General features: G+C 64.1%; 111 protein-coding genes, 4 tRNA genes and 2 pseudogenes (1 of these 117 only partly in view). 64 read left to right on the top strand and 53 right to left on the bottom strand.

The genetic code is table 11. From position 1 onward, the window contains the following. From polA to V474_RS17245, 4 genes are all read left to right on the top strand, one after another. Positions 1-170: the end of a DNA polymerase I gene (polA, locus tag V474_RS17260; RefSeq protein ID WP_059152678.1), read on the top strand. It extends 2692 nt beyond the left edge of the window; the window shows 170 of its 2862 coding nt (coding positions 2693-2862); its start codon lies off the left edge, out of view; it ends in the stop codon at positions 168-170. 173 nt (positions 171-343) lie between these two features. Further along, positions 344-1507: a mechanosensitive ion channel family protein gene (locus V474_RS17255; RefSeq protein ID WP_059152677.1), complete on the top strand. Its 1164-nt coding sequence runs from the start codon at positions 344-346 to the stop codon at positions 1505-1507. A 207-nt stretch (positions 1508-1714) separates the two neighbouring features. Continuing rightward, positions 1715-1921 carry a cold-shock protein gene (locus V474_RS17250; RefSeq protein WP_059152676.1) on the top strand — a complete coding sequence of 69 codons (207 nt, stop codon included), beginning with the start codon at positions 1715-1717 and terminating at the stop codon, positions 1919-1921. Between the two features lie 71 nt (positions 1922-1992). After that, a complete protein-coding gene (locus V474_RS17245) occupies positions 1993-2181 on the top strand; it encodes a hypothetical protein (protein ID WP_059152675.1) in 189 nt (62 codons plus the stop codon). A 240-nt stretch (positions 2182-2421) separates the two neighbouring features. Here V474_RS17245 and V474_RS26280 read toward each other — a convergent pair whose 3' ends face one another. Continuing rightward, complete coding sequence (locus V474_RS26280; protein WP_169795092.1) at positions 2422-2574, bottom strand: hypothetical protein; 153 nt, start codon at positions 2572-2574, stop codon at positions 2422-2424. A gap of 35 nt (positions 2575-2609) precedes the next feature. After that, positions 2610-2879 (bottom strand): translation initiation factor IF-1, encoded by a 270-nt coding sequence (gene infA / locus V474_RS17240; protein ID WP_043973776.1) that lies wholly within the window; start codon positions 2877-2879, stop codon positions 2610-2612. A 324-nt stretch (positions 2880-3203) separates the two neighbouring features. Between infA and V474_RS26850 the strand changes: the two genes are divergently transcribed. Together V474_RS26850 and V474_RS17235 are read left to right on the top strand one after the other, a co-directional pair. Then, positions 3204-3329 (top strand): hypothetical protein, encoded by a 126-nt coding sequence (locus V474_RS26850; protein ID WP_269085149.1) that lies wholly within the window; start codon positions 3204-3206, stop codon positions 3327-3329. 104 nt (positions 3330-3433) lie between these two features. Beyond that, positions 3434-3715 carry a hypothetical protein gene (locus tag V474_RS17235; protein WP_059152674.1) on the top strand — a complete coding sequence of 94 codons (282 nt, stop codon included), beginning with the start codon at positions 3434-3436 and terminating at the stop codon, positions 3713-3715. Positions 3716-3764: 49 nt separating this feature from the next. Here V474_RS17235 and V474_RS17230 read toward each other — a convergent pair whose 3' ends face one another. From V474_RS17230 to V474_RS17215, 4 genes are all read right to left on the bottom strand, one after another. Next, positions 3765-6080, bottom strand: a complete 2316-nt coding sequence (locus V474_RS17230; RefSeq protein ID WP_059152673.1) for a CDC48 family AAA ATPase — start codon at positions 6078-6080, stop codon at positions 3765-3767. A gap of 658 nt (positions 6081-6738) precedes the next feature. Beyond that, positions 6739-7521, bottom strand: coding sequence for a universal stress protein (locus V474_RS17225; protein ID WP_059152672.1), 783 nt, complete (start codon positions 7519-7521; stop codon positions 6739-6741). Positions 7522-7932: 411 nt separating this feature from the next. Then, a complete protein-coding gene (gene ppa / locus V474_RS17220; protein WP_059152671.1) occupies positions 7933-8472 on the bottom strand; it encodes an inorganic diphosphatase in 540 nt (179 codons plus the stop codon). A gap of 111 nt (positions 8473-8583) precedes the next feature. After that, positions 8584-10524 (bottom strand): M61 family metallopeptidase, encoded by a 1941-nt coding sequence (locus V474_RS17215; RefSeq protein WP_059152670.1) that lies wholly within the window; start codon positions 10522-10524, stop codon positions 8584-8586. Positions 10525-10628: 104 nt separating this feature from the next. On the opposite strand from V474_RS17215, the gene hisS reads away from it, so the two are divergent. The 7 genes from hisS (at position 10629) to V474_RS17180 (ending at position 20168) form a co-directional block, all read left to right on the top strand. Next, entirely contained in the window at positions 10629-11894 is a 1266-nt protein-coding gene (hisS, locus tag V474_RS17210; RefSeq protein ID WP_059152669.1) for a histidine--tRNA ligase, read from the top strand. Further along, positions 11891-12961: a peptide chain release factor 1 gene (gene prfA, locus V474_RS17205; RefSeq protein WP_059152668.1), complete on the top strand. Its 1071-nt coding sequence runs from the start codon at positions 11891-11893 to the stop codon at positions 12959-12961. The genes hisS and prfA overlap by 4 nt, the downstream gene beginning before the upstream one ends. 61 nt (positions 12962-13022) lie before the next feature. Next, entirely contained in the window at positions 13023-13856 is an 834-nt protein-coding gene (gene prmC / locus V474_RS17200) for a peptide chain release factor N(5)-glutamine methyltransferase (protein WP_059152667.1), read from the top strand. A gap of 252 nt (positions 13857-14108) precedes the next feature. Continuing rightward, on the top strand, positions 14109-15098 hold the full coding sequence (locus tag V474_RS17195; protein WP_059152666.1) for a DUF4167 domain-containing protein: 990 nt from the start codon (positions 14109-14111) through the stop codon (positions 15096-15098). A 64-nt stretch (positions 15099-15162) separates the two neighbouring features. After that, positions 15163-16815, top strand: coding sequence for an apolipoprotein N-acyltransferase (gene lnt / locus V474_RS17190; protein WP_082699872.1), 1653 nt, complete (start codon positions 15163-15165; stop codon positions 16813-16815). A 45-nt stretch (positions 16816-16860) separates the two neighbouring features. Further along, a complete protein-coding gene (gene metK / locus V474_RS17185; RefSeq protein ID WP_059152665.1) occupies positions 16861-18075 on the top strand; it encodes a methionine adenosyltransferase in 1215 nt (404 codons plus the stop codon). A 218-nt stretch (positions 18076-18293) separates the two neighbouring features. Continuing rightward, positions 18294-20168 carry a M3 family oligoendopeptidase gene (locus V474_RS17180; protein ID WP_059152664.1) on the top strand — a complete coding sequence of 625 codons (1875 nt, stop codon included), beginning with the start codon at positions 18294-18296 and terminating at the stop codon, positions 20166-20168. 52 nt (positions 20169-20220) lie between these two features. On the opposite strand, the gene V474_RS17175 is transcribed toward V474_RS17180, so the two are convergent. Continuing rightward, a complete protein-coding gene (locus tag V474_RS17175; protein WP_059152663.1) occupies positions 20221-21672 on the bottom strand; it encodes an NAD-dependent succinate-semialdehyde dehydrogenase in 1452 nt (483 codons plus the stop codon). A gap of 422 nt (positions 21673-22094) precedes the next feature. On the opposite strand from V474_RS17175, the gene V474_RS17170 reads away from it, so the two are divergent. Then, positions 22095-23120, top strand: coding sequence for a DUF2889 domain-containing protein (locus V474_RS17170; RefSeq protein WP_236711313.1), 1026 nt, complete (start codon positions 22095-22097; stop codon positions 23118-23120). Here the strand turns inward: V474_RS17170 and V474_RS17165 are convergent. Continuing rightward, on the bottom strand, positions 23117-23635 hold the full coding sequence (locus tag V474_RS17165) for a GbsR/MarR family transcriptional regulator (protein WP_059152662.1): 519 nt from the start codon (positions 23633-23635) through the stop codon (positions 23117-23119). The two genes, V474_RS17170 and V474_RS17165, sit on opposite strands and share 4 nt — an antisense overlap. 196 nt (positions 23636-23831) lie before the next feature. Between V474_RS17165 and V474_RS17160 the strand changes: the two genes are divergently transcribed. Beyond that, a complete protein-coding gene (locus V474_RS17160) occupies positions 23832-24848 on the top strand; it encodes an LLM class flavin-dependent oxidoreductase (protein WP_059152661.1) in 1017 nt (338 codons plus the stop codon). Positions 24849-24983: 135 nt separating this feature from the next. Here the strand turns inward: V474_RS17160 and V474_RS17155 are convergent, their stop codons facing one another. Further along, positions 24984-25754, bottom strand: a complete 771-nt coding sequence (locus V474_RS17155; protein WP_059152660.1) for an IclR family transcriptional regulator — start codon at positions 25752-25754, stop codon at positions 24984-24986. 115 nt (positions 25755-25869) lie between these two features. On the opposite strand from V474_RS17155, the gene V474_RS17150 reads away from it, so the two are divergent. The 4 genes from V474_RS17150 to V474_RS17135 all read left to right on the top strand — a co-directional run bounded on the left by V474_RS17150 (position 25870) and on the right by V474_RS17135 (position 30947). Beyond that, complete coding sequence (locus V474_RS17150) at positions 25870-27471, top strand: acyl-CoA synthetase (protein ID WP_059152659.1); 1602 nt, start codon at positions 25870-25872, stop codon at positions 27469-27471. Positions 27472-27500: 29 nt separating this feature from the next. Beyond that, a complete protein-coding gene (locus tag V474_RS17145) occupies positions 27501-28643 on the top strand; it encodes an FAS1-like dehydratase domain-containing protein (RefSeq protein WP_059152658.1) in 1143 nt (380 codons plus the stop codon). Between the two features lie 143 nt (positions 28644-28786). After that, entirely contained in the window at positions 28787-29989 is a 1203-nt protein-coding gene (locus V474_RS17140; RefSeq protein WP_201786060.1) for a CaiB/BaiF CoA transferase family protein, read from the top strand. A 46-nt stretch (positions 29990-30035) separates the two neighbouring features. Beyond that, positions 30036-30947 (top strand): SDR family NAD(P)-dependent oxidoreductase, encoded by a 912-nt coding sequence (locus V474_RS17135; RefSeq protein ID WP_059152656.1) that lies wholly within the window; start codon positions 30036-30038, stop codon positions 30945-30947. A gap of 4 nt (positions 30948-30951) precedes the next feature. Here the strand turns inward: V474_RS17135 and V474_RS17130 are convergent, their stop codons facing one another. The 3 genes from V474_RS17130 to V474_RS17120 form a co-directional block, all read right to left on the bottom strand. Next, the gene (locus V474_RS17130) at positions 30952-32061 is read right to left on the bottom strand and encodes a GGDEF domain-containing protein (RefSeq protein WP_059152655.1); all 1110 of its coding nucleotides are present in this window, start codon (positions 32059-32061) and stop codon (positions 30952-30954) included. Between the two features lie 275 nt (positions 32062-32336). Next, positions 32337-32410 (bottom strand) — tRNA-Gly (locus V474_RS17125). Between the two features lie 128 nt (positions 32411-32538). Beyond that, complete coding sequence (locus tag V474_RS17120; protein ID WP_059152654.1) at positions 32539-34020, bottom strand: GGDEF domain-containing protein; 1482 nt, start codon at positions 34018-34020, stop codon at positions 32539-32541. A 200-nt stretch (positions 34021-34220) separates the two neighbouring features. Between V474_RS17120 and V474_RS26895 the strand changes: the two genes are divergently transcribed. From V474_RS26895 to V474_RS17095, 6 genes are all read left to right on the top strand, one after another. Further along, the gene (locus tag V474_RS26895) at positions 34221-34463 is read left to right on the top strand and encodes a YjbQ family protein (protein ID WP_330219649.1); all 243 of its coding nucleotides are present in this window, start codon (positions 34221-34223) and stop codon (positions 34461-34463) included. Positions 34464-34476: 13 nt separating this feature from the next. Then, entirely contained in the window at positions 34477-34668 is a 192-nt protein-coding gene (locus V474_RS26890; protein ID WP_330219648.1) for a hypothetical protein, read from the top strand. Continuing rightward, positions 34661-35509 carry a cytochrome b/b6 domain-containing protein gene (locus V474_RS17110; RefSeq protein ID WP_059152653.1) on the top strand — a complete coding sequence of 283 codons (849 nt, stop codon included), beginning with the start codon at positions 34661-34663 and terminating at the stop codon, positions 35507-35509. Before V474_RS26890 ends, V474_RS17110 begins: the two co-directional genes overlap by 8 nt. Beyond that, positions 35506-36267, top strand: a complete 762-nt coding sequence (locus V474_RS17105) for a molybdopterin-dependent oxidoreductase (RefSeq protein ID WP_059152652.1) — start codon at positions 35506-35508, stop codon at positions 36265-36267. Before V474_RS17110 ends, V474_RS17105 begins: the two co-directional genes overlap by 4 nt. A gap of 108 nt (positions 36268-36375) precedes the next feature. Next, positions 36376-37050, top strand: a complete 675-nt coding sequence (locus V474_RS17100; RefSeq protein WP_059152651.1) for a CDP-alcohol phosphatidyltransferase family protein — start codon at positions 36376-36378, stop codon at positions 37048-37050. A gap of 146 nt (positions 37051-37196) precedes the next feature. Then, complete coding sequence (locus tag V474_RS17095; protein WP_059152650.1) at positions 37197-37415, top strand: hypothetical protein; 219 nt, start codon at positions 37197-37199, stop codon at positions 37413-37415. A 185-nt stretch (positions 37416-37600) separates the two neighbouring features. Here the strand turns inward: V474_RS17095 and V474_RS17090 are convergent, their stop codons facing one another. From V474_RS17090 to wecB, 3 genes are all read right to left on the bottom strand, one after another. Next, positions 37601-38125 carry a CHAP domain-containing protein gene (locus V474_RS17090; RefSeq protein ID WP_407938350.1) on the bottom strand — a complete coding sequence of 175 codons (525 nt, stop codon included), beginning with the start codon at positions 38123-38125 and terminating at the stop codon, positions 37601-37603. A gap of 262 nt (positions 38126-38387) precedes the next feature. Beyond that, entirely contained in the window at positions 38388-39692 is a 1305-nt protein-coding gene (wecC, locus tag V474_RS17085) for a UDP-N-acetyl-D-mannosamine dehydrogenase (RefSeq protein WP_059152648.1), read from the bottom strand. Next, positions 39682-40809: a non-hydrolyzing UDP-N-acetylglucosamine 2-epimerase gene (wecB, locus tag V474_RS17080; protein WP_059152647.1), complete on the bottom strand. Its 1128-nt coding sequence runs from the start codon at positions 40807-40809 to the stop codon at positions 39682-39684. Before wecB ends, wecC begins: the two co-directional genes overlap by 11 nt. 116 nt (positions 40810-40925) lie before the next feature. Here wecB and dcd point away from each other — a divergent pair, with 116 nt between their 5' ends. Further along, positions 40926-41480, top strand: a complete 555-nt coding sequence (gene dcd, locus V474_RS17075; RefSeq protein ID WP_043973702.1) for a dCTP deaminase — start codon at positions 40926-40928, stop codon at positions 41478-41480. Positions 41481-41550: 70 nt separating this feature from the next. Continuing rightward, positions 41551-42129, top strand: a complete 579-nt coding sequence (locus V474_RS17070; protein ID WP_059152646.1) for a DoxX family protein — start codon at positions 41551-41553, stop codon at positions 42127-42129. A 13-nt stretch (positions 42130-42142) separates the two neighbouring features. On the opposite strand, the gene V474_RS17065 is transcribed toward V474_RS17070, so the two are convergent. From V474_RS17065 to V474_RS17035, 7 genes are all read right to left on the bottom strand, one after another. Continuing rightward, on the bottom strand, positions 42143-42832 hold the full coding sequence (locus V474_RS17065) for a response regulator (RefSeq protein WP_059152645.1): 690 nt from the start codon (positions 42830-42832) through the stop codon (positions 42143-42145). Then, positions 42829-45498 (bottom strand): sensor histidine kinase, encoded by a 2670-nt coding sequence (locus tag V474_RS17060; protein ID WP_407938347.1) that lies wholly within the window; start codon positions 45496-45498, stop codon positions 42829-42831. Before V474_RS17060 ends, V474_RS17065 begins: the two co-directional genes overlap by 4 nt. Continuing rightward, positions 45495-46091 (bottom strand): potassium-transporting ATPase subunit KdpC, encoded by a 597-nt coding sequence (gene kdpC, locus V474_RS17055; RefSeq protein ID WP_059152644.1) that lies wholly within the window; start codon positions 46089-46091, stop codon positions 45495-45497. The genes V474_RS17060 and kdpC overlap by 4 nt, the downstream gene beginning before the upstream one ends. A 235-nt stretch (positions 46092-46326) precedes the next feature. Then, on the bottom strand, positions 46327-48345 hold the full coding sequence (kdpB, locus tag V474_RS17050; protein ID WP_059152643.1) for a potassium-transporting ATPase subunit KdpB: 2019 nt from the start codon (positions 48343-48345) through the stop codon (positions 46327-46329). Positions 48346-48356: 11 nt separating this feature from the next. Continuing rightward, positions 48357-50060, bottom strand: coding sequence for a potassium-transporting ATPase subunit KdpA (kdpA, locus tag V474_RS17045; RefSeq protein ID WP_059152642.1), 1704 nt, complete (start codon positions 50058-50060; stop codon positions 48357-48359). Between the two features lie 13 nt (positions 50061-50073). Beyond that, positions 50074-50163, bottom strand: coding sequence for a K(+)-transporting ATPase subunit F (kdpF, locus tag V474_RS17040; RefSeq protein ID WP_059152641.1), 90 nt, complete (start codon positions 50161-50163; stop codon positions 50074-50076). 83 nt (positions 50164-50246) lie between these two features. After that, positions 50247-50558, bottom strand: a complete 312-nt coding sequence (locus V474_RS17035) for a hypothetical protein (RefSeq protein WP_059152640.1) — start codon at positions 50556-50558, stop codon at positions 50247-50249. 141 nt (positions 50559-50699) lie between these two features. Between V474_RS17035 and V474_RS17030 the strand changes: the two genes are divergently transcribed. Beyond that, entirely contained in the window at positions 50700-52622 is a 1923-nt protein-coding gene (locus V474_RS17030) for a potassium transporter Kup (protein ID WP_082699871.1), read from the top strand. 37 nt (positions 52623-52659) lie between these two features. Here V474_RS17030 and V474_RS17025 read toward each other — a convergent pair whose 3' ends face one another. Next, entirely contained in the window at positions 52660-54450 is a 1791-nt protein-coding gene (locus tag V474_RS17025) for an SLC13 family permease (RefSeq protein ID WP_059152639.1), read from the bottom strand. A gap of 148 nt (positions 54451-54598) precedes the next feature. Here V474_RS17025 and V474_RS17020 point away from each other — a divergent pair. The 3 genes from V474_RS17020 to V474_RS26655 all read left to right on the top strand — a co-directional run bounded on the left by V474_RS17020 (position 54599) and on the right by V474_RS26655 (position 59844). Next, a tRNA-Val gene (locus tag V474_RS17020) sits at positions 54599-54674 on the top strand. Between the two features lie 602 nt (positions 54675-55276). After that, positions 55277-57583 (top strand): TonB-dependent receptor, encoded by a 2307-nt coding sequence (locus tag V474_RS17010; RefSeq protein WP_059152637.1) that lies wholly within the window; start codon positions 55277-55279, stop codon positions 57581-57583. Positions 57584-58428: 845 nt separating this feature from the next. Continuing rightward, positions 58429-59844 (top strand): hypothetical protein, encoded by a 1416-nt coding sequence (locus V474_RS26655; RefSeq protein ID WP_236711312.1) that lies wholly within the window; start codon positions 58429-58431, stop codon positions 59842-59844. Between the two features lie 192 nt (positions 59845-60036). On the opposite strand, the gene V474_RS17000 is transcribed toward V474_RS26655, so the two are convergent. The 5 genes from V474_RS17000 to V474_RS16980 form a co-directional block, all read right to left on the bottom strand. After that, a complete protein-coding gene (locus V474_RS17000) occupies positions 60037-60561 on the bottom strand; it encodes a Dps family protein (protein WP_059152636.1) in 525 nt (174 codons plus the stop codon). Between the two features lie 264 nt (positions 60562-60825). Continuing rightward, positions 60826-61212, bottom strand: a complete 387-nt coding sequence (locus V474_RS16995) for a response regulator transcription factor (RefSeq protein ID WP_059152635.1) — start codon at positions 61210-61212, stop codon at positions 60826-60828. A gap of 67 nt (positions 61213-61279) precedes the next feature. Then, on the bottom strand, positions 61280-61939 hold the full coding sequence (locus V474_RS16990) for a response regulator transcription factor (protein WP_059152634.1): 660 nt from the start codon (positions 61937-61939) through the stop codon (positions 61280-61282). Continuing rightward, a complete protein-coding gene (locus tag V474_RS16985) occupies positions 61936-63516 on the bottom strand; it encodes a sensor histidine kinase (protein ID WP_148649443.1) in 1581 nt (526 codons plus the stop codon). Before V474_RS16985 ends, V474_RS16990 begins: the two co-directional genes overlap by 4 nt. Before the next feature lie 44 nt (positions 63517-63560). Further along, entirely contained in the window at positions 63561-64256 is a 696-nt protein-coding gene (locus tag V474_RS16980) for a sensor histidine kinase (RefSeq protein WP_169795091.1), read from the bottom strand. 201 nt (positions 64257-64457) lie between these two features. Between V474_RS16980 and V474_RS16975 the strand changes: the two genes are divergently transcribed. Both V474_RS16975 and V474_RS25045 read left to right on the top strand, forming a co-directional pair. Beyond that, positions 64458-66098: an FAD-dependent oxidoreductase gene (locus V474_RS16975; protein WP_059152631.1), complete on the top strand. Its 1641-nt coding sequence runs from the start codon at positions 64458-64460 to the stop codon at positions 66096-66098. Continuing rightward, complete coding sequence (locus V474_RS25045) at positions 66095-66397, top strand: UBP-type zinc finger domain-containing protein (RefSeq protein WP_082699846.1); 303 nt, start codon at positions 66095-66097, stop codon at positions 66395-66397. The genes V474_RS16975 and V474_RS25045 overlap by 4 nt, the downstream gene beginning before the upstream one ends. 78 nt (positions 66398-66475) lie before the next feature. On the opposite strand, the gene egtD is transcribed toward V474_RS25045, so the two are convergent. From egtD to V474_RS16925, 10 genes are all read right to left on the bottom strand, one after another. Next, positions 66476-67468, bottom strand: a complete 993-nt coding sequence (gene egtD / locus V474_RS16970; protein ID WP_059152630.1) for an L-histidine N(alpha)-methyltransferase — start codon at positions 67466-67468, stop codon at positions 66476-66478. Between the two features lie 2 nt (positions 67469-67470). Continuing rightward, positions 67471-68745, bottom strand: coding sequence for an ergothioneine biosynthesis protein EgtB (gene egtB, locus V474_RS16965; RefSeq protein ID WP_059152629.1), 1275 nt, complete (start codon positions 68743-68745; stop codon positions 67471-67473). A 277-nt stretch (positions 68746-69022) separates the two neighbouring features. Next, positions 69023-69712 (bottom strand): YoaK family protein, encoded by a 690-nt coding sequence (locus tag V474_RS16960; RefSeq protein ID WP_059152628.1) that lies wholly within the window; start codon positions 69710-69712, stop codon positions 69023-69025. A 98-nt stretch (positions 69713-69810) separates the two neighbouring features. Beyond that, positions 69811-71154 (bottom strand): alginate export family protein, encoded by a 1344-nt coding sequence (locus V474_RS16955; protein ID WP_059152931.1) that lies wholly within the window; start codon positions 71152-71154, stop codon positions 69811-69813. A gap of 19 nt (positions 71155-71173) precedes the next feature. Continuing rightward, positions 71174-71602 carry a DoxX family protein gene (locus V474_RS16950; protein WP_059152627.1) on the bottom strand — a complete coding sequence of 143 codons (429 nt, stop codon included), beginning with the start codon at positions 71600-71602 and terminating at the stop codon, positions 71174-71176. Between the two features lie 3 nt (positions 71603-71605). After that, positions 71606-72511 carry a hypothetical protein gene (locus V474_RS16945; RefSeq protein WP_059152626.1) on the bottom strand — a complete coding sequence of 302 codons (906 nt, stop codon included), beginning with the start codon at positions 72509-72511 and terminating at the stop codon, positions 71606-71608. Between the two features lie 164 nt (positions 72512-72675). Beyond that, positions 72676-74520: an amidohydrolase gene (locus tag V474_RS16940; protein ID WP_059152625.1), complete on the bottom strand. Its 1845-nt coding sequence runs from the start codon at positions 74518-74520 to the stop codon at positions 72676-72678. Positions 74521-74615: 95 nt separating this feature from the next. Further along, positions 74616-74891: a DUF1427 family protein gene (locus tag V474_RS16935; RefSeq protein WP_059152624.1), complete on the bottom strand. Its 276-nt coding sequence runs from the start codon at positions 74889-74891 to the stop codon at positions 74616-74618. A gap of 26 nt (positions 74892-74917) precedes the next feature. Beyond that, positions 74918-75754, bottom strand: coding sequence for an alpha/beta fold hydrolase (locus tag V474_RS16930; RefSeq protein ID WP_059152623.1), 837 nt, complete (start codon positions 75752-75754; stop codon positions 74918-74920). 87 nt (positions 75755-75841) lie between these two features. After that, a complete protein-coding gene (locus tag V474_RS16925) occupies positions 75842-76513 on the bottom strand; it encodes a hydrolase (protein ID WP_059152622.1) in 672 nt (223 codons plus the stop codon). A 387-nt stretch (positions 76514-76900) separates the two neighbouring features. Here V474_RS16925 and V474_RS16920 point away from each other — a divergent pair. The 13 genes from V474_RS16920 to V474_RS16855 all read left to right on the top strand — a co-directional run bounded on the left by V474_RS16920 (position 76901) and on the right by V474_RS16855 (position 86694). After that, positions 76901-76976, top strand: a tRNA-Thr gene (locus tag V474_RS16920). Between the two features lie 513 nt (positions 76977-77489). Next, on the top strand, positions 77490-78056 hold the full coding sequence (locus V474_RS16915) for a DUF805 domain-containing protein (RefSeq protein ID WP_236711311.1): 567 nt from the start codon (positions 77490-77492) through the stop codon (positions 78054-78056). Between the two features lie 15 nt (positions 78057-78071). Next, positions 78072-78311: a hypothetical protein gene (locus V474_RS25705; protein WP_148649442.1), complete on the top strand. Its 240-nt coding sequence runs from the start codon at positions 78072-78074 to the stop codon at positions 78309-78311. A gap of 194 nt (positions 78312-78505) precedes the next feature. Next, positions 78506-78844, top strand: coding sequence for a hypothetical protein (locus V474_RS16910; protein ID WP_059152621.1), 339 nt, complete (start codon positions 78506-78508; stop codon positions 78842-78844). A 45-nt stretch (positions 78845-78889) separates the two neighbouring features. Next, a protein-coding gene (locus tag V474_RS16900; protein ID WP_148649328.1) for an IS3 family transposase occupies positions 78890-80031 on the top strand; the annotation gives its coding sequence in 2 pieces (ribosomal slippage) (positions 78890-79130 and positions 79130-80031; 1143 coding nt in all). Positions 80032-80066: 35 nt separating this feature from the next. Further along, positions 80067-81083: a hypothetical protein gene (locus V474_RS25700; protein WP_148649441.1), complete on the top strand. Its 1017-nt coding sequence runs from the start codon at positions 80067-80069 to the stop codon at positions 81081-81083. A gap of 617 nt (positions 81084-81700) precedes the next feature. Beyond that, a complete protein-coding gene (locus V474_RS16885; protein ID WP_059152618.1) occupies positions 81701-82576 on the top strand; it encodes a tyrosine-type recombinase/integrase in 876 nt (291 codons plus the stop codon). Then, complete coding sequence (locus tag V474_RS25040; protein ID WP_082058011.1) at positions 82537-82941, top strand: transposase; 405 nt, start codon at positions 82537-82539, stop codon at positions 82939-82941. The genes V474_RS16885 and V474_RS25040 overlap by 40 nt, the downstream gene beginning before the upstream one ends. Beyond that, entirely contained in the window at positions 82938-83291 is a 354-nt protein-coding gene (gene tnpB, locus V474_RS16875) for an IS66 family insertion sequence element accessory protein TnpB (protein WP_043980823.1), read from the top strand. Before V474_RS25040 ends, tnpB (V474_RS16875) begins: the two co-directional genes overlap by 4 nt. 49 nt (positions 83292-83340) lie before the next feature. Then, complete coding sequence (gene tnpC, locus V474_RS16870; protein ID WP_059150576.1) at positions 83341-84900, top strand: IS66 family transposase; 1560 nt, start codon at positions 83341-83343, stop codon at positions 84898-84900. Next, positions 84897-85478: a UPF0149 family protein gene (locus tag V474_RS16865; protein ID WP_059150816.1), complete on the top strand. Its 582-nt coding sequence runs from the start codon at positions 84897-84899 to the stop codon at positions 85476-85478. Before tnpC (V474_RS16870) ends, V474_RS16865 begins: the two co-directional genes overlap by 4 nt. A 20-nt stretch (positions 85479-85498) precedes the next feature. Beyond that, the gene (locus V474_RS25035; RefSeq protein WP_082699844.1) at positions 85499-86008 is read left to right on the top strand and encodes a tyrosine-type recombinase/integrase; all 510 of its coding nucleotides are present in this window, start codon (positions 85499-85501) and stop codon (positions 86006-86008) included. 323 nt (positions 86009-86331) lie between these two features. Continuing rightward, positions 86332-86694 (top strand): PRC-barrel domain-containing protein, encoded by a 363-nt coding sequence (locus V474_RS16855; RefSeq protein WP_043973568.1) that lies wholly within the window; start codon positions 86332-86334, stop codon positions 86692-86694. Between the two features lie 113 nt (positions 86695-86807). On the opposite strand, the pseudogene V474_RS25030 reads toward V474_RS16855, so the two are convergent. Continuing rightward, positions 86808-87118 (bottom strand): annotated as a pseudogene (locus tag V474_RS25030) (transposase); the annotation flags it as partial. A gap of 79 nt (positions 87119-87197) precedes the next feature. Here V474_RS25030 and V474_RS25695 point away from each other — a divergent pair. The 5 genes from V474_RS25695 (at position 87198) to V474_RS16835 (ending at position 90567) form a co-directional block, all read left to right on the top strand. Beyond that, positions 87198-87284, top strand: a tRNA-Gln gene (locus V474_RS25695). A 497-nt stretch (positions 87285-87781) separates the two neighbouring features. After that, positions 87782-88099: an excalibur calcium-binding domain-containing protein gene (locus V474_RS16850; protein WP_082699842.1), complete on the top strand. Its 318-nt coding sequence runs from the start codon at positions 87782-87784 to the stop codon at positions 88097-88099. 258 nt (positions 88100-88357) lie between these two features. Then, positions 88358-88606 (top strand): helix-turn-helix domain-containing protein, encoded by a 249-nt coding sequence (locus V474_RS16845; RefSeq protein ID WP_059152615.1) that lies wholly within the window; start codon positions 88358-88360, stop codon positions 88604-88606. A gap of 3 nt (positions 88607-88609) precedes the next feature. After that, the gene (locus tag V474_RS16840) at positions 88610-89944 is read left to right on the top strand and encodes a type II toxin-antitoxin system HipA family toxin (RefSeq protein ID WP_059152614.1); all 1335 of its coding nucleotides are present in this window, start codon (positions 88610-88612) and stop codon (positions 89942-89944) included. Between the two features lie 125 nt (positions 89945-90069). After that, positions 90070-90567, top strand: coding sequence for a hypothetical protein (locus V474_RS16835; RefSeq protein ID WP_059152613.1), 498 nt, complete (start codon positions 90070-90072; stop codon positions 90565-90567). 90 nt (positions 90568-90657) lie between these two features. Here the strand turns inward: V474_RS16835 and V474_RS26845 are convergent, their stop codons facing one another. The 4 genes from V474_RS26845 to V474_RS16815 all read right to left on the bottom strand — a co-directional run bounded on the left by V474_RS26845 (position 90658) and on the right by V474_RS16815 (position 94517). Continuing rightward, entirely contained in the window at positions 90658-90792 is a 135-nt protein-coding gene (locus tag V474_RS26845) for a hypothetical protein (protein WP_269085148.1), read from the bottom strand. A gap of 260 nt (positions 90793-91052) precedes the next feature. Next, on the bottom strand, positions 91053-91574 hold the full coding sequence (locus V474_RS16825) for a TPM domain-containing protein (protein ID WP_059152929.1): 522 nt from the start codon (positions 91572-91574) through the stop codon (positions 91053-91055). Positions 91575-91989: 415 nt separating this feature from the next. After that, entirely contained in the window at positions 91990-92424 is a 435-nt protein-coding gene (locus V474_RS16820; protein ID WP_148649440.1) for a hypothetical protein, read from the bottom strand. 830 nt (positions 92425-93254) lie between these two features. Continuing rightward, positions 93255-94517 carry a replication initiator protein A gene (locus V474_RS16815; protein ID WP_059152610.1) on the bottom strand — a complete coding sequence of 421 codons (1263 nt, stop codon included), beginning with the start codon at positions 94515-94517 and terminating at the stop codon, positions 93255-93257. A 317-nt stretch (positions 94518-94834) separates the two neighbouring features. On the opposite strand from V474_RS16815, the gene V474_RS16810 reads away from it, so the two are divergent. After that, positions 94835-95155 carry a helix-turn-helix transcriptional regulator gene (locus tag V474_RS16810; RefSeq protein WP_407938346.1) on the top strand — a complete coding sequence of 107 codons (321 nt, stop codon included), beginning with the start codon at positions 94835-94837 and terminating at the stop codon, positions 95153-95155. A gap of 75 nt (positions 95156-95230) precedes the next feature. Here the strand turns inward: V474_RS16810 and V474_RS16805 are convergent, their stop codons facing one another. Together V474_RS16805 and V474_RS16800 are read right to left on the bottom strand one after the other, a co-directional pair. Continuing rightward, complete coding sequence (locus V474_RS16805) at positions 95231-95752, bottom strand: lipocalin family protein (RefSeq protein ID WP_059152927.1); 522 nt, start codon at positions 95750-95752, stop codon at positions 95231-95233. Between the two features lie 80 nt (positions 95753-95832). Continuing rightward, complete coding sequence (locus V474_RS16800) at positions 95833-96039, bottom strand: helix-turn-helix transcriptional regulator (protein ID WP_059152928.1); 207 nt, start codon at positions 96037-96039, stop codon at positions 95833-95835. A 569-nt stretch (positions 96040-96608) separates the two neighbouring features. Here V474_RS16800 and V474_RS16795 point away from each other — a divergent pair. From V474_RS16795 to V474_RS16780, 4 genes are all read left to right on the top strand, one after another. Beyond that, entirely contained in the window at positions 96609-97490 is an 882-nt protein-coding gene (locus tag V474_RS16795) for an ArdC family protein (RefSeq protein WP_059152609.1), read from the top strand. Then, on the top strand, positions 97487-97744 hold the full coding sequence (locus V474_RS16790) for a hypothetical protein (RefSeq protein ID WP_059152608.1): 258 nt from the start codon (positions 97487-97489) through the stop codon (positions 97742-97744). Before V474_RS16795 ends, V474_RS16790 begins: the two co-directional genes overlap by 4 nt. A 61-nt stretch (positions 97745-97805) precedes the next feature. Beyond that, positions 97806-98732 (top strand): HEPN domain-containing protein, encoded by a 927-nt coding sequence (locus V474_RS16785; protein ID WP_059152607.1) that lies wholly within the window; start codon positions 97806-97808, stop codon positions 98730-98732. A gap of 9 nt (positions 98733-98741) precedes the next feature. Next, entirely contained in the window at positions 98742-99287 is a 546-nt protein-coding gene (locus V474_RS16780; protein ID WP_059152606.1) for an AAA family ATPase, read from the top strand. A gap of 55 nt (positions 99288-99342) precedes the next feature. Here V474_RS16780 and V474_RS26265 read toward each other — a convergent pair whose 3' ends face one another. Together V474_RS26265 and V474_RS26260 are read right to left on the bottom strand one after the other, a co-directional pair. After that, positions 99343-99480 carry a hypothetical protein gene (locus tag V474_RS26265; protein ID WP_169795089.1) on the bottom strand — a complete coding sequence of 46 codons (138 nt, stop codon included), beginning with the start codon at positions 99478-99480 and terminating at the stop codon, positions 99343-99345. Positions 99481-99720: 240 nt separating this feature from the next. Next, positions 99721-99894, bottom strand: coding sequence for a DUF6771 family protein (locus V474_RS26260; protein ID WP_169795088.1), 174 nt, complete (start codon positions 99892-99894; stop codon positions 99721-99723). A gap of 76 nt (positions 99895-99970) precedes the next feature. Here V474_RS26260 and V474_RS16770 point away from each other — a divergent pair, with 76 nt between their 5' ends. Then, positions 99971-100711, top strand: coding sequence for a hypothetical protein (locus V474_RS16770; RefSeq protein WP_148649439.1), 741 nt, complete (start codon positions 99971-99973; stop codon positions 100709-100711). On the opposite strand, the gene V474_RS16765 is transcribed toward V474_RS16770, so the two are convergent. Both V474_RS16765 and V474_RS16760 read right to left on the bottom strand, forming a co-directional pair. Continuing rightward, positions 100704-100964 carry a conjugal transfer protein TraD gene (locus V474_RS16765; RefSeq protein ID WP_059152603.1) on the bottom strand — a complete coding sequence of 87 codons (261 nt, stop codon included), beginning with the start codon at positions 100962-100964 and terminating at the stop codon, positions 100704-100706. The two genes, V474_RS16770 and V474_RS16765, sit on opposite strands and share 8 nt — an antisense overlap. A gap of 16 nt (positions 100965-100980) precedes the next feature. Continuing rightward, on the bottom strand, positions 100981-101319 hold the full coding sequence (locus V474_RS16760; protein ID WP_059152602.1) for a conjugal transfer protein TraD: 339 nt from the start codon (positions 101317-101319) through the stop codon (positions 100981-100983). 172 nt (positions 101320-101491) lie between these two features. Between V474_RS16760 and traA the strand changes: the two genes are divergently transcribed. After that, a complete protein-coding gene (gene traA / locus V474_RS16755; protein WP_059152601.1) occupies positions 101492-104383 on the top strand; it encodes a Ti-type conjugative transfer relaxase TraA in 2892 nt (963 codons plus the stop codon). Between the two features lie 264 nt (positions 104384-104647). On the opposite strand, the gene V474_RS16750 is transcribed toward traA, so the two are convergent. Next, positions 104648-105157 carry a hypothetical protein gene (locus V474_RS16750; RefSeq protein ID WP_059152600.1) on the bottom strand — a complete coding sequence of 170 codons (510 nt, stop codon included), beginning with the start codon at positions 105155-105157 and terminating at the stop codon, positions 104648-104650. Positions 105158-105733: 576 nt separating this feature from the next. Between V474_RS16750 and V474_RS16745 the strand changes: the two genes are divergently transcribed. After that, a complete protein-coding gene (locus V474_RS16745) occupies positions 105734-106192 on the top strand; it encodes an excisionase family DNA-binding protein (protein WP_059152599.1) in 459 nt (152 codons plus the stop codon). A 3-nt stretch (positions 106193-106195) separates the two neighbouring features. Continuing rightward, on the top strand, positions 106196-106786 hold the full coding sequence (locus tag V474_RS16740; protein WP_059152598.1) for a PIN domain-containing protein: 591 nt from the start codon (positions 106196-106198) through the stop codon (positions 106784-106786). A 174-nt stretch (positions 106787-106960) separates the two neighbouring features. Here V474_RS16740 and istB read toward each other — a convergent pair whose 3' ends face one another. From istB to V474_RS16725, 3 genes and pseudogenes are all read right to left on the bottom strand, one after another. Then, entirely contained in the window at positions 106961-107740 is a 780-nt protein-coding gene (istB, locus tag V474_RS16735; RefSeq protein WP_059151300.1) for an IS21-like element helper ATPase IstB, read from the bottom strand. Then, a pseudogene (gene istA / locus V474_RS16730) lies at positions 107730-109251 on the bottom strand (IS21 family transposase). Before istA ends, istB begins: the two are co-directional and overlap by 11 nt. A 251-nt stretch (positions 109252-109502) precedes the next feature. After that, a complete protein-coding gene (locus tag V474_RS16725; RefSeq protein WP_148649438.1) occupies positions 109503-109952 on the bottom strand; it encodes a hypothetical protein in 450 nt (149 codons plus the stop codon). 121 nt (positions 109953-110073) lie between these two features. Between V474_RS16725 and V474_RS25020 the strand changes: the two genes are divergently transcribed. Genes V474_RS25020 through V474_RS16705 form a run of 4 tightly spaced genes read left to right on the top strand, consistent with a single transcriptional unit; the run spans position 110074 to position 113015 of the window. Then, complete coding sequence (locus tag V474_RS25020; protein WP_082058011.1) at positions 110074-110478, top strand: transposase; 405 nt, start codon at positions 110074-110076, stop codon at positions 110476-110478. Beyond that, positions 110475-110828: an IS66 family insertion sequence element accessory protein TnpB gene (gene tnpB, locus V474_RS16715; RefSeq protein WP_043980823.1), complete on the top strand. Its 354-nt coding sequence runs from the start codon at positions 110475-110477 to the stop codon at positions 110826-110828. Before V474_RS25020 ends, tnpB (V474_RS16715) begins: the two co-directional genes overlap by 4 nt. A gap of 49 nt (positions 110829-110877) precedes the next feature. Beyond that, positions 110878-112437 (top strand): IS66 family transposase, encoded by a 1560-nt coding sequence (gene tnpC / locus V474_RS16710; protein WP_059150576.1) that lies wholly within the window; start codon positions 110878-110880, stop codon positions 112435-112437. Next, positions 112434-113015: a UPF0149 family protein gene (locus V474_RS16705; protein ID WP_059150816.1), complete on the top strand. Its 582-nt coding sequence runs from the start codon at positions 112434-112436 to the stop codon at positions 113013-113015. Before tnpC (V474_RS16710) ends, V474_RS16705 begins: the two co-directional genes overlap by 4 nt. The last annotated feature ends 46 nt before the right edge of the window (positions 113016-113061 follow it).

Here is a 113061-nt window from a genome sequence, read left to right as displayed (position 1 = left end):
TGTTGCAGGTGCACGACGAATTGGTCTTCGAACTGCCCGAAGGCGACGTGGCCGAAGCCAAGCCGGTGATCGAGCGGGTGATGGCCGAGGCGGCGGCGCCTGCGGTCAATCTAGACGTACCGCTCGGCGTGGAGATCGGGTTCGGGACCAGCTGGGGCGCGGCGCACTGACGGTTATGGTGGGGGCTAAGGGGCGAGGCATCACGTTCGCCAAGGTGTCCATTCGTCACCTTTCCGCCGGTCCGTCTTTCCATTTCGGGGCGGATTAGGGGCGCACTGCCCTTTTGCTGCGATGCACCGAGTTAGGCGCTGAAACTGCTGCATCGCAGCATGGTTCTATCCTCATGATCGAGCTCATCGAACGCTACGTCACGGGTTTGCCCGATTGGGCTGAGCCGCCGGTGCTCGCGATCCTGGCGGCGGTGCTGGGCATGGTGATCGCGCTGGCCATCCATGCACTGCTTTTCCGCATACTGGGCCGCATCGCCCGGGCCAGCGCCAGCGAATCCGATGACATCGTCGTCAACCGCCTGACCCGGCCCACCCGCTGGGCCTTCGTGGCGTTCGGCGTGGTCTTCGCGGCGAGAGAGACGCCCGCGCTGGAGGCGGTCTGGTCGCGCCTCTCAGGGTTCGTGATGCCTCTGTTGACCGGGTGGATCGCCATCGCGGTCCTGCACGCCTTCGTCGAGGCGATGATCGTGCGCGCCGACATCACTGTCGAGAATAATCGAAACGCGCGCCGCCGCCGGACCCGGCTTTCGATCTTCGCGCGTATGGGGACATTCCTGATCGTGTTTCTGACGATCGCAGGCATGCTGGCCTCGATCCCGGGGGTGCGCGAAGTAGGGGTGACCTTGATGGCTTCGGCTGGCGTCGCCGCGCTGGCCGTAGGTGCCGCCGCCCAGCCGGCGCTAAAGGCCCTGATCGCCGGTTTCCAGATGGCCATGACCGAACCGATCAGCATTGACGACGTCGTCATCATCGACGGCGAGTGGGGCCGCATCGAGGATATCCGCACGACTTACGTGGTAGTGCGGGTGTGGGACGACAGGCGGCTGGTGGTGCCTTCGAACCGTTTTCTGGAGGATACGTTCCAGAACTGGACGAAGACCAGTTCAGAACTGCTCGGGACAGTATTTCTCTACCTCGACCACGGGGTCGAGATTGGCCCGATCCGAGAGGAATATACCCGCCAGATCACCGCTCATCGCCTTTGGGACAGGCGTGCCCAAATTCTGCAGGTGACCGATTGCCGCGACCAGACGCTGGAAGTGCGCCTGCTGATGAGCGCGCGCGACGGGCCGATGCTGTTCGACCTGCGTTGCGAAATCCGCGAAGGGATGATGGACTGGATCCGCCGGGAAATGCCCGAAGCATTGGCCCGCCGTCGTCACATGCAGGTGACGCCGATGGAGATTGCCGCGTCCCCTTCTATGGTCGAGGCGCTCGCCATGACTAGCTCGACCAGAGGCAGTTCCGGGCCGGGTAACATCCCTGCGGTCAATTAAATCTGGGTTTAAATCTTCAGCCGTGCTACGATAAGGATCGCTGACGTCGAATTTTGCGACGGTTTTCGGCAATATTGGGACTTTGCGCCGGAATAAAATTCCTGCAATTCCTCCTTCTTGCGACGATTTCCTTTCACTAGACGACTTGACGCACGACCGGCGTCGCACTTGCACGTCACCACTACCGTTTCTTGAAAGGGAACAAACATGCCAACCGGCACTGTGAAATTCTTCAACGCCGATAAGGGCTACGGCTTCATTTCTCCGGAAGATGGCGGACAGGACAGCTTCGTGCACATCTCCGCCGTGCAGAGCGCAGGCATGCGCACGCTGGAGAAAGACCAGCGCGTTGATTACGAAGTCGAAGTGGGCCGGAACGGCAAGGCTTCGGCGGTCAACCTGCGCTCGGCCTGACACGGACGTTTTTTCGGGGCGGCGGGCCTTGCTCGCTCCCCGGCGTTCAAAAATTTGTCAGGAGTTCAAGCATGTCATTCAGCCGTGAATTCTGTGACGGTCGCGCAGCGGAAGCTGCTCTGGCCGCCGACACCGCAAAGCTCGACAACGTGCGCGATCGTGAACGGCGATCGGAAGCCGCATGGCGGACCATGTCCGAGCGTATCCGTCAGACCGAAGAAGCCCGCGACGCCAAGGAAGCGGCTCGTGTGGCCGATTGACCGAGGTGTGTTTTCTGCCCGGAGCGCTGCGATACTGCGCTGATGCGGCGTCTATGACGCGACATCGCGCACCAGGCGAAACGGGCCAGTGGGGCGTAAAGCTGCAACTGGCCCGTTTCGCCTGGTGCGCGATTACGTTTTTACTGATGTGCGGGGTGGCCGAAGCCTGAGGGACCGGCGGTCCCGAGGCCCTTTCCCGGCCTAAGCGCGGGAAAGGGGTGTACCTCTCGTTTTGTGTCTTCAGTCCACCATCGCAGCAACCAGGTGACGAAGGTCTTCCCTGGTCAGGAGGCCGGGGCCGGACTTCCGCATGGAAGCAGGCAGGGCCATCGCGGGATGGTTGAAGGCATTGGTCTTGGGGCGGTCCGAGCCGCCCATGATCGTTGTATGCATGATATCCTATAATCGCGGCAATGGGCCGCTGGTTCCTATCGTCTGAAATTACCGCGTCGTTGGCCCGGAGGACCACCCTGACCGGGTGTACGCTCACGAAACACGATGCGACCCTTGGTGAGGTCGTACGGGGTCATTTCGACGTGGACACGGTCGCCAACGACCGAGCGGATGCGAAACTTGCGCATCTTGCCGGCGGTATAGGCGATAATCTTGTGTTCGTTGTCGAGCAGTACGGCAAAGCGTCCATCGGGGAGGATTTCCTCGATGTAACCTTCCATCGTAAGCAGTTCTTCCTTGGCCAAGTCTTCTATTCCGAAAAAAGCGTTGCCCCCTGCCAACCGTGCTGTTGCAAAGTAAGCCTTGAGAGCCAAGCAGCTAGAAAAGGGAGGCGACACCGCGTGAAGCGGCTGCACAAATGTCCCGTCGCAGGCGACGCAGCGACATGCATATAGAGCGTCCTCGCGAAAATTGCAACTTCCGCGATAAGGTCCGGCTCAGAAACCGGCGCGGGGTGCACGCGCCTAGCCAGCTTGCCGGAAATGGCGTATGCTGACCACATTGCCGAGACGTTTTTGCACATCGGCGACTGAGAGACCCTTCGAGCTCCCGCAATCAGGAGCGCTGCCATGGACCTCGACCAGCCTCTTTTTTCCGACCGGCTGGGTCTGATCCGCTGGGTCGATGCTGGCCGTGGGTGGCGCCCGGTTTTCTCGATCATTCGCAGCCCGATTTCATGGAGCAGGGTTTCATGAGAACGCCACTGCCAACTGCCATGACTTCGGCTTTAGGCCAATTCCAGGTCAGCCTTGCGATTCGCCGTGTGGTGACACGCTATCACTCTTCTTGAGGACAATGCATGACAGACACTGAAGACGAAGACAGCCCCCAGACCAAGCCCCGGCGCACCCATTTCCGCCGGTCCGACGGGCCGAAGCTGACGCCGGATGCAGCCAGTCGGCAGGGCGCCGTAACCAAGCTGGCATTCGAGATGCTGGGGAAGGATGGGGCAATTGCCTATCTCAACCTCGACAGCGAAAGCCTTGGCGGACGCCCTCTCGATCTCGCGACGGCTTCGGTCGACGGGTTGAAGCGGGTTGAGAGCGATCTTGCCGCGCGGCGGGCGGGCGTGGGCGCGTAACAGCTGCTGAGTTCCTCCCCGAAACAAGCTCGGGGAGGAACCATTCCTGTCAGTCGCCGTGCTTCCTCTCACGAGTTGGCGCGACCATGCCCGGCGCGATGAAGCCGATCGGCGTCACTTCCATGGCGCGCTTCTTCAGCTCGCCCTTCATGCGCATGTATTCCGATTCCATTTCCTCGGTCACCGTGGCGCGGCTGTCTTCGAGGGCGTCCTCGAAGTCGGCGGCGGTCACCTGCTCAACCGCCGCACCGCGCTTGCGGATGGCGATCAGGCCGGCGCGGCGGACCACGTCTTCCAGGTCGGCGCCCGTGAAGCGCTCGGTCCGCGCCGCGATGCTGGCGAGGTCGACGTCGCCTGCCAGCGGCATCTTGCCAGTGTGGATGCCCAGGATATGTTCACGCCCCGGCCCATCGGGGGTGCCGACATAGACCAGTTCGTCGAACCGGCCCGGACGCAGCAGCGCGGGGTCGACCAGCGCAGGGCGGTTGGTGGCGCCCACCAGCACGACCGACTGCAGTTCCTCCATCCCGTCCATCTCGGCGAGGATCGTATTTACCACCCGGGCCGTCACCTGCGGTTCGCCGCCAGCCCCGCCCATGCCGCGTGCGGGCACCAAGCTGTCGATCTCGTCGATGAAGATCACGCAAGGCGCCACCTGTCGGGCGCGGGCGAACAGGCGGGCGATCTGCTGCTCGCTTTCGCCGTACCACTTCGAAAGCAGGTCGGAGGACTTGATCGAGATGAAGTTCGCTTCGGCCTCCTTGGCGACGGCCTTCGCGAGCAGGGTCTTCCCGGTGCCGGGCGGGCCATAGAGCAGGAAGCCCTTGGCCGGGCGGATACCCAGCTTGTGGAAGGCTTCCGGGTTCTTCAGCGGCAGTTCAATGCCTTCCTTCAGCTTGAGCTGCGCATCATCCAGACCGCCGATGTCGGCCCAGCCGATGTTGGGCACCTGAACCATGACTTCGCGCATCGCCGATGGCTGGACGCGCTTGAGGGCAGCAAGGAAGTCCTCACGCGTGACCTGAAGGCTTTCCAGCACTTCGTTGGGGATCGTGCGTGCTTCGAGGTCAAGGCGGGGCATGATCCGGCGAACGGCTTCGATCGCCGCCTCGCGGGCGAGGGCGGCGAGGTCCGCGCCGACGAAACCGTGAGTGGTGCGGGCCAGTTCGCTCAGGTCGACCCGTTCGCCGAGCGGCATGCCGCGGGTGTGGATGCCCAGAATCTCGCGGCGACCTGATTCGTCCGGCACGCCAATGACGATTTCGCGGTCGAAGCGGCCAGGACGGCGCAGCGCCTCGTCGATCGCATCGGGCCGGTTGGTGGCCGCGATGACGACGACGTGGGCGCGGCTGTTGAGCCCGTCCATCAAGGTGAGAAGCTGCGCGACGAGGCGCTTTTCTGCCTCGCCGTGGACCTGGTCCCGCTTGGGGGCGATCGAGTCGATCTCGTCGATGAAGATGATGGCGGGCGCGGCCTTGGTTGCTTCCTCGAAGATCTCGCGCAGGTGCTTTTCGCTCTCACCATAGCCGGAACCCATGATTTCGGGGCCGTTGATCGAGAAGAAGCTGGCCTCGCTCTCATTGGCGACGGCCTGTGCCAGGCGCGTCTTGCCGGTCCCCGGCGGGCCGTGAAGCAGCACGCCCTTGGGCGGCGCCACGCCGAGGCGCGTGAACAGTTCGGGATAGCGCAGGGGCAATTCCACCATCTCGCGCAGCTGGCGGATCGTGTCGCCCATGCCGCCGACGTCGTCGTAATTGACGTCGCCGCGCGCGTCGTGGGCTTCTTCGAAGACCTCACGCAGTTCCACTTCGGTGTTCTCGTCGATGTGGACGATCCCGCGCGGCGTGGTGGAGACGACGTTGAGGCGGATTTGCGTCAGCGCATAGGCGGGCGTGTTGAACATGCGGCTGAGCTGGGGCGGGATGTCCGCTACCTGCTGCTGGCCAGTGGTGGCGACCAGATCGCCCTGAACCATCGGGCGCCCGAAAAAGTTGCGCTTCAGCGCGGCGGCCGGTCCCTGTAGGCGCATGTCTTTCTGGGCAGGCGCGAAGACCACGCGCTGGGCGGGGCGCGATTCAGCCTTGCGGACCACCACATGGTCGCCCGATCCGACTTCTGCATTGCCGCGCTGCAATCCGTCGAGGCGGATGACCTCCAGCCCTTCGTCCTCGTCATAGGCCAGAACGGCGCGCGCCACGGTGACCGCCTTACCGGTTACCTCCAGCACGTCGCCTTCCAGCGCGCCGAGTTCGGACAATGCCTCGCGTGAGAGGCGGGCGATACCCTGGCCGCTCTCCTCCTGACGGGCGGCTGCTACCTGCAGCTTGACCGTGCGCTCGTCTGTCCTGGTTTCCGTATCCGCCATCGCGCTTCCCTTCTTCGGTCCTGCCCCTGATTTCCCCCGGCGGCAGATGCACGTGGGCTGGATCGGGCGGCGAGATCGAAAGCTAGGTATCGACTACCCGGTTTTCAAATGGCCCGATTGCAAACGAACCCCAGCGCACGGCGGCGGTTCCAGTGATCGATGGTGTGAAAGGCGAAATAGCCACGGTATGCGGGGCGCAGAAAGGTGTCCGGCCGGTTGCTGGCGGATACGTTTGCGCAAGGCAAAAAAAGGCCCGGTCGTTTCCGACCAGGCCATGGAAGTTTTGGGAGAGGATGCCTGAAAGGCACTCTCTATGTGCCCTTCATGGCCCTTTTGTGCAAGTGCGAAGCAACGCTAATTGGTTGCGAAAAACACAACATAAGTTGCACAATGCTGCATGAATCGCCGAAAATGACGGAAAAACCTCTGGCAATCCGCCTTGTATGATAATGAACCGACATTCAGGTTCTGCATTGGAGGCCGGCGCGATCACAGCGCACAGGCGATGGTCGCAAACGATTGCCTGCTGCGATGCGCCATTTGCTCAGCAAGGTAAGCACCATGGCACGCAAAATCGGCGCCGATCCCACGGAGGACCGGCGCCGATTGGGATTGGTCTCTATAATGTCCGGCAAAACGTGTCCGGGGCGTTGCCCGGTCAGTGCGCCAGCAACAAGGTGGGCCCGCCATCTTCGCCGAGAAAATACGCGGTGACCCCGCCAAACAGGAACTCGCGCAGGCGGCTCTTGCCATAGGCGCCCATGACCAGCAGGTCTGCGTGCGCCTGGGTGACCGCGATGGCGAGGGTTTTTTCGGTCGAATCGCGGCGTTCGTGTTCTTCGTATTCGGCGTTGACGCCGTGACGAGCGAGGTAGCGCAAGGCGTCGTTGGCAGGAAAACCGCCCTGCTTTTCTATTACCGAGATCAGTTTTACCGATTCGCAGTTCATCAACAAAGGCAACGAAGCGCGCAGCGCGGCCGCGGCCTGTTCGCCGCCGTCCCAGGCAATGCAGGCCTGCCTTATCGGCAGTGTCAGCGGCCGGTCGTCCGCCAGAACAAGGATCGGCGTGCGCGAGGTAAGGGCAAGGTCTCCGGCGAGTCCGCCTGAACGGGAGACCACTACGAGGTCGGCAAGCCGCGCCGCATAGGCAAGTGCAGTAACGGGATCGTCCTCGCAGCGCACGACATCGAAGGCTACACCGCTGCCTGCGAGTTGCGTTTCGGCCGTGGTGGCGACGGTGTCATCGTCCTCGCGTGCTTTCTCGAGGGCGTCGGACAGGACGTAGCTGCCGCCCATCGGGTCCATCGCGATGTAGCGTGAAACGGGCGTGTCGACGAGGACGGTAACGTGGCCCTCGGCGCGGCGGGCGATGTCTGCTGCGGTGGCAATCCGGGCGTCCCTGCCGGGCTTGCGGTCGGCATTCACGAGTATCGAGCGCATGATCTTATCTCCCTAACGTGCAGCCTTGAGCTTTAGTCCCTGGCCAGGCCGGTTCCATGACCGGGATCAAATGCGGGCGTGATCCGCGCTGTTCGGCTGGGACCAAGAGGAAACGAGCGGCGCGGGGGAGGGTTGCCTTGGACACATGTCGTAACACTCGGGCCATTCCCGATTGCCCGCAGCGCCAGCTTCCGAAGTGAAGACGGCGCCGTGGCGGATTTCGCGGGACCCTGCTCTGCTTCCGCGACCGCTTCCAGGTCCCTGCCGAAGTGCTGCTGCAGACGCTTCAAGCGCAGCGTATGGCGGAGCCTGTCGAAGCCTGTGCCTGAACCCAGAGAACGACAAAGGGGCCGATGGCTTGCGCCATCAGCCCCTCGTCCACATGGGGAGTGAAAATCGTCGAACGGACGATCAGGCCGTCTTGTCGGTCTCGTAGCGTTCGATGGCTTCCAGTACGATCCGGCGGGCATCTGCGGCGTTGCCCCAAGTGCCGACGCGGACCCACTTTTCCTTCTCCAGGTCCTTGTAGTGCGTGAAGAAGTGCTCAACCTGCTGGTAGACGATGTCGGGCAGGTCTTCCTTCTCGTTCACGTGCGAATAGTACGGGAACGTCGAATTGACGGGCACGCACAGCAGCTTTTCGTCGCCGCCATGCTCGTCTTCCAGGTTGAGGACGGCGATAGGACGCACCTTCACGACGCAGCCCGGGATGAACGGCGAGCGTGCGACGACCAGTGCGTCGAGCGGATCGCCATCGGGCGAGAGCGTGTGCGGCACGAAGCCGTAGTTCGCCGGGTAACGCATCGGCGTGTGCAGGATGCGATCGACGAACAGTGCGCCGGAAGCCTTGTCGAACTCGTACTTGACCGGCTCGCCGCCGACCGGAACCTCGATGACGACGTTGAGGCTTTCAGGCGGATTGTCGCCAACGGGGATCATGTCGATGCGCATAACGGTCCTTACTTTAACTGGCACGATACATACGCGCCGGTTGGATCACGATGCGCGCGGGCTTAGCGTTGCAACTATTGCACTGCAACCGCCTATTGGAATGAACGGAACTTAGTTGCGCCGGGCTGTCAGCAGCCGGTCCAGGCCGTTCGTCTTGCCCGGTGTGGTGCTTTCGAGCCACGGGTAACGCAGGCCCCCGTGGTAGTCGATTTCGATAGTCTGATACCGGTCGTCACGGCGGATCAGCAGGGCGATCGGTGCTTTCGAAGACTTTGCGGCGGTCACCGCATCCTTCATCACGTCCTCGCTATAGGCATGCCCGCCCACCGCTACGATTTTGGCGGTGTTGACGATGCCCGCGTTGAAGGCAGGTCCGTCCCACAAGGTGGAGGTGACTTCGCCGTCCTTGTTGAGATTGATGCCCAGCGAATACGTCAGGTCGAGCGTTTTGCGCGAATCGGCCACGCCCTTGTCATACGGGTTGGGCTTGTCCTGCCAGGTCAGTTTGTAGCCGGCCATCTCGATGCCCTTGAGCGGTGCGGGCTGGCCCGTCCCGTAAAGGCGGGTGCGCAGGAAGCTGGCCCAGTCATAGGGATAGACGCCGTTCAGTGTGGTGACGATCTCGTCAAAATCATAGGTCAGCTCGCCCCAGTCGCCGTCGCGCACGCCGAAGAAGGCCTTGGCGAAATCGTCGAGGCCCTTGGCGCCGCGCGTGCCCTGGCGGATGATCTGGTCCGCCTCAAGCCAGGTCAGCGCGCCCTCGGTGTAATAATCCTCGCTGCGGGTGAGCGAGAGATAGGGCAGCGGGCGGCGGCGATTGAGCTGCGGACCGGCGGTGGTGTCCTCCACCGAGCGCCAGCCGCGTCCCGGCGTGCCTTCCGCGAACTTGGCGGCGATGCCGGCAAGCGAGCCCAGGATCGTCTCGCGCGACTGCACGCCCGACCTTGCCGAAAGGAAATAGCCCCAGAACTGGGTCTGCCCTTCATAAAGCCACAACAGGGTGTTCTGCATCGGCTGCTGATAATCGGGCGTCCAGGCATCGGCGCCGCGGCGGAACTTGCCGTTCCAGCTGTGCACGAATTCATGCGCGATGACGTTGCGGTCCCAGGCCATGGTGTCCCAATCGGTCCAGGACTTGGGCTCCATCTGGTTCTCGCTGGAGCGGTGGTGCTCTAGGCCGATACCGCCCATGCGGTCGGTCAGGGCCAGGAGGAAGTCGTAGTGGTCGAAATGCTTGGCGCCGAAGGTCGCCAGCGCCTCGGAAACGAGATTGCGGTAGGTTTCGAGGTTCTTGGGCGCGATCTTCAACTGGGCCGGCTCGTCGGCGACGACGTCCATCCAGACGCCTTCGCCCAGATCCCAGCGCTGCGTGTAAATCCCTGCGAAAATCGGCGAATCGACCAGGCGCTCATAGTCGATCGTGCTCCACGTGACGGTGTTCGCGCTGCGGGCCATGCCGTCGAGCGCGGTGTAGACGCTCCACCCCTTGGGGAAGGTAACGGTCGGCTTCACCTTGACCTGCCGCACGTAATAACCAGCGGGGTAGAGGCTCATCTTCTCCCACTGCAGGTTGAGCATCTCTCGCGTCATCGTCACGCGGCCTTCGCTGGTTTGCAGCGGCGAGGTGTGGACGAAGCGGGCAGTGACCTCCTTCGTGCCTTCTGGCAGGGCGAGGTGGAAGGCGTTGACCGCCACGGTGTCGCGCACCCAGGCGATTTCCTTGCCGTCGGCGAAGAAGTGGACGTTCGCCAGCATCGCATAGGGGCCGGTTTCGGAGTGATTGCCGGGCAGCCAGCCGGGCTGGAGCAGGGTGAGCGACTTGGTGCCGGCCGCGACCGGAAAGCTTTGCGTCACCTTGTAGACGCCGCGTTCGATGTCGCTGGCGTCGATCCCCAGCGTCACCGTGCCGGCATAGGGCACATCGCGCGCGGCGGGAATTTCCGGTGGCAGCGGGGGCGCCATCGGGGTCGTGCGGGTAGGGTCCTGAGCCAGCGCCGAAGTGGAGAGGAACAGGGAGGCGAAGAGCGTTGTAGCCGCGAACCGATACTTCATTACGTGGTTCTTTGCGCCTGTTGCCGCATTTGGCAACCATCCAATCGCCCGGTTTCCTCAGGGACACTTTCCCCGCCGCGCCAATCGGGCTAAGCGCGCGCACCATGAGCAAAGCAGCATCCACCGCCCCGACCACCCCGCAGGCGATCAGGGGAACCCAGGACATCTTCGGCGCCGAAGCCGAGGCTTTCGCCCATGTCGTCGAGACGTTCGAGCGCGTCCGCAAGCTCTACCGCTTTCGCCGCGTGGAAATGCCGGTGTTCGAAAAGACGGCGGTGTTCTCGCGCTCGCTGGGCGAGACGACCGATGTCGTCTCCAAGGAAATGTATTCGTTCGAGGACCGGGGCGGCGAATCGCTGACCCTGCGCCCTGAATTCACCGCCGGTATCGCCCGCGCCTACCTGACGGACGGCTGGAAGCAGTTCGCCCCGCTCAAGGTCGCGACGCACGGCCCGCTGTTCCGCTACGAGCGTCCGCAGAAGGGCCGCTACCGCCAGTTCCACCAGATCGACGCCGAAGTGATCGGCGCCGCCGAGCCGATGGCCGATGTGGAACTGCTGGTCATGGCTGACCAGTTGCTCAAGGAACTGGGCATTGCAGACGGCGTGACCCTGCAGCTCAACACACTGGGCGACGCCGCCAGCCGCGATGCCTGGCGCGCCGCGCTGGTCGAATATTTCCGCGATCACAAGGACGCCTTGTCCGAGGATTCGCAGGATCGGCTGGAGCGAAACCCACTGCGCATTCTCGATTCCAAGGACCCGCGCGACAAGCCCTTCACCGCCGATGCGCCAAAGATCGACGACTTTCTCTCGGGCGAGGCGCAGGACTTCTTTGGCGCGGTGACCCACGGACTGGAAGCTGCTTCGGTGGACTTCGTGCGCGCCCCGGCGCTGGTGCGCGGGCTGGACTATTACCGCCACACCGCGTTCGAATTCGTGACTGACCGTCTGGGCGCGCAGGGCACCGTGCTGGGCGGCGGCCGCTACGACGGCCTGATGGCGGCACTTGGCGGCCCGGAAACACCGGCCGTCGGCTGGGCGGCCGGGATCGAGCGTCTGGCGATGCTTGTCGCCGATGCCGGACAATCTTCCGAGCCGGCTCTCACCGCGATCCTCGCGGTCGAGGATGATGCGGCGCTGTCCTTTGCGTTGAAAGCCCTCACCGCGCTGCGCCACCAGGGCATCGACGCCGAGATGGTCGCCACGGGTAGCCCGCGCAAGCGTTTCGACAAGGCGGTGAAGCTGGGCGCCAAGGTGCTGGCCTCGTTCGTGGTCAAGGACGGCGTACCAACCGCTAACCTGCGCGCTGGCGAGCCGACCGCCGAGTTCCTCGCGGTCGAACAGGTCCTGATGACGATCCAGCCGTGAGCATTTCCGACGCCCGCCTGGCCCAGCTCGGGGCACGCTTTGCAGAACTGGAGGCGCGCCTTGCCTCGGGCACGCTCGACAGCGATGCGTTCGTCGCCGCCAGCCGCGACTACGCCGAGATCGAGCCGGTGGCCCGCGTCGCCGCCGATATCGCGGCTATGCGCGGAGAATTGGCAACGCTCCAGAAGCTGGACGATCCCGATCCCGAGATGCGCGCCATGGCCGCCGAGGAAATCGCGCGCCTGAAAGCCGATCTGCCCGAGGCCGAACGCCGCCTTGCCATTGCCATGTTGCCGCGCGATGCGGCCGACGTGCGCCCGGCCATGCTGGAAATCCGCGCCGGCACCGGCGGCGACGAGGCCGCGCTGTTCGCCGCCGACCTCTACCGCATGTACGAGAAATATGCGGCGGAGCAGGGCTGGCGCATCGAAATGGTCAGCGCCAATGCCAACGACGTGGGCGGCTTCAAGGAAGTGGTCGCCAACATCAACGGCTCGGGCGTTTTCGCGAAGCTCAAGTTCGAAAGCGGCGTCCACCGGGTCCAGCGCGTGCCGGTGACCGAATCTGGGGGGCGCATCCATACCTCTGCCGCCACCGTCGCGGTCCTGCCCGAACCCACCGAGGTCGATGTGCAGATCGACGACAAGGACCTCAAGATCGACATCTACCGCGCATCGGGCGCGGGCGGCCAGCACGTCAACACCACCGATTCGGCGGTGCGCATCACGCACTTGCCCTCAGGCCTCGTGGTGATCTGTCAGGACGAGCGCAGCCAGCACAAGAACAAGGCCAAGGCGATGCAAGTCCTGCGCGCCCGCCTCTACGAGAAGATGCGCGACGAAGCCCAGGGCGCCGAGGCCGAGGCGCGCAAGGCCATGGTCGGCTCGGGCGACCGCTCGGAACGCATCCGCACCTACAACTTCCCGCAAGGCCGGGTGACCGACCACCGCATCAACCTGACTCTCCACCGCCTGCCTGAAATCCTCGAAGGACCGGGCCTGGGCGAACTGGTCGACGCCCTCATCGCCGAGGACGAGGCCAAGCGCCTCGCGGCAATGGATGGCTGAGGGTGAGCGGGGCAGCGGTGTACCTATTTCCAGCCACCGCTCATGCTGAGCGTGCCGAAGCATGACTGACGCCGCCGTCGCCGCAGCGATCCGCGCTGCCGCCGAGCAACTCTCAGCCACCAGCGACACTGCCCGGCTCGACGCCGAGGTATTGATGGCCCACGCACTGGGCGTTACCCGCTCGCAGCTTCTGCTGGGCCGGATGCGCGATCCGGCGCCCGAAGGCTTCGCGCCGCTGGTCGAGCGCCGCGCGCGTCACGAGCCGGTGGCCTACATCACCGGGCAGCAGGAGTTCTTTTCGCTGCCCTTCATCGTCAGCCCCGACGTTCTGATCCCGCGCGGCGATTCGGAAGTGCTGGTGGAGACCGCTATCGCCGCCCGGCCGGGTGCCCGCACCGTGCTCGATTGCGGCACCGGCTCGGGCGCGCTCCTGCTGGCGACATTGGTTAACCTGCCCGCCGCGCGCGGCATCGGCATCGACCGCTCGCCCGGCGCTCTGGCGATCGCGCAGGCCAACGTCGAGGCGCTCGGACTCGCGGAACGCGCCGCGATGGTGCCCGCTGACTGGCACGAACCGGGCTGGAGCGACGCCCTCGGCGGACCGTTCGACCTCATCCTCGCCAATCCGCCTTATGTCGAAGACGATGCCACGCTGGACGCTTCCGTTAGGGCCTTCGAGCCGGCAGGCGCCCTGTTTTCCGGGCCTCACGGCCTTGACGACTACCGTATCCTCGTGCCCGAGCTTCCGCGCCTGCTGGCACCCGGCGGAGCGGCGCTCGTGGAGATCGGCTATGCGCAGGCAGAAGCCGTCATCGCCATCGGCGAGGCCTGCGGTCTTTCAGCCCGGCTCCATCGGGACCTGGCCGGAAGGGCACGGGTCATCGCGTTTTGGTGAACAAACATACGTGAGGCGTAAGTTTTCGCTTGGAATTAGGCGGTATAGTGCGTAAAGATTGATGCGAACCGGCTTATGGACGATGTTTTCCCATACCCGGCTCGCCTCCAGCATTTGCAAATGGCCGTGGGTTTCCACGGCAACGCAGATGTGAAGCTCACGGCGGCCGGGGGGCCAGTCGGGATCAATTTATTTAGGCATACCGGCCTGTAGGGCTCAGGCGGATGCCAGGGGTTTTGAGGAACGTTATCCTTGAATAACAATCGTAGTAGCAACAACAATAACAACAATAACAACCGCAGGCGAGGCCGCGGTAACAACAACAACCGCCAGCAGGGCGGTCAGCAAACGAACCGGATCGACAGCAGGGCGCGCGGCAACGCTCCCCAGATGCTCGAAAAGTATCGCAAGCTGGCCCACGACGCCCATCTGAACGGCGACCGCGTGACGGAGGAATACAACCTCCAGTTCGCGGATCATTACTTCCGCGTCATCGCCGACCAGAAGCAGCGCCAGGACGAATTGCGCCAGCCGCGTCCCAGCGACCGTCCGTCCGAATACAGTGACGACTTCGGTTCGGAGTACGATCCCTACGGTGAAAATCCGTCGATGCCGGGCGATCGCCCGATGCCGTCCGAGCGCGAACCACGCCAGGATCGTGAGCAGCGCTCTGATCGCGAACCGCGTCAGGACCGTGAGCAGCGCCCCGAGCGCGAGCCGCGTCAGGATCGTGAACAGCGCGCCGATCGCGGTCCGCGTCAGGATCGTGAGCCGCGCCAGGATCGCGAACCCCGCGCCGAGCGCCGTGACGAGGCAGTAGCCGACGCGCCGGTCGCTGCGGTCGAAGTGGCTTCCGACCCGGCGACGGAAGTCCCGGGTTCGGTTTACGAGCCGCCTGAAAACCCCTTTGTGCGCGACAATCGCGGCACCCGCGGTCTCAAGCAGCGCAAGCCGCGCGGACCGCGCGTTGACGAGGATGCCGAAGAGGTTTCCGCCGATGCCGCATCGCCGGAGCCAAAGGGCAACTTCGACGCAGCGGTTCTGCCTCCTGCGATCTCCACCAAGCCCGCCCGCAAGGCCCGGGCAGTGGCCCAGCCTGCGGAATCCTCGGCAGAAGCGCCTGTCGAAGTGTCGGCCGATGCATCTGCCGAAGCCGCCGCCGAGGAAAAGCCCCGCCGCCGCCGCGCCCGCAAGCCTGCGGCCGATGATGCGGGCGCCACGCCTGAAGCCGTGAACGGCTAATCTCTTCCCGGCTCGGCGCAAGGTGACTTGCGCCGAGCCGGACCAGGCTTACAAGCCCTATGCGATGCAGTCAGATCGGCGCGCTTCGCCCTTTCCCCGTTTTTTGAGCCAGGCCTTGGTTCCGACCAGGCCGGCCTATCGCGCTTTGGCGGCTCTTGCCGCTGGCGTCGCCGCTGCCTGCGGCTTCCAACCCCTCGCCCTATGGCCGCTGACATTGCTCGGCGTGGCCTGGCTGCTAGAGCTGGTGAGCCGGGCCCGCACGGGCCGTCAGGTCTTCGCGCTGGGTTGGTGCTTCGGGCTGGGCCACTTCACCCTCGGCAACAACTGGATCGCGACGGCCTTCACTTATCAGGCGAATTTGCCCGCATGGTTGGGCATGATCGCGGTGGCGCTTATCGCGGTTTACCTTGCGTTGTTCCCTGCAGTGGCGGCGCTGGCCGCATGGCTGGTCGTCCGGCCAGAGGGGCGCGGCCGTTTCGCCAGTTTCCTCCTTGCCTTCGCGGCTGCCTGGATCGTCACCGAATGGACGCGCAGTTGGTTGTTCAGTGGCTTTGCCTGGAACCCGCTGGGCGTTGCCCTATTGGGGCAGTTCGGCAGCCGAGGCATGGCGCTGATTACCCCCTGGATCGGGACTTATGGTCTCTCCGGAGTGCTGGCCCTGCTTGCCGGACTGCCGGGACTCTGCGCGCGCGGGGGCGATGGGCAGGACCGGATCGGCCGGTTGCTATGGGCACTGCCGGTGCTGGCTTTTGCCGGCGCATTGGCCCTCGTCATGATCATGCCGGGGCCACCAGCGCGCGAAGGCGCCGTGCGCTATACCCTGGTCCAGCCCGATCTCAGGCAGGAGGTCATCGACGACCCGCGCGAATTCGAGCCCAGCTTCCGGAAACTCGCCATGCTTTCGCTGCCGCGCGGCAGCGGTGACCGGCGCGTGGTGTTCTGGCCCGAATCCGGCCTCGCCGATTTCCTGCGCGATGGCTACCCGGCCTACGTCTACAGCGCTTACAATTACGGCGGCGATCCTGCGCTTTCGCGGATGCGCATCGGCCGGGTGATCGGCCCTTACGGACTGCTCCTGACCGGGGCGGTGGATGTCGTGATCGAACACGGCGAGGATGTGGCCGCGCGCAATTCGGTTACCGCCCTAGATGGTGACGGCGATATCCTCGCCGGTTATTCCAAGGCGCACCTCGTGCCCTTTGGCGAATATCTGCCGCTGCGCTGGATACTGGAGCCGCTGGGCGCCAGCCGCTTCGTGGCGGGGCAACTCGATTTCTGGCCCGGTCCTGGGCCGCGCACAATCGACTTCGGCGTGTACGGCGAGGCGGGCATCCAGATCTGCTACGAGATCATCTTCAGCGGTCATGTCGTCGATCCGTCGAACCGTCCTGACTACATCTTCAATCCATCAAACGATGGCTGGTTTGGCGCCTGGGGCCCGCCCCAGCATCTTGCACAGGCGCGGCTGCGCGCGATCGAGGAGGGGCTGCCGGTCCTGCGATCCACCACCACCGGGATCAGCGCTGTGATCGACGCGGACGGGATCGTGCGCGCTTTCGTGCCGCGTCACCAGGCAGGCCGGCTAGATGGAATGATCCCGCCGGCGCACGAACCTACCCTGTTTGCCCGCTATGGAAACGTGCTGCCGCTGGGGTTTGCCGCAGTGCTGTTTTTTGCAAGTCTTTGCGTGGTTGCACTGAGGCGCCGTCGGGGCTAGACCTGGGACATCACATAAAGCTTCCTTTATATCCCAGGGTTTCTCATGCGCAGCAACTACGTCTTCACGTCCGAGAGCGTTTCCGAAGGCCACCCGGACAAGGTTTCCGACCAGATTTCCGACGCCATCGTCGATCTTTTCTTGTCCAAGGACCCCGAGGCGCGCGTCGCCTGCGAGACCCTGACGACCACCCAGCTCGTTGTTCTTGCCGGTGAAATCCGCTGCAAGGGTGTGTTCGAGAATGGCGAATGGGCCGAAGGCGCGCTTGCCGAGATCGAGAAGACCGTCCGCGATGTCGTCAGGAAGATCGGTTACGCGCAGGACGGCTTCCACTGGGAAACCTTCGAATTCATCAACCGCCTGCATGCCCAGTCCGCCCACATTGCCCAGGGCGTCGACGCCTCGGGCAACAAGGATGAAGGCGCCGGCGACCAGGGCATCATGTTCGGTTACGCCTGCGACGAGACGCCCGACCTGATGCCGGCGACGCTCTACTACAGCCACAAGATTCTGCACCGCCTGGCCGAAGACCGCCACTCGGGCGCAGCGCCTTTCCTTGAGCCCGACGCCAAGAGCCAGGTTACCCTGCGCTTCGAGAACGGCGTGCCGGTTGCCGCGACCGCTGTCGTCGTCTCGACCCAGCATGCGCCCGGTTACGACACGGGCGACAAGGAAGCGCAGCTGAAGGGCTATGTGAAGCAGGTCGTCACCGAACTGCTGCCGGAAGGCTTCGTGACCGCGGAGACCGTGTTTCATATCAACCCGACCGGCTCGTTCGAGATCGGCGGCCCTGATGGCGACGCGGGGCTTACCGGCCGCAAGATCATCGTCGACACCTACGGCGGCGCAGCCCCGCACGGCGGCGGCGCGTTCTCGGGCAAGGACCCGACCAAGGTGGACCGCTCGGCCGCGTATGTGACGCGCTATCTTGCCAAGAATGTGGTTGCCGCCGGTCTTGCCACGCGCTGCACGATCCAGGTTTCCTACGCCATCGGCGTGTCGAAGCCGCTCTCGCTTTATGTCGACACCCACGGCACGGGTTCGGCCAGCGACGCCGACCTGGAAGCGGCGATCGCCAAGGTCGCCGCCGACAAGCTGGGCGGCCTGACCCCGCGCGGCATCCGCGTGGGCCTGGGCCTCAACAAGCCGATCTACGGCGTGACCGCCGCTTACGGCCACTTCGGCCGCGAGCCCGAGGGAGACCTGTTCCCCTGGGAGCGCACTGACCTTGCCGATGCGCTGAAGGCTGCGCTGGTCTGATCCCCAGTTTCCTGACGGATCGCCGGACATGAAAGGCCGGGCCGGGAGCAATCCCGGTCCGGCCTTTTCGCATTTCGCCTTGCGATGACGGTGGTCGACCAACGGCATATGCGCGTCGATCGGCGGCTTTGCCGGACTTGCCTTGCTGAAATCTCGCAGTAGCTTCGGCCGATCGTTTTCCGCGCGTTTCCGGGCGCGGAACAGCAAGGGAAACATCCATGATCGAAACCGACCGCCGCGGCGCGCTGGGTTTGGCCGCCGCGCTCCCGCTTGCCTCTGCGCTGCCGTCGCTGTTTGCCGGGTCCGCCCATGCGGCTGCGGCTCCGAACGGCGCCGCCTGGGACCTTACCGACCTCTACCCTGACCTTGCCGCCTGGGATGCGGCGCGCAAGGAGGTCGTCGCCGCGCTGCCGCGTCTCGCTGCCTACAAGGGCACGCTGGGGGAGGGCGCCGATGCCATGGCCAAGGCGTTCGAGGACATTTCCGCCGTCACCATCAAGATGATGCGCGTCTACGTCCATGCCTCGCTGCGCGCCGACGAGGACGTGCGCATTTCCGCCAATCAGGAGCGCAACGCCCAGGTTGAGGATCTGGCATCTTCCTTTGGCGAAGCAACCGCCTGGACCGCGCCCGAAGTGCTGGCGCTGGGCAAGGACAAGGTCGAAAGCTATATCGCGGGCAATGCCGTGCTCAAGGGCCGGTTCGCTTATGCGCTGCGCAAGACGCTGCGGCAGGCCGCGCATACCCTTGACGCCAAGGGCGAGCAGATCCTTGCCGCCGCTTCTTCGCCGCTGGGCGGACCGCAGACCATCCGCGAGCAGCTTTTCAACTCCGACATTCCCTGGCCCACGGTCAGCCTTTCGGACGGGCGGAGCCAGCGGCTCGATGCGCAAGGGTACACTCTGACCCGCGATGCGCCCAGCCGCGAGGACCGCAAGACGGTGTTCGACAGCTTTTTTGGCCAGATGGGCAAGTTCGAAAGCTCACTCGGCGCGGCGATGGCGGCCAAGCTCAAGGGTGACGTGTTCGAGGCGCGGATGCGCAGCTATCCCAGTTCGCTGGCAGGCGCGCTGTCGGGCGATAACGTGCCTGAAAGCGTCTATCGCACCCTGATCGCCGAAACCGACGCCGGCTTGCCGCAGCTCCACCGCTCGTTCGAGCTGCGGCGCAGGATGCTGAAGCTGCCGGACATGCATTATTACGACATCTACCCGCCGCTGGTCAGCATGGAGCGCAAGTTCACCCTTACCGACATGCGCAACATCACCCTGAAGGCGGTGGCGCCGCTCGGTCCCGATTACGTGAAGCGTCTGGGCGCGGCGACGGCGGCGAAATGGATGGACCCGCTGCCCCGGCCCGGCAAGCGCCCCGGCGCCTACATGAACGGGTCGGCCTACGGCGTGCACCCCTACCTGCTGCTGAACCTTGGCGAGAACTACGAGGGGCTGTCCACGTACGCCCACGAATGGGGCCATGCGATGCATTCGATCCTGGCGGATTCGGTGCAGCCGTTCGAACTGTCGGACTACCCGATCTTCACCGCCGAGATCGCCTCGACCTGCAACGAGGTGCTGCTGACCGAGTACATGCTGGCGCAGGCGAAGACCAAGGAAGAGAAGATCTACTTCCTTGGCATGCGGCTGGAGGGGATGCGCGGGACGTTCTTCCGGCAGGCCATGTTCGCCGAATTCGAACTGAAGATGCACGAGATGGCCGAGGCGGGCGAAGGCCTGTCCGGCGAGAGCCTGACACGGGTCTATCTGGACCTGCTGAAGCGCTACCACGGCCCGAACTTCGTGATCGATGCGCCTTACGCCATCGAATGGGCCTACATTCCGCACTTCTACAGCCAGTTCTACGTCTACAAGTACGCCACCTCGATCGCGGCGGGAACTTGGTTCGCGCACTCGATCCTGAACGGCGGCAAGGTTGAGCGCGAGCGCTATCTGGACGTGCTGCGGGCTGGCGGGTCGGCCGATCCGGTGGACATCATCAAGGCTTCGGGCCTCGATATGACCGGGCCGGAGCCTTACCGCGGGCTGGTCGCCGATTTCGGCGCGACGATCGACGCAATCGAGAAGCTGCTGGGTTGAAAAGCGGCGCTGCCCTCCCCTTTTGGGAGGGAGGGCAACGCCTGCTCCAGCTTCAGGCGGGCTTGATGCCCATGCAGAGGTATTTTACCTCCATGTAATCATCGAGACCGTAGTGCGAGCCTTCACGGCCGAGGCCGGACTGCTTGACGCCGCCAAACGGGGCGACTTCGGTGGAGATCAGGCCGGTGTTGATGCCCACCATCCCCGCTTCCAGCGCTTCCGCCACGCGCCAAACGCGGCTCAGGTCGCTGGCGTAGAAGTAGCTGGCAAGACCGAACTCGGTATCGTTGGCCATGCGGATCGCTTCGGCTTCGTCGGTGAAGCGGATCACTCCGGCCAGCGGGCCGAAGGTTTCCTCACGGGCGAGCTGCATGTCCGGCGTCACGCCCGAGATCACAGTGGGGTTGAAGAAGCTGCCGCCGCGCTCGTTGCGCTGGCCGCCGGCGAGAACCTTGGCGCCGCCGTCCAATGCGTTCTTGAGGTGCTCCTCGACCTTTTCGACTGCCTTTTCATCGATCAGCGGGCCGACCGTAGTGCCTTCGTCCATGCCGTAGCCAACCTTCATGCCATTCACGCGCGCAGCCAGCTTGGTGACGAATTCGTCATAGACACCGTCCTGCACGTAGAACCTGTTAGTGCATACGCAGGTCTGGCCGCCGTTGCGGAACTTGGAGATCATCGCGCCTTCGATGGCCGCGTCCACGTCGGCATCGTCGAACACCAGGAACGGTGCATTGCCGCCCAGTTCCATCGAGCACTTCTTGATCGTCTCGGCACATTCGCGAAGCAGGTCGCGGCCGATTTCGGTGGAGCCGGTGAAGGTCAGCTTGGCGACCTTGGGGCTGGAGGTGAGCGCCGAACCGATCTGGCCCGCGCTGCCGGTGACGACGTTGACGACGCCCTTGGGAATTCCTGCCATCTCGCAAAGCCGCGCGATGGCCAGCGCCGAATAGGGCGTGGCCGACGCGGGCTTGATGACAATGGTGCAGCCCGCCGCCAGCGCCGGACCCAGTTTGCGTGTAATCATCGCATTGGGGAAGTTCCACGGCGTGATCGCGGCGACCACGCCGACGCCCTGCTTGATGACGACGATGCGGCGATCGGGCGCGTGGCCGGGGATCGTGTCGCCGTAAGCGCGCTTGCCCTCTTCGGCGAACCATTCGATGAAGCTGGCGCCGTAGGCGATCTCGCCCTTGCCTTCGGCCAGCGGCTTGCCCTGCTCGCGGGTGAGCAGTTCGCCCAGGTCGTCCTGATGCTGCATCATCAGTTCGAACAGCTTGCGCATCAACTTCGAACGCTCACCGGCGGTCTTGGCGCGCCAGGCGGGGAGGGCGGCTTCGGCCGCGTCGATCGCGCGGGCGGTTTCGTCCGCGCCCATCTTGGGAACCGTGCCCAGCACAGCGCCGCTGCCAGGATCGGTAACCTCGAACGTCGCGCCGGAATCGGCATCCACCCACGCGCCGTCGATGTAGCACTGCTGCTTCAGGAAGTCGGTGTAGGCCATTTCGTGCGGTTCCTCGTGGTTGCCGGTGGGGCGTCTCGGATGGACGCCCGCGCGTTCCGGCTTGGAATAAGCATGAGCTCTAGCGCTGACAAGGCGCGGCGGCCCCCTCGCATTAGCGCGAGGTACGGCAATTGATGCATCTCCGCTGGTCGGTTAGCCTCTAATGATAAGAGTAACACGATTCCGCGCGAGGCTTTGGCTTGGAATACGCAGGAGGTATCGGCGGCCGGAAGGGGGGGAAGGCATCGCCGAGCGGATGAAGGCAGAACCAACTTGCTTCACTGAATTCAGGTTCAAGGTCGTAGAAGCGGCGCAGCAGGCCTTTCCAAGCCGGCTTGCGGGCCTTTAACCCGCGCCAGGCTGCTGGTGCGCGTCGTACGCAAGGCTTGATCGGCGACGCTGCGCGGTGCAGCGTGGTTCGCATGAATACCATGATTCCGTCTCCGCATCGGACTCCGCCGCCGCCGCGCAGCACCGCGAATCCTGCGCCGGCCCGCATCGCCGGTTCGGTGCGGCGTACGACGAGCATCGACGTGTCGTGGCCTGACGGGATTCAGGAGCAGCGCCGCTTCATCGGCGCAGCACGCGATCTGTGGACGCCGCAGGCGGGCGCCCAGGGACTCACTCTGGCCAAGGCGCACTTCGACGTGCGGATGGCCGAGGACAAGACGATCACCGCCATTACCGCCGACCCAGCTCCGGCCGGCATTGAGCGGCTGGTGGGCGCCCGGGCGGGAGGTCACTTGCGGTCTGTGCTGCGCGAGATAATGCCCGACATTGCGCATCCCCTGTACCTTGTGCTCGACGATCTTTCGGGCAGCGCGCTGGTCAGCGCCTTCGCATGGGCGCAGTTCAATCCAGACTGGTCCGAGCGACTGCGGGCACGCATCGGGGAGGAGCAGTACGACCAGTTACTGGCCCAGCGCGTCAACGTGTGCTGGGGCTTGAAGGAGGGAAACAGCGGGGTTCAGCCCGGCGGTCCGCCGCGGGATGTCGCCAGCGCCGATGCAGGCGACGTGCGCAATCCATACGATCCGCACGGCTGGCACGTGTTGTCCGACCACGAAGGCGCAGGCTTTCGCCGCGCCCGCCGCATCGACGTAACCCGGGACGAGGCGGCGGGCGTGATCCACATCGATTCCGCCTTTCAGGACAGCGCCGCCCGTATCGACGGCAGCCGCGTAGCGATCCACGAATACCTCCTGAGCGCGACGGCGGATCTTGCCACGCTCGAAGTGCTGTCGATCGAACCCGAGGCGCGAATCCTGCCGTTTTCCGAATGCCCCGGCGCGGTTCACAACACGCAGCGTCTGGTGGGCAAAGGCCTTGCGGACATTCGGGGTGAAGTGCTGGCGCAACTGCGCGGGCCTGAAGGGTGCACCCACCTGAACGACGCCCTGCGCGCGCTGGCCGATGTGCCGGAGCTGGCAGCGAAGATCGGCGGTTAAACCGCCCGCGAGGCGGTCTTGATGGTCGGGCTCTCGTCCTCGTCAGCCTCCGCCGAAAGGTTCGCGGAGCCGGTCTGACGGGCGATCACGTCTTCGATTGCCGCGCGCATGGCGGTGTAGAATTCGGAGAGGCGATCGAAGCGCTCGGCAACGGCATCGGGCACCGCGCGGCCGCGCTGGCCCGTGAACAGGCGCACCTGCCGCTCCAGCAGTTCGGCCTTGGCGACGAAGGGCCCGCTGAACTCTGCCGGCACCGAATAGTAGATGCGACGGCTGCCCGCCTCGCCCTGACGGCGGGCATTGCCGCAATGCTCCAGCGTGCGGGCCGCGACGCTGGCGTTGCTTTTGCTCATGCCAAGGTCCGCTGCGATCTGGTCCAGAGTCGCTGGCTCCGCTCGCAGCAGAAGGTAGGCGTAGATGCGCCCGACCGGCCGCGGCCAGCCCCAGGGGGCCATCAACATCGCCATGGCGTCAAGAAAGGCTTCGTCCTGCGCTGAGGGCTTGATGTTCGACATATTCTGTATTTACTGAATTTAGATAGAGGACGCCATCATAAAACCGGGCGCGAAATGGGAGAGCCAAGACGATGGACGACCAGGAATTCAAGCGTCGTTACGGTCCTTGGGCGTCGATCGCCGTTAACCTGGCCGCTTGCTCTGCGACCACAGGCGGGAAGAACGATGCGTCCTACGCCATACTGGAGAGCCGGCCGTGAAAGACTGCACGATTTCCGTCTCGTTCGACATGCGCTCGCCCGACTGGGCGACGCCGACGCACGAACTCTACCGCGCGGCAATCGAGATGGCCGCTTTTGTCGACAGGATCGGCGCCGACCAGATCGGCCTCATGCAGCACCACGGATCGGACGACGGTTATTTGTCGCAGCCCTTCGCGCTGGCGGGCGGCATGGCGGCTGTGACCAGCCGGATACGCTTCCTCCTCGGCGCCGTGATCCTGCCTTTGCACGATCCATTGGAACTGGCCGAACAGATCGCGGTGGTCGACAACATGTCCAAGGGCCGCCTCGGCGTGATCTTCGGCGCGGGTTACGTGCCCTATGAATTCGCGATGTTCCGCAAATCGCTGGGCGACCGCGCAAAGTTGATGGACGAGGGGCTGGAGATCATTCTGCGCGCTCTCAAGGGAGAGCGTTTCGAGCATACCAGTGATGCCGGAACGCGCCCCATTTTTGTGCGCCCGTTGCCGGTGCAGGATCCGGAGGACATCATCCTCGTGGGCGGCGGCGTACCGGCTTCGGCCAGGCGCGCTGCCAGGTTCGGCGTCGGGTTCGGGCCGATGAAGGGCGAACTCGTCGACATCTATCTTGCCGAATGCGAACGCCTCGGCAAGCGGCCGCGCACTTACTTTCGCCCTCGGCCCGGCATGCCGCTGGCGATCCACTTGTGCGAAGACCCGGATGAGGGCTGGGATGCCATCGCCCCTCACGCCGTTCACGTCATCACCGAATATGCCAAATGGGCGCAGGCCGAAGGCGATGCATCCAACTCGCCGTTCAGGGGCTTGACCGATCCAGCCGCGCTACGCGATGCCGGCATGTTCGCAGCCTGGACGCCGCAGATGCTCCTGGACAAGGTGGCCGGGATCGAAGGCGTCAACATCGGTTTCCAACCCCTGCTTGGCGGCCTCTCGCCGGAGCAGGGCTGGAAAAGCCTGAAGCTGCTTGAAAAGACCATGGCTGCATTGCGTGAGCAGAGTGCTCAGACGTGATTTCGCGGCTGGGCGAAACAGACGGCGCGGTCGTCCGTTGCTCGGGCGTGCCGGTTAGGATGGTGGTGGACCCGCGTTTGATGTGAAGGTGGGGGCATTTTGAAGAGGAAGACCTATGGCCATCGCCCCGGGTATTCACCCTTCCAGCTGCTCACTCAAAGACCGCGCCGCCCCCCGAAGAGCCTCCTTCAACCGAGGCAGTCCACTGCGCAGCGCCGCTCCGATCCCGATCGCGATCAGCGCATGGCTAGGTGATCCTGAGCCTTTCCAGACCGGAGCCGCGATCACGGTGACGCCGGCGATGTAGTTGCCGGCGTCCACCGCGACGCCGGTTTCGCGCGCTTCCTCGACTTGGGCGCGCCAGTCTTCCCACGAGGGTGCGTCGTCCCAGCGCAGGTGTTCGAAGCGTAGTCTGAGGTCGTCTTCCGGGTAGTTTCCGAAGGCGGCGATGCAGCGGCCGGTGGCGGAGACCAGCGCCGGGAAGCGGCTGCCGACCTGGGTGGACAGCTGGAAGTTCTGCCCGGACTGCGACATCGCCGTCACGATGATGTGATCCAGCCCGAACACCTGAACCCCCAGTGTGGTGATCCCGAATTCGCGGGCCAGCCGGTCGAGCGCGGGCTGGGCAAGGTCGTTGAACTGGTCGCGCCGCAGCCATGCTCGGGCCAGCGTCAGGACCCCGGCGTCGAGGGCGTAGCGCTTGGTGTCGGCGTCGAAAGCCACCAGTTCCTCGGCCACCAGGGCGCGCAGCACGTAAAGGCAGGTGCTGGGGACCAGCCCGAGTTCGCGAGCGATGGACTGGACCCCCATCGGCGATCCGCGCTTGCCAAGCAGGCGCAGGACGGCAGCCGCACGGGCGATGGCTGGGGCCTTGCTGGCCTTCAAAGTGTCGTCGAGCCTTGTCATTCAATATATAGAATAACATTCAATATTTACAAAAACAAGTAAGCCATGCCAGACCTTGCTGAACACAAGGACAATTCCTTTCGGCGCGCTTCGAGGGGAGGGAACGGGACGGTTGATGGCCAAGGCGATCTCAGGGCTTACCGACTATACGAGCTACGGCGATGCGCAGGCCCATGCCTCGTCCGCGGCGCTGTGGGAGTTGTTCGACGGGGACCGCGAGCATCTCAACATCGCGCATGAATGCGTGACGCGCCATGCCGATGGCTTGGGCCGTGCGGCGGTGCGCATCGCCCATGCCGACGGCAGCGACGAGATTTTGAGCTTCGATACGATTTCCACCGGCGCCGCGCGGTTCGCGCACTGGCTCGATGCCGAGGGTGTGCAGCCGGGCGAGCGGATCGCCTTCATGCTGGAGCCTTCGCTGGCGTTTTACGTCTGCCTGTTCGGGGCGATGCAGACGGGGGCGATATCGGTGCCGCTGTTCACCCTGTTCGGGCCGGACGCGCTGCGGCTGCGGGTTGGGGACTGCGAGCCTTCGATCCTCATCACCAACGCCGAGAAGGCCGATCTTGCCCGCTCGATCGTGGTGGACGGCTCTCATGGCGAAAAATGGCCGCGTGTGGTCGTGGCGGACGATGCCTTCCTCGCCTCTCTCGCGGACCTGCCGACCACCTACACGCCCAAAACCCGCGCCAATGACATGGCCGTGTTCCAGTACACCAGCGGCACCACGCGCGAATTGCCCGAGGCGGTCAGGCACTCGCACCGCACGCTGGTAACACTGATGTTCGCGGCGCTTTACGGCACCGGCATCCGGCCGGGGGACGAGTTCTTCTGTCCCTCCAGCCCGGCTTGGGGGCATGGACTGTGGCACGGCACGCTGGCGCCGCTGGCGATGGGCGTGACCACGGGCACTTTCGCGGGCCGCTTCGATCCGGTGCGGCTGATGAAGGCGCTGGACGATTTCGGCATCACCAACATGTCGGCCGCCGCGACGCATTACCGCATGATGAAGAACAGCGGGAAGGCGGCGGAATTCGCGTTCCACTTTGAAAAGCTGTCCTTCACCGGAGAGCCGATTGACCCGGCGACGCTGGAGTGGATCGATTCGTGGTTCAAGGTGCCCGCCTGCTCGATGTACGGCACGACCGAGATCGGCGTGGTGCTGGTGAATTACCCCGGCGCGGCGGACTTCAAGGTGAAACCGGGATCGCTGGGCAAGGCGGTTCCGGGCCAGAAACTGGAAGTCCACCGGGCCGACGGCTCCATCTGCGATCCCGGCGAGATCGGGGAACTGATGCTGTGGAGAGGTGGCGGGTGGATGACCACCAAGGACCGCGCCCGCACCGACGAGGACGGCACGTTCTACCACTGCGGCCGGGCCGACGACGTGATCATCTCCGCCGGCTGGACGATGAGCGCGGTCGAGATCGAAAACACCATGCTGCGCCACGATAATGTAATGGAATGCGGCGTGATCGGCGTTCCCGACGAGCAGCGCGGGCAGGTGGTGAAGGCCTTCGTCGTCGCCAACCGCGCCGGCGACGACGCCTTGGTGCGCGAGCTTCAGGACTTCACCCGCGAGCGCCTAGCCCAACACGAATTCCCGCGCATCGTCGAGTTCGTCGAAGAGCTTCCCAAGAACCCGGCCGGCAAGGTCCACCGCAAGATGCTGCGCGACCGCGAGGCGGCGAAAGCGGCGCCAGCCGCCGCCTGACACAATTCGAAAGTTTGAGGAGTAGAGAAATGGCCACTACAGCAGAACCGAAGAACAAGTTCCCCAAGATCACCGAGGAAGGCCTCGACGATCTGCGCAGGCGCATCGGCGTGAAGATCGAAAACACAGTCGAACCATGGAACTATGAAGCCACCCGCGACGCGATCCGCCACTATGCGCACGGCATCGGCGACGATAACCCGCTGTGGTGCGACCCGGAATATGCGGCGAAGACCAGGTACGGCTCGATCGTGGCCCTGCCTTCGTTCCTGTTCACCACTAGCCGCATCATCTCCGGCTACTGCGGCGGTCTTTCGGGCGTCCATGCCATGTGGGCAGGGGCCGACTGGACGTGGCACAAGCCGGTGCTGCGGGGTGACACGATCAGCGCCGTGGCATCGCTCAAGGATCTGGTCGAACACCAGACCAAGTTCGCGGGCCGCTCGTTCCAGCAGATCTACCATGTCGACTTCTACAACCAGCACGGCGACCATGTTGCCGGCGCCGATAGCTGGGTGTTCCGCACCGACCGCGACGAAGCGCGTGAGCGCGGCACCAAGTACACCGAGGCCCGCGGCCGCGTCGAACCGTTCACCCAGGAACAGCTCGACGAATTCTACGAGATCTACGACCAGGAAGAGGCGCGCGGCGCCATTCCGCGCTACTTCGAGGACGTGAACGTCGGCGACAAGCTGCCGCCGATGATGAAGGGCCCGATGACCGTCACCGGCTTCATCTGCTACGCGCAAGGATGGGGCGGCCTCTACATCCGCGCCAACAAGCTGGCCTACAAGATGCAGAAGGCGCACCCGGGCCTGGGCATCCGCAACCGTTTCAACGTGCCCGACTGCCCCGAGCGCGTGCACTGGGACGAAGCCTTCGCCCTCGAAGTCGGCGCGCCGGGCGCTTACGATTACGGCCCGGAGCGCTGCTCGTGGCTGACCCACCACATGACCGACTGGATCGGCGATGACGGCTTCCTGCACAAGTCGAACTGCCAGATCCGCCGCCACAACCCGGACGGTGACGCGATGATCCTGACCGGCGAAGTGACGCGCAAGTTCGTCGAGAACGGCAAGAGCTACGTCGAGGTGGCGCAGAAAGCGACCACGCATCGCGGCGAGCTTTCCGCCTTCGGCACGTCGGTGGCGCAGCTGCCCAGCAAGGGCTGACGGTAAAAGGGAAGGTGCGAGGACCATCGCCCTCGCGCTCCCGGACCTGTCCGCCTTGCGCGTTGCCGTGCAGCGGCGCAGCATCGACATGATTGGGAGCGCGCGGGGCTATGCCCCTCGCATCGATAACGAGAAGTCTTGCTATGACCTCGACTTGGGCTGGCCCGCTTGCAGGCGTGCGTGTGATCGACTTCACGCGCGTGCTTGCCGGGCCCGCGGCCAGCCTTGCCCTTGCCGACATGGGCGCCGAGGTGTTCAAGATCGAACCGCCCGGTTCCGGGGACGAAACCCGCAGCTTCCCGCCGATCCGCGACGGCGAAAGCCACTATTACCTCGCCGTCAATCGCGGCAAGAAATCCATCGTCGTGGATCTCAAGAGCGAGGAGGGGCTGGCCCTCGTCAAGGATCTTGCCGCGCGCTGCGACGTGCTGGTCGAGAATTACCGGCCTGGGGTGATGGAGCGGCTGGGGCTGGGCTGGGAGGAACTTCACAAGCTCAATCCGCGCCTCATCTACTGCTCGATTTCGGGCTTCGGCCAGACCGGGCCGCTGAAGGACCGGCCCAGCTTCGACATCGTGCTTCAGGCGATGTCGGGGGCGCTGTCGATGAACGGCGAGCCGGGCGGCCTGCCAACCAAGCTGGGCATTCCGCTGGGCGATCTGGTGGGCGGGATCAACGGGCCGATCGGCATCCTTTCCGCGCTGTACGAGCGTGAACGCACCGGAATTGGCCGCCATATCGATGTCAGCCTGATGGACGGGCTGATGGGCATGCTGGGCTATATCGCGCAGCTTGCGTTCTTCACCGGCAGCGACCCACAGCGGGTAGGCTCGCAGCATCCCAATCTGGTGCCTTATGGGATCTTTCCGGCGCGGGAGGGCTCCATCGTCATAGCCTGCCTGACGCCGGGGTTCTGGGGCCGCATATGCAATTCCATCGGCCAGTCGGACCTTGCCGCCGACCCGCGCTACGATACGTTGGAAAAGCGGCGCGATGCGCGTGAGGAGGTCAACGCCATCGTCTCGGCATTCACCGCGCTGCGCAGCGTCGATGAATTGGTGGAGATATTCACGGCGGCGCAAGTGCCGCACGCGCCGATCCTTGGCGTCACCGAAGCCCTGGCCCAGCCGCAGGCCACGGCACGCGGGATGGTGGTGGAGGCGCAGCACGCGGCGCTTGGCGCCATACCCATCGTCAACCGATCGATCCGCTTCACCGATGCCGATCAGCCCGTGCCCGAGGCGCCTCCGGTGCTGGGCCAGCACACAGATGCGATCCTTGGCGAAGTGCTCGATCTATCGCCCGAGCGGATCGCGGCGCTACGGGCATCGGGTATCGTTGCGTGATACCTGAACCCGCGTCATCACGGTCAGGATCGGGAGAGATATAACCATGCCAGAGCTTCGTTTCGATGGCCGCGTCGCCGTGATTACCGGGGGCGGCCGGGGTCTTGGCCGGGCTCATGCGCTGCTGCTGGCGAGCCGGGGCTGCAAGATCGTGGTCAACGATCCCGGCGTCTCGATGGCAGGCGATGCCACGGCGGAAGGGCCTGCCCAAACGCTTGCCGCCGAGATCCGCGCGGCTGGCGGCGAGGCTATCGCCAATACCGACAGCGTTGCCACGCCCGAGGGCGGCAAGGCCATCATCGACGCCGCGCTGGAGGCCTTCGGGCGGATCGACATCCTGATCCATTCCGCCGGCAACGTGCGGCGCGGCTCGCTGTGCGATCTGGGATACGAGGACTTTGCGGCCGTTCTCGATGTCCACCTGAAGGGCGCCTATCACGTCGTTCGCGAGGCTTTCCCGCACATGATGGCGCAGGGCTATGGCCGCATCGTCCTGACCAGTTCGATCAACGGGCTTTACGGCAAGTCCGACAACGTCACTTACGCAATGTGCAAGGCGGGCTTCATGGGCCTGTCGAACACCGCCGCGATCGAGGGGCAGCACAGCAACGTCCGCTCGAACCTGATCGTCCCGGCCGCCGTCACCCGCATGTCGGACGGGATCGACACCAGCAAGTTCCCGCCGATGATACCCGAACAGGTCGCCCCCATGGTCGCCTATCTGTGTCACGAGGATTGCCAGGCATCCGGCGAGATGTACGTGGCGATGGGGGGCCGCCTCGGCCGCGCCCGGATAACCGAGAATGCAGGCCTGTACCGTCCCGACTGGTCGGTGGAAGAGGTAGCGGATCAGATCGACGTCATCCGGGAGGGCGGCGATGCACTGGCCTTCCCACCTGTGCCCGATGGTCAACTGGATCACCTGCTCTATGGCTTCGGGATGATCCGCGAGGGCTGAGCCCTTACAGGATGGAGGTGAGGACCTGCGGCGCTCCGGGACGTTCGCGCTTGGCCTGATAGAGCTTCTCGTCGGCATTTCGCAGCAGGGTTTCCAGGTCCGTCCCGCTTTCGCTGGAAACGACGGTGCCTACGCAGGCGGAGATGCTGATGTCGTCCGCGCCGATCTGAAAGGGCTGGGCGATGGCCGCTATGATGCGCCGCGCCAGCAGTTCCGCTTCCTCATGCCGATTGAGCCCGAACTGGACGATCCCGAACTCGTCGCCGCCGAGCCGCGCGACGATGTCGCCGGCGCGCACCGCGCCGCGCAGCCGCTCAGCCACGGCGGCAAGCAGTTCGTCCCCGGCAGCGTGGCCATAGCGATCGTTGACCGGCTTGAAGCCGTCGAGGTCGAGATAATGCACCGCCACGACGCTTCCTGCGCCCAGTAGCGAGGCATTCTCGTCAAAATACTCTCGCAGGGCCAGACGGTTGGGCAGCGCGGTCAGTCCGTCGCGCCGGGCCAGGGACACCGAGGTGAGACGCTTGCCGATCTCGGTCATCACCAGCCGATGCTGGGCAAGAACCGACTGCGCTCCGCCGATGAGGAAGGCCAGCGCGATCACGCTCATGCCAGCGTGAACAGGCTCTAATCGCAGTGCCGACATGACGATGGCGGGGCCTATGGCCATGACTATGCTTGGGATGGCGATCATCGGCCGCAGACCGGTTCCCGTGGCTACTCCGGCGCAGTAGCCCATGAGTACGCAGACCGTGAGCATCTGCGCCGATTGGTCTGCGCCGGCGAAGACATAGCCTCCCAGTGCGCCGAGCAGCACGGAATAGAGATAATACGGGACCGAGTAGCTCAGTTCCAGCTTACGCGCGGCCGTGCGATCCAGGGCGGCGGTCATTGCCCGGGCGCGCAGGCTGACGGTGATGCCGACACGCAGGGCGCACGCCGCAAATGCGGCCAGTCCGATGGCCCACAAAAGCCAGTCGCCGCGGCTGCGACCGATCAGCGAAACGTAAAGGCCGGTGATGCCAAGCATGATCTTGGATGGCAGGACGTTCGCGTAAAGGCTGCGAATGAGCTCAACGTATACTTTATCGGAAAGGGCGTCGGATTGCGTCATTTCTCGGGCGTCGCCAGTCGGTAAACATGCACTGATACACGAAATATCGAGCTGTGCGAGAAGCTACCTATGTGCTGTACCTGGATGGTACGATACTGTGCCGCAGGCGCCGTTATAGTATCGCGCTGGCCGAGACAGAACAGGTTTTCGATGAGATTGCGGCGCCATGCAGAATGGGCAAAGCCCATTCTCAAACGGTCTCTTACCACACCGTTACCGCAGACGATCCAACTTTCAGGCTTGTGGGAAGATGCCTAAGTGGCCGGTTTAATTTATGGAGCGGGTGAAGGGAATCGAACCCTCGTCGTAAGCTTGGGAAGCTTCTGCTCTGCCATTGAGCTACACCCGCGTTTCAAGCACTTTGCTTGACGTTCGCGCGCCGGTTCCACGGATTTGGTCCGCTGAGGCGAGGGGCCTAGTGCCACGATGACGGGCGCGGCGTCAACGCCTCGTTTCTTACATTTCGTACACTTGCGATCAAGCAGCCTTACCGCCTTGCGGGGCGGCGGCGGATTGCACCGCGCGCAAGGACGGTGCGACGCGGTGGATTACCTGATTTCTGCCGTTTCTCTTCGCCTCGTAGAGGGCTGCATCGGCAGCTTCGACAAAGTCTTCGATGCCGGTGTCCAGCGAATGGGCGCAGGCCATGCCGATACTGACGGTCACGATGCCCGCACCGCGCCCCAGCGGCATCAGCAGGGATTCCACTGCCGCACGCATCCTTTCGGCGATCTTTGTGGCATCGCGCGGGTCTATATCAATGAGAATAGCCGCGAATTCTTCTCCGCCGTAGCGCGCGACAAGGTCGAAATCGCTGCGTGCACATTCGGTCAGGGCAGCCGCGACACTGCGCAGTCGCTCGTCGCCTACGGCGTGCCCGAAATGATCGTTAAGCTGCTTGAAGTTGTCGATGTCGATCATCAGCAGGGCGAGTTGGTCCGAAGACTGCTCACGGCGGTTCCATTCCCGGCGCAGCACTTCATCGAAGCGCCGCCGGTTGGGAATGCAGGTGAGGGCATCGACGTGAGACAGAAGGGTGAGTTGGTCCTGCTCCTCGAAATTGCGAAGTTGGACCAGGACCGTGCGCAGACCATAGCCGATGGAGGCGATGACGCAGCCGGTGATCGCCATCTTCGGGTCATAGCCGACCAGCAGCACGGATACCGTGAGCAGCGTTACCGGGATCAGCATCGGACTGCCCGCTTGTACCACCCGGGCAAAGCCACGTGAACTGGCGGTTGCCGAGGCGCGCGGGAAGCCCCCTTCCAGGGCAAGCCACATCAGCAGCAGGAAAGGCAGGTCGATGATTGCGTCGACCGGGTGACCGTAGTCGCTTTCGCCCTGATAGTGGTTCATGTAGCCCGCACAGATCAGGTACGCGATGGCATAGGCCGTCACCGCCCGGAAGAACCCGAGCCGGCGGCCGGGCCGCGCGAAGTAGCGCATGACCGCGAAGACCGCGATGAAGGCATTCTCGATGTCGAACATCATGCGCAATTCGCGTACTTGCGGTGCAGCGCCGGTGGGGGTGCTCAGATGGCATATATAGGCGTAGAAAAGGCCGCCCAGCGCGGCAGCCATGGCGGCGTCGACAAGGCGCGACGGCCACTTTTCCTCCTCAGGGCTGACGAGAGTGAAGATCAGGGGCACGCCGTAAAGCACGTAGAGCAACATGCTCAGCCGGTCTTCGCTTATGATGTCGAGGAACAGGGTGTTGACCATCGTAGCCGCCATTCCGCCGGCCCAGCACAGCATCGCCGCTCCGACCGAAAGCCAGCCTTCCAGCTCTTCCTTCCATCCCCGGTATAGCGCTGCCGCACCCGCGGCGACAGGGGCGCCGATCAGCCACGCGAAGGAGACCTCCATCGCCGCATCCCGCGCCAGAGCCACCGTTCCGGCATGGGCAGCCAGGAACAGGATCGGAAGTACGGCAATGATCACCCTAGTTGTGTGCCGCATGGTACTTTCCTGGCGCGGGCCACTATCCCATCTTTATTTCGCACATTCATGTTGATCGAAGGTTAATTGAGAATCCTGGTTGCTGCATCGATATTGAGCAGAAATTGTTCACTTTCCTTTGAGTCGGGCGTGATCTTTATGCATCCGCCTGCAATCTTGCGGCCACTGGTAGTCTGGAGATGGGGGGCGATGCGACTTCAATGTCTTTGCCGATGGGCCGGGGCGTTCCTTCTCCATCCTTCGATACGCCGGGGGGCGGCTTCACTGATGTCAAGCAGGCGATAGCCGGCTGGCTGGAAGGGACGGGCGTAGCCGAGGGTCTGCTTACGCTGCTGATCCAGGAGAACGTCGCGCGCGAGCAGCGCGCCGACCTTGCCGCCTGCTTCGACCGGCTGGCCCCGCGGAACGCCCCATTATACCCACGACGACGAAGGGCCGGATGAATTCCTCGCTCACATGAAGGCGGTGCTGACCGGGATGAACCTGGAGGTTCCGTTATTGGCGGGCGTATGTTGCTGGGTCTATGGCAGGGGAATTACCTTGCCGAACATCGGCTGGTGGCGCACCGTCGACTGGTTGCGGTTCACGTTGTCGGGGAATGATGCGGGGCAGAAAATCGCTTATGGAGAGCAGTCCAGCCATGATTGACCCTGCCGTTTCTCCTGCGCCGCAAGGAGGCGAACTGGTACGGCGGCATCGCTGGCCCACGCGGCTGTGGCACTGGACGAACGCCGTGACCCTGCTCGTGATGTTGATGAGCGGGTTGATGATCTTCAACGCTCATCCGCGCCTCTACTGGGGCGAATACGGTGCGAACTACGACAATGCGTGGCTCAAGGTAGGCTCTGCGCGCAGCGGCGGGGGCGAACAGGGTTATATCGAAATCGCCGGGCACCGCTGGAACACGACCGGGACGCTCGGTCTGTGGACCGACGGCGACGGACAGGTCCAGCGCCGGGCCTTCCCGTACTGGGCGACGATCCCGTCGCGTTATAGTCTGGCGATCGGGCGCATCTGGCACCTGGCCTTCGCTTGGGTGCTGGCGGTCGGGCTGCTACTCTATCTCGCATGGGCTCTCATTGCCGGGCACATCCGCCGGGACATTCACATTACCCGCGCCGAGTGGCGACCGTCGCATCTCTGGCACGACATCCGCGAACATGCCCGCCTGCGCTTTCCTACCGGGGCGAGCGCACTGCGTTACTCGCTGCTCCAGAAGCTCGCTTATGCCGGGGTACTGTTCGGGCTGCTGCCGATGATGATTCTTACTGGCCTGGCCATGTCGCCCGGCACCGATGCCTGGGCGCCGCTTGTCACCGAGGTGTTCGGCGGGCGGCAGTCGGCCCGGTCGGTGCATTTCCTCTGCGCCTGGGGGCTGGTCGGGTTCTTCGTGCTTCACATCGTCATGGTCGTGCTGGCGGGGCCGCTGAACGAGGTGCGCTCGATGGTGACCGGCTGGTATCGCCTGCCTCGGGAGCGCAGGCCATGACCCTCATCGTCTCTCGCCGGGGCCTGATCCGCGCCGGAGCCGCAGGAGCAGGGAGCCTGCTGCTGCCCGGCTGCGACCGCCTGTTCGACAATTCCACCTTCCGCGAGACGCTGGAAAGCGGCGAGAACCTCCACCGCGTGACCCAGCGCGTCCTGGGACGAAATGCACTGGCGCGCGAGTACCGCGAGGCCGACATGTCCCCCGCCTTCCGCGCCAATGGCAGCCGCGAGGTCACCGATCCGGCCTACCGCCAGCATCTGGCGCAGGGGTTTGCCAACTGGTCGCTGATGCTGGGCGGTCTGGTCGAGCACCCGCTTACGCTGTCGCTGCAGACCTTGCGCGATTTGCCGCAGCGCCGCCAGATCACCCGCCACGACTGCGTCGAAGGCTGGAGCGCGATCGGCCAGTGGCAAGGCCCGCGCCTTGGCCTGCTGCTGGACATGGCGCGGTTGCGGCCGCAGGCGCGCTACCTGGTGTTCCACTGCGCCGACCTTTACCACGGCCGGCCCTATTACGAATCGATCGACATGGTGGACGCCTTCCACCCCCAGACGATCCTGGCCTGGGCGATGAACGGCAAGCCACTGAAAGAGGCCCATGGCGCGCCGCTGCGGCTGAGGGTGGAGCGGCAGCTGGGCTACAAACACGCAAAGTTCGTCGCCCGGATCGAGGCGGTGGCGTCGCTTGAGGGTATTCACGGCGGCAAGGGCGGCTACTGGGAAGATAACGGGGCTTACGCCTGGTATGCAGGAATCTGAACGTACCGCGGCGGTTAGCTGGTCTGGGACATGAGCTGAAGCGACGAAACGGGGGAGGCGGGAGCCGGTTTGCCTTGCCAAGTAAACGACTTGTCACAATAAGGCACCATGCAGGACAATCGCATCGCACCCCCCGCCCGAATCCAGCAGAACATCCTGGCTCTCGGTGAACGGCGCCTGCTCAACTGGCTTTGTGCACACATGCCCGCCTGGGTGAAGCCGGATCTGCTGACCGGGCTGGGCATGATCGGCGCGGTGCTGATCTTCGCAGGATACGCCACCAGCCTGCTGAACGAGGACTGGCTGTGGCTGTGCATGCCCGGCTACCTGCTGCACTGGTTCGGCGATTCCATGGACGGCAGCCTTGCCCGTTTCCGCCATATCGAGCGGCCGCGTTACGGCTATTTCCTCGATCACAGCTGCGATGGGTTAGCCACTTTCCTGATTCTGCTGGGCATCGGCGTCAGCCCTTACGTGCGGCTCGAAGTCTCGCTGATCGCCTTGGTAGGTTACCTGCTGATGTGCATACACGCCTTCCTCGCGGTGCGCGTGCTGGGCGAGATGCGGCTGTCCTACCTCTCCGCCGGGCCGACCGAGTTGCGCCTGGTCCTGATTTCGCTGACGTTCGCCATGCTGATCTTCGGCGACAAGCAGCGCGACATGGATGCGATCACCAGCTTCGACTGGTTCGTGGGCAGCGTCGGTGTGATCCTGATCGGGCTGTTCGTGGTTCAGACCATCAAGTCGGCACGTAGGCTGGCTCGGATCGAACCGCCTAAGTAAAGGCGCCTAAAGAAGCTGGGGTGAGTCTTTCTCTTGGCGTTCACCGCAACTTAAGGCGCGCTCGTGTCTTGCAGGTGGCTGGCGGGTGCGACGCCGTGGCCATTGGCCGCCTTGACCGGGACATGCCCGGGAAGGATCGAAGACACGTGAAGACAACCAGCGTTACCCTTCTAGCCGCTCTGGCATTTGGCGTTTTTGCGCCCACGCTCGCCGCTGCGCAGCCGGCCGGGCATGCCGCGCATACTGCAGAAACGCGCGCGGTTCAGAACAAGGCTGCCGTCAAGACAACCCGCGCGAAGGCGCAGAAGAAGGTCACCTGCCGCTATCAGATGCAGAAGGGCCGGAAGGTCAGGGTCTGCAGGTAAGGAACTTGGCTGCTCCTCCCTGCCGGAGTGGGGAGGTTCAGACGCGAGTTTCCTTGCGCCGTTTAGCCACGGATGGCTTGGTTTTGAGCGGCGTCAGGGGATGTTCGGCCATGGCGCCCTTGCTCGCGGTCAAGCATCGTGCCTGCCGTGGGCAGCGTCCTGGTCAGGGGTCGCAGGCGCTTGGATCAGCCCTTGGCGGCGATATCGGCGAAGGCGGTTTCGAAGCGTTCGCGGTGCGGTGCGGCAATCGCCGGCTCGGCGTCCTGCGTGCCCGGTGCGTAGATGAAACCGAAAGCGGGGCTGGCGCGCAGGCCCAGCGACTGGGTGGGCGAGTACCATACGCGCACGTTGCTCCAGTCGCCCTTTGCCGAAACGTCTTCGGCCAAGGCCGAGGTTTCTATCATACCGGGGCGTGACCAGTTGGCGTGGTTGAGGACGACGTGACGGTCATCGACGATCTTCTTGACGACAGCGACATGGCCGACGCGCATCGCGCCGCTCGCCTTGAACACCAGCACCGAACCGGCGCGCGGGGTTTGGCCGCGATCGTAGTTGCCTTCGGCCTGCGCCCACCAGGTAGCGGCGTTGCCATGAAGGTCGATGGCGGAGTGAGCGCGGGCATAAGGCACGCACTGGAGAGGCTGGGCCATCGCCGGAGTCGCCACAATAGCTGCGAACGACAGTGCAAGTGCGGCGATCTGGGGAACCATTCTCATGGATTAGTGTTATAACGCGCAAGTCTTGCTGCGATAGCGAAGGGGCCTGTCAGCCGCCGCGTCTCTGCAACGGTTCATCGCTCAATTCGTCGGTTCGTCCACAGCGATGAAATGATTGGGCGAATCGAATGTAAACGATCCGCAGCGGATTGTTCTACGCTGCCGTTTCCGATGCAAGAATGCCGCCGCCCCGACCAATTTCAGGTCCGGCGGGAGGACGGCGCCGGCATGATGGCCAGCGCCGTCAGATGCAAATTCAGCCTGCGGCCACGGCCAGCTTTGCCGCATCTTCACGCACTACGCGGGGTTGGTCGGGCCAGATGCCACGGGTGTCGTAGACCAGCTTGTCGGCGCGCTCGGCCAGCGGGACGACGCGGAACACGTCATGGTCCACCAGCACTATCAGGATGTCGCAGGTCTCCAGCGCCTCGTCGACGTCGATGTGGGTGACGCCGGAATCGGTGAATTCCAGCGGCAGTTCGTCAGCGTAAGGCTCCACCACCGACATGCGGTTGCCGAACTTGCGGGCAAGGCGGCTGGCGACGAAACGGGCAGGGCTTTCGCGGAAATCGTCGATATTGGCTTTGAAGGCGAGGCCCAGGCACGCGATGCGGGCATCGGGATGCGCTTCCACCAGAGCTTCGGCCTTGGCGATGACGTGGTGCATCTTGCCGTCGTTGACGCCGCGCGCGGTGCGGATCAGCGGGGTTTCCTCAGGCGCGCTATGGACGATGAACCAGGGGTCCACCGCGATGCAGTGACCGCCCACGCCCGGACCGGGCGAGAGGATGTTGACGCGCGGGTGGCGGTTGGCGAGGCGGATCACCTCCCACACGTCCAGCCCCATGCGATCGGCGACGATGGAAAGCTCATTCGCAAAGGCGATGTTGACGTCGCGGTATGCGTTCTCGACCAGCTTGGTCATTTCGGCCGCGCGGGCATCGGTGGTGACGCATTCGCCGCGCACGAAGCGCTTGTAGAACGCCAGCGCCTTGCGGGCGCAGCGCGGGGTGATGCCACCGATGGAGCGGTCGTTGTTGGTCAGCTCTTCCAGGATGCGGCCGGGCAGGACGCGTTCGGGGCAATAGGCGATCGAGATGTCGGGCGTTTCGCGCGTCAGGCCGGGGATCTTCAGATCCGGGCGCATCTCGGCGATCATGTCGCGCATCTTCTCGGTGGTGCCCACCGGCGAGGTCGATTCCAGGATCACCACGTCGCCTGCTTTCAGCACCGGCGCGATGGTGCGCCCGGCGGCCAGGACGTAGGAGATGTCGGGCGCATGGTCCTTATCGAAAGGCGTGGGCACGGCGATGACGAAGATGTCGGCCGGGGCAACCTCGATCGAGGCCGAGAGCAGCCCGCGCGCGACGACGCCCTGCACGAGGCCGTCCAGATCGACCTCCTCGATGTGGATTTCGCCGCGATTGATGGTGTCGACCACCTTCTGCGAAACGTCGAGGCCAAGCACCTTGCACCCCGCGCGGGCGATCACAGCCGCGGTGGGAAGTCCGATGTAGCCAAGGCCGACGACACAGACGCTGGGCTTATTGTCAGATTTCATTCGCAAGCAACTCCACGATTCGGCTGGAAGTATGCCCATCCCCGAACGGGTTGTGAGCGCGCGCCATGGCCTCGTAGGCCGCCTTATCGTCCAACAGGGTTGAAATTTCGGTAACGATGCGGCGCGCGTCGGTGCCGACCAGTTTTGCGGTGCCCGCTTCCACGCCTTCGGGGCGCTCGGTGGTTTCGCGCATGACGATGACCGGCTTGCCCAGCGCCGGGGCTTCTTCCTGCACGCCGCCGCTGTCGGTCAGCATGATCTCGGCGATGGCGAGCAGACGGGCGAAGTGCGGGTAGTCCAGCGGCTCGATCAGGGCGACGTTGTCGAGGCCTGCAAGGCCTTCGTTCATCACCTTGCGTACATTGGGGTTGAGGTGGACCGGGAAGATCACGGCGGTATCGGGGCGCTGGGCGATTTCGCGGATGGCCTGGGCGATCTGCTCCATGCCCTCGCCGAAATTCTCGCGGCGGTGGCTGGTGACGCCGATGATGCGTTTGCCTGCAAACCTGGCTTCGAGCGGTGCTAGGCCGCAGGCGAGGGCAGGGTTGGCCTCGATCTGCGCGGTCACCCACTTCAGCGCGTCGATCACGGTGTTGCCGGTGACGTGGACGCGGTCAGCTGCGATGTTTTCCCTCAGGAGCGCGGCCTCGCTGGTGGTGGTCGGCGCGAAGTGAAGGGAGGCCATGGCGCCGATGATCTTGCGGTTCACCTCTTCGGGCCAGGGGTGGTAGATGTTGTAGCTGCGCAGGCCCGCTTCGACATGGTCGACCGGAACCTTGCGATAGTACGCCGCCAGCGCGCCGGACATGGCGGTGGCGGTATCGCCCTGCACGATGACGCGGTCGGGCTTGACGATGTCCATGACTTTGCCCAGCCCGGTGAGCAGGTTGGCGGTAAGCGCGTCGAGCGTCTGGTCGGGCTGCATCACGTCGAGGTCGTGATCGGGCACGATCCCGGCGATCTCAAGCACCTGATCCAGCATCTGGCGGTGCTGCGCCGAGACGCAGACCACGCATTCGAAGCGAGGATCGGCCTTAAGGGCATGGACCACGGGGAAAAGCTTGATCGCCTCGGGCCGGGTGCCGAATACGACTAGGATGCGTGCGGGACTGGTCATGAAGGGTGCGATAGCAGGCGAATGTTAAGCATGGAATAAGAGGCGCGGGTCACTATTCCCGCACGGCGTGGCGGGGCCGGGTGGACAATCCCCTCGTCTTGGGCAAAGCAGCGGGCATGGCAATTCAAAGCGACAAGTGGATCCGTACCCAGGCCCAGGCACACGGCATGATCGAGCCGTTTGTGGAAGCGCAGCGCCGTGACGGGTGCATTTCCTACGGCCTGTCCTCCTATGGCTACGATGCGCGGGTGGCGGACGAGTTCAAGATCTTCACCAATGTCGATTCGGCGGTGGTCGATCCCAAGAACTTCGACAGCAATTCCTTCGTGGATCGCAAGACGGACTGCTGCGTGATCCCGCCCAACTCGTTCGCGCTGGCGCGTACGGTGGAATACTTTCGGGTGCCCAAGGACGTTCTGGTGATTTGCCTGGGCAAAAGCACATATGCGCGCTGCGGAATCATCGTGAACGTCACCCCGCTGGAGCCGGGCTGGGAAGGCCACGTAACGCTGGAATTCTCCAATACCACGCCGCTGCCTGCCAAGATCTACGCCAATGAAGGCGCCTGCCAATTCCTTTTCCTGCAGGGCAACGAGCCGTGCGAAGTCAGCTATGCGGACCGTGCGGGCAAGTACATGGGCCAGCGCGGGGTAACGCTGCCAAGGCTGTAATCGACAAGCGGGAACAAACCGCCCGCGCGCCCGCTTCTCCCGGCAGGATATAACTGCCGGGAGATGTGCCTTGTCAAAGATTGCCGCCATAATCGGGCGCTTCCTGATTGCCCTGATCTTCATATTCTCCGGTGCGGGAAAGCTGATGGACATCGGCGGCACCGAGACGATGATCGTCGCCGCCGGTCTGCCATCGGGCCTCGCCATTCCCACCGGCCTGTTCGAACTCGTTGCGGGCCTGTGCCTTGCGGCCGGGTTCATGGTGCGGCTGGTGGCGATCCTGCTGGCCGGTTTCACCGCGATGACCATTCTGTTCTTCCACGCGCAGTTCGGCGATCCGATGCAGCGGGTGATGATGCTCAAGAACTTCGCGATCATCGGCGGCCTCGCGCTGGCTTTCGCGCATAGCCAAATGTGGAGCCACTATTACCTCATCGCCAGCCAGCGCCGCGGCGAACTTGCGGCCCGCGATTCCGACGAGCGGGTGCGCGATGCCGAACTGCGTGCTGCCAAGGCCGAAGCTCGCGCCGATGCTCTGGAGAACGGCGGTACTGTGGTTGCCGCGACGCCAACCGCTTACGAACCGCGCACTGTGGTCACCGAAAACGGGGTGCCGGTGAAGCGCCGCAGCCGCTTCTTCGACTGGTAACAAGACAGGCGCGCTACTCCGCGACGGTCAACCGGTAACCAACGCCCGGTTCGTTGCGGAGCAGCACCGGCTCCGACGGGTTGTCCTCCAGCTTGCGCCGCACCCCCCGCGCCGCGACGCGTAGGTATTCCACATCGTCGTCGTGGCCAGGTCCCCATACCGCGCGCAGTAGCTGGGCGTGCGTGATGACCCGCCCCGGATTGCGCGCCAGTTCCGCAAGGAATCCGTATTCCTTGGGCGTGAGGTGAACCTCTGCTCCGCCCTTGCGCACGGCGCGGGCCATGAGGTCTATCTCCACCGCGCCCACGCGCACCTGCCGGCCAGCCGGTCCTTCGGGCAGGCGGCGGCGCAGGGCGGTGCGGATGCGGGCAAGGACTTCCTCGCTGTCGAAGGGTTTCGACACGTAATCGTCCGCACCAAGGTCCAGCGCTGCGATCTTCTGGGCGGTTTCATCGCGCGCGGATACGACGAGGACAGCGGTGCGCCCGGCCATCAGAGGTATCAGTTCCAGCCCGTCACGGTCGGGCAGGCCGAGGTCGAGCAGGACCACTTCGGGCTTGTCGATATCGAGCGCGGTCATCGCCTCGCGCGCTGTGCCGGCTTCCACCACGCGGTATCCTGCGCGCGTCAGGCCGGCGTGGAACAGGCGTCGGATCGCCGGTTCATCGTCTACCACAAGGACTGTCACAGGGTTTGCGCTCATTCCTCGGGCCATTCCTTGAGGTGTTCCTGGTCGAAATGCAGGGTGAAGCGCGCACCGGGCGCGTCGTCACGGTTCGCGGCGGAGACGGTTAGCCCCATAGCCTGCGCGAAACCCTTGACGATGGCGAGGCCCAGCCCAGAGCCGCCCTTGCGATCCGAACCTTCTATGCGGGCGAACGTGCCGAAGATGCGTTCCTCCTCGCCCTCGGGGATGCCGGGGCCGGCGTCGAGGACGTCGAGGTCGATACCGCTGGCGGTACGGTGGGCGCGCAGGGTGATTTCGCGGCCGGGATCGCCATGCTTGGCGGCATTATCCACCAGGTTGAGCAGGCAGTGCTGGAACAGCTGCGGGTCCACCAGAACCATCGGCGTGTCGAACGGGATCGCCGCTTCCACCGAATAGCCGGACAGCACCGCACGCATGTCCTGCAAAACGGCGGCGACGGCTTCGGCAAGGTCCACCGGCTCGGTGGTGCCGTGCAGGGCGCCCGCCTCGATGCGGACCATGTCGAGCAGGTTGCCGACGAAGCGGTGCAGCCGCTCGCCCGCGCCGCGCGCCTGTGCCAGCAGGCCCGCCTGTGCCGGTTCGGATGCGCGCAGTTCCGCGAGCGAACCCAGCATCGTGGTGAGCGGCGTGCGCAGGTCGTGGCTGACCGAAGATAGCAGCGTCTGGCGCAGCCGGTCCCGCTCGCGCACCTGTACCAGTTCCGCCATCTGGGCTTCGAGCGCGATACGCTCCAGCGCCAGTCCGCCCTGGTCGAGTAGGCTAAGCAGCAGCGGCAGCTGGTCGGGGCGCACCGGCGCGCGGGCATCGCTGCGTGAAAGGCCAAAGACGCCGAGGCAGGTCTGGCCCGCCGCGATCGGGTGGAACAGCCATTCCGATGCGGTGAGTGTGTCCGAGCCGCGCCCGGCGGGCTGGTCGTTCTCGAAGGCCCAGCGTGCGGCGGCCATGTCCAGCATTTCGAGGTGAGCGGGGCCGGGCCAGCTCGCCTGGAGGGTCAGGCCCTGATCGCCCGGCATCAGCAGCACGGCATTGCCGTCAAGGATGCGGCCGATCTCGGCGCACAGGACCTGCGCCAGTTCCTCCGGCCGGCTGATCGCGGTGAGTAGGCGTGCGAAGCCGGCCTGGGCATTGCTGCGCGCGGCGCTGGCCTGCGCTTGCAGGGCATGTTCGCGCACCCGCGCGGCGAGCTGGCTGGCAAAGATCGCCACGCCCAGCAGTACCAGCACGGTGACGATATTGCGCGGGTCCTCGATCGTCAGCGTATGCGTGGGCGGGATGAAGAAGAAATTGTAGGCGAGCGAGGAGACGAGGCCGGTGACGATCCCCGTCCGCAGGCCGTAGCGCGTCGCCGCCAGCATCACCGGGACGAGGTAGATGATGCCAAGGTCGGTGATCGTCCCGCTCGATCCAATCAGCGCGCCTGCCAGCGTTACCGCCAGTGTCAGCCCCAGCGAGACGAGGTAGCCGCCCATCGTGCCCCAGCTGCCCAGATGCAGGTCGTGGGCGCGGCGGCGCGGCGGGGGTGTGTCCATCGGCAGGACGTAGAGGGCCATGCCGTGCCCGCGCCCGCGCACCAGCGCGTCGACGATCGAGCCGTGGCGCATCTCGAACCAGCGCGAGCGGCTGGACTTGCCCACCACCAGCTGCGTCGCGCGGGCCTCGGCAGCGAACTGGCTCAGCCCGGCGAGGACGCTTTCGGCGGGTACGCTGGCGACCTGCCCACCCAGCTGCGCGGCGAGGTGGAGGGTTTCGGCGAGCTGGGCGTTGTCTGCGGCGCCGAGGCGGGCGGTGCGCGGGGTTTCGATGTGCACGGCGGTCCAGGGTACGCGCTGCGCATCGGCAAGGCGCTTGGCAGTACGCACCAGCTCCATGCCTGCGCGCTGCTCGCTGACGGCGACGACGACGCGGTCGCTTGCCGCCCATGTCCCGGCCATGGCGTGAGCGCGCACATGCTCCAGCATCTGCGCGTCGACCGCCTGCGCGGCGCGGCGCAGGGCAAGTTCGCGTAAAGCGGACAGGTTGGATTTGGAGAAGAAGTTGCCCAGCGCGCGGCCTGCTTCCTCAGGGACGTAGACTTTGCCCTGGCGCAGGCGCTCGATCAGTTCGTCGGGCGGGATGTCGACCACTTCGAGGTCGGCGGCGTCCAGCATGCGGTCGGGCAGGGTTTCGCGCACGCGCACATGGGTGAACGAGGCGACGACGTCGTTCAGGCTTTCGAGGTGCTGGACGTTGAGGGTGGACCAGACGTCGATCCCGGCATCGAGCAGTTCTTCCACGTCCTGCCAGCGCTTGTCGTGGCGGCTGCCGGGCGCATTGGTGTGGGCCAGCTCGTCCACCAGCACCAGGGCGGGGCGGCGGGCGAGCACCGCGTCGATGTCCATCTCCTCCAGCGCGTGGCCTTCGTAGGTGATGCGCTGGAGGGGCACGATTTCCAGCCCGCGCAGGCGAGCGGCGGTTTCGGCGCGGCCGTGGGTTTCGACCACGCCGACCACAACGTCGGTCCCGGCGGCGCGGCGCGCGGCGCCTTCGCCCAGCATCTCGTAAGTCTTGCCCACGCCCGGAGCCGCCCCGAGGAAGACCTTGAGGCGGCCGCGCCCCTCGCGCGCTGCGGCGCGGAGCAGGGCGTCGGGGTCGGGCCGGAGGGGGTTGTCAGGCAGATTCACCGGGCTGCTTGTGCGCCGGTCTTCGCCATGCTGTCGAGGGCCAGATTGAGTTCGAGGACGTTGACGCGGTCTTCGCCGATGAAGCCGAGCAGGGGGTGTTCCTCGTGCAGCGTTACCAGCGCCTTGACCCGCGCCGGGTCGAGGCCGCGCGCCCTGGCGACGCGCTCCACCTGCCAAAGGGCCGCCTCGGGGCTGACGTGGGGGTCAAGTCCCGAGGCGGAAGTCGTCACCAGGTCGGACGGAACGTTGGTCCCCGGTGATTTCCGCAATTTGGCGACATCCCCCGCGACCCGGTCCGCCAGCGCCTTGCTGGCCGGGCCGAGGTTGGAGCCGGACGAGGCCATGGCATCGTACCCGGCCCCGGCGGCGGAAGGGCGTCCGTGGAAGTAGCCTGGCGCGGCGAAAGCCTGCCCGATCAGGTGCGAGCCGACGACGCGGCCGTCTCGCTCGATCAGGCTGCCATTGGCCTGGCTGGGGAACAGGGCCTGCGCGATGCCGGTGAGGGCGAGAGGGTAGGCAAGACCCAGCAGCAGGGCGAAAAGCGCGGTAAGCACCAGCGCAGGGCGCAGGGCGGTGGTGAGGTGGTGGGTCATCGTGTGTCTCCTTGGGACAGCGAGCGGGGCAGCGTGAAGGGAAGGGGTGCGCGTCCCCGAAAGGAAAGCGTCACCCTGAACCCGTTTCAGGGTCCATTTTTCCTTTCGAACCGCCGCCTGATCGGCACGATGGATCCTGAAACGAGTTCAGGATGACGGTGCGTGCGAACGGGACCATGCTGGCAGCGCGATGGGGGCGGCAACGCGATGGCGTGGACAGAGAAGCTGCGGATCATCACACCAGCCCCAGCCCGGAAACCGCCATGTCGATCAGCTTGATCCCGACGAACGGCGCCACCAGTCCGCCCAGACCGTAAACCCCGAGGTTGCGCGCCAGCAGCGGTCCTGCGGCCATCGGGCGGTACGTCACGCCGCGCAGTGCAAGGGGGACCAGCGCCGGGATGATCAGGGCGTTGAACACGATCGCAGAAAGTATCGCGCTCTGCGGGCTGGCAAGGCCCATCACGTTGAGCACGCCCAGGCCGGGATAGAGCGCGGTGAACATGGCCGGGATGATCGCGAAATACTTCGCCACGTCGTTGGCGACCGAGAACGTGGTCAGCGCGCCGCGCGTCATCAGCAGCTGCTTGCCGAGGCCGACGATCTCGATGAGCTTGGTGGGGTCGCTGTCGAGATCGACCATGTTGCCCGCCTCGCGCGCGGCCTGGGTGCCGGTGTTCATGGCGACGCCGACGTCGGCCTGCGCCAGTGCGGGGGCATCGTTGGTGCCATCGCCGCACATCGCCACCAGCCTGCCGCCCTGCTGCTCGCGCCGGATCAGCGCCAGCTTGTCCTCGGGCGTGGCCTCGGCGAGGAAGTCGTCCACGCCGGCCTCGGCGGCGATGGCGGCGGCGGTGAGCGGGTTGTCGCCGGTAATCATCACCGTGCGAATGCCCATGCGGCGCAGTTCGGCGAAGCGCTCGCGCACACCTGCCTTGACCACGTCCTTGAGCGCAACGAGGCCGATCAATCGTCCGTCGCGGGCGACCGCGAGCGGGGTTTGCCCAAGGCGGGCGATGTCCTCCGACTGACGGCGCAGTTCGGCCGCGGCGGGGGAGGCGGCGGCTTCCGGGTTGGCGCGCAGCACCGCATCGACGGCGCCTTTCTGGACGAGGCCCGCCGCGCTCCTGACGCCGGAGATCCGGGTCTGCGCGGTAAAGGGGATCACTTCCGCGTCGCCGGGCAGAGCCAGCGAAAGGCCGAACCGCTCACGCGCGAGGACGACGATGGAGCGGCCTTCGGGCGTCTCGTCGGCAAGGCTGGCCAGCATCGCCGCTTCGGCCAGCGCAGCAGCGCTGGCGCCGCCAACGGGGCGAAATTCGCTGGCCTGACGGTCGCCCACGGTGATCGTGCCGGTCTTGTCGAGCAGCAGCACGTCGATATCGCCGGCCGCCTCGACGGCGCGGCCGGACTTGGCGAGGACGTTGAAGCGTACCAGACGGTCCATCCCGGCAATGCCGATGGCGGACAGCAGCGCGGCGATGGTGGTGGGGATCAGGGTGATGAGCAGCGCCGCCAGCACCGCGACGGGGATCGCGCCGCCCGCATAATGCGCGAAGGCGGGGATCGTCGCGACGGCGATCAGGAAGATGATGGTGAGGCCGACCAGCAGGATGGTGAGGGCGATCTCGTTAGGGGTCTTCTGCCGTTCGGCGCCTTCGACCAGCGCGATCATGCGGTCGAGGAAGCCCTGGCCCGCTTCCTGCGTCACCCGGACGCGGATTTCGTCGGAGATGACGCGCGTACCTGCGGTGACGGCGGAACGGTCTCCGCCGGCCTCGCGGATGACAGGGGCGCTCTCTCCGGTGATCGCGGCCTCGTTGACCGAGGCGACACCGGCGACAACCTCGCCGTCCGCCGGGATCAGTTCCCCGGCGGCGACCATGACCTCGTCGCCCTTCTTGAGCTGCGAGGCGGCCAGAGTGCGGCCATCAGGGAGGCGGGCGCTGAGTTCCGAGCGGGTGGCGCGTAAGGAAGCGGCCTGTGCCCGCCCGCGCCCTTCGGCCAGCGCCTCTGCAAAAGTGCCGAACAGGACGGTGAGCCAGAGCCAGCCGATCAGCTGGATCTGGAAGCCGGCGGGCAGCGGCTCGCGGCCGACGATCAGCAGGACGGTCAGCAGCAGCGCGACGACGGCAGTGGTGAACAGCACGGGGTTGCGGATCAGCTGGCGCGGTTCCAGCTTGCGGAAAGCCTCGCCGATCGCCGGTGCGACCAGCTTTGCCGAGAACATGGAAGTGGGTGTCTGGGTGGTCATGGGATGCGCCTTCAGGACAGCTGGCCGGCGACCATCGCGATGTGATCGGCGATGGGGCCAAGGGCGAGGCTGGGCAGGAACGTGAGGCCGCCAAGGATCAGGATCACCCCGATCAGCAGGCCGATCCACAAGGGGCCAGTGGTCGGAAAAGACCCCGAGGTGGCGGGCGTGTGGCGCTTGGCGGCAAGGCTGCCGGCGATGGCCAGCACGGGCACGATCACGAAGAACCGCCCGATCCACATCGCGATCCCGAGCAGTCCGTTGTAAAACGGCGTGCCGGCCGAAAGCCCGGCAAAGGCCGACCCGTTGTTGCCCGCGCCGGATGCGAAGGCGTAGAGGATTTCGGTAAAGCCGTGCGGGCCCTTGTTGAGCGGCCCGGCAAGGCCGGCGGGCAGGACGGCGCTCAGCGCGGTGAGGCCCAGAATGCACAGCGGAAGCACCGCGATGGCGAGGACGGCCAGCTTGACCTCACGCGCCTCGATCTTCTTGCCGACGTATTCGGGGGTGCGCCCCACCATCAGCCCGGCGACGAACACCGCCAGCAGTGCGAACAGCAGGAAGCCGTAGATACCCGCGCCAACGCCGCCGACGACCACTTCGCCCAGTTGCATGTTGATGAGCGGAACCATGCCGCCCAGCGCCGTGAAGCTGTCATGCATGGCATTGACCGCACCGCAGGAAGCAGCGGTGGTGACCACCGAGAACAGGGCGCTGGCGGCAATGCCGAAGCGGACTTCCTTGCCCTCCATGTTGCCGCCTGCCGCGCCAAGCTGGTGCAGCACCGGATTGCCCGCCGCTTCCTGCCAGTAGGCGACGCCGGTGCCGATCAGGAATAGCGCCATCATCGCGGCCAGGATTGCCCAGCCCTGCCGGGTGTTGCCTACCGCCTTGCCGAAGCACCAGGTCAACCCCGCGCCCAGCGCGAAGATCGAGAGCATCTGCACCAGGTTGGTGAGCGCGGTGGGGTTCTCGAAAGGATGGGCGGAGTTGGCGTTGAAGAAGCCGCCGCCATTGGTGCCCAGCATCTTGATCGCCTCCTGCGAGGCGACCGGGCCAAGCGCGATGGCTTGCCTCGCGCCTTCCAGCGTGGTCGTATCGACCTGCGCGGAAAGCGTCTGCGGCACGCCGCTGGCGATCAGGAACAGCGCGTAGACGATGCAGGCGGGCAGCAGCAGGTACAGGGTGACGCGCGTGCAGTCCGCCCAGAAATTGCCGACGGTCTTCGCCTCGCGCCGTGCAAAGCCGCGAAACAGCGCGAAAGCCACCGCGATGCCGGTCGCCGCCGAGAGGAAGTTGTGGATCGTCAGCCCCAGCATCTGGGACAGGTTGGAAAGCGCCGCCTCGCCCGAATACCACTGCCAGTTGGTGTTGGTGGTGAAGCTGACGGCGGTGTTGAAGGCGCCGTCCGCGCCGATCCCGGCAAGGCCGCGCGGGTTCATCGGCAATACGCCTTGCAGGCGCAGCACCGCATAGGTGAACGCCAGCAGCGCCAGCTGGAACACCAGCAGGTGCAGGCCGTAGCGCAGCCAGTGCTGCTCTTCGCCCGGGTCGATGCCGCCGAGCCGGTAGAAGCCGCGCTCCACCGGAGCGAGGACCCGGTGCAGCGGCGTGGTGCGCCCTTCGTAAAGCGCGAAAAGCCAGGCCCCCATGGGCTTGGCAAGCGCCGCGACGAGCGCGGTGAACAGGAGGATGAGGCTCCAGCCCTGAATGGTCATGGCCTTGGTTTTCCTAGAACTTCTCTGGCCGCAGCAGCGCGGCGAGGAGATAGACGAGCAGGCCGAGCGCGGTCGCTCCGGCGAGGATGAGCGGGAGTGTCATCGCTCAGGCCCTTTCGCAGAGCCGCGCGAAGGCGAGGGTGAGCGCGAACAGGCCGGCGAGCACAGCCAGCCAGGTAAGATCGGTCATGAGCGGGAACCTCTTGTATGGGTGAACCAGTCTGTCAGCGGGACGTCGCGCAGCAGCCCCGGCCCTTCGAGGCCCAGCATCAGCCCTGCGCAGAGCAGCACCACCACGCCCGCGCAGACGGCAAGATCGGCTGGCCCTGCGGGGTGGGGCGCGGGCTGCGTAACCATGCGCTGCGCGGTGATCGCCAGCCGCCAGCACCCGGCCAGCAGGGCGAGGCCAAGCGCGCGCAGGGCGATCTCGGCTGGCCACCACCGCTCACCCCGCCGCAGCGAGGCGAGCTTTGAGCGAAAGAAGGGGGACTTGTGCATGGCCGGGAATCCGTCGACTTGCGGGACGGATGCTCAAGTGGACCTTCGGGGCGTTAAGGTTCCACGGGAAATGCGGCCTTCACCCATAAAGAAACCGTAAAGTTCGTGGCGCTCCCGCGCGCGGGGCCTTATTTCGGTTTGATGAGCGAATCTGCCACGGACTTTGCCGCCCCCGCGCATGGTCAGAGCCACGAAAACGAAGGCCATCAGCGTGAAGGCCTGCCCGCCATGGCCCTGGGCGCCATCGGCGTGGTGTTCGGCGATATCGGCACCTCGCCGCTTTATGCCATGAAGGAGAGCTTTGTGGGGCACCATCCGCTGGTGGTGGACAAGCTGCACATCTTCGGCGTCCTGTCGCTGATCTTCTGGACGATGATGGTGATCGTCACGATCAAGTACGTCTTCATCATCCTGCGCGCCGACAACAAGGGAGAGGGCGGCAGCCTGGCATTGTTGGCGCTGATCCGGCGGGAACTCGGCGAGAACCGCCTGACCCCGCTGATCGCCGGGCTGGGCGTGGTGGCGACGGCGCTGTTTTACGGCGATGCGATCATCACCCCGGCCATTTCGGTGCTTTCGGCGGTAGAGGGGCTGACGGTGGTGAACCCGGCCTTCTCCGACTGGGTGCTGCCGATCTCCACCGGCATCCTTATCGGCCTGTTCGCCATCCAGTCGCGCGGGACGGCGGCGATGGGCAAGCTGTTCGGCCCGGTGATGATCGTCTATTTCGCCGTCCTCGCGGTGCTGGGCGTCAACGGCATTCTTCAGCACCCCGGCATCCTTGCCGCGCTGAACCCGGTCCATGCGGTGGAGTTCTTCCTGATCGACCCCAAGCTGGCATTCCTGGCGCTGGGCTCGGTGGTTCTGGCGGTGACGGGCGCGGAGGCGCTCTATGCCGACATGGGCCATTTCGGGCGCAAGGCGATCATGGTTTCGTGGCTCTATGTCGCGTTCCCGTGCCTCATGCTCAACTATCTTGGCCAGGCTGCGCTGCTGCTGGGGAGCCCGGAGGCCGCGTCCAACCCCTTCTTCCTGATGGCGCCGGAATGGGCGCGCCTGCCGCTTGTCGCGCTGGCGACGATGGCGACGATCATCGCCAGCCAGGCCGTGATCTCGGGCGCCTATTCGGTATCCCAGCAGGCGGTGCAGCTGGGCTTCCTGCCGCGTCTCAAGATCCTGCACACCAGCGCCCGGGCGGCCGGGCAGATCTACATCCCGCTGGTCAACTGGGGCCTGCTTGTCATGGTGTTGCTGCTGGTCTTCGGCTTCGGCAGTTCGAGCAGCCTGGCCGCCGCATACGGTATCGCAGTGACCGGGACGATGGTCATCACTGCCTGCCTGCTGGGCGTTTTGACCTTTGCGGTGTGGAAGTGGAACCCCGTGGTCTCGGTGCTACTGACTACGGCGTTCCTGCTGGTGGACGGCCTCTATTTCGCCTCGAACGCCACCAAGATACCCGACGGCGGCTGGTTCCCCCTGCTGGTCGCCGCCGTGGTGTTCCTGCTGCTGACCACCTGGGCCACCGGCCGGCGCATCGTGCTGGCGCGTCTGCGCGAGGATTCGATCCCCTTCGACCTGTTCCTGAAATCCGTCGGAGAGCGTGTGCGCCGCGTCGCCGGGACCTCGGTTTTCCTCTCCTCCGCCGCAGAGGGAGTGCCCCATGCGCTGCTGCACAACCTCAAGCACAACCACATCCTGCACGAACGGGTGGTGATCCTGACCGTCCAGACGCTGGAAGTACCCCACGTTTCCGGGCCAAAGCGCTGTAGCGTCGAGGACATGGGGCAGGGCTTCTATCGCGTGGTCCTGCGCCACGGCTTCATGGACGAGATCGACGTTCCTGCCGAACTCGCCGCCGAGAACCGAGCAGGGGGGCCTTTCCGGGCCATGGAAACCAGCTACTTCCTTTCACGCCAGACCCTGATCGCTTCCAGCCGACCGGGCATGGCTATCTGGCGCGAGAAGCTGTTTGCCTGGATGGTCCGCAATGCACAGAGCGCGATGGAATTCTTCAAACTTCCGACAAACCGCGTGATCGAACTGGGGAGCCAGCTGGAGATCTGATCGTTCCTTTCCCCTTACCGGGGAGAGAAAGGGCGCCTCACCGCACCGGCCAGAAGTGCATGATAAGCGGTGTGCCCAGCACCAGCACCAGCAGCGATAGCGGCGCTCCCAGCCGAGCATAGTCGCCGAAGCGATACCCGCCCGGCCCCATCACCAGGGTATTGCACTGGTGTCCGATCGGGGTGAGGAAATCGCAGCCCGCCCCGATCGCCGTCGCCATCAGGAAAGCGTCCGGCCGGTAACCCAGATCGCCTGCGAACACAGCGGAGATCGGCGCCATGACCAGCACCGTCGCCGCATTGTTGAGGAACGGCGTCACCGCCATTGATGCGGCCAGGACAAGCGCCACCGCTCCCCAGGGCGGCAGGTCCGCCGCCAGGGCGGCGAGCTGAGTCGCCAGCACGTCCGAAGCGCCCGTCGATTGCAGCGCGCCGCTGACCGGGATCAGCGCGCCCAGCATGATGAGGATCGGCCATTCCACCGCCTCGTAGGCATCGTCCACCGGCAATGCGCCGGTGATGATGACCAGCCCAGCACCCGTGAAGAACGCTGCCGCCACCGGGATCACGCCGGTCGCCGTGGCCAGCATCGCCGCGGCGAGTATCGCTAACGCCAGCCAGCCCTTGCGGGTCATGCCAAGGCTGATCGGGCGCGCTGCCAAGGGCAGCACACCCAACTGCCGCAGCCGTCCTGGCATTGCCGAGAGAATGCCCTGCAGCACGATAACGTCGCCGGGCTGCATCAGGATACTGGCGGGCTTGTTGCGCAGGCTTTCCCCCTCCCGCGAGATTGCGACGAGCCGCAGGCCAAGCCGGTCGCGCAGCATCAGCCGCGCCGCTGAACTGCCTGCCAGCGCCGAGCGTGCGGTGACCACGCCCTCGATCACGCCCACGTCATCGCGGGCGCGGGCGTGCTGTTCGTCCTCGTCCTCCTCGTCCTCGCCGTGCCCGCTAGGGTCGAGCTGCGAGGCGGCGACGGCTCGTTCCAGTGCATCGGGATCGCCGGCCAGGATCAGCACGTCGTCGGCATCGATCACCAGGTCTGGGCGCACTTCGCCGGCCAGGCCGTGGCGCAGCACGGCGGTCACGTCGATTTCTCCGTCGTGCTCCTTGATGAATGAGGCGACGGTATTGCCCACCACCGGCGATTGCTCACGCACCCGTGCCTCGATGGTGTAGTCCGAGATGTTGAGCGCCTCGCCCATGGTCGCCGCCGCGCGCCGGTCGGCGGGGAGCAGCCAGTAGAACAGGCGCAGGAAGATCAGGCCGATCACCAGCAGGCCAAGGCCGGTAGGCAGGTAGTCGAACATGGTGAAAGGCTCGCCGATCATCTGCTCGCGAACGCGGCTGACGATGATGTTGGGCGATGTGCCGACCAGCGTCGTCAGCCCGCCCAGCAGCGCCGCGAAGGACATCGGCATGAGGAAGCGCGAGGGGTTTGTCCCACTTTTGCGCCCGAGTTGCCCGGCTGCCGGCATCAGCATCGCCAGCGCCCCGATGTTTTTGATGAGACCCGAGGCCACGCCGACAGAAGCCGTCAGCACCAGCAGCTGCGCCCCGGTACGCTTGAGGTACTGCCCGGCCCAGGCCACTGCCTTTTCCACCAGCCCTGAACGCTGCACCGCCGCCGAAAGCACCAGCGCAGAGGCGACGATGATGACGATATCGTCAGAAAATCCCAGGAATGCCTTCTCCGGTGTGACCAGACCAAGCGCCATCGCGACGAGCAGGGCGATCACGGCGGTCACGTCGTAACGGAAACGGCCCCAGATGAAGAGCACCATCATTCCTGCCAGAACGGCGATGGACAGCCATTGTTGAAAATTCATCAAGCCTCGGACAACAGAGGAAAATGCAGCCTAACTGACTGGAAATGCGCGGTGAGCCATGCGGTGCCGGGCGCTGTCTAATAACATGTGTGCCTTCGGGCATTGACGGGAGCGTGAAAACGCAGCAATAGCGCCGCATAGCGCAAGAGGGCGGTTAGCTCAGTTGGTAGAGCATCTCGTTTACACCGAGAGGGTCGGGGGTTCGAGCCCCTCACCGCCCACCATTTCCCAAAGTAACGGAATTTTCTTACCCCGCAGGCGTCGCCTGGCGGGGTGGTTCAGTTTCTGGTTGGGCCTATCGGGCTATTCGGGGTAACGTGGTGGGGGCGAATGCGCGTATTGGTGATCGAGGATTACCAGAATCTTGTGAACTCTGCATGCCTATAGTCTTGGGAGCGTAACAGTTTCGGCGCCCTGTTGGAATGGCTGCGCAGCGTCCTGACGCCATTTGGCAAATCAAGCGCAGGCGGCCTGCCAAGAGGGTCCAGCGGCGATTGATCAATCCCTTCGAGCTATCGCTCAAGGTGTGCGCGGAGCAACTTTCGCAGAACAGGCCCCGTCAGCCGCTGCGGCAAGTCTTCAACCCGGCGAAAATCCATCATCTGTCGAAGGCTGGCTAATTCTCGAATAATTAGTCTGAATCGATAACGGTAATCATGGGTCGCGGCGATCTGACGCCTTCTGCTGCAATTTTTCTTTATGGTTTTATTGTGAGGTGCATTTCGCTTTGAATTAATTGAGAAAAATTCCCCTTGCATTTGTCGCAAATCATTCGCATTAGCGCAACGAATTGATACGCACTTGCAATAAAATAAGGGGGGTTTGAGTGTCTCTGTCTCGTCTTCGTAATTCGTCGGCTACCGTTGCGCCGGCTTATCTGGCGCTTTCCTGCGTCGGTTTCGCCGCCTCGCCGGCCATGGCTCAGGATGTTGCCGCCAGCGCAACCCCGCCCAGCCTGGGCGGCGTGACCGTTTCCGATACCGCGATCGACGAATCCGGCTACAAGGTCGATGAGGCCGCTTCTCCCAAGTACACGGCGCCGCTGCTCGACACCGCCAAGACCGTGATTGTCGTCCCCTCGCAGGTCATCCGCGAGAGCGGCTCGAGCACGTTCGCCGAGGCACTGCGCACCGTACCGGGCATCACCTTCGGCGCCGGTGAAGGCGGCAACCCGCAGGGCGATCGTCCTTTCATCCGTGGTTTTGACGCACAGGGCAGCACCTATATCGACGGCGTTCGCAGCGTCGGCGGCCAGTCGCGCGAGATTTTCGCGATCGAGCAGATCGAAGTCGTCAAGGGCGGCGATTCGACCATGGGCGGACGCGGCAGCGCCGGCGGCAGCCTCAACCTCGTCAGCAAGATGCCGCACCTGGGCACCAGCATCCTGGGTGATTTCAGCTACGGCACCGACGACTACAAGCGCGCTACCGTCGACGCCAATTACCAGATCGGCGAAACCTCTGCGATCCGTGTCAACGGCATGTGGCACGACGCCGATGTCGCCGGGCGCGATGTGGTGAACTACAACCGCTGGGGCATCTCGCCCTCGGCGGCGCTGGGTCTGGGCACCGCGACCCGCGCCTTCATCAACTACTATCACCTTGAGAGCGACGACATGCCCGACCCGGGCATCCCGTTCGAGCGTGCCGCCGCGCAGGTGACCAGTGCCAGTCTGCTCAAGATCGGTCCGGCCAAGGTCGACCGCGATACCTTCTACGGCCTCAAGAACCGCGACTTCCGCACTACCAACGTCGACGAGCTGTTCTTGCGCGCCGAGCATGACCTGTCCGACCGCATCAAGGTGCGCGGCACGGCAAAGTATGCCAACGTCAAGCAGGCCTACATCGTCACCCAGCCCGACGACAGCCAGGGCAACGTGCAGAACGGCCTCGTCTGGCGCCGTGCGAACACGCGCTGGAGCAACGTCGATTCGATGGTCGGACAGTTCGACGTGTCGGGCAAGTTTGATACCGGCGGCATCGAGCACTCGTTCTCGGTCGGCGCCGAGGCAAGCTGGGAACAGTCCAAGCGCGGCTCGTTCAACGTGAGCACCAACACCAGCGCCGCCGCCGCCGCGCGCTGCAGTGTGGCGAACCAGGCTGCGTACAACTGCACCAGCCTGACCAGCCCGAACGCCAATGATCCCTGGCAGAACGTCCAAGTGGATGGCAGCGTTATCCCGGTCGCCCGCAACGCGATCAGCGCCAAGACCGAAGCCACCACCTACGCGATCTACGCCCTCGACACGATCAGCATCACCGATCAGCTGCTGGTGAGCCTGGGCATTCGTCAGGACTGGTACAAGACGGTCCAGACCACGATCCCGGCAACGGCTGCCGCGCCGGTGCTGGAAAAGAAGGACAACTTCTTGAACTATCAGGCCGGCCTGATCTTCAAGCCGATGTCCAACGGCAGCATCTATGTCTCCTACGCGAAGTCGACCACCCCTCCCGGCAGCCTTGTCGGCGAAGGTCAGGAAGGCAACGCGATCGCCCTGACGACGCTGAACGATCTCAAGGCCGAGGGCACCAAGTCCTATGAAGTCGGCACCAAGTGGTCGTTCATGGACGACGCCTTCGGCCTGAGCCTGGCGGCATTCCGCACCGAGACCAAGAACGCCCGAACCACTGGCGCCAACGGTCTGCTGGAATACGTCGGTGAACGACGCATCCAGGGCTTTGAGGTCGGCTTCAACGGCAAGCCGCTTCCGTTCTGGAGCGTCTTTGGCGGTTATACCTACATGGACTCCGAGATCACCGACGTCGGAACCAGCACTGCGGCGGCCACGCTCATCAATCTGGGCAAGCCCTTCCCCAACACGCCCAAGCACAGCTTCACCGCCTGGACCACGTTCGACATCGCCGAGCGTTTCCGGATCGGCGGCGGCGCGATCTACAATTCGCGTCAGTATGCGGGCTTTGGTGCTTCGAACTACGGTACCATCGTCCGTTCGATCGACGGCTACTGGCGCTTCGACGCGACGGCTTCGGCCACGCTCACCGACAACGTATCGGTGCGGGTGAACGTGCAGAACCTGACCAACAAGAAGTACTACGACCGCACGTACTCGACCCACTTCGCGACCGTGGCGCCGGGCCGCTCGGCCTTCGCGACGCTTTCGCTGAAGTACTGAATCTCCGGTTCCCGGCTACAGGACAGGGCCCGCTCCTTTCGGGGGGCGGGCCGATCGAATGAGCCCTGACGGGGCTGCGCAAGCCGCAAGCCAGCGACACCCCGGCGTGTGTGGGCAAGGTGGTGGCTGGCTGAACACTCGCCCGGAGCCTGAACTGCGAGTTGCCGCAAGGAAGATTCGCCGCCAGTCTGCCTGAAAACGCTCGTCCCCGATCCGATCGTAGGAGAGCCGGGTCGGGTCGGTCACAATTGCCGCCGACCCGGCACCAAGGGGCTAACAAGGCGCAATCTCCTTTTTGCGTATGCGCAGAGGCGTTTTTCCCGGCCCTTGCGCGCGGGCGTAATAGCTTTGCGTGCGGATTGCGCACCCTGCTGGCCGTCGTTCCGGCGTGTCTGGCTACCTGCCCGAAACGGCTTTGGGCTGCCAGGTTGGCGGCGCCCGGCACAGGGCCGAAGCGGCTGCTTCTGGGCGCGATATCTCCTCCCGATCTGCCTTACGCCTTGCGCATACGGCAATTCATGGAGGACAACACAATGACCAACCGGACACGGCGCCCGACGGCACGGCAAACCCTGCTTTGCGCAACGACTATCCCGTTACTGCTGCTGGGCGCGTGCGCCGACAACGTCGGCTTCCATGCCGGCACGCCTTCGGGCCCGTCGACCCCCAGCGAACCCGCTGGCCCGACGGGACCTACTGGACCCACCGGCCCAACCGGCCCAACCGGCCCAACCGGCCCAACCGGCCCAACCGGCCCAACCGGCCCAACCGGCCCTAGCGGCCCCTCGGGCCCAACCGGGACGACCACCATCACCGGCCCCGCGACCGGGGTTAGCGTAGGCGGCGTGCCCATTCTTGGCCCCAGCGGTCCGGGCAGCCTGATCGACGTCAATGTAGCCCCGCCCACCGGTTCCAGCGGCGGAGGCAGCAACATCGTAGTCGACGTGCTGACGGGTGACGGCAGCGTTGTGCAGGTGACCCTGCCCACCACGGCGGCGCAGACGCAGCAGGCCCTGGCCCCCGTCGGCGCACTGGCGGGAGCACTGCTTGGCGAGCCGGTCGGAACGACAGTGACCGGCCTGACCAACGGGCTTTCGCCCACGGTTGCCGCCGTGACGTCCACCGTCAGCGGCGTGACCACGCCGCTGCTCGATACCGTCGATACAGTGCTGGCCCCGGTGGTAGGGTCCGGCGGCCTGCTGGCGCCGCTTACCGGGCAGCTGGGCGGCCTGGTAAGCGGCGTCGCCGGCAGCTTGCCGGGCAGTGGCTCCGGTCCCGCGCCGACTTATACCGGCCCGCTCGTCGGGCTGGACCTTGCGAACAACGGCCTGACCGGCGCGAGCACGAGCGGCACCCTGGTGGGCGCAAACGTGCTGTCGGACAATCCGGGTCTCGTCTCGGGGCAGCTGGTGACGGCTGACGTACTTGCCGATGGCGCGGTACTTGACGTGACGCTGCCGACGACAACCACCAGCGTAGCGCAGGGGCTTGCGCCTGTTGGCAACCTTGCCGGTGCCCTGCTGGGCGCGCAGGTCGGCAGCGGCGTAACGCAGGTCACCAACGGGCTGGCGCCTGTCGTGGCACCTGTCACCCTCGTGGTGGATACGGTGACTTCGCCGGTGCTGGACGCCGTGAACGGGGCGCTTGGTCCGGTGGTCGGCCAAGTGGTCGGCGGCCTTGGTGCGGGGGAGACCGGCAGCTCGGTGCTGTCGCCCGTTACCGGTGCCGTGGGCGGCCTTCTCGGCGGCGTGAGTGGCGGTTCGGGCGCAGGCACTGTGCTTGCGCCGGTCACCGGTGTCGTTAGCGGCCTGCTCGGCGGTGTCGGTGGTGGCGGCGGCGCTGGTACGGTGCTCACCCCTGTGACCGGCGTGGTGACCGGTTTGCTGGGCGGTGTCGGTGGCGGCAGTGGAGCGGGCAGTGCTCTCGCCCCGGTCACCGGTGTCGTTAGCGGCCTGCTCGGCGGTGTCGGTGGCGGCGGCGGCGCTGGTACGGTGCTCACCCCTGTGACCGGCGTGGTGACCGGCCTGCTCGGCGGTGTCGGTGGCGGCGGCGGCGCTGGTACGGTGCTCACCCCTGTGACCGGCGTGGTGACCGGCCTGCTGGGCGGTGTCGGTGGCGGCAGCGGAGCGGGCAGTGCTCTCGCCCCGGTCAGTGGTGTCGTTAGCGGCCTGCTCGGCGGTGTCGGCGGGGGAACGGGTTCAGGCACCTCATCCCTGCTGTCGCCGGTGACGGGTCTGCTTGGCGGCCTCACGGGGAGCTGAAACAAGGATGGCGTGTCCGCCGCTCTTGTTGCCCTCCCCCTGGTCGGACACGCCTCTACCCGACTCCGTCTGACGGGGTCGGGGAGGAGGCGGCCCTTGCCGTGGGCCGCCTCCTCCAACGCCCGCGATATGGAAAACCAGGTCGCGGGAAGGGGAGGCAATCGGTAGTTCAGGGGCGCATGTGCCCGGCGATCACAGCCGGGTCGTGCGCCCGCTTTCGTAGAGGAACCATGCGCGGCGCTCGGTCTCGTCGATCCAGACCTCGATGAGGCTAGCGGTGGCGATGTCGCGGTATTCGTCGCATAGCTCGTGGACGCGGCGCATCTCGGCGACCAGCTGTTTGTTGTCGCCGTGCAGCTCGGCCAGCATGTCCTGCGGCTCGACATAATCGGCATTGTTGTCGAGCAGGCGCTGGTGGCCGGCGATGTCCGAGATAGAGCGGATTGTCGTGCCGCCCAGTTTGCGGGCACGTTCGGCGATTGCGTCGGTCATCGCGAAAATCTGCTCGCCCTGCTCGTCGAGCATCAGGTGATAGTCGCGAAAGTTCGGGCCGCTCATGTGCCAGTGGAAGTTCTTGGTCTTGAGATAGAGGGCGAAGACATCCGCCAGCAGCGCCTTGAGGCCGCCGGAGATATCGCGCGTGGCATCGGCGCCAAGGTCGCTAGGGGTGCCCAGCTTGCGTGCTGCGGGCGAAACGAGAGTATGCTGGTCGGACATGGCAAGCCTCCTTCGGGGAATACGCGGCGGCGCGGTGCCGCCTCGATAGTGCCGAAGATAGCCGCGGCGAGCAGCCGCTCCCATCCACACCAAGGTATGGGAGCGCTCTTGGAGACCGTTTGAGAATGGGCTTTGCCCATTCTGCCGCACCAGCCCACTCCCCCACCCGACCACCCATAGAATACTGCCGTTGAGTGGCCGGGTGGGGGAGTGGGCTGGTGCCGCCTTCAAAATGCGCTCTTCTGCGCATTTTCAAACGGTCTCTTAGGGCAGCACGCTTTCTATTGCATCCAGAAGGGCATCGGGATCGATGGGCTTGACCAGGAACGCAGTCGCACCGCCCGCCATCGCCTGGTTCTGTGCTGCCTCGGTGGGAAAGGCGGTCATCAGAATTACCGGCGCCGCACAGCCGCGCCGGGTCATCTCGGACTGCAGTTCAAGGCCGGTCATGCCCGGCATGTGCAGGTCGGTGACCACGCAGGCAACCCGTTCACTAAACGTCGATGCCAGCAGATCCTCGGCGTGCGCGAAGCCGATGCCTCGCATACCCGCGGAGCGCAGGAGGCTGTCGAGACTTCCCCGCACACCGGAATCGTCGTCGACAATGGCAATCAGGGGGGAGGGGGCGACCAATATCTTCTCCGGTGTCATCGGGTTCAACCCGAAGGAATAGCCCCCGGTTCCAGTTGGGCCTGGGATCACCGGCACACCATCATACTCAGGTGTTATAACGATGGATGGTGTCGTCGCGCACGCCCAGCTGCTCGGCCATGCGCACCAGGTCGGCGAGCGACTGAGCCTGCATCTTGCGCATGACGTTGCCACGGTGGATTTTCACGGTGATCTCGGAAAGGGTCAGCCGCGCGGCGACCTGTTTGTTCATCAGCCCGGTGACGACCAGCGCCATGACCTCGCGCTCCCTCGGGGTAAGCGCGGCATGCGCCTCGCGCAGCGACGTATTGCCCTGCTGCGCCGCGCGCCGGGCGCGGTCGGTGTCCAGGGCGGAGCCGACTGCCGACAGCAGCTGTTCGTCGTCGAAAGGCTTGGGCAGGAAGTCCACCGCACCCGCGCGCATACCGCGCACGGTCATCGGAATGTCGCCGTGCCCGGTAATGAGGATGACCGGAATGACGAGTCCTTCGGCCGCAAGCCGTTCCTGGAATTCCAGCCCGTTCTCGCCCGGCAGGCGAATGTCCAGCACCAGACAAGAGGCGACCTGCGGCACCCCGGCGGCGAGGAACTCCGAAATCGAGGCGAACAGCGCCACGTCCAGCCCACTCGATCGCAGGAGGCTGCCGATGCTGCTGCGCACTTCCGCGTCATCGTCCAGCACGCAGACGCACGCGCGGGCGGTGGGATCGCTGCCGGTGTTGATCATGCCGCGAAAGCCTCCGTATCCAAGGCGGCGGGCAGGCGCAGCCGGAAGCTGGCGCCGCCGCCGGGGTTATTGCGGGCCGTTAGCGTGCCGTGGTGCTGCTCCAGGATCGAGCGGCAGATTGCGAGGCCGATGCCCATGCCGTCGTCCTTGGTGGTGAAGAACGGGCGGAACACCGTCTCGGGATCATCGGCCAAGCCGATGCCGCAGTCGCTTACCTCGACGATCAGGGCATCCCCGTCCTGCGCTGCGGTCAGGCACATCTCGCGCTGGCCGGGCGGTAGATCCGCCATCGCCTGCTGGGCATTGAGCACCAGGTTCATCAGTACCTGCTGCAACTGTACCCGGTCGCCCATCAGGGTCGGCAACTCGGGCTCCACGGTGATCCGCAAGGTCACGTCGTGGACCTGCAGGTCGCGGCGCAGCAGCGCCTCGGTATCCTCGATCAGGGTTTTCAGCGCCATGCGTTCATGGCTGGGGTCGGCTTTGCGCGCCAGTTCGCGGATACCCGCGATGACGTCCGCCGCGCGCGTGCCGTTGCTGGTGATATGGTCGAGGCAGTCAGCCACTTCGGCGGCGCCGGGCGCCTCGCGCTCCAGCCAGCGCCTGCCAGAGCGGGCATAGGTGATGATAGCGGAAAGCGGCTGGTTCACCTCATGCGCGATCGACGCGGCGATCTGCCCCAGCGTCGTCACTCGCGACATGTGGGTAAGCGCGGCCTGAGACTGCGCAAGGCGGGCCTGGGCGCGGTTCCGCTCGGTCACGTCTGCGGCCATGACCAGCACCCGCTTCCAGCCGCCGTGGTCGGGCGGCAACGAGACTTGCAGCAGAACGTCGATCGCCTCGCCGCTGCGGGTGACGAAGCAGGTCTCCTCCTCCACCGCCATGCGGCCGCGCAGCAGGGCGCCGTAGATGCGTGCCAGTGATTCGAAGGCGGCGGGGGTAGCGAAGTCGTCTACCGTACCGCCCATCAGCTCGCTCCGGTCGGCAAGGCCGAACAACCGCGCGGCGGCATCGTTGGCGTTGCGCACACGGGCCAGCTGGAACGCGCGTCTCACCGATGCCTCGTCGAGGCTACTGGCCTTGAGGAGTAGTGCGTAGGCGCCGGACCAGTCGGATTCCCAGATCGGAAACCCGGCCGCGGTGAAGATCGTGCGATAGCGCGCATCCGCCAGCTCGCGCTCGGTGCTTTCGGCAAGCTGGCGCAGGAACAATGCGGTGGTGACGCCAAGCGCGATCAGGCTCACCGCCAGCCGCATGGCCGGCGATCCCAGCGGATCGTCCCAGTGCGACGCGCAGTATCCGATGATGGCCAGCACCGTGCATAGGCCGGCGGCGGACAGGATCAGCCCGCGCGAATGGGTACGCCCCACCAGCACGACGACCGTGGTATATAGCACTGCCACCGCGCCCTGCAGCGGGCTGAGCACGTCCAGCGCGAAGATGCCCAGTGCCAGCACCGCTGCGGTGGGCGCGTAGAGCCTGCGTGCCAATGTCCCCGCCCCGTACACCGCGTCCTCCTGCCAGTATCCGCCAACGGACCGGGCGGCGAGGTTGCCGCTCCAAGGCGACGCGCGCAACCTCAACCTTCGGATGGGTGAGCGGACATGCCTGCTGCTGCGAGTCACCTTAGCGGAACTGCAAGTACGATGCGGGTTCCGGGCCGGGTGTTCTCGCGGATCAGGGCAGCGCCGATGCGCGCGGCAAGCATTTCGATGAGCCGGGTGCCGAAGCCCGGCTCGGGCGAGCCGGAGCCGATGCCGTCGTCCTCCACCGAAAATCGCAGGGCGTGGGCGCTCGCCAGCCGCATGACGATGCGCACTTCGCCGGCCTCCTGCGCGTGGTAGGCGTATTTGCAGGCGTTGAGCACGCATTCGGAGGCAATCAGGCCGATCGCCGCCGCCAGTCGCGCGGGCACCAGTGCAGTATCGGATGCGACCCTCAGCTGCCGTCCGGCGACGACATCGCAGCAGCCGGCCTCGATCTGGAGCGCCAGCGTCTGGAGATAACCGCCGATTTCCACCATCCCGCTTTCCTGCGGGCGCGTCAGCTGGCGGTGGACTCCCGCAATCGCGCCGATCCGGCCGAGCATCCGTTCCAGGGCCAAGGCAGCCGCCGGATCGACGATGTCGCGGCGTTCGGCCGCGATCATCGCCATGAGCAGCTGGAGGTTGTTGGCGATCCGGTGGTCGCTTTCGAACGCCCCGTCCGCGCCGACAGGCGAGGCGGCAGGGCCGGCGTGTGCTTCCCGGCTGGACGAGCGTTGGGCCATCGGCATCCGGCGTTCCTTGTTGACTGGCCGCGTGGGCAGGGTTGGCATGACCGCCTTTTTGCCTGCCTCGTCCGCCGCCGCCATCATACGCAGGTTTGGGGCGCCGATCTCGAAGCTGCCACAAACCAGTGTATGATGGCGGGCGATGCGGGAGCGCGAGATAAGGAGGCATCGAAGACGCCTCGACAGGGCATTCGCGATCTACCGGAACCACGGCGGGAAGAATGGCCGTGAACAGGGAGAACTGGCATGAGCACGATCGCAAGCCGTGAATACCAGATGTTTCCGGTGCTGGGTGCCGCCGAAGTGGCTGCCGCCCGGCGCTTTGCCAGCGGCCCGGAACGTGTCTTCGCGCCCGGCGACAGCGTCTATGCCATCGGCGACCGCGAGGCGCCCACCTGGCTGGTGGTGACCGGCCATATCGAGGTTCTGCGCCGCGACGGGCTGAGCCGAGAAGCACGGGTCACCATGCATGGTCCCGGCCAGTTCACCGGCGAGATCAACCAGCTGGCTGGCCGCCCCTCGATCGCGGGCGGGCGCGCCGGGCCGGATGGCTGCACGGCGATCCCTATCGATGCCGCGCATCTGCGGGCGCTGATGATCGGTTCGGCCGAGCTGGGCGAAACGGTAATGCGCGCCCTGATCCTGCGCCGTGTCGGGCTGATTGAGGAAGGCGGCGCCGGTACTGTCCTCATCGGTGTGCCGGGTAGCCCGGACGTGGTTCGCCTGGGAGAATTCCTGCGCCGCAGCGGCTACCCCTACCTAGTCCTCGACGTGAGCGAGGACGGCGAGGGCAAGGCGCTGGTGGAGCGGCTGGGCGTGGCCTCGGCGGAATATCCGCTGGTGGTATGCCCGACCGGCCCGATCCTGCGCCGTCCGCGAGAGACGGAGCTGGCCGCCTGCCTGGGCCTTTCCGCGCAGATCGATCCCGATGCGGTGAACGACGTGGTGATCGTCGGTGCCGGCCCGGCCGGCCTTGCTGCTGCGGTCTATGCCGCTTCGGAAGGGCTGTCAGTGGTCGTACTCGATGCGCGCAGCATGGGCGGACAGGCCGGGGCCTCGGCGCGGATCGAGAACTACCTTGGCTTTCCCACCGGTATCTCCGGGCAGGCTCTGGCGGGGCGGGCCTTCAACCAGGCGCTCAAGTTCGGGGCGCAGATGGCGATCCCGGCCGAAGTGGAAAACCTGGAGCGGCGCGGCGATCGTCTGCACTTGCAGCTTGCAGGCGGGCACGGCGTGCAGGCGCGCGCGGTGGTGGTTGCTTCGGGCGCGCGCTACCGCCGCCTTGCGGTGGAGGGATTGGACCGTTTCGAAGGTGCGGGCGTGTCCTACTGGGTTTCGCCCATTGAGGCGCGGTTCTGCGCGGGCGAAGATATCGCCCTTGTCGGGGGCGGCAATTCGGCCGGGCAGGCGGTGGTCTTCCTTGCACCGCAGGTGAAGAAGCTGCACATGATCGTGCGCCGCGACCTTGCCGAGACGATGTCGCGCTATCTGGTCGACCGGATATCCCAGCTGCCCAATGTCGAGCTTCATGTCGGCGCGGAAGTCGTATCGCTGGAGGGAGACTCGGCGGGTGGGCTGTCCGGCGCGACGATCCGGCACAACGCGGACGGCACCCTCCACCACAGGCCGCTACGCCACATGTTCCTGTTCATCGGCGCCGACCCCAATTCGGGCTGGCTGCCGCCCGGGGTGGAAACCGACGCCAAGGGGTTCGTCGAGACCGGCCGGAGGCATCTCCCTCTGGAAACAGCTATGCCCGGCGTCTTTGCCATTGGCGACGTGCGCGCCGGTTCGACCAAGCGCGTTGCCGCCGCAGTGGGCGAGGGCGCTGCGGTGGTCGCCCAAATTCATACGATGTTCGCCGCCAACCGGAAGGAAGCTCCATGACCGGCTGCTCGCACAGCATGACAATCGCCGACGTCACTCCCAGCGCGAAGGGGTGTGAGGAGTGCCTCAAGATCGGCAGTCCGTGGGTTCACTTGCGCCTGTGTCGTAGCTGCGGACACGTCGGCTGCTGCGACGAATCCCCGCACCGCCACGCCCGCGCCCATTTTCACGAGACGCACCATCCCATCATCGAAGGCTACGATCCACCCGAAGGCTGGGGCTGGTGCTGGGTTGACGAGGTGCAGGTAGACCTGCCCGATCAAACCCCGCAATGGGGGCCGATACCGCGTTTTTACTGAATACCCCTGACCGGGAACGGTGTCCCGTCCGGTTCCGACCTGCCGGGCAACGCTTGATGCGCCGCATGGTGTTCCGGCTCAGGGAGCCTGCTGATCGCCTTCAGCCCCGGCCAGTACCAGCGAGAAATCCTCCTGCGAATCGGTCCAATGTTCCAGCTGGTTCCAGCCACCGGCGGCGAGCAGCAGTCGCATCTCGCTCGGGCGGTATTTGTGGCAATTCTCGGTGTGGATGGTTTCGCCGCCGTCCATGTGGAAGGACTGCCCGGCAACATCGAAGCGGACGGCACTGCGGGCTTCGAGATGCATTTCGATCCTGCTCGCGCCCTCGTTCCAGCGGGCGAGGTGGCGAAATTCGTCTACCGGGATGGTCCCTCCCAGCTCGCGGTTGATGCGCTGGAGCAGATTGAGGTTGAACAGCGCCGTCACTCCCTGCGCATCGTCGTAAGCGGCGATGAGGCGCTGCGGGTCCTTCACCCGGTCGATGCCGATCAGCAGGTGTGCATTCGGCCCCAACGTCTGGCGCATCGAGCGCAGCAGGTCGACGGCTGCGGACGCCGTCATGTTGCCGATGGTCGAGCCGGGGAAGAAGCCCAGCATCGCCTGCCCGCCCTGCCGAACCGGCAGGTGTACCGGGTTCATGAAGTTCGCTTCCACCGGCACGATCCGCAGCTGCGGGAACAGCGCCGCAAGATCCGCGCAGGCTTCGTCGAGGAACTCGCCGCAGATGTCGATCGGGACATAGGTCGCGCGCGGCATGGATTTCAGCAGGATGCGGGTCTTGATCGAACTGCCCGATCCGAACTCCACCACTGTAGCGTCCGCGCCCACCGTCTGCGCCACGGTCGGAGCGTGGGTATGGAGCAGGGCGGTTTCGGTGCGGGTGGGGTAATATTCGGGAACCTGCGTGATCGCCTCGAACAGTTGCGACCCGCGCATGTCGTAAAACCAGCGTGCGGGGATTGCCTTGGCGGCCTGACCCAGCCCGCGCAGCACGTCGGCGCGGAACGCCGGGTCGATGGCGGGCGTATCGCCGCGGATATCATCTTCGGGGCGCGTCGGCGTGAACAGCATGCCTATAGGCTCCTTGCAAGACGCAGGCCGGTGAACTGCCAGCGCTGGTGAGGATGGAAGAAATTGCGGTACGAGGCGCGGACGTGGCCGCGCGGGGTGGCGCAGCTACCGCCCTTGAGGACGAACTGGCCCGACATGAACTTGCCGTTGTATTCGCCCACGGCGCCCGCCGCAGGACGGTAGCCTGGCCAGGGACGGTAGGCAGAGCCGGTCCATTCCCACACGTTGCCGAACAGCGAGGCGAAGGCGCCGTCCTTGTTCTCGGCGTGCGGCGTTACGCCGTCGGCCCGGTCCAGCTGGACGCCGCTCAGCGGATCGCGGAACTGGGCGGCGGATTCCCATTCCTGCTCTGTGGGCAGGCGGGCGCCGGCCCATGTCGCGAAAGCGTCGGCTTCGTAGAACGAGATGTGGGTGACGGGTGCGTGGGGATCGAGCGGCTGCCAGCCGCTCAGCGTGAAATGTTCCCATGCGCCGCCCTGTCCGCGCCAGTAGAGCGGAGTGCAGACGCCCTCGCGCCGCACCCAGTCCCAGCCGTCCGACAGCCAGAGCGAGGGGGTGGCATAGCCTTGGTCGGCGATGAATTCGATCCACTCGCCATTGGTCACCGGCCGGTTCGCCAGCGCATGGGGTGCGAGCCAGGAGGGGTGGCGCGGCAATTCGTTGTCGAAAGCGAAGCCTTCCCCGTCGCTACCGATTTCGGCCAGCCCTTCGGTGCCCGTGATCCAGCGCAGTGGAACGTCCGCCCCCGCAGCGCCGTCGCCGGCGGGGTAGGCCGCCGGGCCGAGTGGATTGCGCGAGAAGAGGTGCTTGATATCGGTCAGCAGCAGTTCCTGGTGCTGTTGTTCGTGCTGGATGCCCATCTCCACGAGGTCGCCGTGCCGCTCCATCAAACGGGGCAGCGCGGCGGTCATGGCCTCGTCGACATGGTCACGGTAGGCCAGCATTTCCGCTACCGTGGGGCGGGTCAGCAGTCCGCGCTCGGGGCGGGCCATACGTGCGCCCTCAGCTTCGTAATAACTGTTGAACAGGAACGGCCAGCGCTCGTCGAACAGGCGGTAACCAGGCACCTGATCGCGCAGCAGGAAGGTTTCGAAGAACCACGTCGTATGCGCCAGGTGCCACTTGGCGGGCGAGGCGTCGGGCATCGACTGCACCGTCATGTCCGCCTCGTTCAGACCATTGACGAGATCGCGGCTGAGGTCCCGTGTGAGGCGGAAGCGTTCGAGAAGCGCGCCTTGTGCTCGCGATCCGGCAACGGCGTCCGACTGGTCCCTCATCGTCACTCCTCCCCGCTGCCCACGAGGGCACGCCCGGCATTCGCCAGACAGGCGCCTTGCTATCGAGTGCGGGCGCGAGGCTGAACGATACGAATGTATGAGTGTGTTTAGTGCGCGGAAGCCGCCAAGGTTCCATTGCCGCGGTAAAAGGGCGGCCAGTCGAGGCCCCCGTTATCCGGGTGGACGCTTCGGGCCGCGCCCCGCGCTGGCCATCACCTGCCGTTCACGCGGGGTCAGGGCGGTGAAATGCTGCTGGATTTTCGCTGCGGCGGACGCTTTACGACCGGTGCGGCAGGGCGGAGGCGGGATCGCGGTTGAAAATCAGGGTCGCGCCCAGAACCACGGTGCCGGCCAGTGCCAGCGGCAAGGGCAGCCCGCCGTAACGCAGCAGCAGCGCGCCGATGGCCGCTCCCGCGAAGATCGACACGACCGCGCCGAAGCGGCGCACGAGGTTGGGAGATTTTCCGTCGGCGCGGTCGGCGGCGATGCCGGTGATGGTCAGGGTCAGCACGGTGGTCGTCAGGTCGGGGACCTTGAGCTGGCGTACGGTCGCATTGCGCAGACCCATCGCAAAGCCGGTCAGCGCGATCACGGTGAGAACGGCCAGTTCCGGGGCCTGTGCGGCCACGTCTATCTTCAGCGCGATCAGGGCAGCGATCCACAGCAATCCGCCTTCGACCAGCGCTGCCCAGAGCAGCCAGCGGCGAAGCGGACGCTCGACATGGCGCCGGGCAAGGTGCCCCGCGCCCCAGGCTCCGACCATGAACGACAGCAGCGCGAGAACGGCGGGGATCACCTTGAAGCCCGGTGTCCCGGCAGCTGCGAAGCCCAGAAACACGACGTTTCCCGTCATGTTGGCGGTGAAGACCTTGCCCAGTCCCAGCACCGAAGCGGCATCGACGAGGCCGGTCGTGGCGGAAAGCAGCAGCAGCAGCCGGGGCAGGGTGGTGGACGGGGCGGGGGTCATGATGGTCTCCGAATGGGCTATGGAGCTGGTTTAAGGGGGAAGCGCGCTCGCGAATATCCGAATAAAATCGCTCCATCTGTTCGATGAAACTGAAAAGTTCAGAAACGGAAATTGCTTTCCAGGCCGAGCATGTGGATCGTCTTGCCGCTGCCGGTTTCGCGGATGAAGGCGCCCGGCGCGAAGGCGGAGATCGAGGCCGAGAGTTCGAGTTCGGCGCTGGCCTGCCATGCCACGGTGGCTTCCACTTCCTTGCCGATGAACCGGGCACGGCTGTCTCCCGCGCCCCGGATCAGGTTGCCGGGGATGTCATAGACGCCGTCGGCGCGGGAGAAGCGCCAGAACGCTGCGGCGCCGACGCTGGCGGAGACGGTGGGGGCCAGTTGCAGGCCGACCGAGGGGTTCACGTTGATCATGTTGTAGGGGCCGACTGGCGAGAGTTCGCCGAAGTACTTTCCCTTGGGAAACAGAGCATTGAAGGTGCCGAGGCGGTTGTCGGAGCGGTTGGTGTCACCGCTCACCACGTTGGTGCGCAGGGTGAAATCCGGTGCCAGCGGGGCGTCCGGGAAGGCGCGGCCCAGCTCCGTGCCCAGCGTCCAGGCGCGGATCCGGCCGCCTGCGAAGTGGCCGAACTGGGCCACGCCCTCGACGTTCCAGTGCCAGTTCTCGCGGGCTCCGTGCCAGCGTGCGCCCAGGCTGTGGCGGGTTTCCGCTCCGGTGCGGGCGCCCCAGCGGGCAGCGTCGTTGCGGTAGCCGAGGTAGTAGAGGTCCAGTTCCGGCATGGCGGCATAGGCGCCCCATAGCGCCTTGTCCGATGAGGTGCGGTCGTCGAAATCGCCTTTGCCGGGCTGCACCGGGCGCACCGCCAGCAGGCTGACCTTGGCGGCACCTACCATGACGTCGGCGCGCAGTCCGTCGAACGCGAGCGGTACGTTGGGGCCGTAACGGGTGCCGATCAGGCGCTCGGTGCCCAGCGAAAGCATCTGCCGGCCGCCGCGCAGGGTGACGGGCCCGAGATCGGCTTCCACGAACCCTTGCAGCAGGTCGATGCCGGTTTGGTCCACCGGGCCGGGGGAAGGCGCAACGCCGATCGAGGTTGCCGCGATCGGCTGGACGAAGGCGCGCAAGCGTCCGACGTGAAGGTCTGCATAGGGCATGGCGCGTAGCCAGACATAGCCGTCATCGGGGGCCTCGGCGCCGCCCCACAGGTTGTCGTCATAGGTCTCGCTGCGGGCGCGCAGCTCTATGCCGGTGGAGAGCCAGGCGTCATCACCGAGCGGGATGTACTTGAACGGGCCGGTCCAGTGGTCAGCGCGCTCTTTCGCCTCGGCGAGGTCCGACCAGTCTTCGTCGTAGCGGGTAATGGTGAGCGTTGGGGCCTGCCATGCTTCCGTGGTTTGCGTGTGGGCAGCGGTGGGCAGGCAGGTCGCGAGGGCGAGCGCCAGCGCGGCCCTGGTCGCACCGTCAGCCACTTTGCTTTGCCCGGTACGCCAGCATCGCGGCGAGGATGAAGCCGCCGACGAGGCCCATGTGCTCGAAGAACGCGTTGGTCGCGGCGAAGCGCTCCGCGCCTGCCGGCATGGCCCAGAAGGCATTGGCGGTCAGCGCGGCGAGGAACGTGAACACGCCCAGCATACCCGCGCCCAGCCACACCAGCCGCCCCGTCAGGATCAGCAGAGGGCCGACCAGTTCCACCGCGATCGTCAGCCCGGCCCACAGCGCGGGCGGGGTCAGGCCGAAGTGGACCTGTTCGGCCAGCGCGGAGGGCCAGTCGGACAGCTTGGTAACCCCGCCGACGAGATATGCGCTAACCAGCAGCAGGCGGGCAAGGAAGCCGGTCGGCGCGAAGTTCAGCACCGATATCGCGAAGCGGGGGGTGGTATCGGTGCCCATGGCTCAGCCCACCTTGCTGGAGTGGATTTCGGCGATGTATCCGCCGGGGAAGCGCACGACCGCGCTCTGGCGCTGACCCACCGCGAACGGCGCTACCAGCGTTTCCACGCCCGCTGCGCTGGCCCTGGCAAGCGTCGCGGCGAGGTCGGTCACTTCGTAGCCGGTCATGTCGCGGCCATAGGGCCAGGGCAGCTGTCCGTCCGACACGTAGACCACCATCTTGCCGTAGCCGCTGTCCAGCGAAACGCGGCGGATGGTCTTGCCCGGCTCGCCGATCTCGGCGCCCGAAGCGGCCTTGTCGTCGGCCACGACCTTGGCGTGGGCGAAGCCGGTCCAGCTCTTGAGAAAGGCGGGCGCTGCGTCCGCGGTCAGGTATACGCGGTTCTCGGGTACGGTGGTCAGCGGGGCATAGTTGGGCTTCGCGGTGTGCCAGTAGAGCTGCATGTTGACGCCGCCCGGCCATTGGATCACCGAATCGCGGCCGATGGGATCGGGGAAGCTCTCCAGCCTGCGCACTGCGCCGTGGCTGACCGCCGACTTTACCGCAGCGTCGAGATCGGTCGTCAGATAGCCGGTGCGTTCATCGCCGAAGGGGTAGGGGATCGGCGTCTTGAAGCCGAACACCGAAATCGTGCCCGAAGGCGTGAGCACCAGCTGCGACTTGGTGAGGCTGGGCGTCGGGGTGACCTGGAATTCGCCCTGCTTGCTGGTGGTGCCGCCGAACGTGGCGACGAAGCTGGCGACGAACGTGTCGAACTGGTCTTGCGGGACGTAGACGTGGGTGGTGTCGTACTGGGCGCCGACGGCATAGTCGGCTGCCACTGGAGCGGGGGCCGCGGCGAACGCGGGCGTGACTGCGGGGCCCGCGACCACCATGGCGGCCGCGATCATCAGGGTGAAGGTCTTCATGTCTGTGGCTCCGATGGAGAGGTGCGGCGCTGCTCGGTCGATGGCGCAAGACCTGTGTAGGGGGTCTTTGAAAGCCTATCGATCCGAATAATCTAGACTGAAATGTTCGATATTATTGAATAGCGACGATACGGCCCCTCCCGATGGAGAGGGGCCGTATGGGCTCAAACCGCCCAGCAACCGCAGCCCAGCGATCCCCAGAAGGTCTGGACATCCGCCGCCGGCACATTGGCGCCCAGCGCTGCGGCGTGATCGTGGCCGTGGACGCCGCAGCTGCTGGCGCAGCCGCAGGCCGAGGCCAGCTTTTCCTTCGCTTCGGGCGTCTGGTAATAGCCGCCGAAAGTGGCGACCGGCGACCAGTCCGGCATTGGGCGGGGAAGCTCGGGGGCGAGCGGGCGGAAGTCGCCGTCACCGTGGACCACCTTGCCGCCCAGGATCGTCAGGATCGCGCGGATATGGACGATCTCGTGCTCGGGCACGGCGAAGAAGTCGTCCGAGAGCAGCGCGAGGTCGGCAAGCTGACCGGCCTTGATCTGGCCCTTCTTGCCCACTTCGCTGGAGAACCAGGTGTTCTCGTGCGTCCACATCGCCAGCGCCTTTTCACGGCTGACGCGGTTGGCATTGGGGTACAGCCGCAGGCCCCCCACGGTACGGCCCGAAACCAGCCACGAGAGCGAGACCCAGGGGTTGTAGCTGGCGACGCGGGTGGCGTCGGTGCCGCCGCCCACCGGGATTCCGGCGGCCAGCATCTTGGCGATCGGCGGGGTGCGCTCCGCTGCCTTTGCGCCGTAGCGCTGCACGAAGTCCTCGCCCTGATAGGCCATGCGGTGCTGCACGGCGATGCCGCCGCCAAGGGCCGCGATGCGGTCTATGTTGCGGTCGCTGATCGTCTCGGCATGGTCGAAGAACCAGTTGATCCCTTGCAGCGGGATGTCGCGGTTGACCTTCTCATACACGTCGAGCGCACGGCCGATCGTCTCGTCATAAGTGGCGTGGAGGCGCCAGGGCCAGCGGTGCTCGGCCAGCAGGCGGATGACGGGTTCGAGATCGCCTTCCATACTGGGCGCCATGTCGGGGCGCTCCACGCGAAAGTCTTCAAAGTCGGCGGCGGAGTAGACCAGCATCTCGCCCGCGCCGTTGTGGCGGTAGGTATCATCGCCTTGGCCGGGCTTCACCTGCTTCACCCAGCCCTGGAAGTCGGCCAGTTCTTCCTTAGGCTTCTGGGTGAACAGGTTGTAGCTGATGCGAACGGTCAGCTGATCGTCGGCGTGCAGCTTCTCGATGATCTCGTAGTCGTCGGGGTAGTTCTGGAAGCCCCCGCCCGCGTCGATCACGCCGGTGACGCCCAGCGCGTTGACTTCGCGCATGAAGTGGCGGGTCGAGTTGATCTGGTATTCCGGCGGCAGTTTCGGCCCCTTGGCCAGCGTCGAATAGAGGATCGTCGCGTTGGGCTGGGCCAGCAGCAGGCCGGTGGGGTTGCCCTGTGCATCGCGCACGATTTCACCGCCGGGCGGGTTGGGCGTGTCCTTGGTATAGCCCACCACCCGCAGAGCGGCGGCATTGAGCAGCGCGCGGTCGTAGAGGTGCAGGATGAACACCGGGGTATCGGGCGCTACCGCGTTCAGCTCGGCGATGGTGGGCAGGCGCTTTTCGGCGAACTGGTGTTCGGTAAAGCCGCCTACCACGCGCACCCACTGCGGGGCGGGGGTCTTGTCGACTTGGGCCTTCAGCATCGCCATCGCTTCGGACAGGCTGGTCACGCCGTCCCAGCGCAGCTCCATGTTGAAGTTCAGGCCGCCGCGGATGATATGCATGTGGCTGTCGATCAGGCCGGGGATCAGGCGGTGGCCCCTGGCGTCGATCACGGTGGCTTGCGGCGCCGCCGCGCGCACTTCCTGTTCGCTGCCGACGGCCAGGAACTTGCCGTCCCGGATCGCCACGGCATCGGCCTGCGGGTTTTCGCGGTCCAGCGTGGTGATCTTGGCGTTGATGATGATCGTATCGGTCATTGGGGGGCTTTCCTTTGATCGGGCCGGTTGGGCAGAGAGCATGCCGGGCAGTAGCGATGAGGCAGCGACGCCGGCAATCGTCTGGCGGCGGGTAATCACGCCTCGGCCTTGTCGGTTGAAGCGCGGCAGGGGAACTTGTCACCCGGCAGGCGGCCCAGCACATGCTGGCGGCAGTCGGTCTGGACGAAGTGGGCGACGTCTTCGGTGCCGGCAAAGGCCTTTTTGGCCAGCGGCACCACCTGTTCGCCCAACAGGATGCCCAGCAGGCCGACCAATGCGATCATCGGCGGGGCAGGCGAACGAACGCCGAGGAAGCTGTAGACGACGCCTACCAAAAGCCCGGCGGCAAGCGAGAGAAGGTAGGGTTTCATATCGGTTTCCTCGGCGTGTCGTTGGCTTAGGCCTGCACGAAGGCGAGCAGGTCGGGGTTGATGATCTCGGCGTCCACGGTCAGCATTCCGTGCGAGAAGCCGGGGTAGATCTTGAGCGTCGCGTTGGGCAGGATCTCGGCCTGCAACTCGGCGGCGTTCTTGTAAGGCACGACCTGGTCGTCATCGCCCTGGAGGACGAGCACGGGGACGGTGATCGCCTTCAGATCGTCGGTCTGGTCGGTCTCGGAGAAGGCCTTGATACCGTCGTAATGGGCCTTGGCGCTGCCCATCATGCCCTGGCGCCACCAGTTGTCGATCACGGCGGGGATGACCGTCGCACCCTCGCGGTTGAAGCCGTAGAAGGCGCCAGCGGCGAGGTCGTGGAAGAACTGCGCGCGGTTGGCGGCCAGCGCGGCGCGAAGGCCGTCGAACACCGCGATCGGCAGGCCGCCGGGGTAAGCCTCGGTCTGGAGCATGATCGGCGGGACCGAGCTGACCAGCACCGCCTTGGCGACGCGGCCTTGCGGAATGCCGTACTGCGCGACGTAGCGGGCAACCTCGCCGCCGCCGGTCGAGTGACCGATGTGGACGGCGTTCTTCAGGTCGAGGTGTTCCATCACGGCGGCGGCATCGGCGGCGTAGTGGTCCATGTCATGACCTTCGCTCACCTGCGCCGAACGGCCGTGGCCCCTGCGATCATGCGCGACGACGCGGTAGCCCTTCGACAGGAAGAACAGCATCTGCGCGTCCCAGTCGTCCGACGACAGCGGCCAGCCGTGGTGAAAGACGATCGGCTGGGCGTCCTTCGGGCCCCAGTCCTTGTAGAAGATCTCGACGCCGTCGGTGGTGGTTACGAAGCTCATGGTAAAACTCCTTCAGTTGTAAAAAGGAAAGGGATGGGACCGGCGGCGGCAGGTGGGGGGTGAGGTGGCGCCGGTCCCGAGCTTAACTCAGTGCGCGCCTTCGGAAGCGCCGAACATGGCCTTGGCGTACTTGATGCCGAGGCCGTAGGAACCACCCCAGACTTTGGCGATGCCGGTGGTGCTGTCGTAGGTTTCGGTACGGGCCCAGTCGCGCTGCAGTTCGAGCAGGTACTGGAGCGAAGTCATCGGCACGGCGCCAAGCTGGATCATGCGCTGGACCGCGATCTCATGCGCTTCATCCGAGATGTCGCCGCAGGCGTCGGCGATGAAGTACGCCTCGAAGCCCTGGTCGATGGCCGATGCCACCGGGCCGACGATGCAGACCGAGGTCCACAGACCGGCGAAGACGATGCGGGGCTTGGCGATCCGGTTGATCTCGGCGATCACGGCAGCATCTTCCCAGGTGTTCATCGAAGTGCGGTCGAGCAATTCCTGGCCGGGAAAGGCATCGGTGATCTCGTCGAACATCGGGCCGGAGAAGCTCTTCTCGGCAACCGTGGTAAGGATGGTGGGCACGCCGAACGACTTGGCCCCGCGCGAGATAAGCGCAGCGTTGTTGCGAAGCAGTTCGGCCGAAATGGACTTGGTGGCGAAGGCCATCTGCGACTGGAAATCGATCAAGACAAGGGCATGGTTGTCAGGCGAAATCAGTGACTTGCCGGGGGTTGCGGTGGCGGTCGGGGCGGCGGTGATGGTCATGTTGAAACTCCTCGGTGAGGGGCGCTCTTGCCCGGTGCGGTCTTTCTCGCGGAAATCCGAACTTCGATAAAGATGGATAAAATAGAGACATACGTTCGATAAAATAGAAAAGATGTCCAGACGGCGATTGGGCCTATGCGGCCACGCGGTCCATGGACCCGCAGCCCTGCACCGCAGGCGGCGCCATTTGCGCCCCGGATAGGGGCAAGCGCTACCACCCATTAGTATACCCCCTTTCGGGGGTGCGGGGCCAAAGCGCACAAATGTGGTTTTCAGAAGATCCGGCACCGGCGCCGGTACCCCAGAGCGGACCGCATAAAAAAGGCACGAAAGGCGATTGCTTCTCACCCCTTCGCCATGTAAATGGCCCGCCTGCCCGCAAGGCACGCCGCTTTAGCTCAGTTGGTAGAGCACATCATTCGTAATGATGGGGTCACAGGTTCGAATCCTGTAAGCGGCACCACCTTCCTAAAGGCACTTCCACCCAGACATCGGCGGTTTCCCACGGGAAGGGCTTTCCGCTTGGGGAGCGCTTGGGTCAAGGCTGGGGCGTCTTTGGGCCGATTGAGGTCGGCTACCCGCGCCAAACCCGGTTGAGATTGGTGGCGAGCAGCCGCCTTAACCAATCTAGTCGTGCTGCATTCAACTCCTCGTTCCTGTCAGCGGTTTCCTCGTGCCGCGCCAGCTACCTTAGAGTTAAATTGCGACGCGCAAAACGGGCCATCTTATATGGATAGGCCTGGAATCTCTTGCGATGTCATTGTTAACACGCCAAAAGCCTGCGTCCCTTCAGGGGCCGGGCACGCCAACGATAACACCGAATTCGATAATGGTTTCAGCTGATAGCGGGAGTCGTCCGTTTCCGTGAGCGGCGTAGCGTGGGGGCGTGAGCGTGCATCAACAGCAAGATTCTTAGCGGTCTGTTCCGTCGTGCCCATCGGCGCGATCGTCATTTCACGAGATAGGGAACAGCCAAATGATTGACGAAGAAGCTCTGCGGAGCATCGAGAAACTCTACCAGATGAAGCAGAGCGGCATTATCTCCGACACCGATTTCGAGAGGGCCAAGCAGGATTTGTTGGAAGGGGGAAGCCGCAAGCGCAGCAAACCCCCAATTGCGATCGGCTTTAGTGGCGACATCGAGCCATATCCCGAGTTGCCCGGTGAGCAGGATGTCGGGGGCTGGGCAGTTTACCCTTTGCGCCGGTACGCTGTCTTCACAGGCCGGTCCTGTCGCAAGGAATATTGGACGTTCCACGCAATCCTAGCTGTCTTAACGATCATCCTTTTCAAATCGCTGCCCGGCGAGGATAGCGACGGCAACCTGACGTTCGTCACCATTTGTGTAATCATACTTGGCGGTTTGGCAGTTCCCGGGCTCGCCCTGCAGGTCCGTCGCTTCCATGACCAAGAGAAGACCGGCTGGTTCGCGCTACTGAACCTCGTCCCATACATCGGGCCCCTCATTATCGCGGGATTTATGCTGATCGACGGCACCCCCGGCGACAATCAATTCGGACCCGACCCAAAGGGTCGCGGCTAATCTTGGAGATAAACAATGAATGCTTTTTTCAAAATTGCAGGTATTGCGGCGTTGGCGACCGGCTTCGTCGTTGAAGTGTATGCTTTATTAAAAAGCGGCGCTGCAGAATACTCAGAAACTCTCAATATTGGGCTCCTAAACGACAAAACTAATCTGATGATGATGGGCGGTTCATTAGCGATAGTCGGTGCTATTTTTATCGCGGTTGGAGCATTGCTTCGTCCGGAAGCTCACGAGGCTGTCCCTTCGTCATAAACAGATTGAAAGGCCACATCATGATCCCTCAATTCATCGTCGGTGGCCTGCTGCTCTACTTCGGCAGCAACACGTTGGCCCTTATTGCAAGGGCGTTTAGCCTACTGTCGCTGATGCCCTAAACGACCCCACCATAACCACCTTTCCCAAGGCTCTCGGATAATTCCGGGGGCCTTTTTTTATGGATCACGTACATGATTGTAATTCGTACCTATGCGGCCTTGTCCGACGTCTCGGCGGTGCTCGAAGGCAACGAAGTCCATGGCCTGCTGGAAGCCCACGTTGAACGGCTCAGCGTTTACGCCGACTTCGACCTGACCGACCTCGCCATGTTCGCTGTCGTGATGCCGGGGGATACCCTGGACAGCATCGAGGACGACCTTGGCCGATCGCTGATCGATGACGCCGGAGCCTTTAATCAGCCACCCGAGATCATCCAGAGGCATCAACGCTGGTTCGAGCTGGCGTTCATCCTGTCAGACGATGGCTTCGGGCTGATCCTCTTCGTGCCGATCGACATGAGTAGCCCCTAGATTTCTGGACGCCTTCTATCCTAATTTTGAGGACAGGAGACGACGATGGGGAAGCCCAATTTCAGCGATGAGTTCAAGCGTGATGCGGTGGCCCAGATCACCGAGCGCGGGTATCCGGTAGCGGAGGTTTCTGAACGGCTCGGCGTCAGTCAGCATTCGCTGTACGCATGGAAGCGGCAATTGGCGAAGGTGGTGTCTGGCGATGCCAGCAAGGATGCCGAGATCCGCCAGTTGAAGCGCGAGCTGGCCCGGGTGACCGAGGAGCGCGATATACTAAAAAAAGCCACCGCGTATTTCGCCAGGGATGCAAAGTGAGATACGCATTTGTTGCCGAGCATCGTGACCAGTTCCGGGTTCGATCGATGTGTCGGTGCCTGCGCATCCAGCCCAGCGGCTTCTATGCCTGGCAGAAGAACCCGCTGAGCCAACGGGCCCGGGAAGATGTTCGGCAGACGAAGTTGATCCGGCAAGCCTGGAACGACAGCGGCAAAGTCTATGGCTACCGCAAGTTGCACGACGACCTGCTGGATCAGGGCGAGACCTGCTGCCCGAACCGTGTTGCCCGGTTGACCAGGCTGGCAGGTATCAAGGCGCAGATCGGCTACAAGCGTCGGCCGGGGAGCTATGGCGGCAAGCCATCCCTGGCGGTCGACAATACTCTGGACCGGCAGTTCGACGTCGCTGCCCCCGACAGGGCCTGGGTGACCGACATCACCTACATCCGCACCCTAGAGGGCTTTGCTTATCTGGCCGTTGTGATTGATCTCTATTCCCGCCGCGTGGTGGGGTGGTCGATGCAGAGCAGGCAGACCACCGATGCGGTGCTGCAAGCGCTGCACATGGCGGTATGGCGGCGCGAGCCGAAGCAGCGGGTGCTGATCCATTCGGATCAGGGCTCGCAGTTCACCAGCATGGACTGGGCTGCCTTCATCCGGGCTCACAATCTTGAGCATTCGATGAGCCGGCGCGGCAACTGCCATGACAACGCTGTCGCCGAGAGCTTCTTCTCCTCGCTCAAGCGAGAGCGCATCCGGCGCCGGACCTACAAAACACGCGAGGAAGCCCGGCAGGATGTGTTCGACTACATCGAGATGTTCTACAACCCGGTGCGCAAGCAGGTCAGAAACGGGATGCTGTCACCCGCCCAGTTCGAACGGCAGCAGATTTTGAAAGCAGAAGGCGTCTAGAAAACTAGGGGCTACTCATCTTCGCTGATCTACGAATGGCGGTTGATGTTCCGCCTGAGCTCAACGAGCAACCTGTTGAGGCAATTGCAAACCTTACCATTGCCGACCTTGAGGCGCTGTTCGCTACTGCCCTTGATCGCGCTGGTACGCCTGAAAGTGGGATCGCTTTGTCGGCAACGAACTTGGCCCGTCGGGCGCAGCTGTTGCGCGCGTTTGATGATCCCGACGCTGTTCTTCAATGGACGACGGCCAAAGTGATCGCGATCACCGCCGATCTTCCGCGAACTGCGCGCGAAATAGAATGCGGCAGAAATCCTGGTGATGTCTTGGACCCCTACCTTCTTGCCGCAACGCAATCCCTTTTGTGTGAGGGCGATTTTAGAGGCGCGATAGGTGCGACGGTTACGCACAAAGCTTTGATGATACTCGAAGGCTTGATGGGGCACCTTCACGAAGAAGTGATTGGACGAATGCGTGGAAACGTTCGGAATCCTGAGCCTCGCGCCGAAAACGCGGAACTTCTCGATTTTCAATTTAACCCTTTTCCCGGTGCCGATGTAATTCAGCCTCCTGTTGCAGATGGCGAGCCATTGCGACTCCATCAGGTAAAAAGCAAAACCGGTAGTATGAACAGTAGCGGCGGCAAGCGATTGGCGGAACAAATGCGTACTCTGCGCATGGCCTATCCCGGTGCTGAACTCTATGCTCATTCGCTAGTGGGCAACACACTCCGCGGGCATCGATCAATGGGCGGCATGTTGCGTGCTGAACCTGCGTTAATAGTCACCGTTGGCGACGCTTCATTTCGCATATTGACCGGCAGCGAGAATGGCGCGGAGTTGCTATTGCGCTTGTATCAAGCTGCGTTTGACCTAGCGGCCAAGGAGACGGGTTACAGCGTCGAAACCATGACGAACGCGATATTCGAGACGTTCAGGGAACGTGCCCAAGAGGCTGGCGAAGGTTGGCTTGAATCGGTCCTTCATCAGTCTACGCGCGGCGATACTGCGAATATGAATAGCCGAACCTACCAAGGAGGACGCGCTCGATAACCACTTATATCCTACCAACGCTACGATAGATTCGCTCGAAGTTACGGTTTTGATTTGTTTTTATTTACCAGCGGTTTTGTCCACGTTCCTTCGCCTCAAAGGGGCAGCGGTCGTTACTTCAACGGCAGCTATCGCATGAACCGCGCCTGTAACTTAGGCTCGGCGGCCTCTACCGACTTATCCCGACCGGGTTTTGACCGGGTCAATTTCCGAATCTCCACCGAGCCAAAGTGCTTTCAGTAGGAAGACGCCCAGATCGGACTTCGGCACAATCTGGGTATCGCTTGGGCGACCCGTAAGATTGGACGAATTTCGGCATCACAAGCCTCGAAAACCCTCGATTTCTGCCGGTCTATCGCTCGTGTTCGTAATGATGGGGTCACAGGTTCGAATCCTGTAAGCGGCACCATTGACCCCTCCCAAAACGTCTCCCAAGGTTGAAAAAATGGCGGTTTTCTGCCATTTCTGAGCCTCAATAGTCTCGGAGCGTGTCAGGTAAAATCAGGGTATCCTGAACGAGTGGTGCCACGGGAGACCGGGAATTTGCCCCATCGGGCATCGAACCCGTGGCCACTTGCCTGCTGTCACGCTCCTCGACCCGTCGAGGAGAATCGCCAATGGCGCTTACGGAAATGCAGATCCGCCACCTCCAGCCTGCGGAGAAGGCCTACCGATGCAGCGATGGCCGGGGGCTCTATCTTGAAATCCACCCCGCAGGGTCGAAGCTCTGGCGCTTCAAGTACCGGTTCGCAGGAAAGCAGAAGCGTCTCGCGCTGGGGCGTTACCCGGACGTCGGCCTTGCCGGTACAAGGCGCAAGCTTGACGAGGCGAGAAGGCTTCTGGAGGCCGGGGAGGATCCGCTCGCGCTGCGCAAGCAGAAGAAGCTTATCGCCTCTTTCCATGCGGCTAACACTTTCGAGGACATTGCCAAGGAGTTCATCGAGCGAATGGTGGCCGAAGAGCGGGCCCAAGCGACCATCGTCAAGGCCAACTGGCTCCTCAGTCGGCTGAAACCGATAGCAAAGCGGCCCGTCGCCGATATCAAACCGCTCGAGATCATGGCCGTTCTCAAGGGGATCGAAGCGCAGGGCAAGCGGGAGACGGCCCACCGCTGCCGGTCATTTGCAAGCCGCATCTTTCGATACGCCGTGGCCACCGGCCGCGGAGAGAGTGACCCGACGTTTATTCTTCGCGGCGCCTTGATCACCCCAAAAGTAAAGCATCACGCGGCGCTGCTCGAGCCGGCACAGGTCGGTCAGTTGCTTCGGGATATTGATAAATACTCAGGCAACGCGTTGACCCGGCTTGCCATGCAGATCGCACCACACGTGATGACGCGGCCCGGTGAGCTGCGAAAAGCTGACTGGTCGGAGTGTAACCGCTGCACCCGCCCCACGTATTCCGAGAGCTTGCTGATGGTTAGGCTCGCCCGAGACGAGGAGGAGATCGGGCAATGTCGGATGAAATTGATGCAGGGTCAAACGGCGGTTTGACGTGTGCGTCGCACAGTACAACTGCGCGTTTGACCGTCAGTTTGCCGCCCGGACGTCGGCGCTACGAGCGTTGGCCGGATGACGTACGCGACCGCATTCTGGCTGAGAGCTTTGTGCCAGGAATGACTGTGGCGCAGGTCGCCCGCGATAACGGCGTCGGCCTTGGCCTTTTGCACTATTGGCGTCGGCAAGCGCGAGCAGCAGGAGCCGTCGAGGAATTGCGGTTCGTACCCGTCACGCTGGCTCAGGAGAAGCAACTCGAACCTGGCGGCTTGGAGTTGGTGGTACGAGACGTGACGGTTCGGATCATGGGCGCGGTCGAGATGGACCACCTGCGCGCGGTACTGGCGGCGATCCGGGAATGATCCCGATCGACGGAAGCGTACGGATCTTCGTGGCGACACAGCCGGTCGACTTCAGAGCCGGGATTAACCGATTGATGGGGCTGGTGACGCACGTGCTGGGGCATGATGCCTGCGCGGGCGATGTCTTCGTGTTCCGCAACAAGGGCGCGGATAAGGTGAAGTTGCTCCGTCATGACGGGTCAGGCGCGGTTATGGCGACGAAATGGCTCGACCGAGGAAGGTTTTACTGGCCTGCCGTGCAAGGCGGCACGATGGTCCTGAGCGGACCGCAATGCACGGCATTGCTGTCGGGTCTGGATTGGAAGAAACTGCCCGCACCCGAGGTGCGCAGACCCCTGATTTTTGGCTGATATCTGCGGTTTTCTGTGGCGACGAGGAGTCGGTGTGGTATAGTCAGGCATGCCCGCCCAAGCCGACGATCTCCCTGAAGATATGGAGCAAATGGCGGCTCTGGTGCGTGAACTGCAGGCAGAAAACGCCCAACTGCGCGCACTGCTCAAAGGCATGGCCCACCAGGCCTTCGGCAGCCGTTCAGAACGCGCCAGCGTCATCCTGGGTGATCAAGGTCTCCTTGATCTCGGCGACCTCGTAACCACGCCGGCTACCGCAGCCAACGACGATGGCGACGCCGAAGACAAGCCTGCCGTCGGTCGCCCACGCCGCAAGCGCGGCCTGATGGCACTGCCGGCCCATATCGAGCGCGTGGAGCGCGTGATTGATCCCGACACGCTGGATTGCCCCTGCTGCGCCGGCAAGCTCCACAGGATCGGCGAAGATGCCAGTGAGGCACTCGACTGGGTGCCGGCCATCGTTCGCGTCATCCGCACAGTGCGCCCTCGTTACGCCTGCCGGGAATGCCGGGAGGGCGTCGTTCAAGCGCCGGCGCCGCGCCGCGCGATCCCAGGCTCGATGGTCACTACCTCGACGCTGGCCTGGATGGCGACGGCGCGCTACGCCTGGTCGATCCCGCTCAATCGGCAGTTGCAGATGCTCGCAGGCCAGGGCGTCATCCTCGATCGGGCGTTACCGAGCCGCTGGATGCGTAAGATCGCATGGTGGGTGAAGGCGCTCTATGATCGCCTGCTTGCCTACATCCACAGCCAGTCCCGGATCTTCTGCGATGAGACCCGCATGCCGGTCCTCGAGAAAGGGCGAAGACGAACCCGCACGACACAGTTCTGGGCGCACGCTTGTGATGACGGACCGTGGTCAGGCCCGGCCCATCCGGCAGTGGTGTATATCCATGCTCGCGGACGGCGGCATGCCGAGGCGTTCGAACAACTCGCCCGCTACCAGGGCGTTATCCAGGTCGACGGCTATGGTGCCTACAAGGCGCTTGTGCGCGGTGGTCCGGGCCGAGGCAAGATCACACTCGCCTTCTGTCTTGCCCACGCCCGGCGCAAGTTCGTCGATGCCTTCCGCAAATCGCCATCGCCGGTGGCAGCGGCGATCCTTACCCTGATCGGTGAGGTCTACGCGATCGAGGCGCGTGTGCGCAAAGGCACCGCCGCACAGCGCCTCCAGGCTCGTCTCGCCGAAACCGCCGACGTCATGGCGAAGATCAAGGCGCAGATCGACATCATGCTTCCAGGTCTGTCGCCCAAGTCCGACCTGGCCAAGGCGATGCGCTACACGCTCAACCACTGGAAGGGGCTAACCCTGTTCCTGGAAGACGGCCGGATCGAGGTCGATACCAACACCGTCGAGCGCGGCATGAGAAATGTGGCCCAGGGCCGCAAGTCCAGCCTCTTCGCTGGTAGCGAGGAAGGAGCTCAGACCTGGGCCGTCATGGCATCGCTTCTCCAGACGGCTCGCCTGGGGGGCCTGGATCCCTACACCTGGCTGAATGACGTGCTGGAGCGTATCGTCACGGGCGCTGTGAAGATCAACGAACTGGACATCTTGCTCCCATGGAACTGGCGGCCGGCGGCAGAACCGGTAAAAGCGCTGGCGGCATGAACTTCAAACCTCGCACATCGCAGGGCCGGACCCTCTCGCTCGAACAGCTCGAGATATGGCTCGACGAGCTTGATCCCCCCGTAGCTGGCGTCTCATCGATCGACGGCTTCCTGGCCGCAGTCGCCGCAGGCCCCAGCGTCATTGACCCCGACGTATGGATTAAGAGCATCCTGCGCGAGCACGCTCTCAACGCGCGCTCGGCGCCTGCGCGCCGAACGATCCTCAAGCGGTATAACCGCATCTGCATCGAGCTTGCCGAGAAGCCCGAGGCGTACGCGCCGATCTACATGCGCACCGAGGAAGGCGAGGTACTGCTCGAGGACTTCGCCAACGGGTTCTTCACAGCCATGCATCTCGACATGGAGGCGTGGAAGCCCTTCATCGCCGACCCGCAGTTCGGCTACCCGCTCGCGGCACTGCTTGGCCACAGCACCATTACAGGTGGCCCGTCATGGATCGAACAACTGGGTGATCCGAGCGCCAATCTGGCACTAGTCGATACGTGGCGCATGGTCCCGCAAATCATCTCGCTGATCAATGACCAGTGCGCCTTCGCGCGCATGACGCCAGCAGCCTGATATAAATCCCGCCACCACCAATGCGTGGGACAGGATCAGCGGTTACGTCGGAGTTCAATCTCGAGCACGCAGTGTGGACGGTTCCTGCGGAACGAATGAAAATGCGACTTCCACACCGGGTGCCGCTTTCGCGCCAAGTGATAGGCTATCTGCGTGAATTGCAGAGTTTGACGGGAGCGACCGGAAACGTATTCCCGGCGTTTCATACATCGCGCCGGACAATGAGCGAGAACACCGTCAACAATGCATTCCGCCGCATGGGCTATGGCCCGAACGAAGTCACCGCGCATGGCCTCCGAACTACCGCCTCGACATTGCTCAACGAAAGCGGGCGGTGGAGCCCGGATGCGATCGAGCGCTCGCTTGCCCATATGGACACCAATGCGATCCGGGGAATCTACAATCGCGGGCTCTACTGGGGCGAGCGAACCGCCATGCATCAATGGTGGAGTGACTATCTTGATCAGCTTCGCGAAGGGGTTGAAGTCGAGCCGTTGACTGGGCACGCATATGACTTACGTCGTGCATAAACCTTGGATCTGATCCGGTGCCAGCTAGGTTAACGCGGTAGCCTTTCTTCGTCGAGGATTGATCGGCGGAAGCGAGCGTAGCGCCAGCAACAAAAGCGGCGCAACACGTCAAGTAACGTGAGGGCATGCGCTTGGCCGCGATCTCATCGCAGCGCGGCGGAAGCTCGCTCGGCAGCATTGCTTTTCATTCGAACGCCTCGCGCGATGCTCGCGGAACGGTGTGAGGCGTTAGGTGTTAAACCCACGCCGTCCTTGTTCGTGGGACGGCGTATACCTGACCTTTACCGCATTGCCAGCGGAAGCACGGCCACAAGGAGCTATCGATGACAGAAGTATCAGCAGCAACGCCGACCCTCGTTGAAGCGGATACTTCAGGGCTGAAGGTGCGTTCGCGCGACGGCGATAACCTTGGTCACATCAAGGCGTTCATGGTCGACAAGCGTTCAGGGCAATCGACGTTCGCGGTTCTGAGCCTAGGAGGCTTCCTGGGGTTCAACAAGAGCTTCTACCCCGTACCCTTCGACGTGCTGGCCTATGATGCGGCCGGGGACGATTACATTGTCACGATTGACCGCCGAGTGCTTGAAGGCGGCCCCAGTTGGGCAAACAACGCTCCCGAGTTCAATCAAGCCTACGCGGATCGTGTATCGAGCTATTACGGTACTGCGCCGACGCAGATCGGCTGAGGGTTATGGTTCGTATCTGATATCTGCCCCGCAGAGTCACCCACGTACGCACATTGCCCGCTGTTCTCATTTGCGGCTGGCTGAATCGTCAGCTTCGCTATCTGTCGTTTCGTGGCCTTTGCCGCTTGACCATCATGGCTTTGCCCGGCGGTCAGGCGCAACCGGATCGGGAGGCCTTGCCCACCGACCAGCGCGTGGATTTTAGTCGTGAGCCCGCCTTTCGCCATCGAGTGAAGCGATTGTAGCAGGTGGTGCGCGGACCATATCGTTGAGGCAGGTTGCGCCAGGGCGCACCGGACCGAAGCGCCCAAAAAATGCCGTTCAGCACGCGGCGATCATCAACGCGGGGCACGCCTCACGGCTTATTAGGTAGCATTGGCTCAACCACCCGCCATTCGAAGTCGGTCAAATCATATCGGCTCATGCCGAACCTGAATCAGCTCCCAACCGCCAAGGAAGGGAGTTTGGTAGCCGCATGCCCAACTTCGCGTTAAACCGCCGGGGCCAGCGTGACGGAATTGGTAGACGTATCACCACAGTGATCCTGAGCCTTGAGGCTTAGGTGCGGGTTCGATCCCCTGCCGCTGGCGTCCCATTTACGGGTTCACGACCAGACAGCTAGTTCTGTAGAGGGCGGTGGTCTGGCGGCAGCAACGGATTCGTGCGACCAGTGGTATCGACGAAAAAAGGGCAACTTCAAAAGAAGCGGCCCTTGATGAGTGGCGGTCCCACGGAGGGGGTGGGGAAGCGGGACCTTCAGATTCCAGCCCTTTGCAGGGCGTTCGATACAGGAACAGCGCTGCGCTGGTTTCGTTCCCGCCTTGCGCTGACCAACCAGTCGCTGGTCGCTGCGCTTGACTGGCCGAGAATCCCATCGCTTCGCGGGCGTCGTTTAATTCGAGGCGCAAATGGAGTGCTTCATCTTCCAGCGCTTCAATGCGCGCTGCGTCATGAGGTCATTCTGGATCGGCTGCCTGCTTGTTTGCGGCGAAGCGGCTTTCATCACGGATCCGTGGCCATTTGAATCGCACTCACATCAGCGGCTTCTCAGCTCGACATTGCAGATCGTTCATCGCAGTTTGGGGCAATGAGGATCAGGGGGGGTTCATCGGCGCTGGTCTGTGTGCTGGCGCCGTTCGCGGCCGACGCCCATCCGGGCGGCCTCGATGCGGCAGGCTGTCATAACAACCGCAAGACCGGCGACTATCACTGCCATCGAGGCAGTGGAGGCCGCGGCCCGGCTCCTTCCTCGCGCCCGCAGCGAGCACTGGCGGGTGAAACCTATTACCCGGACTGCGCTGTTGCCCGGGCAGCCGGCGCCGCGGCGTTGCGACGGGGAGATCCCGGGTATCGTGCCCGACTCGACCGCGACAACGATGGCCGGGCTTGCGAATACTCGCGGTGAATATTGGAGCGAGCGGGTCGCTTTGATGCAGTTTTGGTCTGACGAGCTGGAACGTCTTCGTGATGAAGCTAATATCCTCAAGCCCAACTTTGCAACGCGGAACCGTCCAGACGCGGCCTGACATGACGGAGTGATTTGGAAAATCATAACCTAAGGGGTATATCTGGAACTTAATCCCTACAGGGTATATCTCTTGATAATACCTTGTAGGGTATATATAATGAATATACCTTTTGGGTTATAGGTGGAGCAGTGCTCATGGAACAAGTGGTACGGCTTGCCAGCCAACTAGGCGCTCTGCTTCAGACGGAGCGACGGCGTCGATCCATGAGCCAGACAGACCTTGCGAGCAAAGTTGGGACGCATCAAAAGACGATTTCTGCCATCGAAAACGGAAGTGAGGGAGTGAAGCTCGAGACGCTTTTAGGGATCATAGCTGCTCTGGATCTGGATATGCAGATCGTACCGCGCCGTAAGGTTGGCAAATCGATCGAGGATATTTTCTAGGCTATGGCGCGCAAGAAAAGCCATGCTCCTCTAGATGTCCTGATCAACGGGCGTCTTGTCGGCCGTCTTGAAAAGGCCGCCAATGGTGCGACCTCCTTTCATTACGTAGCAGAATGGCTTCAATGGGAGCACCGGTTCGCGGTATCGATGTCCCTGCCGCTGCGCCTGGATGCATACCGCGGCGCAGAGGTCGCCGCCGTCTTCGATAATCTCCTGCCGGATCGCGATGCCGTGCGAAGGCGTGTTGCAGAGCGGATGGGGGCGCAAGGTACAGACTATTACAGCTTGCTGCAGGCAATTGGACGCGACTGCGTCGGCGCGATGCAGTTCATTCCCGAGGGAGCGGATCTGGATACGGCTAGACCAATTGAGGCCCAGGACATCAGCGATGCGGAGATAGAGGCCATGCTGGCGGACCTCGCCAGCGCTCCTCTGGGCGTCGACCGTGAACAGGAATTCCGGATATCGGTGGCAGGCGCGCAGGAGAAGACCGCGCTGCTGCTGAGGGATGGGCGCTGGTGTCGACCGCTAGGCACCACTCCGACCACACATATCCTCAAACCGCAGCTCGGCCAGATTCCGACGTCTGAGGGCATGATCGACATGTCCGACAGCGTTGACAACGAGCACTATTGTCTGAAGCTGATGGAAGCCTTCGGGCTGAAAGTGGCGTCGACCGAGATAATGACATTTGGGCAACGGCGCGTCCTCGTCGTAGAGCGGTTTGATCGGCGCTGGCGCGATGGTAGCCGCATTCTGCGCCTCCCTCAGGAAGATTGCTGTCAGGCGATCGGAATTCCACCAACGCGCAAATACCAGAGCGATGGTGGGCCAGGCATGCGGCAGATCCTCGAATTGCTCCGGGGTACCAATGATCCGCAAAGCGACCAGGCCGCCTTCTTCAAGAGTCAGATACTGTTCTGGCTCATGGGCGCGACGGACGGGCACGCAAAGAATTTCAGCATTTTCCTCGAGCCGGGAGGCGGGTTCCGATCGACGCCATTCTATGACGTCCTGTCGGCCCAGCCAACGTTCGATAAGGGCCAGATCGCCCAAAATCAGTTCCGCATCGCAATGTCGGCGGGCAAGAGCCGCCATTACCGGATGTTGGAAATAATGGGGCGACATTTTGTGCAGAGTGGCAAAGCTGCAGGCCTCAGTGCGAAACTGATGTCCGACAGTATCACGGAGCTTCTGGATATTGCGGGCAATGCCCCGGAAAAGGCATTGTCGGTCATGCCCGAAGACTTTTCCGCCGGGGTGCACGAAAGCATCTCAGCTGCATTGACAGCGCGATTGCCGCGACTGGCCAGTTCCATGGCAGATCTTGGTGAATGATAGCGGTATGCAGTGAGGCTGCCTGGGCAATCGGTTGGCCCCGGGCCTGCTGAGCCGATATGCCGAGGCATTCGTGGAACTCGGCGGCGTCGAACCACGATCCAACTCGAAAGCGTAAGTATCATATGGCATTCTTCGACACCGGCGGTCCGGATGGGCTGCTTCCCGTTGCCGATATCGAGCGAATGGAGCGTGGGTGGGTCTCGCGATCCTCAGGTGAGCATCATTCGGCTGTCGTGGCCATGAAGAGCGGGAAGACGATCGAAGTCGAAGACGCGGTGATCGATCAGATCCTCAAGCTTCAGTCACAGCTCATCCCTGTTGCTGACGGCCATGCGCTCGTGGCCTTCTGCTACTTTCCCGGCACATCCGACCCTGGTCCTTGGATGGAACAGCGCAATATCCTTGCGTGGCGAACTTCGGTTCATGGCGCTCTGGAGCCGGTTGTCCTGGACGAACACTTTGCCTTCATGGAAGCAGATAACGCTGTCTTGTTCCCGGACGGGAAGGTCGAAGCCCGCGATCGTCCCTACGATTCCATAGATCACTGGATGAAAGAGATGAAGGACCTGGTGGATGCTGCAACCACGCTGGCCGCGAGGAAAGGCAGCACGATCCAGTGACAGCGCTGTTCCGGCGCATGTGCAGCCCCGCTGATGCAGCAGCCACGCCCGGTAAGCGATCAGTAGCTAATCTGACGTCGGTACCCGCTGTCAGGCGGGCGCCGGACCGTCGAAGAGGTCGTCGCCACGATCCCGGGGCGGCTTCGGACGACGTTCTTTTCTCGCGACGCCTTCGGCGGTCAGGATGTCGTACGCGTCAACGAACCTCTGGAACTGCGCTACCATTTCGTCGGGGCTGACAAGTGGGAGGTCCGACGAGATGACTCGCTGCGAGACGTTCAAGCGGTTGGTGCGGCGCTGTTCGATCTGGATACTTACGGCCGCATCATCGCACGTTGCACGTCGGGCGGCGCCGATCTGTCATGCCAGCAGATCGAGGACGGCCATGCCGTCCGGCGTTACGGGTCCATCTCGTGCTGACGGCGGCAGCGGTCAGATCATCGAATGATCGCGCCATCCTGCCTTTGCCGTCACATAGGTCGCGGCTAGGGCGAGGGCGCTGCCATCAGGTGCCGCGCGAGCGAAGCGACGCCCGCTTTCGCTCCGGCGGGCAGGTCACCGGCCTTGAAGTGCGGCAAGATGTCGTTCTGGATGATTTCTAGGCAAACATCGTCGGGAAGGCTCTTTTCCAGACCGTAGCCTACGGCGATACGCACCTTGCGTTCGTTCGGCGCGATCATCAGTACAACGCCGTCGTTATGGTCCTTGCGGCCGACACCCCACGCATTGGCAAGCCTAGTCGTGAATGTCGAAATGTCCTCGCCGCCCAGAGAGGGTGTCGTTGCGACGACCATCTGGTGCTTGGTCGAACGCTCGAGCGCCGCAAGCCTCGCAGTGATCGCGTCCTCCGCTCCCGGAGGAATGATGTTTGCGGCGTCCGTAACCCTGCCCGTCAGGGGTATCGCGGCCATGGTCGACGCAGAGCCCGTCCGTTCGGCAGCTGGCTGGGTGTTGCACCCGGCCAGCAGGAGTGACAGCCCAAGTGCGAATTTGAGGATCGTCGACACCTGGTTGTGTGTCGCTGCTGGCTTCGCGTCCGTCAATGCGCCGCGTGAAGAAGGCGCCGAGACATTTTCGCAGGGAGGCTGAAGGCGGGGCCGGCACTCTAAAGCTGCGTGTCGTGCTGCGTTTTCCGCGTGCTGGCCTGGTGCAGGTCAATAGCACTTCATCGCGGGTAAAAGGGCTGGCCATCAAGAAAGAGTGATTGGACGAGCGCCGATTTGGCCGGTTGCGAGGATTTACGAAAAAGCGCCAGTCGGGGCCCACGTTCGGCGATGCAGAGTAGATCGATGTTCTGGCAAGATCGATCCGGCGCGCTGGCCAAGTGTCTTTGTTACCCGGTTGTCAGGCAGTCTTTGTCTGGTGCGGAGGGAAGCGCTAGGCACCGAATAGGGGATATTGGCGCGGTGCGGGACAGCCGGCTCATGATCCGCACGCTGCTTTGTGAAGGACGTAGCTGGCGAATGGTTTTTCAACGCCTTTCCGGTCGCGAGCTGCGATTTGCCATGTCAGGCGATCTCCCGAGATGCGCCACCGGTTTACAAAGGCATCGTCGGGATACTGGTAGGTGATCTCAAATCCATCCGCGCCGCCGATGCCGCGCCCCGGCGCTGCGAAAGCGCCGCCGAAACTATCCGCCCAATATCCGACAATCTGATCGGCTTCTGACTCAGACTGTTTGCCAGTTCCCCCGAAGACCAGGTGGGCCGAATATTGATCCTTGGGATCGGCGATTGCGCTGCTCACAGCCTCGATAGCCAGCATAGCATCCTGCACGATGAGGTAGGCGTTCACGGCTAATGCGACCGGTTTGCCCGTCACGTCCCCGCTGCCTTCCCAGCAGCCTTCGAGGGCCATCACGGAACGCGGTATCGGCGAGGCTGCTTGCTCCGCACAATGGGCGTCGCTCGACGCGGCCAACGATACAATAACGGCACAGCAAAACTTAGCGAACATCGATCCCCCCGATTCCCACCCTGTTTAGAAAGCGACCACACGGAAGCAAGGAAGGTCTTAATAGAATTAATCATGCTGCTCGGCGCGCGAAAGGCAGAATGGTCGTGCCGCCGGCTGCGACTATCGGCCGGGAGCGGACGTGCCAACCGTTCGCCTGGCTATTTTCAGCTTTTTCAAATTGCCAGAAGCTTCCGGACGTTAGAGGTCTTTATCGACTCTGTTACAAGGTTAGGCTGCCGAGTTAGCCCCGCGACTCTGGCTCTGATCACGAGTCGCGCCGGTCGCCCGTTCCCGAAGTGTCGGCGACCCGTTCCTGAAGGTTCGAAGCTGTCGTTCCCGTAGGATCGACGAAGTGTTCCGGATGTATCGATGCAAGGTGCGGCTAGCGTTCCTGAAGTGTCGAACCCACGCAAATCGGGGAAAAATATGGCTTGGCTGCGTTCTCCCCTTGCCGAATCACGTTCATTTTCGAAGCGGCTGCGAATCGGTGGTCGCAAGGTTTGGTACGATACGAGGCGAGACGCGACACTTCAGGAACGCCTGCGAAATGCGAGACTCGCCGGGTTAAGGCGAGTCGGGTTCAGCCAAGGCCTCCGCTCCGACCGCTTCCTCTCGCCCGTGGCCAAAACTGCGGTGAGTACGGTCCACGCTGGCACGGTAGCTATTGCAGCGTTCTCAACCGAGCGCGGCGGGGGAAAGCGCTCCGATCCAGCTGCGCATCGGCTCCGCAGTCAGCCCGGCAGTTGATGACGATGTTTGGCGTGGTGACGCTTTACCCAACCGATGAAGGCGCGTTGCCAGTCGACAGGCGTGCGCTGCGTGTCCTGGCCAGTCCAGCGCTCGAATTCGGCATGCAGGGCATGCAGGTCCCATCCCGGGCACTGTCGGCGCAGGAGATCGATGGTCTCGTCGGTCATGAACCCGCGCGTCGCCGCGTCTGAGAGGCCGGCGATCGTCGACCTGATGAGCTTGCGGGCATCAATGACCTCGGGTTGGCCAGGCAAGACATCTTCTGACACCCGCCTTGCCGCGGCTGCCTGCGGGGAACGGGGATCGGGTGTCGGCGTCCTACTAGGTACGGAGGCAATCCCCGATGCGGAGGTCCCCGGAGCGCCGTCCGGTTCTTGAATCGATGCGGGCAAGGCGTTTTCGGCGCCGCCCTTGCCGTCCACGCGGCGCATGCGGATCATCGGTTCACCGTCCTTGGCAGCCTCGATGCCTAGCGCGTATCCGGGCAGATCGTCCTTCTGCGCGAGCTTGAGCATCTCGAACTTGAAGCGGCGATAGGGCCCTTCCGCCCCCGACTTTTCGAACAGGACCGGCATCGAGATCGCAAAGCCCGCTTCCCCGGCCCCGCCGGCATGCTTGCGTGCGACACGGTAAAGCCACCGTTCGCGCCCGCCGGTGATGTCGAAATAGGCCCGGTCGATGGCGAGCACGCCGCCCTTCATCATCACCCCTTCCCAGAACCAGTTCGACAGCTCGATCGTCATGCCGCGCGATCGCTCGGTCCGCTCGTCCACGAGCTGGGTCCAGCCATCGAGCCACGAGAACGTCGCCTCGCGACGGTTCTCGGCGCGCAGGTTGGTCTTGATCGTCGTCGCGACGAGACGGTCGAGCGCCTGGCCGAGAAGTTCGTAGGCGCGCCCCGTGGTGGGGCGTCCGATCGCGCGCAGCAGGTCGTAGGGCATCAGGTGCAGCTTGCGGGGCACGTCGTTGGCGCCCCGGCGCGCCATGTCGGCGAGCATGCTGGCACAATAGATCAGGATGTCGGCATCCCAGATCGTCGCCATGCCATAGTCGGGATTGGCCGAGACGTGGACGCGAACCTTGCCGTCCGGGCTGGTGTAGTCGATCGGCTTGACACGCTTGGACTTGGCGAGGCTGAAGAACGGCCGCTCCATCATCTCGCGCTGGTCGCGCAAGGGCAGGTCGGCGATGTAGGGCAGGAACAGGTCGAACTGCTCGCTGACGGTTACGCGTCCGCGTGTCATGAGGGATGTTGCCCCGGGGAACCACTCTGACGGTGCATCACGAAAGCGGTGTGGAACCCGGCGCGTCGAGGGCTGGCGCATCCGCCAGGCGCCGGACCGTCGCTTCGCGAAAAAATGGGTTGCGCGTTCGACAAGAGCGGCTCCGTTGCTCGGTTCTGGGGGCGCCTGTGGCACAACCGCCCCGCGCGGACAACGCGGTGAGACCTGTTGTGCGAACGATATCGACGGCCGGTTCCTGGTCCATCCACTCGAGCCCACATCTTCCGCGGCACGCGGTCACGCATGCGTGCGGTGGAGCGGATGATAAAACCCGCGGGGTGCAGGTTGCTCTTCGGATTTCCCGAGCGGGAAAGAATGGACGTAGCGACCGGCAATGGATGGTCTATTGTCCCGATCGGGAAATTTTTTGGGACAAAGCCATGGATGATGTCACTGCCTTTGGCGCTTTGATCCGCCAGGAGCGCAAGGCACAGGGGTTGCGTCAGGACGAACTTGCCGCAGCCAGCGGAGTCGGTTTGCGTTTTCTTGTCGAACTGGAGCGCGGCAAACCCACCGTGCAGTTTGGCAAGGCGCTGGCCGTTCTTGCCGCTTTGGGTTGCCGGGTCGATGTCGTGCGCCCTGGCAGGCAGCCGGGGTAGGATAATTAGCGAGGATTCCGGCTGTTTGCCGGGCAGCGAGAGAGAGTGCCGACCGCAAACCTTCTCGCGGAAAGTCTAGGCCTGGGCGAGAAGGTTGTCGGACACGATGTTGCCGCTCTGGAGCGGGGTGATTAGCGCCGTCAGGTCGAACCCTTGCGCGCTAGCGCTCGACAGGTAGTCGTCGCGCACATCGCCGGGCAGCTGCGGGGTGCGCGAGAGCAGCCACAGATTGGTCCGATCGGGCGTGCCCACCAAGGCGACCGAGTAGTCGGCTGCGATGCGCATGACCCAATAGTCGCCTTTGGTGAAGGGAAGCCAGCGCAGGTACTGGGGTAGGAAGCTGACTTTCAGCCGGGCCTTGCCCGCATCGGTGGGGACGGCCTGTCCGATTGCCTGGTCGGGCTTGCCGTCCTCGTCGATGCAGCGGTTGTCCACCCTGATCGCGCCGTTGGTATCGAGCGAATAGGTGGCGGTGATATCGCGCGCTTTCGCATCTTCCCATTTGAGCGGTAGCCGGCAGATCTCGAACCAGGTTCCGAGGTATCGGTCCAGGTCCAGCCTCGGGACGGTGGCGATCGTGTGCGGGGGCGTTGTCATCTCGGTCTCCATCCGCACAGAACGGAAGCGATGTCGCTCCGGTTCCGTCTGGCCAATGCTCCGAGCGATGGGCATGACGGTCAGCCATCCTCGACCGAATAGAACATCGGATTGCGCATCCACTCGTTGACGGCGCTTTCGCGCCATCCGGCGCAGCGCGTCGCGATGCGCAGCTGTCTGGGAAATGTCCCGCCCTGGATCTTGCGATAGAGCGTCGCGCGCGAAAGTCCGGTGCGATCGAGCACGGCGTTGAGGCGAAGGATACGGTCGGGGGCGTTGTCGGTCACGGCGGTGTCTCCTGATGCGGCGATGGCGCAATTGCCTCGCGAAGACAGCATTTGGGATGGCTTCGATGCGGTCAAGATGGCGGGATTCTGCGGATTTTACGCCATTGTATCCTGCGCTTGGCGGTCGTCTCCGAAGCTGCCCGGGGCTGCGACAGAAATATTTTCAAGCGTGCAGTTTGGGCGTCCCGCAGCCGGTGGCCGGGCCGTGCTCTGCCTCCCGCTTCGCGTCGGTCGAGCCGCCTTCGGCGTCTCGCCGGCATGGCCGCTGCGATCCCTGACGCGAAGGGCGGCCCGCGTGGCGGTCCGGGCGGGGCGCGGGTGCGTCCCGGATGCGGACGCCGCGCGGGTGCGCGGCGGCGCTGGGCCTTCGGCCCCAAGGTGGCGGGGGGCGTCGCTACCCCCTAGCCCCGCCTCGGCGCGGCGCAACCTGAGCTGCGCTCAGCTCCTCCTCTTCGTTCCGGCCTTTCAGGTGCGCCCCGCCTTTCGCCGGCGGGGCTTTTCGGTTCGCTCCTGCCGCCCCCCGCCACCCTGGCGCCGGTCAATGGCGGTTGAGGAAGGAGTGAAGGAGCATGTCCGAACGTCAGAGTCTTTATGGCGAGGTTACCGCGCGCATCATCGCCGAGCTGGAGGAGGGCCGGTTGCCATGGGTGCAGCCTTGGGACGCGTGCAAGTGTCCGTGCATGATGCCGGCCAATGCGGTGTCGGCGCGGGTTTACTCGGGGATCAATGTGCTCATCTTATGGGCGGCGGGTGTCGGGGGCGGATTCTTTTCGCAGCGCTGGCTGACTTACAAGCAGGCGGCAGCGGCGGGCGGGAACGTGCGGCGCGGCGAGAAGGGGACGGTGATCTGCTATGCCGATCGCTTCACCCCCAAGGACGAGGCGGTGCGGGTGCAAAGCGAGGGCGGCGAGGCGCGGACGGTGGCGTTCCTCAAGCGCTTCGTGGTCTTCAATATCGATCAATGCGAAGGACTGGGCGAAGATATGGCCGGGGGTTTGGTGCTGCCCGATCCGGTCTTGGCGATTGCAGAAGCGGACCGGATCATTGCCGGGTCGGGCGCGGATTTCCGGATCGGTGGCAGCGAGGCGTTCTATGCGCCGGGTCCGGATTTCGTGCAGGTGCCGCCGCAGGTCGCCTTCCGGGAGCCGATCAACTGGTATCGCACCGCGCTGCACGAGCTGGGTCACTATGTCGGCGGCAAGGGGCGGCTGGAGCGCGATCAGTCCGGGGTGTTCGGTTCGACATCGTATGCACGCGAGGAACTCGTCGCGGAAATGACGGCAGCGTTCGCCTGCGCATCGCTGGGTATCCAGCCCACCGTTCGCCATGCGGACTACATTGGGGCATGGCTGGAGGTGCTCCGGGCGGATGACAAAGCGATCTTCCGGGCGGCGAGCGCGGCCAGCAAGGGGGCGGACTGGTTGCTTGCCTGCGGGGAGGACCGGCCATGAGCCGGCAGCCTTCCCGGCGCCCTTCCCGGCGGGCGCTGCTGCGCGCCGAGCGGCGGGGCCTGAGGCAGATGACGCCGTTCCAGCGCGAGGTGTTTCTGGCCCTGCGCATCGAGATGGTCACATATGCCGATCTCGCCCGGCATCATGGCGTCGGCCTCGCCGAGATCGAGATGGCTTTCACCCAGGCATTGCTGATCCTGATGCGCTGCGTGCGCGAAGGCGAGCCGTGGTGGCGACGGCTGTGGCCATGGTGATCGGTCCCCGCCGTCCGGTGGCTTGCCATCGGGCGGCGGGGACGACAGGGTAGGAAGCGACATGCGAAGCGATCTCGACCATCTTCCCGCCAACAAGCAGCGCGAGCTCGCGCGCGTGCTGCAGCTCGTCTTCGAGGAATTCGAGGACGGCATCGCGCTCGCCACCCACGACTGGAAGAAGAAGGGGCGTATCCTCAAGGTCGTGCTCTACGGCTCCTATGCGCGCGGTGGCTGGGTCGACGAGCCGCACACCGCCAAGGGCTACAAGTCCGACTACGACCTGCTCGTCATCGTCAGCGACAAGCGGCTGACCGACCGGGTCAAATACTGGGCCAAGGTCGATGACCGGCTGATGCGCGAATACGGCATCACCGGCACCCTCAAGACGCCGGTCAATCTGATCGTCCACACCTTGCAGGAAGTGAACGACGGGCTTGCACACGGCCGCTATTTCTTCATGGACATCGCGAAGGATGGCATCGCGCTCTATGAAAGCGACGATACGCCCCTCCACACGCCCAAGCCCAAGACGCCCGAGGCGGCGCTGGCGATGGCGAAGGAGTATTACGAGGAGTGGTTTCCGGGCGCGCTCGTTTATCTCAACACATCACAAGATTTGGCTCACCAAGGCAGGACGAAAGAGCCCGCTTTCATTTTGCACCAGTCAGCAGAACGCCTCTATCACTGCGTGCTGCTCGTCACGACGTTCTACACGCCCCACGTGCACAATCTCGCATTCCTGCGCACCCAGGCAGAGCGCCTCGATCCCCGGCTTGTCTATGTCTGGCCCAGCGACAATCACCGCCATCGCGCCCTGTTCGAGAAGCTCAAGGAGGCCTACGTCAAGACGCGCTACTCCAAGCACTATACGATCACCGCAGAAGAGCTGAACTGGCTGGGCAAGCAGGTCGAGGAACTCGGCCGCGTCGTCCAGGTGATCTGCAGCGAGCGCATCGCGAAGCTGGAGGCGGATGCGCCGGTCGGCTGACCCTCAAGAATGACCCGCCCTCTATCGAACAGGTTTGTCGTCATCTCGGGCTGCTCGGGCGGCGGCAAATCGACCCTGCTCGCCGAACTGGCGCGGCGCGGGCACGACGTCGTCGAAGAGCCCGGCCGCCGGGTGATCGCCGAGACGCTGGCCGGCGACGGATCGGCGCTTCCCTGGATCGACATACAGGCCTTTGCCCGCCGCGCGATCGAGGTTTCGTTGCGGGATCGCGCCGAGGCCCAGCGTCATAAGGGATGGGTTTTCTTCGATCGCGGGCTGATCGACGCCGCCGTCGCGCTGGAGCACGCCAGCGGCAAACCGGTGGCCGAGTCTTTCTGCCGCAAGCACCGCTACCACCGTGAAGTTTTCCTGACCCCGCCTTGGCCGGAAATTTATCGCCACGATGCTGATCGCCGGCACGACATGACAGCGGCCCTCGATGAGTACGAGCGCCTGCTCGCCGCGTATCCGCACCTGGGCTACGATGTGGTGATCCTGCCGAAGGCGTCGGTAGAAGCCCGCGCCGATTTTCTGCTCGAGCGGTTGGGCGCCTGAACCGGATCTCATCCGCACGGTAATGCGGGGGATCGCGCGGCCGTAACGGCTTTGCCTACCCGTTCGGCGCCGACGCCGGGATCGTCGTGGCGACGCGGCAATCCTGCCAGCCTGCGTCGTCCTTCGGAACGAAGGCAATGAAGTCCCCGTCCAGGATCAGCGTGGCCTGCGCGCTTTGGTACTGGTGCCCCATCGACGAAGGCCTCCGGACGAGGTCGATTTGCCGCTCGCCTACCCGGACCCGGGCGTGCCGCTGCTCCGCCTGCAAGAGGAACTGACGGCCATCTGCACACTGTACCTGGACGGGCGCTTTCGCGGGCCGGGCCGACGCGGGACTTGTCGTGACGGCGGCACTGCCCAGAACGGCGAGCAGAACGAGCGAGTGAGACGCCGCGCGGCGCATAAGACGAGAGCTCCGGTAACCTGAACTCCCTTAAGCTGCGGCCGAGTCCGCGGTTCCCTCCCGAACGGCGCTGGCGATCATCGCCGCGAGCGTCTCTTCCGCGCGCTGGCGCAGGGGATCGTCCTTGGCGTCGAGGTCGTGCCGGATCCACTGCGGGGTCCGTCCGAGCACCCGCAGGATAATGGTATTGAGATTGTCGTCCATCCGGGCGCCTATGACGGTTCGCGCGGCGCCGGGCAATGCGCTTGCGGTGGCCGGCATTGCCCGGCAGGAACTGGGCATGAAGCATTCGATCTTCGCCTTGGGTTTTGCGGCTGCGTTGGCGGCCACACCGGCATTCGCGAACCCGGATTCCGCGCCGGTCGCCTGCTCCGGTTCCGAGCTTCGGGAAGACGAGCCCGGTCCGACCCCCGTCGCCGTATCGCCGGGCCTCTATCGCTGCAGCGAGGAGGGCTTGACCATCACCCTTCGTCTCGATGCCGATGGCCGGTTCGAGGAGCGGATGACCGCCGACGAAGCGATGTTCGAACGCGAGGGCGGCGGCATGGAAAACGAGACGACGCTGGCGGGCCAGTGGCGGCTCGAGGGGCCCCGGCTCCGTCTCTTCGCCCGGCCGCTGCGGGCGCCGAAGCTGGCCCTCGCCGAAGCCCGCCGCGATCCGGCGGTTGAACTGCGCATTGACGTCATGACCCCGGATGGAAAACCGGCGCAGGGTCTTTTCGTCGGTGAGGGCGAGGATGCCAATCCTCGCTCGTCGCTGGATGACGGTATGTTGGTGATCCCGAAGGGACAGGCGTGGCGGCTCGGCAGGAACTGGATCGTGCGCGACGGCGATGAACTGCGCCTGGCATCGTTCGCTGTCGAGACGGGTGGGCCGAACAGCTTCCGGTATGTTTACGAGCCAAGCGAGGTGGAGCCGTTCGACCAGCGCGGGATGGTCGCTGGCGCGCACGGCGAAGTCCTGGTCGTTCCGCTCGGGATTGGCGGCGCGGCGCTGCGACGCGTTGACGGCGCTAGGTAGGATCGGTGCGCTGCAGGCCGGAGCAGTCTGCCTGCGCAACCCGTTCAGGCTGATCTTCCGCAAAGGCACGGGCGCCGCGCCGCCGCCACAGGGTCAGGGGCTGCTCGCGATCATCGCCGCGCAGCCTGGCCACCGCCTCGACCAGCAGGCCCAGGATGACGGCGCGGTCATCCTCGACCAGCTCGACCAGTCCGGCCTTCACTACGAGCCCGCCGAGCTCGATCAGATGCCGGGTGCGTTCCCGCCGCTTCACCCGCCACTCCCGGGTGTCATGTCGTGCCCTGTTCGCTGCGAGCCGGTTCATGGCCGCCCGGTTCCGCCGCAGGCCGGCGCGGCTCGCTGCCAGCGCCTGGGCGAGGCTGTTCCGGCTCGAGTGCCCGCTCGCCTGAAAAGAACGCGGCGCCCCGCTTGCGCCATGCCTCCCGCTTCGCCGGCTCGGCGGTCGCGGCGATGGCGATCAGCGCGCCGGCCAGTTCCTCCGATGTCAGTGCGTCGGCGCCGGTTGCCACGACCAGCTCACCGAGCTGGCTTGTCCTGCGCGCTTTGAGTTGCCGGGCCTTGTCGCCCAGAGCTTTCAGCTCGGCGTCGTAGTCCCGTGGTTTGCGCATGGTTTGTCCTTTCCATTGATGGTGCCGGACGAACCAGTTATCGAAGCTTCCGATCAGTCTCAACATGCTGGAATGTCTTGAGATCCTGCCATCCCGAGACTGATGAAATCTTTCGAGGGCGCGCTTATACGTCGTGCCGACGTGCGCTTTTAAGGGTAGATGGTATGTCGCCATGGCGATCTACCACTTCTCGGCCAAAGTCATATCGCGCGCCGCCGGCTCGTCTGCCGTGGCAGCGGCCGCCTACCGCTCGGCCTCGCGGCTGCGCGACGAGCGGCTCGATCGTGCCCATGACTTCTCCAACAAGGCCGGCGTCGTCCATTCCGAGATCCTGCTCCCCGAGGGCGCGCCCGAAGAGTGGCGCGACCGCGAGCGGCTGTGGAACGACGTCGAGGCGATCGAGGTGCCCAAGGACGCGCAGGTCGCCCGCGAAGTGGAGTTCGCCATCCCGCGCGAGATGAGCCAGGCCGACGGGATCGCGCTGGCCCGCGACTTCGTCGAACGCGAGTTCGTGGCGCGCGGTATGGTCGCCGATCTCAATGTGCACTGGGATATCGGCGAGGACGGAAACCCCAAACCCCATGCCCATGTGATGCTGGGTATGCGCGAGGTGACCGAGGAAGGCTTTGGTCCCAAGGTCCGCGACTGGAACCGCACCGAACTGCTCACCCAATGGCGCGAGGCCTGGGCTAACCATGTCAATGAGAGGCTGGCACAGCTCGACATCGATGCCCGCGTCGATCATCGCTCGCTGGAGGCGCAGGGGATCGATCTGGAACCCCAGCACAAGATCGGTCCCGCCGCCTCGCGCATGGCGGCCCAGGGGCTGGAAAGCGAGCGGCTCGAGGAACATCACGCCATCGCCCACGGCAATGGCGCAAAGATCCTCGCCGACCCGGCAATCGCGATCGATGCGATCACTCACCAGCAGGCAACTTTCACCACCCGCGACCTTGCGATGTTCGTGCACCGGCATAGCGAAGGGAAGGACCAGTTCGATCAGGTGATGGCGGCGGTGCGCACTTCTCCCGAGCTGGTCAAGCTGGGCAAGGACGGGCGCGGCGAGGACCGCTTCACTTCGCGCTCGATGATCGAGACCGAGCGGCGGCTCGAGAACGCCACGATCCGCCTCGACGCGAGCCGGCGCCACGGCGTGCCCGAACGCATGCAGGATGCGGCGCTGGCGCACGCCGAGCAGCGCGGGCTGATCCTCTCGCCCGAGCAGCGCGGCGCCTTCGAGCATGTCACCGGCAGCCGAGGGCTCAGCTCGGTGATCGGCTATGCCGGCACCGGCAAGAGCGCGATGCTCGGTGTGGCCCGCGAGGCCTGGGAGGCAGCCGGCTACGAGATACGCGGCGCGGCGTTGTCGGGCATCGCCGCCGAGAACCTCGAGAACGGCTCGGCGATCGCCTCGCGCACGATCGCCGGCATGGAGCATCAGTGGGGGCAAGGGCGCGAACTGCTGACCGACCGCTCGATCCTCGTCATCGACGAGGCCGGGATGATCGGCACGCGCCAGATGGAGCGCGTTGTCTCCGAAGCCGAGAGGCGCGGGGCCAAGATCGTGCTGGTCGGCGATCCCGAACAGCTCCAGGCGATCGAGGCCGGCGCGGCCTTCCGCTCGGTCGCCGAGCGGCACGGCAGTGTCGAAATCACCACCATCCGCCGCCAGGAAATCGACTGGCAGCGCGATGCGACCCGGCATCTGGCGACCGGGCGGACGGGCGAGGCGCTGGCTGCCTACGAGGAGGCGGGGCACATCCACGCTGCGGAGACGCGCGCGGGGGCAAGGGAAGCGCTGATCGAACGCTGGGACCGGGACCGCAAGGACAGGCCCGATGCGAGCCGGCTTATTCTCACCCATACCAACGACGAGGTGCGGCTGCTCAACGAGGCCGCGCGCGAGCGCATGCATGCGGCCGGAGACCTCGGCGAGGACGTCGCCCTTCAGGTCGAGCGCGGCGACCGCGAGTTTGCCAGCGGGGAGCGGGTTATGTTCCTCAAGAACGAGCGTAGCCTCGGGGTGAAGAACGGCTCGCTCGGCACGATCCAGAGCGTCAATGCCGTCAGTATGGCGGTCACGCTCGACGACGGGCGCTCGATCGACTTTGACCTGAAGGACTACGCCCATGTCGATCACGGCTACGCGGCGACGATCCACAAGGCGCAGGGCGTGTCGATCGACGACGTCCACGTGCTGGCGACGCCAGGGCTCGATCGCCATGCGTCCTATGTGGCGCTGTCACGGCACAAGGCCCACGTCGACATGCACTATGGCACAGATGACTTTGCCGATCGCGACCGGCTCGTGCGCACCCTTGGGCGCGAGCGTGGCAAGGACATGGCGTCGGACTACGGCGCCGCGCGCGACGCGGGCGCAGATGTCAAACCGGAACGCAGTATCTTCGATGGACTGCGGCTTGGTGTGGACCGGCATCGCAGTGTTCCATCGAACGAGCGGCCGTTACCACCGGCTCAGGTCATCGACGACGGTGATGACGCTCACGAGGCCGCCTTGCGGCGGGAGCGCACGCAGGCGCTCAAGCGTCATGCCCGGGCGGTCGACGCCGTGTTCACAGCCCAGGACGAAGGTGGCCGTGCGACCCCTGACCAATATGGCGAGCTGAAGGATGCACGCCAACATTTCGATACGCTGCGGCCGCATGGCGCGCGCGACGCCGAAGCGGCCTATGCCGGAGATCCGGGCCTTGCACGCGAAGCGGCGGGAGGCAGCATCAATCGAACGATCCGAGCGCTCCAGCTCGAGACCGAATTGCGGACCAATCCCGAGCTGCGCGCGGACCGGTTCGTCAGCCGTTGGAAGGCGCTAGGGGCAGAAAGCAACAGGCAGTACGTTGCGGGTGAGATGAGCGGGATGCGAGCCACGCGAGCGGTGATGGCTGACATGGCGGAAAGTCTGCACCGCGACCCACAGCTGGAGTCGGTGCTGGCCCAGCGCAAGCAGCAGCTTGGCATCAATATGACCACTGGCCGTTCGCTTGGCCATGATCTGGCTTTCAGTGTCGGGGTCGATATTGGCCGGGGACGCGGGATGGGGCTGTGAATGAGGCGACCTTCATCTCTATTCGAGACTGGGCAGCGTGGCCTGGTTAAAGCCGGCCTCGCGCGTCGATCCCTCTGGAGCGGCTACCGGGTTTTTCGACCAGGATGATCGAGAAGAGGGAGGCAACGTCAATCGTGTGCCTAATCGCTACCTGGCAGGTCAGCCAATGCGCGCACGTGTCAGGTCGGCAATCTGAGCATGTCGGCGCGAGACCGGCAAATTCTTTACGAAATCGCACCGCCTCAACAAGTGTCTCGGCGCAGGTCAGTGAGGATCTCGGGACGCTTGCAAGCACTCTGAAATGCGCTCGACGATTGGAGCATATTTTGTCGTAAGACTTTCCGGGTAACGAAAGCGGAAGGCGATCAGTCGGTCGCCTGATCGAATGGCTTTAGTGTAAAGAACCTGGTCGACCCGCGTACCTGATACCACGAACCAAGTGTCGCCGTTCGTTAAGTCCCTGCCAGTTCCGACCAAAGCGATATGGGTCAATCGTTCTTTCTCCAAGCGGATTGGCTCAGCCAGAGTTGCCGCAGTGTAGTCGATGCCGGCCGCAATGAGTTGAGCGCTGTCATCGGACTCCATGGCAACGGCATGCCCTTGCGCGGACTCGCGCGTGTCGGGAAATACGTCGGCGGGGTAACAAATCGAGAAGGCGAAGCGAGCGTTTTGCCATGTGGTCCAATGCTTGTCCTCAGCCGCGACCGAGCTCACCGACAGGAAAGATGAAAACGCCGAAGCTACCAGCGCCGCGACGTGCGCGATGCCCTTCATGAGGCGGGAGCCAGCGCTCGCCTATAGCGTCGCGGCCATCCGCCAATCATCGAGCCCATGCCCCTTGCCGTTAAAATGTTCATAGCTACCCTTGCACTCAGCCGGCTGTGTTTGACCTTCCTATCCTAAAGCGATCAAGCCGGCATCCCGCAGCCTTTATGACGGTATCTGAGGCGCGAGGCGCGTTGTCATCCCGGCGCATCGCTGATCAATGCTTTCTTGCCGTTGATTGCCCGAGTGCCACTGCCAGGTGGGGCCGCCCCCATTCCGGTAGCTGTCGTCCAGATTTCGGTCGGCCGGAAGAGAGAGTTGGCCGGGCCAAATCGTCGGTTATCAATTCCTCTCCCGTCATGCCCCCCTGAACAGGTAAGCGAGAGCCCCCGACAGGCATCGTGGGAAGCCCCTTTTCAGGTAACTTGGATATGCAAGGATCAAGATCGTCAGGGGCTCGATTATGGCGCTGAGCGATGGGAATTCGGCGCCCGAAATGCGGTATGCATGGCCCCTCGGGAACATATTTTTGTTGCGTTTATTTCGAATATGCACTATGAAATTGCCCTGCTACGGAGAGATCCCATGACATTGCCCGCGCATTCAGAGCCGTTCGGCGGCCACATGCCGTCGGCCGATGACCGCCAGATCGCCAACCAGCTTCGCCGCATGCTTGCAGCCCAAAAGTCGGGCGAAGCGACCTTGCGCGTACGAGAACCGGAATCGAAGAAGCCGGTCGAGGTCACACTCACTCCCGCCATGTCTGACCTGTTCCTTGAATTGCTGCGCCATATCGGCAGCGGTAGTGCGGTAACGCTTGTGCCGATCCAGGAGATGCTGACGACGCAGCAAGCTGCAGACCTCCTCAATGTGTCACGCCCCTATCTTATCAAGCTGCTTGAGCAGGAAGCGATGCCCCACACGCTGGTAGGGCGGCATCGCCGTATCCGGGCCGATGATGTCTTCCGCTACAAGGCAGAACGTGATGATGAACGTTCGCGAGCCCTCGACGAACTCATCAGCGGCGATGCCGACTTGGTCTGACCAGTGTTCGCAAACCGCTATACCGCCCTGATTGATGCTTGTACGCTCGTCAGTGTTTGGCGACGAAACTTGCTGCTGTCGCTTGCCGAAGCCGAGTTTTTCCGCATTCGCTGGTCAGAGCCCATTCTGACCGAGACCAGAACAGCCCTGATCAAGATGGCGCGTGAGCGAGATCTCGAAGATGCTGAGGCACGAGGGGAGCGAGCGATAAAAGCCATGCAGGCGGCATTCCCTGAAGCGATGGTCGAAGACTTTAAGCTGCTCGGCAGTGCCCAGTTTGGCCTGCCCGACCCCGGTGACGAACACGTCATCGCCGCCGCCGTCAAAACGCAAGCCCAAGCCCTCGTAACCGAAAATCTCAAGGATTTCCCGGTTGAGATCCTCGGGCAACTCAACATCGAGGCGCGAAGCGCCGATGACTTCATTGCCGACACGGTGGCTCTTGAGGAGGGGCGCGCGATCGCGGCAATCCGCAAAATGCGAGGGCGCCTGAAGCGGCCCGAAATGTCGCCTGAAGATTTCTTGCGTGCTCTGGAAGCCAACGACTTATTCGAAACAGCTTCGGTCCTCACTCCGCACCTGGGTTCAATTTGAACATTCGCTTTTCATTCTGATGAAATCAATACGGCGGTCACGTTGCAACCCGCCCCTTATCCATTAGCCGCTCTTACTATCCAATTGTCGATTGCCACTGAGATGTGACCCGGGATTACCGTCGAGAATTGACCCGGGTGGGTATTAGTTATGTGCTGCCGTTGACGGGCAGGTTCAAGATGCTGGCTTCTCCTTTCTGGCCTTGGGCGCAGCGGTGCTGGCGCGGAAGCGGAAGCTGTCGTTCCCGGTTTCCAGGATGTGGCAGTGATGGGTGAGGCGATCGAGTAACGCGGTGGTCATCTTGGCGTCGCCGAACACGCCGGACCATTCGCTGAAGCTCAGGTTGGTAGTAATGACGACGCTGGTGCGCTCGTACAGCTTGCTGAGTAGATGGAAGAGCATGGCCCCTCCTGATGGGCTGAAGGGCAGATAGCCCAGCTCATCGAGGATGAGGAGGTCGAGACGCAGCAAACGTTCGGCCAGTTGGCCGGAACGGTTCGCCGTCTTCTCCTGCTCAAGCGCGTTGACCAGATCGACCGTGGAGAAGAAGCGGACCTTCTTGCGGTGATGCTCGACGGCCTGGACGCCCAGGGCAGTGGCGATATGGCTTTTGCCGGTACCGGGTCCGCCAATCAACACGACGTTGTCGGCGTTTTCCATGAAGTCGCCCTGGTGGAGTTGGCGCACGAGTGGCTCGTTGATCTCGCTGGCGGCAAAGTCGTAGCCTGCCAGGTCTTTGTAAGCTGGGAAGCGGGCCGCCTTGATCTGATAAGATATGGACCTGACCTCCCGCTCGGCCATCTCGGCCTTCAGCAGCTGCGACAGCATTGGCACGGAAGCGTCGAAGGCCGGCGCGCCCTGTTCGATCAGGTCGCCGGCGGCCTGGGCCATGCCAAACATCTTGAGGCCGCGCAGCATGACAACGACCGCGGCGCTGGCAGGGTCATGACGCATGGCGAATCTCCCTGAGTGTATCGTAGCGATCGACATTGGCCCTGGGCTCCTGCGTCAGGCGCAAGGCCTGAGGCGCATCAATCGGCGCTGCCGGCGGCGCCTTGCCGTCAATAAGGCGATGCAGCACGTTGAGAACGTGGGTCTTGGTGGCGACGCCTGCTTCCAGAGCCAACTCGACTGCATGCAAGACGGCCTGCTCGTCGTGATGCAGAACGAGAGACAGGATCTCGACCATCTCCCTGTCGCCACCTGGGCGCTTAAGGAGATGGCCCTGTAATTGCCGGAAGGCTTCGGGCATCTCGAGGAAGGGGGCACCATTACGCAAAGCGCCGGGCTTGCGTTGGACCACCGCCAGATAATGCCGCCAGTCATAGATTGTGCGTCCCGGCTTGTGATGGGAGCGGTCGATGAGCCGGGCATGTTCGCACACGATCTGGCCTTCGGCAGCAATGACCAGGCGATCCGGATAGACCCGGAGGCTGACCGGCCGGTTCGCGAAGGATGCCGGAACGGAATAGCGGTTGCGGTCGAAGGCGATGAGGCAGGTTGGCGACACGCGCTTGGTCTGCTCGACAAAACCATCGAAGGGCCTGCCCAGCGGCATCAGGCAGGAAGCTTCCTCAGCATGCGCATCGGCTACGGTGCCGGGCATGACACCATGTTGGATCTCGCCCCATTGGGCGATGCATCGCTCTTCCAGCCAGGCGTTCAGCTCGGCCAGGCCAGGGAAGCTNGGCATCGGTTGCCACAACCGGCGCCGNGCGTCCTGGACGTTCTTCTCGACCTGNCCNTTCTCCCAGCCTGAGGCCGGATTGCAGAAATCGGNCTCNAACAGATAGTGGCTGGCCATGGCGGCAAACCTTGCGTTGACCTGCCGTGCCTTCCCNGTCCCGATCTTGTCGACNGCGGTNCNCATATTGTCNAAGATCCCGCGCTGGGGCACGCCGCCCAGCACCCGGAACGCCTGNGTNAGCGCGTCNAACAGCATCTCATGGGTCTGGAGCAGATAGGCTCGCACGATGAAGGCNCGGCTATGNGCCAGCTTGGTATGGGCGACCTGCAGCTTCGTNGGCTTGCCGCCCAGCANGGCATAATCCTCNCTCCAGTCGAACTGGAACGCCTCGCCGGGCTGAAAGACCAAGGGTACGAATGTNCCACGCCCGCTGGTCTGCTGCTCATACTGNAGCTNGGTCCGCCATCGTCGGGCAAACGCCGCAACCCGGTTATAAGAACCGTCGTACCCNAGCTTCACCAGATCGGNGTACANCCTGCTTGGCGGTCCGCTTCTGTTTGCGGGGTTTCTTGGATTCCACCCGCAGCCAAGCGGTCAGCTTCTCGGCAAAAGGGTCGAGTTTGCTCGGCCGAACCGGGACTTTGAAGCTGGGCTCAACAGCATCGGAACGCAGATATTTGCGGATGGTGTTGCGGGATAGGCCGGTCCGCCGCTTGATCTCCCGAATGGAGATCTCCTGCCGGAAATGCCACCGGCGGATCACACTGAGTAAGTCCATGTCGATCACTCCGAGACCCTCCGACTGGCAGCCGGAGGGGAGGAAAACATGGGTCAATTCTCAATGGTAATTTATAGGCGCCCCGGGTCACATCTCAGTGGCAATCAACAATCGACGGTTTTCCACGGGAAGGGCTTTCTAGCTTGGGGAGCGCTTGGGTCAAGGCTGGGGCGTGTTTGGGCTGATTTGGCATGCCGACCCAAGCCAAACCCATTTGAGATTGATTGCGGGGCCGGTCTCCAGAGTTGAGTTTACTCAGTTGCCAACCACAGGTCGGACGCAGCTTCTCCTGCGACAGCTAATTGATCTAACATTTGGGCGATTTCGTGAGGTTGGCTCGTACCTGCAGCGATTTCGCCCGCCACGCCCGAGGCCCAAACCCCGAGACGAGATAAGATAATAAGGACACCCTCCAGATCGGATCCGGGAGGCGACGCCGCCACGTACGAGGCAATATTAAGAAAAGCGCGTTCCAAGCGAAGTGAGGAGATTTTGGAATCGAATGGTACTGCTGCCAAAGCATCCAGAAAGCGGTTGGTCGCTTGTTGAGACCTCCCGCTTTTAGCCATTTTCATGAGGGAAGAGACTGCGGCTGCAACGGCCTCGGCAGCCCGAATTTGATCTTCGAAAGGTCTCAGGTGCTCCATAAGGGGTACGCCGATGCGCAATGCCGCCGAGTTCCCAACGCGTACGCGGATCATTCCAGGCAACGCCGATGGGAAACGCTCCATCAGGTCTGATTCGTAACCGCTGCACCCGCCCCACGTATTCCGAGAGCTTGCTGATGGTTAGGCTCGCCCGAGACGAGGAGGAGATCGGGCAATGTCGGATGAAATTGATGCAGGGTCAAACGGCGGTTTGACGTGTGCGTCGCACAGTACAACTGCGCGTTTGACCGTCAGTTTGCCGCCCGGACGTCGGCGCTACGAGCGTTGGCCGGATGACGTACGCGACCGCATTCTGGCTGAGAGCTTTGTGCCAGGAATGACTGTGGCGCAGGTCGCCCGCGATAACGGCGTCGGCCTTGGCCTTTTGCACTATTGGCGTCGGCAAGCGCGAGCAGCAGGAGCCGTCGAGGAATTGCGGTTCGTACCCGTCACGCTGGCTCAGGAGAAGCAACTCGAACCTGGCGGCTTGGAGTTGGTGGTACGAGACGTGACGGTTCGGATCATGGGCGCGGTCGAGATGGACCACCTGCGCGCGGTACTGGCGGCGATCCGGGAATGATCCCGATCGACGGAAGCGTACGGATCTTCGTGGCGACACAGCCGGTCGACTTCAGAGCCGGGATTAACCGATTGATGGGGCTGGTGACGCACGTGCTGGGGCATGATGCCTGCGCGGGCGATGTCTTCGTGTTCCGCAACAAGGGCGCGGATAAGGTGAAGTTGCTCCGTCATGACGGGTCAGGCGCGGTTATGGCGACGAAATGGCTCGACCGAGGAAGGTTTTACTGGCCTGCCGTGCAAGGCGGCACGATGGTCCTGAGCGGACCGCAATGCACGGCATTGCTGTCGGGTCTGGATTGGAAGAAACTGCCCGCACCCGAGGTGCGCAGACCCCTGATTTTTGGCTGATATCTGCGGTTTTCTGTGGCGACGAGGAGTCGGTGTGGTATAGTCAGGCATGCCCGCCCAAGCCGACGATCTCCCTGAAGATATGGAGCAAATGGCGGCTCTGGTGCGTGAACTGCAGGCAGAAAACGCCCAACTGCGCGCACTGCTCAAAGGCATGGCCCACCAGGCCTTCGGCAGCCGTTCAGAACGCGCCAGCGTCATCCTGGGTGATCAAGGTCTCCTTGATCTCGGCGACCTCGTAACCACGCCGGCTACCGCAGCCAACGACGATGGCGACGCCGAAGACAAGCCTGCCGTCGGTCGCCCACGCCGCAAGCGCGGCCTGATGGCACTGCCGGCCCATATCGAGCGCGTGGAGCGCGTGATTGATCCCGACACGCTGGATTGCCCCTGCTGCGCCGGCAAGCTCCACAGGATCGGCGAAGATGCCAGTGAGGCACTCGACTGGGTGCCGGCCATCGTTCGCGTCATCCGCACAGTGCGCCCTCGTTACGCCTGCCGGGAATGCCGGGAGGGCGTCGTTCAAGCGCCGGCGCCGCGCCGCGCGATCCCAGGCTCGATGGTCACTACCTCGACGCTGGCCTGGATGGCGACGGCGCGCTACGCCTGGTCGATCCCGCTCAATCGGCAGTTGCAGATGCTCGCAGGCCAGGGCGTCATCCTCGATCGGGCGTTACCGAGCCGCTGGATGCGTAAGATCGCATGGTGGGTGAAGGCGCTCTATGATCGCCTGCTTGCCTACATCCACAGCCAGTCCCGGATCTTCTGCGATGAGACCCGCATGCCGGTCCTCGAGAAAGGGCGAAGACGAACCCGCACGACACAGTTCTGGGCGCACGCTTGTGATGACGGACCGTGGTCAGGCCCGGCCCATCCGGCAGTGGTGTATATCCATGCTCGCGGACGGCGGCATGCCGAGGCGTTCGAACAACTCGCCCGCTACCAGGGCGTTATCCAGGTCGACGGCTATGGTGCCTACAAGGCGCTTGTGCGCGGTGGTCCGGGCCGAGGCAAGATCACACTCGCCTTCTGTCTTGCCCACGCCCGGCGCAAGTTCGTCGATGCCTTCCGCAAATCGCCATCGCCGGTGGCAGCGGCGATCCTTACCCTGATCGGTGAGGTCTACGCGATCGAGGCGCGTGTGCGCAAAGGCACCGCCGCACAGCGCCTCCAGGCTCGTCTCGCCGAAACCGCCGACGTCATGGCGAAGATCAAGGCGCAGATCGACATCATGCTTCCAGGTCTGTCGCCCAAGTCCGACCTGGCCAAGGCGATGCGCTACACGCTCAACCACTGGAAGGGGCTAACCCTGTTCCTGGAAGACGGCCGGATCGAGGTCGATACCAACACCGTCGAGCGCGGCATGAGAAATGTGGCCCAGGGCCGCAAGTCCAGCCTCTTCGCTGGTAGCGAGGAAGGAGCTCAGACCTGGGCCGTCATGGCATCGCTTCTCCAGACGGCTCGCCTGGGGGGCCTGGATCCCTACACCTGGCTGAATGACGTGCTGGAGCGTATCGTCACGGGCGCTGTGAAGATCAACGAACTGGACATCTTGCTCCCATGGAACTGGCGGCCGGCGGCAGAACCGGTAAAAGCGCTGGCGGCATGAACTTCAAACCTCGCACATCGCAGGGCCGGACCCTCTCGCTCGAACAGCTCGAGATATGGCTCGACGAGCTTGATCCCCCCGTAGCTGGCGTCTCATCGATCGACGGCTTCCTGGCCGCAGTCGCCGCAGGCCCCAGCGTCATTGACCCCGACGTATGGATTAAGAGCATCCTGCGCGAGCACGCTCTCAACGCGCGCTCGGCGCCTGCGCGCCGAACGATCCTCAAGCGGTATAACCGCATCTGCATCGAGCTTGCCGAGAAGCCCGAGGCGTACGCGCCGATCTACATGCGCACCGAGGAAGGCGAGGTACTGCTCGAGGACTTCGCCAACGGGTTCTTCACAGCCATGCATCTCGACATGGAGGCGTGGAAGCCCTTCATCGCCGACCCGCAGTTCGGCTACCCGCTCGCGGCACTGCTTGGCCACAGCACCATTACAGGTGGCCCGTCATGGATCGAACAACTGGGTGATCCGAGCGCCAATCTGGCACTAGTCGATACGTGGCGCATGGTCCCGCAAATCATCTCGCTGATCAATGACCAGTGCGCCTTCGCGCGCATGACGCCAGCAGCCTGATATAAATCCCGCCACCACCAATGCGTGGGACAGGATCAGCGGTTAC

This window comes from Novosphingobium barchaimii LL02, assembly GCF_001046635.1.
GTDB classification, from domain to species: domain Bacteria; phylum Pseudomonadota; class Alphaproteobacteria; order Sphingomonadales; family Sphingomonadaceae; genus Novosphingobium; species Novosphingobium barchaimii.
The sequence above is the reverse complement of the archived record's forward strand: the minus strand, read 5'-3'. Positions and strand labels throughout refer to the sequence as shown.

Excerpts from the sequence above, each read along its gene's own strand:
- V474_RS16855 (WP_043973568.1), top strand. The coding sequence starts at position 86,332 with ATGACAGAAGTATCAGCAGCAACGCCGACCCTCGTTGAAGCGGATACT.
- traA (WP_059152601.1), top strand. The coding sequence starts at position 101,492 with ATGGCGATCTACCACTTCTCGGCCAAAGTCATATCGCGCGCCGCCGGC.
- V474_RS17245 (WP_059152675.1), top strand. The coding sequence starts at position 1,993 with ATGTCATTCAGCCGTGAATTCTGTGACGGTCGCGCAGCGGAAGCTGCT.
- V474_RS17165 (WP_059152662.1), bottom strand. The coding sequence starts at position 23,635 with ATGTCGAACATCAAGCCCTCAGCGCAGGACGAAGCCTTTCTTGACGCC.
- V474_RS25705 (WP_148649442.1), top strand. The coding sequence starts at position 78,072 with ATGAATGCTTTTTTCAAAATTGCAGGTATTGCGGCGTTGGCGACCGGC.
- V474_RS16815 (WP_059152610.1), bottom strand. The coding sequence starts at position 94,517 with ATGACACGCGGACGCGTAACCGTCAGCGAGCAGTTCGACCTGTTCCTG.
- V474_RS16935 (WP_059152624.1), bottom strand. The coding sequence starts at position 74,891 with ATGAAACCCTACCTTCTCTCGCTTGCCGCCGGGCTTTTGGTAGGCGTC.
- V474_RS16745 (WP_059152599.1), top strand. The coding sequence starts at position 105,734 with ATGACATTGCCCGCGCATTCAGAGCCGTTCGGCGGCCACATGCCGTCG.
- V474_RS16805 (WP_059152927.1), bottom strand. The coding sequence starts at position 95,752 with ATGACAACGCCCCCGCACACGATCGCCACCGTCCCGAGGCTGGACCTG.
- V474_RS17255 (WP_059152677.1), top strand. The coding sequence starts at position 344 with ATGATCGAGCTCATCGAACGCTACGTCACGGGTTTGCCCGATTGGGCT.
- V474_RS17175 (WP_059152663.1), bottom strand. The coding sequence starts at position 21,672 with ATGGCCTACACCGACTTCCTGAAGCAGCAGTGCTACATCGACGGCGCG.
- V474_RS17120 (WP_059152654.1), bottom strand. The coding sequence starts at position 34,020 with ATGCGGCACACAACTAGGGTGATCATTGCCGTACTTCCGATCCTGTTC.
- V474_RS17150 (WP_059152659.1), top strand. The coding sequence starts at position 25,870 with ATGGCCAAGGCGATCTCAGGGCTTACCGACTATACGAGCTACGGCGAT.
- V474_RS16725 (WP_148649438.1), bottom strand. The coding sequence starts at position 109,952 with ATGATCCGCGTACGCGTTGGGAACTCGGCGGCATTGCGCATCGGCGTA.
- V474_RS17225 (WP_059152672.1), bottom strand. The coding sequence starts at position 7,521 with ATGCGCTCGATACTCGTGAATGCCGACCGCAAGCCCGGCAGGGACGCC.
- tnpC (WP_059150576.1), top strand. The coding sequence starts at position 110,878 with ATGCCCGCCCAAGCCGACGATCTCCCTGAAGATATGGAGCAAATGGCG.
- dcd (WP_043973702.1), top strand. The coding sequence starts at position 40,926 with ATGGCAATTCAAAGCGACAAGTGGATCCGTACCCAGGCCCAGGCACAC.
- V474_RS26850 (WP_269085149.1), top strand. The coding sequence starts at position 3,204 with ATGGACCTCGACCAGCCTCTTTTTTCCGACCGGCTGGGTCTGATCCGC.
- V474_RS17110 (WP_059152653.1), top strand. The coding sequence starts at position 34,661 with ATGATTGACCCTGCCGTTTCTCCTGCGCCGCAAGGAGGCGAACTGGTA.
- metK (WP_059152665.1), top strand. The coding sequence starts at position 16,861 with ATGCGCAGCAACTACGTCTTCACGTCCGAGAGCGTTTCCGAAGGCCAC.
- V474_RS17090 (WP_407938350.1), bottom strand. The coding sequence starts at position 38,125 with ATGGTTCCCCAGATCGCCGCACTTGCACTGTCGTTCGCAGCTATTGTG.
- wecC (WP_059152648.1), bottom strand. The coding sequence starts at position 39,692 with ATGAAATCTGACAATAAGCCCAGCGTCTGTGTCGTCGGCCTTGGCTAC.
- ppa (WP_059152671.1), bottom strand. The coding sequence starts at position 8,472 with ATGCGCATCGACATGATCCCCGTTGGCGACAATCCGCCTGAAAGCCTC.
- V474_RS26265 (WP_169795089.1), bottom strand. The coding sequence starts at position 99,480 with ATGGGGCACCAGTACCAAAGCGCGCAGGCCACGCTGATCCTGGACGGG.
- istB (WP_059151300.1), bottom strand. The coding sequence starts at position 107,740 with ATGCGTCATGACCCTGCCAGCGCCGCGGTCGTTGTCATGCTGCGCGGC.
- V474_RS16790 (WP_059152608.1), top strand. The coding sequence starts at position 97,487 with ATGAGCCGGCAGCCTTCCCGGCGCCCTTCCCGGCGGGCGCTGCTGCGC.
- V474_RS17000 (WP_059152636.1), bottom strand. The coding sequence starts at position 60,561 with ATGTCCGACCAGCATACTCTCGTTTCGCCCGCAGCACGCAAGCTGGGC.
- V474_RS16795 (WP_059152609.1), top strand. The coding sequence starts at position 96,609 with ATGTCCGAACGTCAGAGTCTTTATGGCGAGGTTACCGCGCGCATCATC.
- V474_RS17135 (WP_059152656.1), top strand. The coding sequence starts at position 30,036 with ATGCCAGAGCTTCGTTTCGATGGCCGCGTCGCCGTGATTACCGGGGGC.
- V474_RS17025 (WP_059152639.1), bottom strand. The coding sequence starts at position 54,450 with ATGAATTTTCAACAATGGCTGTCCATCGCCGTTCTGGCAGGAATGATG.
- V474_RS16910 (WP_059152621.1), top strand. The coding sequence starts at position 78,506 with ATGATTGTAATTCGTACCTATGCGGCCTTGTCCGACGTCTCGGCGGTG.
- V474_RS25045 (WP_082699846.1), top strand. The coding sequence starts at position 66,095 with ATGACCGGCTGCTCGCACAGCATGACAATCGCCGACGTCACTCCCAGC.
- kdpC (WP_059152644.1), bottom strand. The coding sequence starts at position 46,091 with ATGACCCACCACCTCACCACCGCCCTGCGCCCTGCGCTGGTGCTTACC.
- tnpB (WP_043980823.1), top strand. The coding sequence starts at position 110,475 with ATGATCCCGATCGACGGAAGCGTACGGATCTTCGTGGCGACACAGCCG.
- wecB (WP_059152647.1), bottom strand. The coding sequence starts at position 40,809 with ATGACCAGTCCCGCACGCATCCTAGTCGTATTCGGCACCCGGCCCGAG.
- V474_RS16770 (WP_148649439.1), top strand. The coding sequence starts at position 99,971 with ATGAAGCATTCGATCTTCGCCTTGGGTTTTGCGGCTGCGTTGGCGGCC.
- V474_RS16915 (WP_236711311.1), top strand. The coding sequence starts at position 77,490 with ATGATTGACGAAGAAGCTCTGCGGAGCATCGAGAAACTCTACCAGATG.
- V474_RS16940 (WP_059152625.1), bottom strand. The coding sequence starts at position 74,520 with ATGACCGATACGATCATCATCAACGCCAAGATCACCACGCTGGACCGC.
- V474_RS16990 (WP_059152634.1), bottom strand. The coding sequence starts at position 61,939 with ATGATCAACACCGGCAGCGATCCCACCGCCCGCGCGTGCGTCTGCGTG.
- V474_RS17105 (WP_059152652.1), top strand. The coding sequence starts at position 35,506 with ATGACCCTCATCGTCTCTCGCCGGGGCCTGATCCGCGCCGGAGCCGCA.
- V474_RS16975 (WP_059152631.1), top strand. The coding sequence starts at position 64,458 with ATGAGCACGATCGCAAGCCGTGAATACCAGATGTTTCCGGTGCTGGGT.
- V474_RS16930 (WP_059152623.1), bottom strand. The coding sequence starts at position 75,754 with ATGAGCTTCGTAACCACCACCGACGGCGTCGAGATCTTCTACAAGGAC.
- V474_RS17180 (WP_059152664.1), top strand. The coding sequence starts at position 18,294 with ATGATCGAAACCGACCGCCGCGGCGCGCTGGGTTTGGCCGCCGCGCTC.
- V474_RS16980 (WP_169795091.1), bottom strand. The coding sequence starts at position 64,256 with ATGCCAACCCTGCCCACGCGGCCAGTCAACAAGGAACGCCGGATGCCG.
- V474_RS17235 (WP_059152674.1), top strand. The coding sequence starts at position 3,434 with ATGACAGACACTGAAGACGAAGACAGCCCCCAGACCAAGCCCCGGCGC.
- V474_RS16750 (WP_059152600.1), bottom strand. The coding sequence starts at position 105,157 with ATGAAGGGCATCGCGCACGTCGCGGCGCTGGTAGCTTCGGCGTTTTCA.
- V474_RS17230 (WP_059152673.1), bottom strand. The coding sequence starts at position 6,080 with ATGGCGGATACGGAAACCAGGACAGACGAGCGCACGGTCAAGCTGCAG.
- V474_RS16865 (WP_059150816.1), top strand. The coding sequence starts at position 84,897 with ATGAACTTCAAACCTCGCACATCGCAGGGCCGGACCCTCTCGCTCGAA.
- V474_RS25035 (WP_082699844.1), top strand. The coding sequence starts at position 85,499 with ATGCGTGGGACAGGATCAGCGGTTACGTCGGAGTTCAATCTCGAGCAC.
- V474_RS17130 (WP_059152655.1), bottom strand. The coding sequence starts at position 32,061 with ATGACGCAATCCGACGCCCTTTCCGATAAAGTATACGTTGAGCTCATT.
- V474_RS26260 (WP_169795088.1), bottom strand. The coding sequence starts at position 99,894 with ATGGACGACAATCTCAATACCATTATCCTGCGGGTGCTCGGACGGACC.
- V474_RS26895 (WP_330219649.1), top strand. The coding sequence starts at position 34,221 with ATGTCTTTGCCGATGGGCCGGGGCGTTCCTTCTCCATCCTTCGATACG.
- V474_RS16925 (WP_059152622.1), bottom strand. The coding sequence starts at position 76,513 with ATGACCATCACCGCCGCCCCGACCGCCACCGCAACCCCCGGCAAGTCA.
- V474_RS16945 (WP_059152626.1), bottom strand. The coding sequence starts at position 72,511 with ATGAAGACCTTCACCCTGATGATCGCGGCCGCCATGGTGGTCGCGGGC.
- V474_RS17100 (WP_059152651.1), top strand. The coding sequence starts at position 36,376 with ATGCAGGACAATCGCATCGCACCCCCCGCCCGAATCCAGCAGAACATC.
- kdpB (WP_059152643.1), bottom strand. The coding sequence starts at position 48,345 with ATGACCACCCAGACACCCACTTCCATGTTCTCGGCAAAGCTGGTCGCA.
- V474_RS17145 (WP_059152658.1), top strand. The coding sequence starts at position 27,501 with ATGGCCACTACAGCAGAACCGAAGAACAAGTTCCCCAAGATCACCGAG.
- egtD (WP_059152630.1), bottom strand. The coding sequence starts at position 67,468 with ATGCTGTTCACGCCGACGCGCCCCGAAGATGATATCCGCGGCGATACG.
- V474_RS26890 (WP_330219648.1), top strand. The coding sequence starts at position 34,477 with ATGAAGGCGGTGCTGACCGGGATGAACCTGGAGGTTCCGTTATTGGCG.
- V474_RS16960 (WP_059152628.1), bottom strand. The coding sequence starts at position 69,712 with ATGACCCCCGCCCCGTCCACCACCCTGCCCCGGCTGCTGCTGCTGCTT.
- lnt (WP_082699872.1), top strand. The coding sequence starts at position 15,163 with ATGCAGTCAGATCGGCGCGCTTCGCCCTTTCCCCGTTTTTTGAGCCAG.
- V474_RS17155 (WP_059152660.1), bottom strand. The coding sequence starts at position 25,754 with ATGACAAGGCTCGACGACACTTTGAAGGCCAGCAAGGCCCCAGCCATC.
- V474_RS16705 (WP_059150816.1), top strand. The coding sequence starts at position 112,434 with ATGAACTTCAAACCTCGCACATCGCAGGGCCGGACCCTCTCGCTCGAA.
- V474_RS16950 (WP_059152627.1), bottom strand. The coding sequence starts at position 71,602 with ATGGGCACCGATACCACCCCCCGCTTCGCGATATCGGTGCTGAACTTC.
- V474_RS16820 (WP_148649440.1), bottom strand. The coding sequence starts at position 92,424 with ATGGCCCTCGAAGGCTGCTGGGAAGGCAGCGGGGACGTGACGGGCAAA.
- tnpC (WP_059150576.1), top strand. The coding sequence starts at position 83,341 with ATGCCCGCCCAAGCCGACGATCTCCCTGAAGATATGGAGCAAATGGCG.
- V474_RS17030 (WP_082699871.1), top strand. The coding sequence starts at position 50,700 with ATGAGCGAATCTGCCACGGACTTTGCCGCCCCCGCGCATGGTCAGAGC.
- V474_RS17250 (WP_059152676.1), top strand. The coding sequence starts at position 1,715 with ATGCCAACCGGCACTGTGAAATTCTTCAACGCCGATAAGGGCTACGGC.
- V474_RS17215 (WP_059152670.1), bottom strand. The coding sequence starts at position 10,524 with ATGAAGTATCGGTTCGCGGCTACAACGCTCTTCGCCTCCCTGTTCCTC.
- V474_RS26845 (WP_269085148.1), bottom strand. The coding sequence starts at position 90,792 with ATGGTAGCGCAGTTCCAGAGGTTCGTTGACGCGTACGACATCCTGACC.
- V474_RS26280 (WP_169795092.1), bottom strand. The coding sequence starts at position 2,574 with ATGCATACAACGATCATGGGCGGCTCGGACCGCCCCAAGACCAATGCC.
- kdpA (WP_059152642.1), bottom strand. The coding sequence starts at position 50,060 with ATGACCATTCAGGGCTGGAGCCTCATCCTCCTGTTCACCGCGCTCGTC.
- V474_RS16785 (WP_059152607.1), top strand. The coding sequence starts at position 97,806 with ATGCGAAGCGATCTCGACCATCTTCCCGCCAACAAGCAGCGCGAGCTC.
- V474_RS17035 (WP_059152640.1), bottom strand. The coding sequence starts at position 50,558 with ATGCACAAGTCCCCCTTCTTTCGCTCAAAGCTCGCCTCGCTGCGGCGG.
- V474_RS16760 (WP_059152602.1), bottom strand. The coding sequence starts at position 101,319 with ATGCGCAAACCACGGGACTACGACGCCGAGCTGAAAGCTCTGGGCGAC.
- V474_RS25040 (WP_082058011.1), top strand. The coding sequence starts at position 82,537 with ATGTCGGATGAAATTGATGCAGGGTCAAACGGCGGTTTGACGTGTGCG.
- hisS (WP_059152669.1), top strand. The coding sequence starts at position 10,629 with ATGAGCAAAGCAGCATCCACCGCCCCGACCACCCCGCAGGCGATCAGG.
- V474_RS16995 (WP_059152635.1), bottom strand. The coding sequence starts at position 61,212 with ATGACACCGGAGAAGATATTGGTCGCCCCCTCCCCCCTGATTGCCATT.
- egtB (WP_059152629.1), bottom strand. The coding sequence starts at position 68,745 with ATGAGGGACCAGTCGGACGCCGTTGCCGGATCGCGAGCACAAGGCGCG.
- V474_RS16840 (WP_059152614.1), top strand. The coding sequence starts at position 88,610 with ATGGCGCGCAAGAAAAGCCATGCTCCTCTAGATGTCCTGATCAACGGG.
- kdpF (WP_059152641.1), bottom strand. The coding sequence starts at position 50,163 with ATGACACTCCCGCTCATCCTCGCCGGAGCGACCGCGCTCGGCCTGCTC.
- V474_RS16780 (WP_059152606.1), top strand. The coding sequence starts at position 98,742 with ATGACCCGCCCTCTATCGAACAGGTTTGTCGTCATCTCGGGCTGCTCG.
- V474_RS16845 (WP_059152615.1), top strand. The coding sequence starts at position 88,358 with ATGGAACAAGTGGTACGGCTTGCCAGCCAACTAGGCGCTCTGCTTCAG.
- tnpB (WP_043980823.1), top strand. The coding sequence starts at position 82,938 with ATGATCCCGATCGACGGAAGCGTACGGATCTTCGTGGCGACACAGCCG.
- V474_RS25020 (WP_082058011.1), top strand. The coding sequence starts at position 110,074 with ATGTCGGATGAAATTGATGCAGGGTCAAACGGCGGTTTGACGTGTGCG.
- V474_RS25700 (WP_148649441.1), top strand. The coding sequence starts at position 80,067 with ATGGCGGTTGATGTTCCGCCTGAGCTCAACGAGCAACCTGTTGAGGCA.
- prmC (WP_059152667.1), top strand. The coding sequence starts at position 13,023 with ATGACTGACGCCGCCGTCGCCGCAGCGATCCGCGCTGCCGCCGAGCAA.
- V474_RS16885 (WP_059152618.1), top strand. The coding sequence starts at position 81,701 with ATGGCGCTTACGGAAATGCAGATCCGCCACCTCCAGCCTGCGGAGAAG.
- V474_RS16835 (WP_059152613.1), top strand. The coding sequence starts at position 90,070 with ATGGCATTCTTCGACACCGGCGGTCCGGATGGGCTGCTTCCCGTTGCC.
- V474_RS17140 (WP_201786060.1), top strand. The coding sequence starts at position 28,787 with ATGACCTCGACTTGGGCTGGCCCGCTTGCAGGCGTGCGTGTGATCGAC.
- V474_RS16850 (WP_082699842.1), top strand. The coding sequence starts at position 87,782 with ATGAGGATCAGGGGGGGTTCATCGGCGCTGGTCTGTGTGCTGGCGCCG.
- V474_RS17170 (WP_236711313.1), top strand. The coding sequence starts at position 22,095 with ATGAATACCATGATTCCGTCTCCGCATCGGACTCCGCCGCCGCCGCGC.
- V474_RS17065 (WP_059152645.1), bottom strand. The coding sequence starts at position 42,832 with ATGAGCGCAAACCCTGTGACAGTCCTTGTGGTAGACGATGAACCGGCG.